The sequence below is a fragment of the Streptomyces sp. cg40 genome, assembly GCF_050320165.1.
GTDB lineage: Bacteria > Actinomycetota > Actinomycetes > Streptomycetales > Streptomycetaceae > Streptomyces > Streptomyces hokutonensis.
The window spans coordinates 7,495,095-7,609,990 of sequence record NZ_CP190128.1; the positions used below are offsets into that span (position 1 = coordinate 7,495,095).

The window sequence follows — 114,896 nt, forward strand, 5'->3', positions numbered from 1 at the left end:
TCAGGATTGGCTCTGTGGCCTGCGAGACATCACTGCCTCGACCAATGAAAGAACTGCGATCCCCGCGTTCATTCCTCGGGCGGCGGTTGTGGAAACATACCCGTTGATGCTGCCGAGAGTGTCGCCCTACTTGGTTGCAGCTCTCATCGCGACTCAGAGTTCTCTGGTCTTCGACTTCGTAAGTCGTCAGAAGATCAGCGACGCACACATGAAGCTTTTCATCTGGAAACAGCTCCCAGTCCCAACCCCTGACTCCCTGGCCCCCCACACCCCCTTCATCACTCCCCGAGTCCTAGAACTCGTGTACACCGCCCACGACATGACCCCCCTGGCCCGAGACTTGGACGACTCTGGCACGCCCTTCCAATGGGACGAGACCCGCCGTGTTCAGATCCGTGCTGAGCTGGACGCGTACTTCTTCCACCTCTATGGGATCAGCCGTGACGACGTCGAATACATTCTGGAGACCTTCCAGTCCGACACCGGCGGCCTGAAGAACAACGAGATCGCCAAGTACGGCACGTACCGCACCAAGGACCTGGTCCTCGCTGAGTACGACCGCATGGCCCCGGCCGGCGTCTCGCTCGACACTCCGCTGATCGACGGCGAGACCTACACGTCCCCCCTCACCCCACCACCCGGCCACGGCCCCCGGCACCCCGAGGCGACGAAGTGACCACTGCCCCGGCCCAACCCGTTCGTGTCCTGAGGGGACACCTCCCGGAATCTCCTAGGTTGTAGTCATGGCAGTAAACGTTCAGCGCATTGTGATTGAAGGCTATAAGTCGATCAAGCGGGTCGATCTCGGCCTGGGGGCACTCACCGTCCTGGTCGGAGCAAATGGGGCAGGGAAGAGCAATTTTGTCGATGCCTTCGAGTTGCTGGGACGCATCGTCAGCGGTGACCTGAGCCTGGAGGTCGGTCTCCAAGGCGGCGCTCAGGCCATGCTCCACGCTTCGGCCAAAACCGCACCGGACCTTCGGATCCGTATTGAACCGGTGGATGACGAGCTGATGGCCGCCTACGTAGTGGCGCTCAGGCCCTCTGCGAACGATGAGTTGATCTTCGCGCGTGAGGTTGTTGAATCCCCCCGGAAACCGCGGATCACGTTGGGCGAAGGGCATCGAGAATCGAAACTTGCCCGTGGGGAGGTGTACCGGGACGAAATTGTGCAAGGTTGGTCCCGGACCCTGGGGGTGCTTTTCTCCGGCTGCCGTGTCTACCACTTCCAGGACACCTCCCGTTTCGCCCCCGTAAAACAGGCCGGATACTCATCCGACTCCGAGACGCTGCACCCCGACGCCGGAAACCTCGCGGCCTTCCTCCACCGTATGAAGGAACAGCACCCGGTCGACTACCGGAAAGTCCTCCGCACGATCCAGGCCGTGGCCCCGTACTTCCGGGACTTCGTGCTGAACGAAGAGACCAGCGGACGAATTCGGCTGCGCTGGCAGCAGGCCGGAGCGGATGCCGTACTCCCCGCCGAAGCCCTGTCGGACGGCACTCTGCGGTTCATCTGCCTGACCACGCTTCTCCTTCAGCCGTATCCGCCGGAGCTGCTGGTCCTCGACGAGCCCGAGTTGGGGCTGCATCCCTTCGCCATCACGGTCCTGGCTGAGATGATCCGGACGGCAACGGCCCGCAGCCAGGTCATTGTCGCCACCCAGTCCGTGACGCTTCTCGACGAGTTCGAGCTGTCCGAACTCGTCATCGCCGAGCGCGTGGAGGGAGCGACCGAGCTTCGCCGCCCCGACCCGGAGGCGTTGGCTGCATGGCTCGACGACTACTCACTAGGTGATCTCTGGCTCAAGAACCTTCTGGGCGGCCGGCCCACCCGTGAGATGAAGCGGCAGGGCCGAGAGTGATGCGACAGGTTCACGTACTGGTGGAAGGCGCCACCGAGACGCAGGTGGTGCTGCGTACCCTTCAGCCGGAGCTGGCCCAGCGAGGCGTGTGGCTCACCCCTGTCTCGGTGAAGACACGGCGAGCCGTCGGGCAACCGCATGATCGCGGTGGGGTCAGCAAGTGGTCGCGGATCGAGCCGGAGATCCGGAGGCTGCTGCGCAACTCCGCGGTGGACCTGGTGACCACCATGCTGGACTTCTACGGCCTGCCCGCCGACACCCCAGGTTGGCGTGACATGCCCCCGAGCGATGCCTACGCGCGCGTACAGCACCTGGAATCGACGATCTCCAAGTCCATTGACGACCCCCGCTTCCTCCCCTTCATCGCCCTGCACGAGACGGAAGCATGGGTATTGGCCGCAGCCCGTGAACTCGCCTACATGGTGGAGTTGCCCAGGCTCGCCGACTCCCTGGAATCCCAGATCGCCGACGCCGGTGGCGCAGAGCTTGTGAACGAAGGCCCGGACACGGCCCCGTCCAAGCGCATCAAGCGGGCTTACCCCCGCTACCAGAAGGTCGTCGACGGACCGGACGCGATCGAACTCCTCGGCCTCCCCGCTCTTCGCGAAGCCTGTCCGCACCTGGACGGGTGGCTGCGGGTACTGGAGGGGGAGGCGGGCTGAGGCGATGTGGACGGGTCAGTTGTCGGCCGCATGTCGCACGAACTGCGTCCAGCTACCTCGCCCGATGGCGAACGCGGGGCGCGCGACGTCCTTGGAGTCCCGTACGTGGATGGTCTGTTCGGCGACGGCGACTTCCACGCAGTCGTCGCCCTGGGTGCCGCTGTAGCTGGACTTGAACCAGGCGAGTTCCGTCGTGCCACTCATAGCTCTCCTCGCAGTCTCTCCAACAGACCCCGCGAGTCTTTGGGGTTCAGGGCCTGCGAGCGCAGTGTGTCATAGCACTGGTAGAGGAGGCTCACCTCTTTAGCGTCGGCGATCAGGCGGCCGTTTTGCTGCCCCTCCGAGTACGCGAGCCGCCGACGTGCAGGGGTCTCCAGCAGGCGGACGGGGCCGTCAAGACACGCGTGGAACTCAGCGTCCAGCGGCATGACTTGAAGTGTCACGTTTCGCAGCGCCGCCAGTCCCAGAACGTGGTCGAGCAGCCCGCACGTGACCTCACGCCCTCCGAGCCGACGCCGGAACAGATGCTCCTCGACGATGAAGCTGAATGGAACGTTCGGCCGCTCGTACAGCATCTTCTGGCGGTCAAGGCGTGCCGCGACCTGAGCCTCCAGCTGCCTGTCCGACAGAGGCGGAATGCTGTTGTCGAACACCGCCCGTGCATAAGCCTCCGACTGCAACAGCCCCGGCACCAGCCTGCACTCATACGTACAAAGACTCACCGCCGTCTTCTCCAGCCGAGCCCACCGCCGAAACCAAACAGCAAGCCCCACCTCCCCCCGCGTCAGAAACCCTGACGACTTCCTCAGCGCCCCCGTGTTCCCCGTCGCCCCCTCAGCCCGCTCCACGAACGCCTCGTCCGGCATCCGTCGCCCCAACTCCACGGATTCCACGGTGTGTTTGGAGAAGCGGACCACGTCCGAGAACTCCGCCCGGCTGAACCCCGCGTGCTCGCGCAGGGCCTGGACGACGGCCCCGAAGGTCCGCAGACTGTCCGAAGGATCGGGTTCCCGCTCCGCGCCGCAGGCCTCTTCAGCGGGGTCGGTCATGTCGTCGTCGGTCATACGCGGCACCTCCAGGTGGGCAGTTCGATCTCCCCGCGCTCAACTCACCAAGAGTGACGGCAAGATCTCCGTACTGTCCACAATGCGTGCCCGTACGCTGACTCAGCGTACGGAGTTCGCCTCTGGTGTACGCCCTCGCGCGACCGCCACCGTGGCATCCATGAACTCAGCACCACCTCAACCCCAGGACACCGCACGCGACTTCACCCAGCTCCTGTCACCCACCCGGCGCGGTGCCCGCCTCGCCCGGCTTCTCACTGTCGAGCAGCTGCGCGCCTGGGAGCTGCCACCCGGAACGATCGAGCGCGCCGAGCAGATCGTGGCCGAGTTCGCCGCCAACGCAGTACTGCACGGCGTCGTAGGGGGACGAGGCTTCCGTATCGCGTTGGCGGTCGACGCCGAAACCGGCGCCCTGCGTGTGGAGGTGACGGACGCGCGAGGCGACCGGCTGCCCGACACGGCGGCCGTGCAAGCGGATGATCCCGCCCTGGACGGTGAGTCAGGCCGAGGCCTGTTCCTGGTCGCCGTGCTCGCCGACCGCTGGGGCGCGGAACCATACCCGCCGGGCGGCAAGACCCTCTGGGCCGAAGTGGACCAGTGACCGGTGTCAGCCCAGTGAGCGGCGGCGCTCCCGCAGACAGCGTTGCCACAACTCCAGCGCCCCACGGGCCTCTTCCATCGACTCGCGCGTGAACTCCGCGTCCGCGAAGCCGGTTCGGGCGGCCTGCCGGACAGCGTCCACCAAGTGGGTGCGCACACGCGTGATCCGCTCGGCGTGCGCCGCCGCGAGCCGTGGGGCGAGTTCCGCCGCTCGGTCGGCCATCGCCATGAGGTCGGTGTACTCGCCATCGACGTACGAGGGCGGGATCTCGGGCAGCTCGGCGGCGGTGAGTCGCGCGACGGGTACCCGCACCCGGATATCGCCCTCGTCGCGGCCGAGGAGGCGGTTCAGCAGTCGGCGAGGCTCGTCGCAGCGGCGTACCTTCTCGATCGTCGCGTCCAGCGAGGCCAGCTCCGCGACCGCCGACACCACGGACTCCGCGGCGAGTGCGGCCTGCAGCAGGTCCGCTGTGTCCGCGCCGCTCTCCGCCGCCCGGTCGATCACCGCGTCACACGCGTCGAGTTCGGCGAACACGCGGGCCGCGGTGTCGATGGCCGACTGCACCATGTTCACCGCGTCGCCCTCGAACCCGCCTACCGCCCGGGTCAGTTCGGAGACCGAGACAGATGCCGCCTCCAGCAGTTCCTCGACGTGCTGGCCTCCGACCGTCGTCGGTCTGCTCCCCATGTTTCCCATTTCCCCCTCGCTTGATGGCACACGCAGCCCCCTGCGACCATGTCGATCATCAGCCGCATTGGCGTTCATGGCAAACCTCGGAACTGACGGACGGCTGAGGACCTGCGGTCATGGGCGGAACGTGGCCGAAAAGGCCGCCGATCTCCGGGGTGACGGAACCGGGCGCGCACGTAATGTAACTCCAGCGTTCAGCCTCCGTTCCGAGCGAGGAGAGCAATGGCCGGCGAGTACCCCGGGTTCCGACTGCGGCTGCCCAACGACGGGCCCGTGGCCTCGGGGCGGCTGCTGACCGAGAAGGGGACCAACGGGAGCCAGAAGTTCGTGGTGTCGGCAGGGTCTCCGGTCCGGCCCGAGGTCGTGCCGTCGTTTCCCATCCGGATTCCGTCCTCGTACCGGTTGCGGGAGCAGAAGATCGCCGAAGGCGTGATACGGGAGTCCGAGACCTGGCCCGGCTGGCTGGAGACCGTCGAGGACATCGAGTGCAACTCGCCCTCCGCCGCCGCAGAGATCCTGGTCGGACGCAGTGCGAACGGCTGGCTGGAGTGGAAGACCGAGGACGGGCATCCGCTCTCCGACTACATCGAGCAGCTTTGGCCGGGGCCCAACCGGGCCTGGCTGGTCCGCGGTTCCAATGTCACCGGCCTTGATCTCGTGCAACGCCTCTGGCTGCCCGAGCAGCGCGTCACCCTCGCCGCCAAGCATCTACGGCAAGGCTTTGGGCAGGGGGCCAGCAAGGATCGGCTGCGCACCGCCGTCGAGGAGGACTACGAGTCCACGGCGACGTACAACCAGAAGATGCAGCTCGTCGAGGAGTTCCATGCCTTCGTCTCCCGGATGAAGCCGGGGGACGTGGTGTGCACGATCTCCGGCGGGCGGCTGTTCGTGGGCGAGATCACCGGGGCGGCCGAGCAGATCGAGACCGAGGACGGGCGGTCGAACCTCCGGCGTCCTGTCCAGTGGCACAGTGAGGGGTTCGCGTACGACGAGCTGCCGGAGGAGCTTCAGCAGAAGCTGTCCGCGCAGCACGACGTCGTCGATCTCACCGTCGTGAAGGATCTGATCGACGGGCTCGGCATAAGTGATGAGGAGCTTGTCGAGGAGGCCGAGGCCGCCGACCGCGACCCGAGTGCGGAGATCCCGGCGATCACCGCCCGGCGGGAAATCGAACTCCCCGTCCCTGACGAGGAGTTGGCGGGCGAGCTGCTCGTTCATGACGTGGACTGGTTGCGGGAGATCCGGGACCTGCTCTGGGACGACAAACAACTCGTGCTGTACGGGCCCCCGGGGACCGGGAAGACATATCTGGCGCTGAAGCTCGCCGAGTTCCTGGGCGGTGGGCGCGAGCAGGTGAAGCTCGTCCAGTTCCATCCCTCGTACGCCTATGAGGACTTCTTCGAGGGGTTCCGGCCTCAGGAGGATCCCGAGACCCGCGAGGTCGCCTTCCGGCTGACCGCCGGGCCGTTGCGGGAGCTGGCCGACCTGGCCGGACGTGAGGGCAACCGGCACATCCCGCACTTCCTCATCATCGACGAGATCAATCGAGCCAACCTCGCCAAGGTCTTCGGTGAGCTGTACTTCCTCCTTGAGTACCGCAAGAGAACTGTCCGGCTGACCTACTCGGGGGACGACTTCGGGCTGCCGCCCAACCTCTTCGTCATCGGCACCATGAACACCGCCGACCGGTCCATCGCCCTCGTCGACGCGGCCATGCGGCGCCGGTTCGCCTTCGTCGAGTTGTCACCGCGCACCGAACCGACCAGCGGGCTGCTGCGGCGGTGGCTGGCGGGGGAGGGAAAGAGCGCCGAGCCCGCCGCGCTGCTGGACGAGCTCAACTCCCGTATCGACGAAGCCGACTTCAGGATCGGGCCGTCGTATCTGATGAAGCCCGGTGTCTACCGGGACGGTGGGCTGGAGCGGACCTGGCGCACCAAGATCCTGCCGCTCCTCGAAGAGCATCACTACGGGGAGGGCGTGGACATCGAGAAGCGGTACGGGCTTGCCGCTCTGCGCGCCGCGCTGCCGGTGTCCGGTGGGGACGAGACGGACGCGTGAACAGCGGGGGCGCCGAGGGGGATATCGACGGGGACGCCGACTGGGGAGTCATCGAGCTGGTCGAACACGCGCGGCCGGTGAGCCGTCGGCTGCCGGACGCCGTCGGGCGTGAGCTGGCTGCCTCGCGGATCGTCGAGGCCGCTCCCGATCCGTATGCGGCGGGACTGTGGACGCTCAGGGCGGGCAGCAAGGTCGGGGCTGTGCGGGTGGAGGCGGCGGGCGAGGAGCCCGTCACGCTCCGGATCACGCCGAAGGTGGCCATCGGCCGGCTGTTCTTCCTGCTGGGCTACAGCCTCGATCCGCGCGGCTGGCGCGACGGTGATGTCGACGTTGCCCAACATCGGGAGCTGCTGCCCGCGTTGGCGCACGCGTTTGAGCGGCAGGTCGAGCGGGCTCTCGGACGCGGGCTGCTTCAGGGATATCAGGCCACCGAGGAGGCGTCCCTGGTCGTGCGCGGACGTATCCGCGAAGCCGAGCAGATCCGGCGGCGGTTCGGGGCGGCGCTGCCCGTGGAGATCGCCTACGACGAGTTCACCACGGACATCGCCGAGAACCGTCTGCTGCGCGCGGCCGTCGAGCGGCTGCTGCGGCTGCCGGGCGTGCCACGGGACGTACGGGCGCGGCTGCTGCACCAGCGGGCCCGGCTCGCGGACGTCACCCCGCTGGTGCGAGGACAGGAGCTGCCGCAGTGGCGGCCGACACGGCTCAACTCCCGTTACCGGCACGCCCTTCATCTCGCACGGGCCATCCTCGACGGGGCATCGGCCGAGCACCGCGCGGGCGCGCTGCGCGTCGACGGGTTCCTCTTCGATATGAACAAGCTCTTCGAGGACTTCGTGTGTGTCGCGCTGCGGGAGGCCTTGGCGCCGTACGGGGGACGGGGCAGTCTCCAGGCGCGGGGCGTCCACCTCGACGAGGACGACGCGATCCGGATACGGCCCGACTTCGTCTGGTACGGGGAGCGGGGGACGCCCCTCGCCGTCGCCGATGCCAAGTACAAGGCCGGTCGGCCGGAGGGCTATCCGGAAGCCGATCTGTACCAGATGCTCGCGTACTGCACCGCGCTGGGCCTCGGTGCTGGGCATCTCGTGTATGCGAAGGGGAACGCCCCGCACACCAGTCACCAGGTGCGGCGGGCCGGGACCGTGCTGCATCAGCACGCCCTCGACCTCGATCAGGAACCGGCCGGTCTGCTCTCGGACGTGGCCGAGCTTGTACGGGAGATGGCGCGCGGGGCGACCGTATGATCGTTTGACCGTGCCACCGTTTACGGGTTCATGAGTCGTGGGGAGGCCCTCGTGCCGCAGCTCGCTTTCGCGAACACCTTCTGGGAGAGCTACGACGCGCTGGAGAAACCCGTCAGGGCCGGGGTCCGCAAGGCCATGACGAAGTTCCAGAAGCTCACCGTGGCCCAGCTGCACGCGGACAAGGGGCTGCATCTGGAGTCCGTCGACAAGGCGCGCGATCCGCGGATGCGGACCATCCGTATCAACGACTTCTGGCGGGGCGTCGTCCTCGCCCCCGACGACGGCAGCGATGTCTTCCTGCTGTTGAACGTCGTTCCGCACGACGACGCGTACGGCTGGGCCGCCAAGCGTCTGTACACGGTGAACACGGCGACCCGCGGGCTCGAAGTGCGCAATGTTGCCGCCATCGAGCAGCTCACACCCGCCCTGGAGAAGGCGGCGGCGGTGGCTCCTTCGCTGCTGTTCGCGCAGTACTCCGACACCGTGCTGCGAGATCTCGGCATCGACGACCAGGTGCTCCGGGCGGTGCGCACCATCACCGACAAGACGCAGCTGGAGGCGTTCGGGACGCTGCTGCCCGAGGACCAGTTCGAGGTGCTGCAGTTCCTCGCCGAGGGGTTCGGGCCGGACGAGGTCTATCGGGATGTGGTCTGCGCGCGCAGGCCCGCCGAAGCTGCCACGGACGCCGACGACAGTCTGGCGAGGGCGATCGTCAACACCCGCAGCCGGATCACTCTCGTCTCCGGCCCCGAGGAACTCGCCGACATTCTGGAGAAGCCGTTCGCGGCGTGGCGGGTCTTTCTGCACCCCTCGCAGCGCAGGGTGGCCTACCGGGTCTCGTACAGCGGACCCGCGCAGGTCACCGGCGGGCCGGGTACCGGGAAGACGGTCGTCGCCCTGCACCGGGTCAAGCATCTGCTGTCCCGCTCGCCCGACAGCCGCGTCCTGCTGACGACGTACACCAACGCGCTGGCCGGGGCGCTGAGAGAGAACCTCTCCCTCCTCCTCGACGGGGACAGGGAACTGCTAGCCCGGGTCGAGGTCACCACCGTCGACGCCTACGCCCACCGCATCGTGACCCAGGTGGGCGGGAAGCCGCCGTCGCCCGTCCAGGACCGGGACGAGCGGCAGATCTGGCGTCGGGTGCGCGAGCGGCTGGCGCTGCCGTGGACCGAGCAGTTCCTTGCTCAGGAGTACCGTCATGTGGTCCTTGCCCAGGACCTGCGGACCGTCGAGGAGTATCTCCGGGCGACCCGGCGCGGGCGGGGCTCGGCGCTTCCGCCGGTGAAACGGTCCCAAGTGTGGCGTGCCATCGAGGAGTTCGGCGCGGAGCTCGCCCGGCATGGAGCCTGTACGCACCTTCAGGTCAGCGCGGACGCCGCCCGGCTGCTCGGCGGAGCCGACCTGGGAACGTACGGCTACGACCATGTGGTAGTGGACGAGGCGCAGGATCTGCACCCCGCCCAGTGGCGTGTGCTGCGGGCCGCCGTCGCGTCCGGGGCCGACGACCTGTTCATCACCGGTGACCCGCATCAGCGCATCTACGACTCGCGTGTCTCCCTCGGCTCGCTCGGCATCTCGGTGACGGGTCGCACGAGCCGGCTGCGGATCAACTACCGCAGCACGGAAGAGATCCTGCACTGGTCCACCGGCATTCTCGACTCGGCGGCCGTCGAGGATCTCGGTGGCGAAGGTAGTGACAGCCTGAGCGGATACCGCTCGCTCCTGCATGGCAGACGGCCGCAAGCAGCCGGGTACGGCGGGGAGCAGGCGGAGATCACCGAGTTGGTGGCGCGTATCGAGGAATGGCTCGCTCAGGGCGTCAACGCCGGTGAGATCGCGGTCTGCGCCCGCTTCCACGTGATCCTCGACAAGGTGAGCGACCGGCTGCGGGCCGCGGGCATCCCCGTCGTGCGGGTCAGGGAGAATCCGGCGCCCGGCGAGGACGGGGTGCGGCTCGCGACCATGCACGCCATGAAGGGGCTGGAGTTCCGATGCGTCGCGGTGGTGGGGGTGACGGCGACCGCTGTGCCGTTCGCGCGGGAGATCACTCCCGTCGAGGTGGACCGGTTGCAGCACGACGCGGACACGCTGCGGGAGCGCTGCCTGCTGTTCGTGGCGTGCACGCGGGCGCGGGAGGCGCTCAGGGTGTCGTGGAGTGGGGCCGTCAGTCCGTTCGTTCCCCTGCGGGGGTGAGCAGTTGAGGGTGATCGGTGGGGTGGAGTCCCGCTGCCAGGGCGTCGGTGGCGTCGCGGGCCAACTCCGAGCCGAGGTCGTGGACCGTGTGCAGGACACGGGTGAACTCCGAGATCGAGCGGAACACCTCGCCGTATGTACGCTGCTGCTCGATCGGCAGGAGCGGCAGGCGGACCCGGCGGGGGTCGATGCGCGCATGTACGCCGAGTGTGCTGGTTGCTGTGGAGGCCTGGCGGCTGCCCTCGGAACTCGACAGGTATCCGGCGAAGAACCAGGGGTCCAGGAGTTCGGGGTCGGTGATCCGGATGTGGTGGACAGAGGCGCTCGGATAGCTTCCCGCGTCCTCCTCGGTGGCCACTCGGGCAACGACGTTGCGCGTGATCGCCGGCATCAGGATGTCACCCACCCTGATCGGCGGGGAACGCAACGGGTCCTCGGGCGCGGGTCCGGAATTGGACGCCGTGCGTCCCGTGGCCAGGTCCGCCGCGGTGAGGAAGCGGGCTTCGCCCGGACCCGGGGACTCCTCGGCGAGCGGGACCTTGCGTGCCGGGGTGGGATGGTGAAGGACGACCGCGCCGCTCCTGATCAAGTCGTGGAGGAGGACGGAGCGGGTCTCGGCCCACTCGGCGGGGGGTGAGGGCGGGAGTGAGGGCAAGCGTGAGAGCAGTGCCTCGGCTGCTTCCTCGAATGCTGACCGGGTCGCGGTGAGCTCCTTCAACGAGGCGCCGGGTTGCGCCAGTTGGGGGAGGTGGCGGCGCGGGGTGACGTCGGCGTCGTCCAGGAGGTCGGCCAGGGGGACGGTGCGGGCCACTCCGGGACGGGTGGTGAAGGCTTCCGGTGCTGCGGAGTAGGTGTCCCAGATGTCGCGTACGAGGGCGGCCGGGTCCTGGCTGTCGCCCGCGTCCGCGACCAGGATGTGCGCGGGGCGCGGGGCGTCGGTGGGATCGGGGCGGTGAAGTACCCACAGTTGCAGGGGCAGCGCATAGTGCGCGGCATATCCGGGTGGCAGGGAGAAGACGGCGCGAAGCGCGCCACGGCGTAGCAGCTCGGCGCGGATACGGCGGCCGGAGGGACGAACCGCCGCCGCCGGTGGCATCAGCAGGACCACTGGCGCCCCGGGCACGACGTGCGCCAACGCCTGTTGGATCCAGGCCAGTTCGGACTCCGCGCGAGGAGGGACGCCGTACTCCCAGAGGACGGAGTCGGCGAGGTCCTCGTATCCCCATGTGCGGTCGGCGAAGGGTGGGTTGGTGACCACCGCTGATGCCTTGCGCGGGTAGACGGGGCTGCGCAGGAAATCGTCGGCGTGCACGTCGTAGACGACGGCGGCACGCACCTGCTCCGGGTCGGCCGTACTCGCGCGAAAGGCCAGGCGCACCGCGGTCACGCGGGCAAGGGACGGGTTCAGCTCCTGTCCCTGGACGCGCTGGTAGCCGTGTTCGGCAGCGGCCAGCAGAAGGGTTCCGCTGCCGCAGGCCGGGTCGAGGAGCGTGCCGTGTACCGGGCCCGCGAGGTGGACCATGAGGTCGGCCAGGGCGGGCGGGGTCGCGGAGAAGCCCGCTCGTGGGCCGCTGGAGAGATGGCGGGCACACAGCTCGTCGAAGGTCGCCGCCGCGCCGTTGGCAGCCGCCGCTTCGGCTGCCGCGCTCAGTAGCTGGAGCTGCCGTGGGCCGAATTCGTGGCGTGGGCAGTGCGCGAGCAGTGCGGTGACACCCGCGCGGGCACCCCGTGCCTGGGACAGGGTGCGTTCGGCTTCCCGCAACAGATGTTCACAGTCCGACACGCGGGTAGGTGCCGGAGTCGCCGGGTGCTCGTGCAGGTGGAGCAGCAGTGTTCCGGCCATGCCGAGTGCGTCGTCGGCTGGCATCACCGAGCGCACCGAGTCGAACGCCTGCCAGAGCCGCTGGCCCGGTGGGATCTGGGGGGCCTTGCGCTCACGCAGCAGCCACGCCTCGACCTCCGCCAGGTCGAAGCGCGGGCTTCGTTCCGTGCCGCCCACGGGCTGTGGAAAGTCCTCGTGGCGCCGCCGCCAGTTGCTGACGGCGGTGGGACGCACATCGGCGATGCGGGCGATGTCCGCCGAGGTGACCTCGACGCGATCCGTGGTCACGGCTGATTCCCCTCTTGTCGGCACCGTCAGGGACTGTACGCGGTCCGGCCTGCGTGAACTCGACTCTACGGGGTGGGTAAGGGGCGGCCAAGTCCACAGAGGGTGTGAGTGTGAACATCGAATCTGGTTGACTATATCCACACGAGCATGGTTCTCTTGTGGTGGTCGCTTCGATGGTGAGCTGCCGCTCCAAGGCCGTGCCCGCGCGGCCATGGATGGATACGGGGAGGACACATGGGCGGTCAGTGGCGCAGGCCCGCTTGGCTGATGGGAGACGAGGGACTGCTCCGCGTCGGACCGGGGACAGGTGGGGACGAGGAACACACCTGCCCCTCCCACGCGGCGGCCAAGGCGCGGCCCGCACTCTGGCCCGCTCAGCGTTCGCGGCTGCCCAAGCCTGAGCAGGAGACCTTCACCCTCGGCCCCGTCATGGACGCCATAGACCGCGTCGAGTTCGACGGGGAGAGCGTCGAGCGGGCGGTGGCCGAACTGGCCTCATACACCCCTGCCCTTCATCCCGGGCACCTCACCTACGCCGGGCATGCCGTGCGGACGTACCTCGATGCTCGGGCCGGCGGTGGGGAAGGCCCCGCGGCTCTGCGGCCGGTGCGGCCGTACTGGGTGGTGCAGAAGGAGAACGGCAGGTTCTGGGAGATGTACGCCTGGTGGCGGCGGTACGAGTCGCCGGACGGGCGGGTGCGTGAATACCGTCGGCTGCGTCATGGAGTGGCCAAAGGATCCCAGCCGGGCGAGATCGCCATCGCTGTGTACGTGGCCGTGCACGGCCGGCCCGCGCCCTGGCCGAGCAAGTGGGGCCGCAGGTTCCAGCCGTACGGCCCCGTCGCGCGGCCCGAGCGGGTGCGGGTCGTCGAGATCGGACTCGCCGACGGCAAGGACGCGGTGCAGTTCGACGGGACGGCCGAGGACGCGGAAGCGTACTTTGCCGAGCACGGCCGCCCCCATGTCACCCGGGTCGTGGCGGGCGGCGCCCCGGTGCCCGGATCGTCGTGCATCGACTGCAAGCAGTTCACGGGGTGCGATGCCGTGACGCGTACGCCTGGCGTACTCGGGCTCACCTCGGGTATCGCTCCGCTCCGCAAGGCGTCGGCCAGCGATCTGCGTTACCACCGCACCTGCCCGGCACAGGAATTCCTGCGCTCGCTGCATCTGCCCAAGTCCGACGAGTACGGCAGCTCGGCGAAGCTCGGACAGGCGGTGCACGGATGGATCGAGGCGCTGCACGGACGGGAGGGGCGGCCCGCCTGCACGGTCGCCGACATGCCGGGCGAGGGGAAGAACTGGACCGGCGGGCGCTGGCGCGTCGGCGACGACGATGCCGCGGTCGGACGGGAGATGCTGCTGCACCATGTGGACGCCTGTCCCTTCCAGGACTCGGCGCTCGTCGACCGCGTCGAGGCGGAGGCCCTGCGGGTCGTCCACGACACCGCCGCCCAGGTACTCGTCATCGCCAAGCCCGACCTGCTGTACCGCGAGGACGGCTCGTGGGTGTGGCGGGAACTCAAGACGACCCGCAAGCGCAGGTGGTACCACCGGGACCTGCTCGACGAGTTCCCTCAACTCGCTCTCGCCGTCGCCCTGCTGGCGCGGGGCGCACTGGGCGGTGACCCGTCCGGCTCCCGGATCGAGGTCGAGGTGCTCAGGCCCGACGGGTCCGACCTGAACATCATCGACCCGACCGACCCGGAGCGGCTGGAGAAGGCCCTCGGTGTGCTGCGGGCTCTTGCCGGGCCATGGCGTGCGGACGACGTCCACGAAGCCCGGCCGGGACCGCATTGTCAGTGGTGTCCGGTATCCCGGTGGTGTCCGAGTGCAGCGCCGGTTGAGCGCGTGACGGAGGGGGATGTGTGATGTCGGCGAAGCCCGAAGCGGACGTCAGCGACGAGAATCTGCTGCGTCTGGTCGCCAGCGCGCTGGCCTGTCTCTCCCGGCAGCGCACCGTGTCCAACCCCGTCTATCCGGCGAAGGTGCAGGACGCGTACAACCGGCTGGTCCTGCACTGTCTGCGGCGCGAGGTGGAGCCGCCAGGGAGCGTCGCGGAGATGTGCCGATGGGCGGCCGAAGTGCCGCTGGAGGCATGGCCGTTGACCTTTCCCTCGGACAGCCGGGTGGGGGAGTCGTTCCTGGTCGACAGGGAGACGCGGCTGCCGCACCAACTCTGCCTGGAGTGGGAGGTGTCCGCGGCCGATCCCGCCGCCGAGCTCTTCGAGAACGAGCGGATCCTGGAGGCGCTCGCGATCTGCCGCGCCGCGAAGGCCCCCGACGCGTACACCGCCTTTCGCGCGTTGCTCACCTCCAGGCCCGTGCTCACCGGCGCCGAACTGGCCCTGGTCGGCGGCGACCCCGACTGCGGAATGCTGCTGCACAGCGTCATCAAGCGCTGCTACGAGCCGGTCCCCGCCTCCTATCTGCGAGACGGCGCCTACCAGCGGTGCGTGCGTTGCCGGTGCCTGATGGTGCCGCTGCACCGAGGGGGCCATCGCTGCGAACTCGACCGCTGCCGTCGGGAGGGCACAGGTGGCGAAGGGGAGCGGCTCCGTCCCGACCGAGGCGGTGTCTTCCAACTCGGCCGCCCTCTGCGCATGTTCGTCACCAGCCCCGGTCTCGCCGAGATCGAGCTCGAAGCCGCTCTGAAGAGGAAGTTCGGCATCACGGCCCAGATGTGGCCCCACTACGACGCGTATGACCTCCGTGTGCCCCTGCCGGGTGGTCGTCACTGGGCTGTCGACGTCAAGGACCGGGTCAATCCGGTCCTGCTCGCGCGCACTCTGACCCCGTTCCGTACGCAACCGCCCTATGACCGGGCCTTCCTGGTCGTGCCGCGCTACCGCTTCCGCGACAACGAGGCGTACGGGCGGCAGTTCCGCCGCAACCTCACCGACGAGCTGGTGGACCGCGTCACTCTGCTCGACGACCGTGCCTTCTTGCGGCTGGTCGGCCAGGTTGTGGCGGACCAGCCCAGCACGCAGATCGATGCCCGTACCGAGAAAGGCGGCAGCCATGCGTGACCGCAGCGGCTGGCACCGGCGTTGCTCGCCGAAACAGCTCCTCGATGTGTGGCCGACGGATCTCGCGGCGTTTCGCCCCGGAGACCTCTTCGACGTCGAACTTGGCCTCTATCTCCTACAGAGTGTGACGCCGACCCGAACCGCCGTCGACGTGTGGCCGCTGCTGGGTGGCTATGCGTACAGCGAGGCGTTCGGTGATGTCCGCACGGACGAGCAGCGGTTGCGTATTCTGCGAGCCCGCCACTACCTGTGGGACCTCAGGCGCCGCAGCGCCTGGACCGAGGCCCTGACCGACTACCTGTCTGTGCCGCAGCAGTTGCGCGGCTACGACCTCGACGATCCTCACGACGTACCCCGTCGGCGGGAACCGTCCCGGGGAGCCAAACGCTTCAAGGTCTTTGAGCAACTCCTCACCAGTGCACCTGAGTTCTCCACCCGATCCATCGCACTGGCCGATGCGGGTGAGCACACCTTCCGGGTCCAGGACCGAACGCACTCTGTGGAGTTCACCGAGGACCTGCTGACGGACACCACGCCGCGCGGGCACGCGCTCGACGCTCCCGTGGCCGGACTCGGTGAACCGGTCGAAGTCACCTGGGCCGAACTGGAGAAGGCCGCGGAGGCCATGGACGCCAGGGAGGCCGCCGAGTCCGGACGGCCCCGCAACGAGTGGGTGAGGCGTCTCGGACGTGTCAAGCTGCTCGTGCGGGACGAGGAGTTGGGGCGTTTCACCGAACAGGGCGTGCTCAAGGTCGAGCGACTCCTCCACCTGGTGGGCATGGTCGGCGCGGGCAAGTCCACGATCCGCGACATCCTCACCTTCCATGTGGTGACCCAGACCCCGCGCCGCGTCACCATCGTGGTGGGTGACGTCGCGGAGACCCTCGCCGTCGTCGAGCAGTTCGCCCGGCTCGGCGTGCGGGCCGCGCCCGTCCTCGGCCACTCCACGCGTGAACGCAACATCAGCCGTCTGCACCGGCGGACGGCGACAGCCGGCGCCGCGACCATGCTTGGGCACGACCACGCCGGCTTCGCCTACCTCAGCAGCGCCTGTCCCGTCGACGTACTGAGGGGCGTGGAGTCCAAACGGCCCCTGGGAATCAGGGAGGCGCCCTGTCTCGGGCTCTACACCGTCCCGGAAGGCGACGACAGCGCCGATGCTGACCCGCTGCTCGCCGAGGAGACGCCGGCCACTGCAGGCGGGGGGCGCCCCGCGCCGCAGCGGCGCCTGTGCCCGCTGTGGAATCGCTGCCCCCGCCACCGAGGTGCCCGCGACCTGGTCGACGCCCAGGTCTGGGTCGCCACTCCGGCCGGTCTCGTCCACAGCGCCGTACCCCAGCACCAGCACGAGGAGCAGCTGCGCTATCTGGAACTGGCCTGCCGGGTCAGCGACTTGGTCATCGTGGACGAGGCCGACCGGGTGCAGATGCAGCTCGACTCAGCCTTCGCGCCGGCCAGTACCCTGGTCGGCCGCGCCCCGAACTCCTGGTTCGACGAGGTCGCCGTACACAAGTTCCAGCAGATGGCCCGCGACGGACGGCTCCAGCTGACTGCCCGTGACGTCGACGACTGGACGAACGCCGTCAACACCGTCAGCGCCGCCACCGACCGCCTCTACGCGCTCCTCGTGCAGAACGGCGAGCTGAGGAACTGGATCCGATCCGACTACTTCAGCGCGTTCACTCTGCACACGCTGCTGCTCGACGAGCTGTTCCCGGGGCGGAAACAGGGCGAAGAGCCTCCCGAAGCCGCCCGCGCGCTGGACGCGGCACTGCTCCGATTCCGCGACGAACCACTCCACGAGCATCAACCCACCGGGAGCGAGGACCAAGTCACTCCGCTGGTCAATTCCCTTGTCCACCTCACCCTGGAACTCCTGCACGCACCCCAGGGGGCCCGCACCCGCGAGCGGCTGCGCGACACCCTGACCGACATCCTCGGCAAGGACTCAGGTGCCCTGAACCGAATCGACCTACAGGCCAGGCGGTTCGAGTTCACGCTGATCCTCGCCGCCCTGCACAGCCGCCTGGACTTCATGACCACGCTGTGGCCCCGTGTCGAGGCAGCCCTCAACCTGGAGGTCGCCTCGAACGTCCTGTCCCGTCGGCCCCCCAAGGACTACGAGGCCGTCATCCCGGAATCACCCATGGGCAACGTCCTCGGCTTCCAGTTCCGGCACGACGACAAGGAACGGGACGGCGAGCGAAGCGGCGAACTCCGCTTCTTCCACTGCAACGGGGTAGGCCGTGAGCTGCTGATGCGGCTCGGTGACCTGTGCGCCGTGGACGGGCGTCCCGGTCCGAACGTCCTGCTGATGTCCGCGACCAGCTGGGCGGGCACGTCGAGCCGCTACCACGTGCACGCGGAGGTCGGGGCGGTACTGCGCCCGCTCGACGAGGAAGTGGAGGCCGTGCTCGGCACCGAGTTCCGGAAGGAGTTCCTGTACTGGCCCGACGGAGACACCCCGAGGCCCCTGCGGCTCTCCGGTTGCGACCCTGAGGAACGGCCGCAGGCCCTGCTCCAGATGCTGCACCAACTCGCCGTGCCCGACCGCAGTCTGCCCGACGCCGTCAGCATGCTGGACACCGAACTCGCCGAGATCGACGACCCGGATCGGCGCCGCATCCTGCTCCTCGTCGGCAGCTACGACGAGGCCCGTCGCGCCGCCGAGTACCTCAACCAGATCCCGGAGTGGAACGGGCGCGTCACCCAGCTGGTCTCGGACGACGCCGACGCCGACTCCGCGTGGACGCGGATGCCCGAGGACAGCGCCGTACGCACCCTGCCGCGCGGTGATGTCAAGGCATTCCCTTCGGTGGGCGGGGACATCCTGGTGGCCCCGCTGCTCGCCGTCGAACGCGGCCACAACATCGTTCTCAGCGGCGGCAAGGCCGCCATCGGCAGCGTCTACTTCCTGGCTCGCCCGCATCCCAGGCCCGACGACATCTCCCTGGCCATCCAGGCCATCAACGACTGGGCGGTCCGCCAGCTCAGGGACGAAGGCGGGGTGTTCAGGCAAGGAGCACTGGCGGCTGCGACGCCCGACCGGGCGGGCCGTGCCTTCCGTAACCGGGCTCGCCTCCAGTGGAACCGCTACCTCACCCGGCGGCTCGCCTGGTCCAGCCTTCGCGACGACGAGAAGACCGCGTTCACCTGGGATCAGCTCGTCGTCATGTGGCAGGTCATCGGTCGACTGGTGCGCGGTGGCGTGCCGGCCAGGGTCGTCTTCGTGGACGCCGCCTTCTCGCCCCGAGAAGCCGGGTTCCAGGCCGTCGACACCCCGGAGACCAGCCTGTTGGCCAGCATGCGCGAGGTGCTCGCCCCGTACTTCGACGACGACCCGGAATCGGAACTCCCGCCCATGGACCGTTCGCTCGTCCGTGAACTGTACGAACCGCTCCACCGCGCGCTCACAGACATGAGTTGAAGCCCGAACCACCCACCATCCGCCGACACTTGCGATCCCGAGGAGAAGTATCACCGTGGTATACCAGCGCATCAGGACAACGGCCTACGTGCCTGATCCGGAACAGGGCCCCTTCGCCGTCCCACTGCAGACCCTGGCCCTGCCCGCCGAGTGGGAGCAGCCACTGCTGGACCTCCACCGCTCGGGGCTCCCGGAACAGCAGGCGGCCTGGCGGCGGCGGGTCCCCACCCGGGAGGTGAACCAACTCATGCGTGCCACCGCCCCCGACCTCGTCACCGTCGACGCCACGGCCACGTTCGGCGCGGACCGTCCCTGGCTGTACAGCGAACACGAGTACCCGCTCTCGGTCATGAACGCCTTCATCGCCACATGGGTGCGCAGTCTCCAGCGCAACCCGCAGGACCCCGAGGCCGCGGCACTCCTGATGAACACGTTCCGGAGTCTCGACACGAAGGCCCTGGCCTGGCAGCTGGGCATGGTGGACCTCCTTGAACAGCAGCGGCCCTCACCAGGTGGGACCGCGCTTCCGGCCGACCACGTGTACCGGCTGCTGCCTGACGTCCTCGCCTCGCGCATCGCCCGGCAGGCTCCCTACGAGCACAACGGTGAACGGCTGGTCTTCCACCAGGTGGCAGGGCTCGGGGGCTCCCGGGGCGTCGGCAGCGGCGGCGCGGAACTCATGTCCTGGCCGCCCCGGCCATACGGACCGAAGGGCACGGGAGACGGCAGCGGCAGGCCCGTCTTCTACTCGGCGCTCCTCCGGATCACCGTGCGGACCGTGCCGTTCTCGGACGTTCCACGCGTTCATCTGGCCGCGGGAATCCGCCGGTTCGTCACGGGGAAGGTGTGGATGCCGTACCAGAGGGGAGCCTCCGTCTATCTGCTTCCTGACGCCTCCCTCGTTCCGGACGGCCCGACTCCGCAGCGTTTCTCCGTCGCCATGCTGGAGTGGAGGAACGGTACGACGGACTGGAGGCAGGGCGGCCCAGAGGGCATGCTCGCCGGCGTCACCGCCCTCGACGCGCTGCCCTCCGTGGACCGGCTTATCAAGGAAGCGGATCAGTGGATCGGCGGGCGGGACGGCATCGCCATGGCAGTCGGGCACCAGACGGCCATGGGAAGGCACCCGATCGGCACTGGCCTCATGCCCGGCGAACGGCGCAGACTGATCGAATGGGCCGAACAGGCCCTGGCCCCCGAACTGGTGCCAGTCCCACGGCCGGTGCGCAGCCGTTACTCCCGGCCCCCCAGGAAGCAGCTCAAGTCCATCCCGTCCATCCCGAAGAAGGAGCAGAGCCCGGAGGACCGCGCCGCCCTCCTCGCGAAGCGCGAACTGAGGGAAGCGGACAACGCTGATCTGCGGCGGGAGCGTCTGGCCGAGGCGCTCGACGGCGCGGACTTCGTCGGCCTGGTGATGTACCAGTCGGACGACCAGCGCGACCGGCTCGTCACCGCCGCGGAGACTGGTCTCGGCCTGGCCGCGCACCGCCGGGAGCAGGGCCCCAGCACATGGGTGTGGGAGTCGCCCGAGCTGACGGTCCGGATGCATGCGCGCCCGCTCGGTCGTCTCGGAGCACCTCTGGGCGGCGACAGCGTGCCACGCCGGGGCAAGGAGCACGACGCCGCCATTCGTGAACGGCGCCATGACGTGGCCGACGCGTTGCGAAAGCTGAGCTCCGATGTGCCCGGAGCGCAGATCGCCTTTGTGGAACTCGACGGTCAGGAGCACTTCCGCCAGGCCAAGCGGCGGGCCGACCCCAAGCACGCGATCCGCCTCGGCTGCGCGGACGCCGGACTGGTCTCGCAGTTCATCCGTCCCCCGGACCCGGAACTCGACCCTGAGGACGCGGAGAAGGACAGCACCATCCGGGCAGAGGCGGCGTGGTCGGACGGCGTACGGCAGACGGGCATGCGGCTCGTACCCAACCACAACCTGGGCAGCCTCATCCCGGACGGCCTGAACCAGCTCGCCTTCCACCTGGTGGAACGTCGGCACGACGGGCCCACGGGCAAGCCGCAGTTCACGCCGATCGCCGTCCTCGTGCGACCCGGCGCCAAGTGCGTGCTCGGCAGGACCGCGGACATGCACGCATGGGTTTCCTACCCGGAGTTGCTGAAGGCCTTGACCGGGCAGATCCGCGAGGACTCTCTCAGGACCTCGGCGCAGCAGTCCGCGCTCACGGCCGCCTTCATCAAGAAGACGCTGGCGGGTCTGCGATCCACGCCCACCCTGGTCCTCGTCCATGCCCAGGACATCCGCAAGCGCTGGCCGTGGCTCAAGAACGACGGGCTGAAACAGGATTGCCTCGGGTTCGGTGGCGAGCCGCTCCAGCGGATTGGCCTGCACGGCAAGCAGCTGCGGGTGGTCCGGATCGCCGACAACACCCGTGACGAGACCGCCCAGTGGTGGGCCGAGGCGGAGGAACTCGATCCCGAGCAAGAAGGGAAACAGCGAGCCGGTTTCTCCAGGGGGCTCTGGGTGCCGGAGTCAGGGAATGAGCAGGGCCGGGTGTTCTATAGCACGGCGGATAAGACGAGCACGCAGTCCAAACTCACCACTGAGGACGCCAAGCTCACGGCACACGTGAACACAAAGGGGAAGAACGCTTTCCGCCCGACGAAGAGCGCATGGAATCCCTCGCTCCTCGAAATCACCGTGGCCTGTCTCCAGCCGGGCGACGAACCCGAGGCCTGGGCTGCCTACGTGCATCACCAGCGCGATTGCGAGGACTATCGCGATGTGCTGGGGATGCCGCTCGTGATGCACCTTGCGAGGCTTGCGGACCAGTATGCGCTGCCGCATGAGGACGACGATGTGGTTGCTCCGGATGAGCCGACGGCAAAGGGCACGGTGGCGGATGGGCAGCTGACGTTTGATTTTGATGAAGAGTCAGGGGATACCGACTGAGATTTCCGAGGGCTTGATCGAGTGGCTGGCGGTTACGAGCGGCAGGAGAGCATCAGGAAAACCTGGCGTACGGCCAACTTGTCTGCCATCAAGCTTTGCCCTGGTCTTATGGGCCGACTGGGGCCCTTAGATGAGCTACCAGAAAGCGCTCGGGCGCCCATGTCCCGTTCCGTGTCGGCTCGTTGGGCAGGGCAAGGGCCCGCCGTGGCTGGTGGCGGACGACTTGTGGGTGCGGATCGAACCGTTGCTCCCGGTCAGGTCCCGGCGAGTGCGGAATCCGGGGCGGCTGCCGCTGGATGGCCGCAAGTGCCTGCATGGGATCTTGTTCGTGCTGTATACGGGCATCCGGTGGGAGTGGCTGCCGCAGGAGTTCGGGTTCGGCTCCGGGATGACGTGCTGGCGTCGGCTGCGGGACTGGAACGAGGCCGGTGTGTGGGACCGGCTGCACGAGGTGCTGCTGACCGAGCTGCACCAGGCCGGGAGGCTGGACTGGTCCCGGGCGGTGATCGACGGCTCCCACCACGAGGCTCGCCGGGGCGGCCCAAAACGGGGTCGAGCCCGGTCGACCGTGCCAGACCGGGATCGAAACACCACGTGATCACCGACGGACACGGTGGCAACCGGAACACGTCACCCAGCTGCCGCCCCTGCTCGACGCGATACCCCACATCAAGGGCCGCACCGGAAGGCCACGTCACCGGCCCCGGCAGCTGTTCGCCGACCGCGGCTACGACTACGACAAGTACCGCCGCCTGTTGTGGTAGCGCGGAATCAAGCCTGTGATCGCCCGCCGAGGCACCCCGCACGGCTCCGGACTCGGCACCGTCCGCTGGGTGGTAGAGCGCACGAACGCCTGGATCCACGGCTTCCACCGCCTACGGATCCGCTGGGAGATCCGCGACGACATCCACGAAGCCCTCCTCAAACTGGCCTGCTGCCTGATCACCTACCGCCGCGTCAAAGCTTTCTGTTAGCTCCTCTTAGCTGTGTCTGGGGGGTGCTCAACTACGTGATCGGCTGGGAGGGTTCGGACGTCCGGGGCATCACCTTACGGGGCCGCGGACACACGACCGAGGCCGTCGGCCTGCGGATAAGCGCCGTAGGGGAAGCCGACCCACCACTATCCCCGGCCCCCCCCCGAAACGCCCCCGCCACCACCGGCACCAACTGCCGCTCCAACCGCTCCGCAGGCAAGGCCGCCAACTCGGTCCCGATAGGCGCCAACGCGAGCCAGTTCAGCAGACCCGCCGCGCACCGCGTACGGAAGATCAGCTCTTACTCGTCGACCCCGGGGACATTCGGCCCCAGCACCCGCAGAACATCCCGGCGGCTCTTCTCGAACTTGCCGGTCAGGCGCTCCCAGCCCTGGGGCGGTTCGATGCCGATGCGTGCGACCGTGCGCATCATCGGCCCGGCGAACGCCGCGGCCACTTCGTCGAGGGTCGCGGCGGGGCCCAGGGAGTCGATCGCCGCCATCTGGGCGTCCAGATACTGTTCCAGCGCGTGCTCGATCGCCGCGTCGCACAGGGCCTTGAGCGAGCCGAAGTGGTAGCTCACCGCCGCGACGTTGGCCCCGGCGCGATCCGTGATCTCGCTGAGCGTCACGCCCTCCTGGCCCCGTTGCGCGAGCAACTCCAGGGCCGCCGATCTCAGGCCGTCCCGGGTGCGCTGACCGGCCTCCCGGCGCAAGTCCGTCTTGTTCTCCCTTGTCACGCCATGTGCTCAATCATTTGTTTGACTGCATCGTCAAGAGGTCGGGCCCTGGTCGGCCCCTGGTCGGCCACACAATTCAAACAGTGGCTCGACAGCTTGCTTTGGCTGCCGAACGTGAAGGAATGCGCCATGAAGCTGCTCAGCCGGGAGTCGATCACCGCTGCGACCGCGGTAGCTGTTCTGGGTGGTCTTTCCATCGCCGCCGTACCGTCACAGGCCGCGAGCCCCGCCCACCACAAGGGCACTTCCGCCCCGACCCTGACCGCGCGTCAGCTCGCGGCGTTGCCGCTCACCGACCGCCACCTGACCAAGCACGAGAAGACCAACCTCCCGATCGTCCTGCGCGACTACTACGTGGCCGAGGGCAGCCACATCGACGTCCCAACGTCCACCGTGACCTCAAGCGCATCACCGTGAACGGCGACACCATCAGCATCGAGCTGTCCATCCAGGGCACGTTCGACGGGCAGCTCCAGGAGCCGACCGGCGGCGTCGTCAAGGGCAAGGGCCAGAAGGTCGACGCCCCGACCGCCGACTTCTGGTACCTGAAGAACGGCAAGGTCGAGAAGTTCGACTGCTTCGTCGGCTACTCGAAGATGTACGCCGACATGGGCGTGGACTTCGACTGGGCCTCGGCCGTCAACAGCCACTGAGCCACTCGCCGACGAGTGATGCCCGGCCCCCGTGACCCCGCATCACCCGCCGTGGCCCGTCTCGTCCCATCCACCTCGGGGAACCCCCAACCGGGTGGTCGTCTCCGGGCGCCGCGAGGGCAGACTGGAGCAGATCGTCTCGGAGCACCCCGGCATCGAGTCCGTCGTGCTCGACGTCACCGACCCGGCCGCCGTCCAAGACGTCACCGCACAGCGCCTGCGACGCTTTCCCGACCTCGACGTCCTGGTGACGGTGGCCGGCGTCATGCTGCCGGAGGACCTCCATCACGCCGATTTCCTCGCCGTGGCGGAAGCGACGGTGGCGACCAACCTCCTCGGCGCCATCCGCACCGAACCCGCCCGCTGCGGACAGTCGTTCGCGTCAACCCGGACTACAGCGCGAAGCGGTACGAGGGGCTCGGACCGCCGCCCCTTCCAGGGCGACGTCGGGCAGATCGTCGGCGACCTGATGGCGTACGACGGGATCGGTCTCGACGAACTCCTGGTCGACCTCTCGTGGGCCGCGCGGGACGCGCAGGAACTGAAAGACGTGAACGACGAGGTGTACACGGCGGCACGCGCCGCCAGCTTCTGACCGGCCGGCTCAACTCCTGGGAAGGCCGCAGGATCCGGGGTCCGGAGCGCCCCCCGCGCGCCCCGGACCGTGGACCCCCCATCCCCCCGCCGTCATTCGGCTCTTGGGTGCCGGGCGGAGCACGTGGTGAGTGTGCTGCCGTCGAGTGCCTCCGGCATATCGACCCCCAGTCGATGCCACAGGTTCGCCCGAAGGCATGACCAGTGCTCCTGTTCCGCCAATGGGCACGCCCCTGTGCCCGGTAGGCTCCCGGCACAGACAGCTTCGTCGGTAATCGTGCCGGTCCGCAGGGGTCGGGTGTTGCCAGCGGGTATTTGGCAACACCGGTCGGCCGGCGTGTTGTTGGGGGGATGGCCATCGAGCACGACGGATTCGGCGCGGAGTTACGCCGGCGCCGCATTGCGGCCGGTATGTCGCTGAGTGAACTGGCCGGCAAGGTGTACTGCAGCCGCAGCTTCCTCAGCCGCGTCGAGAACGGACGCCGCAGGGCGTCCCTGGAGTTGGCCCAGCTGTGCGACGAAGTGCTGGGCGCCAAGGGGGCGTTGGCCGGCCTGGCACCACCGCCCGGCATCGACGCGCTGCCGAGGGCCGTCCGCGGGGAGGCCGTCCGACTGGTCAAGTCCCCCGGAAAGAGAGCCCGTTCGGCCCCCGCGCAGGAACGGGCCGAGTTCCTGCGGCTGCTGCGGCGCGGCGATCTGAGTCATGCGGCCGGCGAGATGCGCGAGGCGGAGCGGTACTACACGGCCGCCTATCGCGGCGCCGCCGGGGACCCGAGGGCGCAGGCCGAGGCCGTGATCAGGCTGGCGCGCCGGTGGTCCGACCCCGGGCAGGTCGACCGTGAACTGATCCAGTCGATCAAGGGGTGCCTGGCCGCGCTGGAGGGCGACGTCGGTCCTGAGGCCGCTGGGCTGAGGTTGCGGCTCGAAGCGCATCTGGCGAAGAAGATGGCCCTGGCGGTCAGTCAGGACACCGCGGCGGGGCTCGCCGGTCCCGCCGAGGGCGCCCGGCTCGCCGAGGACACACTGCGCCGATTACCCGAGGGCGGCGACGACGAGGTGCGCTGCGAGGTCCTCACCGAATGCCGGTGGGCGCGCTACGACTTCATGAGCGCTCCCGATTCACTGGACCTCTCCGAGCGGTTGCGCGAGGCTACCGCCCGGCACGACTCGCCGTACTTCCGCGGTGAGGCGCTCATGGCCGTCGCCATCGACCAGTTGCGCAACGGCCGGATCTTCAGCGCCCTGGCCACCGCCAACCAGTACCGCAAGCACGCGGCGGACACCCAGAGCGCCCTGGCCCTCTGGCAGCGGCACACCCTCGACGCCCTGCTCGACCTGTGGCACGGCCGGTTCGACGCCGCCGCCGAGTGGATCTTCGTGGAGTCGCTGAAGTTCATCGAACTCCTCCGCGCCGACTACGCCGTACCGGCCGACAACCTGACACAGACCCGGCTCGGCCAGGCCTACTGGCTGCTGCGCCAACAGGGCCGTCTGGCCGAGCTGTTCACCTCCGACCTGGCCGGCGACGTCGAGCGCCACGCCTACTTCCCCGTCTGGCGCGCCGGGCTGGCCCTCGCCCTGTGCGAGACCGGGCAGCATGCCGAGGGGGCCGACTTCTTCCTCGGCTGTGTCGCCGACGTCGACCGGTTCCCGCCGTCGGGCTGGGCGGTCCCCGCGCTCGTCCTGCTGGCGGAGGTCTGCGCGGCACTGGACCTGGAGGGCGGATTCGAGGCCGAGTTGGCGCAGGCGGTGCCGGGGCTCCGTGCTCGTCTCGCACCGCACGACGGTGAGCAGATCGCCCTGGGCGGCTGGCCCACCGTCCTCGTCGGCCCGACCGCCCGGGCCTGCGGGCTGCTGGCGCTGGCGGCGGGGGAGCCGGAGACCGCCCTCGACCACTTCCGTCAGGCGGCGGTCCCGGCCCGCTCCTCGCAGCCCGAACTCGCCCGCCTCCGCCTGGCCCAGGCCCGCGCGACGCGCCGGACGGGCGGTCCGGGCAGCGAGCCGCACGCGGTCCGGCTGCTGCGGGAGGCGGCGCGCGGGGCGGAGACGTACGGCATGACGTCGCTCGGGGCACAGACCCTGGCGCTGCTGGAGGAGCCGGGGCGGGGGTGAGTGGCCGGGGCTGTCCAGCGGCCCCGGAAGCCGGTGGAGTTGGTGTGTGCGACCGGTGTTTATGCTGTGAACTAGGTCACATCTGGCGTCGCCTCGGGCGCCCCGCCCCGCCGCTCCCGTCGCGTCCCGGCCGCCACCCGAGCTGCCCTCTGCCCCGCACTTCACCGTGGGTAGTCAGCCAAAACGTCTTCGTGGGCGGGGTGTTGGGCGCACGGGCCGCCGGATTGTCTACCCGCGTAGTGTACTGAACGCCCTAAACGGCTCTGCCTGACGTGTTTGTGGCGTCCCTTGACCCGGGTCGGATGGCTCGGTTTCATAACTCACCAACTGCGCGGGGGGCTCGGGCGCCCGTCGGAAAACCGCAGCCCGTCTTTGGCGTACGTGCCGTGCTACGCCGCCAACTCTCCAGCTCTGTGCAGGCGTGTTGACGTATGCCCGCGATTCGACGCGTCACGCGCCACCCCGGAAAGGAAACCACCGGTGTCGCAGTTCCTCACCGCAGCCCGCCTCCATCGTCGCGCCGTCGGACACCGGTGGGTGAAGTGAGCAGGCACCGCGGTAGGTCCGCGCCGACCGGACCCGGTACCGGACGTGGCCGCAGTATCCGCGCCTCGCTCATCACGCTCGCGGTGGTGCCGGGGACGGCGATGGTGCTGCTGTGGCTCAGTGGCTCGTTCGCGCTGTTCGACCAGTGGCACAGCGCCAACAACGAGGGCGAGACGGCGAAGACCACCTACGCCCTGGTGCCCGCGGTCGGCGAGTTCCAGAAGGAACGGCAGCTGACGGTCGGCCTGTTGGCCTCGCACGGCAGCCGCACCGCGCTGGAGGCGCAGCGGCGCAGGACCGATGCCGTACTGGCCGGATTCCGCAAGGCGGACGCCGCCTCCGGCAGTGTCGGATCAGCCCAGTACCGGGCCCAGTTGGGCACCGTACGCAAGCGGCTCACCGCGCTGACCGCCGAACGGACCGCGGTCGACGCCGGGAAGAGCACCCGGCAGCAGGCCTACACCGCCTACTCCGACGCCGTGTCCTCGGCGCTGAACCTCTTCGGGACGCTGAGCTCCGACAACGGCGACGCGGCCACCGCGGCCGACGCCGGGCACGCCCTGGCCTTCCTGCGCGGCACCGAGGCCCTCTCGCAGGAGCAGGCCATCCTCGGCGGGGTCGCCGCGTCCGGGAAACTGAGCGTCCAGGAACGGTCGTCGCTCGCGGCGGCCGAGGCCGTCCGGGTCTCGGTGCTGACCAACGAGGTCGAGCCCTACCTGCCCACGGAGATGGGCGCGGCGCTCCAGAAGGTCATGGGCGGCCGGGACTGGGAGGCCATGGCGGCCTTCGAGACCGCCGTCGCATCGGCGTCCGCCGGGAACGACGGCACGATCGCGGTGCCGCACACCACGGCCGCCCGGGCGGCGGCGCCGACGCGGGTGACCGGCGGGGTGCAGGCGGTCGAGGGCCAGTTCCTGAACAAGGTCACCAGTGACTCCCAGGACCGGACCCACCAGGTGCTCGTCAAGGCCATGCTCGGCAGTGCCCTCGCCCTGGTCGCCGTACTCGCCGTCGCCCTGTTGTCCTGGCGCATCACCCGCTCCCTCCTCGGCCGGATGTCCGGCCTGCGCGCCGAGACCCTCGAACTCGCCGAGGAACGGCTGCCCGAACTGATCACCCGGCTGCGCACCCAGGGCAAGCGCGCCGAACTCGAGGACCTGCCAGAACTCGACTACGGCACCGACGAGTTGGGCAAGGTCGCCGACGCCTTCAACAGCGCCCAGCGGACCGCGGTGAGTGTCGCCCTGGAACAGGCCTCACTGCGGGAAGGTGCGCGGCTGGTCTTCCACAACATGTCCCGCCGTATCCAGCTCCTGGTGCACCGTCAGCTCACGGTCATCGACTCCATGGAACGCAAGGAGCAGGATCCCCAACTCCTCGCCGACCTCTACCGCGTGGACCACCTCGCCACCCGGATGCGGCGCAACGCGGAGAGCCTCACCGTGCTGTCCGGCGCGGCCCCTCGTCGCCGCTGGAAGCACGCCGTGCCGCTCGCGGACCTGCTGCGCAGCGCGGTCTCCGAGATCGAGGGCTACACCCGGGTCGTGGTCGAACCCCTCCCATCCATAGCGGTGTTGGGCCCGGCGGTCGGCGACACGATCCACCTCATGGCCGAACTCATCGAGAACGGCGTCACGTTCTCCCCGCCGCACACCGAAGTACGCGTCCGCGCGCTGCCGGTGGCGCAGGGGTACGCCGTCGAGGTCGAGGACCGGGGGCTCGGCCTCGCCGTGGACGAGTACGCGGCGGCCAACGAACTCCTGCACCACCCCAAGGACTTCAGCTTCACCACCCTCGGCGAGGACCCGCGCCTCGGCCTCTTCACGGTCGGCCACCTCGCCCAGCGCCACGGCATCACCGCCAGCCTCCAGGCCTCGTCCTACGGCGGCTCGCTCGCCGTCGTCGTACTGCCGCAGGCCCTCACGGAGCCGGTCGCCGACGGCGTACCGTCCCCCCTGGACGCCCGCGCGGAACGCCACCTGGCGTCGGTGGCCGGTTCCCCCACCGACCCGTTCCCGGCCCCGGGCCAGCCCACCGGCCCGGTCGGCGGCCCGCCCCGCACGGCGACGACGTCCGGCGGCATGCCGATGCGCACCCGCCGCACCCGGAACGCCTCGGCGGTGGGCCCTGTCGTCACCGCCACGACACCGTCCCACGAGGACACGGCCTCGTACGAGACCGCGCCCTCCTACGAAGCGGCGCCTTCCAACGAGGCCGGGCCTTTCGCCGGTTCTCGCGCTGGAGACACGGCGTCCGAGGGCCCGCGCACGGGAGATGCGCCGACGCCGGGTGACGTGCCGGCCGCCGGTTCGCGCGCGGGAGACATGCCGTCCGGGGGCTCTCGTGCCGGAGACGTGTCGTCCGCAGGGTCCCGAGCAGGGGACCTGCCCTCGACCGGTTCCCGAACGAGGGACCTGCCGTCCACAAGTTCACGCATCGGCGAGATGCGGGCCCTGGGGTCCCGCAAGGGGGGCGCGTCGTCCGCGGGTTCCCGAGCGGGGGAGACGCCGTCCCCGGGCTTCCAGGCGGGGGACACGCCATACGCGGGTTCTCGTACCGGGGAGATGCGGTCTCCGGGTTCGCAGGCGGGGGATGCGCCGTACACGGGCTCCCACACCGGCGGGACGCCGTCCGAGGGTTCCCGTGCCGGGGAGATGCCGTTCCCGGGTTCGCAGGCGGGGGATGCGCCGTACACCGGCTCCCACGCCGGCGGGACGCCGTCCGTGGGGCATCGCACCGGAGAGATACGGCCCTTCAGCTCCCGGGCGGGTGACGCACCCTCCGCGGGCTCCCGTGCCGGCGAGTCGCCGTACGCGGGCTCTCGCACCGGCGAGACGCCTCCCGCCGGGATTGGCGCCGGAGACGCGACCTCCGGTGGGTTCCGTGCCGGTGGCGGTGTGGTGCCCGGTGGTTCCCGTCCCGGCGGTGGCTCGTCGTCGCTCGGGGTTCGGGCTGGAGGCGTGCCCGGTGCGGGTGCCCGGAGTGGTTCCGGGCGGTTGCCGCGGCGGGTGCGGCAGGCGAATCTGGCGCCGCAGTTGCGGGACCGGGTCGTGGAAGCCGACGGTGACTACGGGCCGGGGCGGGAGGCGGAGCGGCGGCCGGAGCAGGCGCGGTCGATGCTCGCCGCGCTCCGGGACGGTACCCGTCGGGCCCGTGCGCAGGAGGAAGTGCCCATGCCCGCCTGGCCGTCGGCGATGGGCAGGGAAGGCTCCGCGTCCGGCCGCCCCGCCGCCCCGCAAGACGAGTTCCCGCCGGCCACCTGGCCCACCAGCCCGCCCGAGCGGCATCAGCTGCCCACCCGTCCCCGTCCGACAAGGAACAACCCATGACTGCGCCCAACACCACGCACGGCGGACTGGCCTGGCTGCTGGACAACCTGATCGAGCGGATCCCCGAGACCCTGCACGCCATCGTCCTGTCGGAGGACGGACTCCTCGTCGGCTCCTCCGAGAAGCTCGCCCAGGAGGACGCCGAGCAACTCGCCGCCATTTCCTCGGGAGTTCACTCGCTCGCGCTCGGCACCAGCCGTCACTTCGGCGGCGGCCGGGTGCAGCAGACCGTCATCGAGATGGATGATCTGTTCCTCTTCGTGACCACCGCGGGTGGCGGCGCCCGGCTCGCCGTACTCGCCTCCTCCGAGGTCGACGTCGGCAACGTCGGTTATGAAATGACCATGGTCGTGCGGCAGGTGGGGCAGTTCCTCAGCGCGGCCCCCCGGTTCCCGGAGTACAGCGGTGTGCCCTTCGCGGGTGAGCATGAATGAGACATTGGTCGGAGGAAGATCCCTGGGAGGACGAAGACCCCGCGCTGCTCGTCCGCCCGTACACGGTGACCGGCGGCCGCACCCCGACCGCCCACTCCGGCATCGAGCTGATCACCCTGATCAGCACGGTCCGGCCACCCACCCGCGATCAGCGACTCCAGCCCGAACAGAACCGGCTGCTCGCGCTCTGCCGCACCCCTACGGCGCTCGTGGAGGTCGCCGCCCGGCTCGATCTGCCCGTCGCGGTGATCCGGGTCCTCCTCGATGACCTGCTGGACAACGAACTCGTCTCCGTCTCCCCGCCCACCGCGGCCGGTACCCCCGACGCCCGTTTCCTTCAGGCAGTGATCGATGGCATTCGCAGAATCTGACCGCCGCGCCACCACCGTCGCGCCCAACGCCGCCACGGCCAAGATCCTCGTCGCGGGCGGCTTCGGCGTCGGCAAGACCACGCTCGTCGGCGCGATCAGCGAGACGACGCCCTTGCGCACCGAAGAACTCATCACCGAGGCCAGCGTCGGCATCGACAACCTCGCCGGCGTCGAGCAGAAGACCACGACCACGGTCGCCATGGACTTCGGCCGGATCACGCTGAGTTCGGCCCTCGTGGTCTATCTCTTCGGCGCCCCGGGCCAGGACCGGTTCTGGTTCATGTGGGACGACCTGTCCCGCGGCGCGCTCGGCGCGGTCGTCCTCGCCGACACCCGGCGGCTGGAGAGCTGTTTCCCGTCCGTCGACTTCTTCGAGCACCGCGGCATCCCCTTCGCCGTGGGCGTCAACTGCTTCAACGGCGTCTGCGAGGAGGACCCCGAGGAGATCCGCACCGCCCTCGACCTCGCCCCCGACATCCCGCTCGTCCTGTGCGACGCCCGCGACCGCGAGTCGGTCAAGTCGGTCCTGCTCGCCCTCCTCGAACACGTCATGCGCGGCCTGGCGGTGGAGGCGTCGGGCGACCACCGCCAGTCGGTGTAGCCGCACGGCCGGGCCTCCGGTCGTACGGCCAACCCTGCGGTTCTACGGTCAGGAGGGCTTCGTCGCTGTCACAGCGGTCGCGGTCAGCGTGCCGTCGCACTCAGCGAACTGCCCGTCGTCGAGGGCGACTTGGTGTTTCCCGGCGCCGGGCAGTCCGATCACCATCGTCGGGTAGACCACCGGCGCCGAACCGGACTCGCAGTAGCCGTCCCCTTCACCCTGCACCTGTACGAAGGTCAGCTTCAGCCAGGCCTGGCCGCCGGGCGACAGCTTCACGGGGGAGGCGGAGCCGGTGGGGGTGACCTTCAGGGGGACGTTGAGCTCGGGAGAGCCGTTCGCGGCGCCGGCGACCGTGGGGTGACCCTGGAGGACGCACGACGTGGCGGTGGTGTTGGTGAACTGGACGATCGCCGCCCCGGTTCCGGTGCCCTGCGGCCGGTCGGCGGCCTGATAGGCGATCGCCTTGAGCGAGGCCGCCGCACACGTCTTCACCGCGGTGCCCGCGGTCCCGGACGACCCGGTGGAGCCGGAGGTCCCCGTGGATCCCGTGGATCCGGACGATCCCGTGGACCCGGAGGCCCCCGTGGAGCCGGAGGAGATGGGGGACGCGGTCGCGGTCGGCGTCTGTGACGACGACCCGTCGGACCCGGTGTCCGTGTCGCCCGGCTGGCATGCCGTCATCACCAATGCCGCCGACAGCGCGGCCGTCGCCAGCGCGGCCCTGCGGATGCTGCTCTTCTGCATGACGTCCCCCGAGTTCGGTTCGTGCGACCGGACGTGCCGGTATTTCGGCGGGGGAGACAGTTCAGGTCGTACGCCCGGTTTCCTCTGTGCGTTCGCTGTGTCCTTGCTGTGACGAGATCAAGGCTGGATCAGGACGACTCGGTCGGCTGCATGACCGCACGGGCCGCGTCGAGGAAGGCCAGCCGGTTGTCCTCCAGGTAGTCCCGCACGCTCTCACCGTCGGGCAGGCCCCACCACACGGTCTGGTTGAGGTCGAGGAAGTACCGGCGAGCCGCCTCGTGCACCGGGAGCGGGAACTGAATGCGGACCAGCCGTTCCACGACCCAGAGCCGGTTCATGACGTCCTGGGCCGTGAGCTTCCACGGGGTCGTGTCGTCCCACTCCGGCGGCCGGGCGAAGGCCACCCGCTCCGCCTCGGCCCCGACCTCGACGAACCGCTCCAGCAGCGCGAGCCGCTCCGCGCGCCGGGCTTCCGCCAACTCCGTTTGCCGGTGCCGCTGTTGAGCGCGCTCGGCGGACCGCTGAGTCGTGAACTGGACGAGGAAGGACAGCACGCCGCCGAGGGCCACGCCGCCGAACGACGTGAGGGACAACCAGACCTGACCGGACACGGCGGCCATCGTGCCATGTCCGGGGTCTCCAACGCCCGCCCCTCACCCACAAGTTGGCGCGTCAGTCGGTCGGCTTCTCCGTGTCGAAGCTCGCGAAGTACGCCGCCGCCATGTCCTCGTCGCCGTGCCCCTGTGCCGCCGCTCGCGCGAACCGTTCCGCGCCCGCCGCCGCCACATCCAGCCGTACGCCGTTGGCCGCGCCCGCCTGCACGATCAGGCGGGCGTCCTTCTCCGCCGTCGTGACCGCGAAACTCGCCGGTGTGAGCTGGTCGCCCAGGATCGCGGCGGACTTGGCGTGCAGGTAGCCCATGTCGAGGGGGCCGCCCGCGATGAGGTCGAGGAAGCTCTGCGGATTCACGTCCAGGCCCTTGGCGAGGGCCAGGGCCTCGCCGGCCGCGTTCGTCACGGCCAGCACCCAGCTGTTGGCCACCAGCTTCAGGCGGGTCGCGGTGGCCGCAGCACCGTCCTCGCCGATCCACATCGTGCGCGCGCCGACCGCGTCGAAGACCGGGGTGACGGTCTCGCGGCCGGACTCCGGGCCCGCCGCCAGGACCGTCAGCTGACCGGCCTCGGCGGGCTGGCGGGTGCCGAGCACGGGGGCGTCGTAGAAGACGAGTTCGTGGCGGCCGGCGAACGCGGCCAGTTCGGTCACCGATTCGAGACCCGAGGTCGTCGACTGGATCCACGCGGTGCCCGGGCGCAGGACGGGCGCGGCCTCGCGCATCACATCGAGGACGGTGTCGCCGTCGTAGAGCATGGTGAGGATCACGTCCGCGTCGCGCACGGCCTCCGCCACGGTGTCGGTGACGTGCGCGCCGTCGGCGGACAGCGGTTCGGCCTTGGCGCGGGTGCGGTTCCAGGCGCGGACGGTGTGTCCGGCGCGCGCGAGGTTGCGGGCCATCGCGGCGCCCATGATGCCGGTGCCCAGGACGCCTACGGTGAGCTTCTCGGTGGTCATGACTCGGCTTTCGTCCTCGACGGTGTTGTCGAGGACCAGGGTGCCAGGGTGACGCGCGCCCGGCCTCAGGCGGGGCGCACGGCACCCGCCGGCTTCGGGCCGGGCACCCGGCACCCGTCCTCGGCACCCGTCCCGGGCACGCGGCCTGCCGCCTTGGGCCGGGCGTGCGGTACCCGTCACTTCTGACCGTGCGCGTGTTCCCGCACCCGGCTTCGGGTCGGGCGCCCGGCACCGGCCGGTTCTGGGCGCCCGTAAGCCGCCGCGCGTCAGCTGGTGATCGTGAGTTGTCCTCCGTAAGCCGTCGCACGCCCGGCCTTCCGACCGGGCGCACGGCGTTCGAAGGCTTCGCCCGTCAGCCCGTGACCGTGAACCAGGTCGAGCGGGACTTCTGCCACTCCGGGTGGGTGAGGTCCTTCGCCTCGGTGCCGTCGGCGTAGAGGTCGGCCGAGCCGTCGTCGGTGATCAGTTGGGCGCGGGCGCCCGATGCCGAGAGGTCGGGGACGTCCACGACCGCCTCCCAGGCGCCCGGGTCCGTGGTCGGCAGGTCGCGCAGCTTGACCGGCTTGTCGGCCGCGTTGCCGGTCCAGGAGTAGAGGGCGTACGGGTCGGAGTTGTCGTCGGCGGCCCAGGAACCGGCGACGATCAGGTACTGGTTCGCCGCGTTCTTGCGGATGTCGCGCACGGAGAGACCACCGAGGTCCAGCTCGACCGGTGTGCCGAAGGTAGCCGCCGTGCCGTTCGCGACCACCTTGTCGATGTTGGTGACGGGGACCAGGAGCGCCTTGCCGCCCGCGACCGCAGGGGCCAGCGGCGCGCGGAAGCCGATGTACGCCGTGGTCGTCGAGCCGGGCGCGAACTCCAGGCCCTCCACATTGAATCCGTCGATCTCCTTGGGGATCTCGCCGTCCGCGGTGCCTGCGGCGAAGCCGTACCTGTTGCCGTTCGCCTTGTCCCAGGCCACCAGGTCGTCGCGCAGCTTGCCGTACGAACTGCCGTAGGAGAGCGCGGTGTTGGCGCCGGTGCCGGTCACCTTGGTGGTGAAGACCGTGTTGCGGGCCGCCTTGTACTCGCCGTCCTTGTTGTTGCCGAGCGAGCCCGTCCAGTAGATCGTGTCGCCGACGCGGGCCGCGCCCTCGATGTCGATCTCCTTGTCGACGCCGATGCCGTCGCTGAAGTCCCAGGTCTTCAGCGGAGCGCCGGACGCCGAACGGTCGTACAGGCGCAGGACGTTGGACTCGTCATCCGCTACGACGATGTAGCCGCCGCCCACGTCGACCGCGGCGGAGGCGTCGCTGGAGCCGGTCAAGTAGCGGCTGTCGGCGGGCTGTTGGACCGCAGCTGAGGCCGCGTAGTGCAAAGTCTTGGTGGCCGTCTTGCCGCCGAGGCCGGTGACCTTCACGGTCAGGTCGGTGTAGCCCTGCGCGGCCGCCGCGACGGCGAGTTGACGGGTGGCGCCGGTGCCGGTGACGGTCACCGCGCTCGTCGGCGCCACGGACGTCTTGCTGCTCTTGCTCGCCGCGACCGTCAACGCGCCGGCGTCCGCGCCGCTCTGGGCGACCGTCACCTGGACCGTCGGATCGCCGACCGCGCCGACCGCGCCCGACAGGTAGGTGGCCGAGAGGGAGATGGTCGGTGTGCCGTAACTCGCCGCGTGCGCCTGGCTGTTCGGGCCCAGGGTCAGGCTCAGGGCCGCGAGGGCGAGGCAGCTGCCCGCCACGGCGACCGTCCTGCGCCCGCTGGAGAAAACTCCGTTGGAAGATGCGTAGTCCTGCACTGGGACCCCTTCGTCGGCTCGGTGTCGACGAGAAGGCTCAGTGGATCTCACCAACTTGGCGCGGCGCGGGCCGGTCCTGAGGGTGAACAACGGCGGACGGGCCGAGGGAGCGTTCCACGACCCGGGCCAGGTGACGGGTGAAGACCTCCTGCGTGTCGGGGGTCAGGGTGCGCAGCGCGATCAGCGCGGTGATCACGACGTCGCACAGTTCGGCCTGGACGTCGTCCCAGGTGTGGGTGACGCCCTTGCGCGGGTTCTGGCCGGTCACCCCGATGACCGCCTCGGAGACCTCGCCCACCTCCTCGGACAGCTTCAGGATGCGCAGGAGGAGCCCCTCCCGGCCGTCGAGGGGACGGTTCGTGTCCACCCAGGTCCAGAGGTCCTCGATACCGGTCCAGAGCTCGGTGGGCTGGTCCTTCTGATCGCTCATGGACCCAGCCTGCCAGCACGGCCCGGCTCGTCGGACCGCGCCCTACCTGCCGAAGAGGGCCTCCGCCTCGTCGAACAGCGTCTTCTGCCCGAACTCCGCCGACGCCGACTCCCGCACGCGCCGGTTGCGCATACCGACCACCACGGCCGTCGCCGCCCCGGTCACCGCGAGCGCCACCGGGACCATCCAGTTCCGGTTCACCGCGTGGCCGAGCGCGTGGTCCAGGGAGATACGGCCCGGGCCCGTGACCGCGAGGCCGGCCGCGGTCAGGGCGAGGGAGGCCGCGTACTCGTAGCCGCCGGCCGCCGCGAAGAAGCCGTTGGGCGCGCTGACCGCGGCGGCGCCGGCCATCGCACCGGCCGCCGCCGCGCCCGCCGCCGGGGTCGCCAGCCCGAGCGCGAGCAGCGCGCCGCCGCCCGCCTCCGCGAGGCCCGCCATCGTGGCGCTCTGTCTGCCGGGGGAGTAGCCCATCGCCTCCATGGCCGCGCCGGTGCCCTCGATCCCGCCCCCGCCGAACCAGCCGAACAGCTTCTGCGAGCCGTGCGCGGCCAGCACCCCGCCGGTACCCAGCCGGAGCAGCAGCAGGCCCAGATCTTGTCGGTCGTAACAGGTCACGATGGCTCCCCGGGCGGACGGCGCGGACGGTCGCTCCACCGTCGCACCTGCGACCTGCGGCGGGCCTGCGGGGACCGCCGTTCGGGTGGCGGGCCCCGGGGAACGGTGTGAGTCTGGCCCGCATGACGATTCAGCCAGCCAAACTCAGCGATCCGGCCGTCCGGGCCTTCGTCAGCGCCGTCAACGCCCATGACCGCGACGCCTTCCTGGCGCTGCTCGCGCCCGGCGCGACGATGGCCGACGACGGCTCGGACCGCGACCTCGACGAGTGGATCGACCGGGAGATCTTCTCCTCCCACGGCCACATGGAGGTCGACCGCGAGTCGAACGGCGGCCGGGCCCTCGTCGCCCGCTACTCCAACGACGCGTGGGGCGAGATGCGCACCCGGTGGAGCTTCACGGTCGGCGAGGACGGCAGGATCGCCCGCTTCGAGACCGGGCAGGCCTGACCGACGTAGAAGGCGCCGCCCCGATGTAAAAACCCTTGCCTTGGTGTGCACTCCAACTCCTAGTGTCCGCAGGCATGGAGACGAACATCAGGACCCTGGGACGCACCGGTATCGACGTGAGCGCTCTCGGCTTCGGCTGCTGGGCCATCGGCGGCGAGTGGCAGGACACGAGCGGGCAGCCGCTGGGCTGGGGCAGGGTCGACGACGAGGAGTCCGTACGGGCGGTCCGGCGCGCCCTGGACCTGGGGGTCACCTTCTTCGACACAGCCGACACCTACGGCGCCGGGCACAGCGAACGCGTCCTCGGCCGGGCGCTCGGCAAGCGCCGGGACGACGTGGTCCTCGCCACCAAGTGGGGCAACGTCTTCGACGAGGACACCCGCACCCTCACCGGCTCCGACGACTCCCCGGAGTACGCCCGCCGCGCGCTCACAGCGTCGTTGGAGCGGCTGGGCACCGACCACGTCGACCTCTATCAACTCCACCTCTCCGACGCCGACTTGGGGCGCGCCGCCCAACTCCGCGACCAGTGTGAGGAGTTCGTGAGCGAGGGGCTGATCCGGGCCTACGCCTGGAGCACCGACGACCCCGCGCGCGCCGCCGTCTTCGCCGAGGGGGAGCACTGCGCGGCCGTGCAGCACGCGGCGAACGTGTTCCAGGACGCACCCGAAATGTTCGCGCTGTGCGAGGAGTTGGGGCTCGCGTCCATCAATCGCAGCCCGCTCGCCATGGGCCTGCTCACCGGCAAGCAGGCCGCCGGGCGGACCCTGGAGGCCGGCGACATCCGCAATACCCCGCCCGCCTGGATGCAGGGCTTCAGGCAGGGCGCCGGGGCGGACGAGGACTGGGTCGCCCGGGTCGACGCCCTGCGCGAGATCCTCACCTCCGAGGGCCGCACCTCCGCCCAGGGCGCCCTCGCCTGGCTGTGGGCCCGCAGCCCCCGCACCGTCCCGATCCCGGGCTTCCGCTCGGTGGCGCAGGCCGAGCAGAACGCGGGCGCGATCACGAAGGGGCCGCTCACCGCGGAGCAGTTGGCGGAGATCGACCGGGTGCTGGGGCGGTGAGCGGCTCACCGCCGGTCCGTCGGCCTCGGCCGTACGAGAACGCCGGGTGATCGCCGAAGGACCGCTCACCGCCGGGCAGTTGGTCGGGGTCGACCGGGTGCTGGGGCGGTAAGCGGCTCAACGGGATGGCGATCGTGGGCGGTCGGCTCTTGCCGTGGGGCACTGTGGGCGCGGCGGCGGAAGAACGGCTCGCCGCCAGGCGGCCGGCCTCGGCCGTACACGATCGCGAGGGTGATCGCCGAAGGACCGCTCACCGCCGGGCAGTTGGTCGAGGTCGACCGGGTGCTCGGGAGGTGAACGGCCCCTTGGGGACCGCGGGACCAGAGGTCCACGGGTGGGCTCAGTAGCCCTGGTTGCCGTACTGCGCGAACTGCTGGCCGGAGTCGCTCCGCTGGGGGGCGAACTGGCCGGTGCCGCGGCCCTGTTCGGTCAGCGTGATCTGGCCGGCCTTGATGGTGGCCAGGCGCGGCGCGCGGCGGGCGATCGACGAGTCGTGGGTGACCATGATGAAGGTCAGCCCGTACTCGTGCCAGAGGCCTTCGAGCAGGCCCATGATGTCGTCGCGGGTGCCCTCGTCGAGGTTGCCGGTGGGCTCGTCGGCGAGCAGCACCTTCGGCTTCTTGACCAGCGCGCGGGCGATCGCCACGCGCTGCTGCTGGCCGCCGGAGAGCTCGGACGGGGCGTGCTTGAGACGGTCGCCGAGGCCCACCGAGGTGAGGGCCTCCGCGGCCCGCTCGCGGCGTTCCGCCGGCTTGACGCCGAGCGGGACCAGGGCCGTCTCGACGTTCTCCTGCGCGGTGAGCGTCGGGATGAGGTTGAAGGACTGGAAGATGATGCCGATCTTCTCGGCCCGCAGCCGGGTCAGCTTGGCCTCGCTGATGGTGGCGAGGTTGACGTCGTCGAGTTCGACACTGCCCTCGGTGGGGCGGTCCAGGCCGCCGATCATCTGGAGCAGCGTCGACTTGCCGCCGCCGGTGGGGCCCTGGATGACGAGCTGGTCGCCGTCCTCGATCGTCAGGTCGACGCCGCGCAGCGCCTCGACCGTTTCCTTGCCCCGCGTGTAGCGCTTGGTGACGCCGGTGAGCTTGTACATGGGATCTCCGTCGATACGTCCGTGAAGAAGAAGGGAGTTGGGGCGCCGCCTCCCGGGGGGAGTGGAGGCGGCGCCCCGGATCAGGGGGCGGCAGCGGCTAGGAGACGCTGCGCAGGGCGTCCGCCGGGCGCATCCGGGAGGCGCGCCAGCCGCCCATCGCGCCGGCGATCAGACCGCCGGTGACGGCCAGGCCCACCGCGAGGGCGATGGTGGTCAGCGAGACCGGCGCGTTGAGGGCGATCTCCAGGGTGTTCTGGGTGGCCTGCTGGCCGGGGCCGCCGCCCTGACCGCCGCCGGGGCCGCCCTGGCCGCCACCGCCGCCGGTGCTGCCGAGCTGCGCCGTCAGCTTGGGGCTGATCGCGGTGACCGTGTAGGCCGCCGCGAGGCCCAGCGCGATACCGAGACCGCCGCCGATCAGGCCGTTGACCATGGACTCGCCGACGACCTGCCGGGTGACCTTGCGGCTCGGCCAGCCGAGCGCCTTCAGGGTGCCGAACTCACGCACCCGGCGGGACACGGCGGAGGAGGTGAGCAGCGCGGCCACCAGGAACGCGGCGATCAGGACCGCGATGGACAGCCACTTGCCGACGCTGGTCGCCAGGTTGGAGGCGGTGGACAGCGAGCCGGACACGGTGGAGGCGAGATCGGCGGAGGTGGTGACCGTCGTACCCGAGATGTTCTTCTGGATCGTCGACTTGACGGCCGAGATCTGCTTGGAGTCGGTCGCCTTGACGTAGATCGTGGTGACCTTGTTCTTCGAGTCGCCCAGCGTCTGCGCCTGCTTCAGCGGCAGGTACACGTCGATCGTGGACTCGCTGCTGTTGGGCGTCGCGATGCCGATGACCGTGAACTTGGTGCCGGAGATCTTGAAGGTCGAACCGACCTTGTACTTCTTCGACTTGGCGTACGACTTGCTGACGACGGCGACCTTCGCGTTGGTCTGCGCGGTCGTGAACGTCTTGCCGGTGGTGATCTTTGACGTGGACAGCGGGCCGAGCGTCTGGTTGGTGACGTCGATGCCGGCGACCGAGTACGAGTTCACGTTGAAGTTGGCGCCGCCGCCCTGCACTTGGGGCGCGCCGGTGCTGCTGGTTCCGCCACCGCCGCCGGGGCCGCCCTGCTGCGAACCGGAGGAGGAACCGGACGTGGTGGAGGACTTCGCCTTGCCCTGGGTGAAGGAGCCGTCGACCTTGGTGACGTTCAGCGTGAGCGCGCCGACCGCCGCGGACACGCCCTTCTGCGAGCCGACCTTGGTGACAAGGGAGGACGCGAGGGCCTGGCCGCCCTGCGTGTTCACCCGGTCCGAGCTCTGCGAGCTGCTGCTGGAGGAGGTGGCGCCGAACTTGAAGCTGGGACCCTGCGAGCTGCCGGCCTTGGGGGCCGACTGCGCCTTGGTCACGGTCATGTCAGTTCCGAGACCGTAAAGAGACTTGAGGACCTTGTCCTGAGCCTGATTCATGCCGGCCGACACCGAGTTGACGGTGATGACCAGCGCGATACCGAGCGCCAGACCCATGGCGATGACCAGGGCCGCCTTCTTGCGCCGGCTCAGCTCGCGCTTGAGATAGATGCCAAACATCCCATTCCCCAAAGGTTCTTGGCGCCCGCTGTGGGCGCGGCCACAAGCTATGGAGAAACCTTTGAGTCGACCTGAGTAAAGGATGTGTCTGGCCTGAGAAAAAGACGCCCGAAATCAGAATTGTGTCAGACAGCTCATTCCTAAGCTGCGGACGGCTTCCTGCCAGGAAACCGCAGTTCAATGGCGTGTTGGTGTGGGGTGCCGCGCGTTCGCGGCGGCTTCTTTTCGCCACCCCCGCCGTGCACCGCCCGCCTCCGATTTTGTACGGTCCCCGGATGCGCGATTCCTCTCGGCTCACCCGGCGTGCCGCCCTCGGTCTGACCGCCGCCGCCCTTCCCGTGGCGGCGGCCGCTCCCGCGTCCGCGGCGACAGCGATAGGCGGTGAGCGTCTGGCCCGCGACGGGATCCAGACGAGTGGTGCCACCGGTCTGCCCAAGAAGCTCACCGCCCGTTCCTGGCTCGTCGCCGACCACAAGACCGGCGAGGTGCTCGCCTCGTACCGCGCGCACCAGCGTCTCGCGCCCGCGTCCACGCTGAAGATGCTGTTCGCCGACACCGTGCTGGGGAAGTTCGAGCGGACCCGGACCTACCGGGTCACCGACGCCGACCTCGCCGACGTCCCCTCCGGCTCCAGCCTGGTCGGCGTCAAGCCCGGCATCACCTACACCGTCCACCAGTTGTGGCAGGGCGTGTTCCTTCGCTCCGGCAACGACGCCGTGCATGTGCTGTCCCACATGAACGGCGGGATCGCCAAGACCGTCGCCGAGATGCAGGCCAAGGCGAAGGACCTCCAGGCCCTGGACACCCATGTGGTGAGCCCGGACGGCTTCGACCACCCCGGGCAGGTCTCGTCGGCGTACGACCTCACGCTCTTCGCCCGGCACGGCCTGCACGACGACGACTTCGGCGCCTACTGCGCCACCAGGACCGCGAACTTCCCGGCCGGCGGCAAGAAGACCTTCCAGATCCAGAACACCGACCGCCTGCTCACCGGCGCCTACGGACTGCGCCCGTACACGGGCATGATCGGCGTCAAGAACGGTTACACCAGCCACGCCGGGAACACCTTCACGGGCGCCGCCACCCGCGACGGCCGCACCCTGCTGGTCACCGTGATGCACCCGGCCAACGGCGGCAACGAGGTCTACAAGGAGACCGAGGCGCTGCTCGACTGGGGCTTCGGCAAAGGGAGTTCGGCCAAGGCGGTGGGCACGCTGGTCGACCCGCTGAGCGAGGGCGGGGCGAGCGCGAGCCCGACGCCGTCGGGGGGCACCAAGGGTGCTCCGGGGGCCACGGGCGCTGCGGCCTCGGCGGAGGACGGCACGTCACCGTGGCGGCTGCTGGAGGGCGCGGCCGGGACGGTGGTCCTGCTCGCGGGCGGCGCGTTCGCGCTGCGCCGGCGGCGGGCGGCCGTAGCGGCGGCGAAGTCCCGGGAGGACGACGGGAGTTGAACTGTGCGACAGCCGTTCCACCGCCCGGTGCGAAACCCCGCGGTCCCACGCGAGGTCCACCCCCACCCGGGCAGTGGAACGGCTGCCGCCTCCCCCCTCGGGTTGGCCTGCGGAAGCTCCGTGCTCCAACTGTGAAGCTTTGGTGGAGAAGAGTTGAGCATAAGTCAGTAACCGGGCGCAATGGTGCGGACGGTCAAATTCCGTTTGTGCAACTTGCCTCAGCCGCGGCCCACATACGGCATCGCGGTCGCCAATACCGTCGCGAACTGCACATTCGCCGCCAGCGGCAGCTCCGCCATGTGCCGCACCGTGCGCGCCACATCCGCGACGTCCATCACCGGTTCCGGGGCTACCACCCCGTTGGCCTGCAACGCCCCGGTCTCCATCCGCCGCGTCATGTCCGTCGCCGCGTTCCCGATGTCGATCTGTCCGACCGCGATCGAGTACGGCCGCCCGTCCAGCGACAGCGATTTGGTGAGCCCCGTCAGCGCGTGCTTGGTCGCCGTGTAGGCCACCGAGTGCGGCCGGGGCGTGTGCGCGGAGATCGACCCGTTGTTGATGATCCGCCCGCCCTGCGGCGCCTGCTCCTTCATCTGCCGGAACGCGGCCTGCGCGCACAGGAACGCCCCGTTGAGGTTGGTGTCCACCACATGCCGCCACGCGTCGTACGGCAGCTCCTCCACCGGCACCCCGCCGGGCCCGAAGGTCCCCGCGTTGTTGAACAGCAGGTCCACCCGCCCGAACCGCTCCACGGTCGCCGCGAACAGCCCGGCCACGTCCTCCGGCCGCGCCACATCGGTCGCCACGGCGAGGGAGGCACCCTCGGGCACCAGCGCGGCAGTCTCCTCCAGCGTCCCGGTCCGGCGCCCGGCCAGCGCCACCGACCAGCCCGCGCCCAGCAGTTCCACGGCGACCGCGCGGCCGATCCCGGAGCCCGCGCCGGTCACCACGGCGATCCTCGATTGCTCAGCGTTCATGCACCGCAGCCTACGAGCCGGACTCAGCCCTCCTGCGGGTACCGCACCCCGATCCGCTCCCGCACCGCGTCCAGCGTGCGCATCACCGCGAGCGTGCCCTCCAGCGGCACCAGCGGCGACTCGGTCTCCCCGGCCCGCAGCGCCCGCATCACCTCGGCCGCCTCGTGCCGCAGCGTGTTGCGCGGCCCGTCCGCCGGGTCGAGGACGAACTCCTCGGGGTCACGGCCGTCCCGGTGCAGCACGAACCGCTCCGGGTGGAAGAAGCCGTCCGGGATGTCGATCCGGCCCAGCGAACCGGTCACCGACGCCGAGGTCCCCGTACCGCCGACGATGGAGCAGTGCAGCGCGGCCAGCGCGCCGCTGTCCCAGGAGAACAGGGCGGCGGTCTGGAGGTCGGCACCCTCGGGGGAGAGCACGGCCGAAGCCTTCACATCGGCGGGCTCACCGAGCAGCAGGTGCGCGAACGACACCGGGTACACCCCGAGGTCCAGCAGCGCGCCCCCGCCCTGCGCCGGGTCCCGCAGCCGGTGCGAGGGCGGAAACGGTCCCGCGAGCCCGAAGTCGGCCTGGACGGTGCGCACTTCACCGATCGCGCCGTCGTCGACGAGCGCCTTCAGCCGCCGTACCAGCGGATTGCAGTACATCCACATGGCCTCCATGAGGAAGCTGCCGCGGTCGGCCGCCAGGGCGACGAGTTCGTTCGCCTCACGGGAGTTGAGGGTGAAGGCCTTCTCGACGAGCACGTTCCGCCCGGCCTCCAGACAGAGACCGGCCGCCGCGCGGTGCGCCGAGTGCGGGGTGGCGACGTAGACGACATCGATGTCCCCGTCCTGCGCCAGCGCGGCCCAGTCGCCGTAGGCCCGCTCGATCCCGAACCGGTCCGCGAACGCCTTCGCCGACTCCTCCGTCCGCGAGGCCACCGCGACCACCTCGGCGTCCGGCAGATCCACCAGCGCCGCCGTGAACGCGGCGGCGATCCCGCCGGTCGCCAGGACTCCCCAGCGCACGTTCTCTTCCGTCATCGCGGCCCCACCCTCGCTCACCAGTACCTCGGCACCCTGTACGAGCTGAGAGCATAGGTGGCGGACCGGCCAGGGAGGGAGGGGCACATGCCCGAGCAGGAGGCGCAGGCACCGGCCGCGCAGCAGTCCGCCGTACCGCCGTCGTCGCTCAGGGCGACCCGCCGAGCGGGCCTCCTCGTGATCCTCGTCCTCGGCGGCCTCACCGCGACACCCCCGCTGTCGATGGACATGTACCTCCCCGCCCTCCCGGAGGTCACCCGCTCCCTGCACGCGCCCGCCGCGACCGTCCAGCTCACCCTCACCGCGTGCCTCGCCGGCATGGCGCTCGGGCAGCTGGTGGTCGGCCCGATGAGCGACCGCTGGGGCCGCAGACGCCCGCTGCTGACCGGCCTCGCCGTCTACGTCGTCGCGACCGCCCTGTGCGCGGTCGCGCCGAACGTCGAGTCCCTGGTCACCTTCCGCCTCCTCCAGGGCCTGGCGGGCGCGGCCGGAATAGTGATCGCGAGGGCCGTCGTCCGCGACCTCTACGACGGCGTCGCGATGGCCCGCTTCTTCTCCACCCTCATGCTGGTCTCCGGGGTCGCCCCCATCGTCGCGCCGCTCGTCGGCGGCCAGATCCTCCGGGTGACGGACTGGCGGGGCGTGTTCGTCATCCTGACCTTCGTCGGTGCGGCCCTCGCGGTCCTCGTCTGGACCCGCCTCCCCGAGACCCTCGCACCCGCCGACCGGCACGTCGGCGGCACCGGCGAGGCCCTGCGCTCCATGCGCCGCCTCCTCGCCGACCTCCCCTTCACCGGCTACATGCTCACCGGCGGCTTCGCCTTCGCCGCCCTGTTCGCCTACATCTCCGCGTCCCCCTTCGTCGTCCAGGAGATCTACGGCGCCTCCCCGCAGACCTTCAGCCTGCTGTTCGGCGTCAACTCGGTCGGGCTGGTCGCGGTCGGGCAGATCAACGGCAAGCTGCTGGTCGGCCGGGTCTCCATGGACAAGGTGCTGGGCGCGGGCCTGGCGGTGGTGGTAGCCGCGGCGACAGCCCTGCTCCTGATGGCGACGGGTGCGTTCGGCGAGGTGGGCCTGGCCCCGGTGGCCACGGCCCTCTTCGTCCTCATGTCCGCGATGGGCGTGACCCTCCCCAACGCCCAGACCCTCGCCCTCATGCGCACCAAGCACTCCGCGGGATCGGCCTCCGCCCTGCTGGGCACCTCGTCCTTCCTCATCGGCGCGGTCGCCTCCCCCCTCGTCGGCATAGCGGGCGAACACACCGCCGTCCCGATGGCCGTCGTCCAACTGGCGGCCGCACTGGTGGCGGTGGCCTGCTTCGTGGGAATGTGCCGTCCCTGGAACACCCGTACGACTCCGGAGGGAGTGGGCAGCTGAGCGCCCCGAGACTGCGCAGCGACACACCGGAACGAGCGGGCCTCGACCCCGGGGAACTCCGGCACCTCGTCCGGGAGGTCCACGACCTCACCACCGGCGACCGCCCCTGGGCGGCGGGCACCGTCGTGGTCGCCGGCCGCGGCCCGGTGATCGCCGTGGAGGAGGCGGCGGGCTGGGCCGTACGGTATGCGGCCTACGACCCCGAGACGGACCGGGGCGTCGAGCTTCCGCCGGCCTCCCGCGTCCCGGCAACGGTCGACACCCCCTTCGACCTCGCCTCTCTCACCAAGCTGTTCACATCGGTCGCCGCCATGCAGCAGATCGAGCGCGGCACCCTCGGCATCGACGCCCGCGTCGGCGCCTACCTCCCGGACTTCCGCGCCGCCGCCCGCCACGACATCACCGTCCGCCAGCTCCTCACCCACACGTCCGGCCTGCGCCCCGAACTCCCGCTGTACGACTGCGCGGACGACGCGGAACGGCTGGCGATGCTGCGGGCGGAGGCGCCGGTGCGGGAGCCCGGCGAGTATCTGTACTCGGACCTGAACCTCCTCCTGCTCCAGTTCGTCCTGGAACGCGTCAGCGGCCGCACCCTCGACGTCCTCGTCCACGACGGCATCACCCGCCCCCTCGGCATGACCGCCACCGACTTCGGCCCCTGCCCCGGCGCCGCGGCCACCGAGGACCAGCGCCGCCCCTGGGCCAAGGCGGACCGCGGAATGCTGCGGGGCGTGGTCCACGACGAGAACGCCTGGGCACTGGGGGGCGTGGCGGGCCACGCCGGCCTCTTCTCGACCGGCCGCGACCTGGCGGTCTTCTGCCGCACGCTCCTGGCCGGGGGCTCCTACGGCCCCGCCCGCATCCTGGGCGCGGACTTCGTGGAGCTGATGCTGACCCCGCCGGGGCTCGGCTTCGCCGTCGACCAGGCCTGGTTCATGGGGGAGTTGGCGGGGCGGGGAGCGGTGGGCCACACGGGCTTCACGGGGACGTCGCTGGTGCTGGATCCGGCGACGGACACGTTTCTGGTGCTGCTGGCGAATACGGTGCATCCACGGAGACGGGGGGCGGACAGCGGGCCGAGGGCGGCGGCGGGGACGAGGGTGGCGCGGGCGGTACGGGGTTTTTGAGCCGAACCTTTCAACATCCGAGTCGGGTGGTGGGTGGGCATAGGTGCCGGGGGTCTGGGGGCGGAGCCCCCAGGGGCGGCGGCACGGACCCGGGGCCACTTAGAATCGGCGGGTGAACGACCCCGTGGCCCCGGCCGAAACCCTCCGTACCGCTCTCGCCGCGCTGCTCGGTGGGCTTCCGCCCAGGCAGGCCGCCGGTGCCGTGGAGCGGCTCATCGGCAAGTACCGCGGGGCCACCCCGACCGACGCCCCGATTCTCCGGGACCGTGCGGATGTGGTCGCCTACGCCGCGTATCGGATGCCGGCGACTTTCGAGGCCGTACGCTCCGCGCTGGACGCGTTCGCCGACGCCGTGCCCGGCTGGGCTCCGCAGGGGCACGTGGATGTCGGCGGCGGTACCGGCGCCGCGACCTGGGCCGTCACCGCCACCTGGTCCGGCGACCGCCCGGTGACCGTACTCGACTGGGCCGAGCCCGCACTCGCCCTCGGGAGAGAGCTCGCCGCCGCCAACCCCGGCCTGCGCAACGCCAGTTGGCGGCGCGCTCGGATCGGCTCCGCGCTCACCCTCGACCCCACCGACCTCGTCACCGTCTCCTACGTCCTCAACGAACTCACCGTGCCCGACCGCGCCGCCCTCGTCGACGCCGCCGCGTCCGCCGCCCAGGCCGTCGTGATCGTCGAGGCCGGCACCCCGGACGGCTACGCCCGCGTCATCGAGGCCCGGGACCGGCTGATCGGCGCCGGGTTCCACATCGCCGCCCCCTGCCCGCACAGCGCCGCCTGCCCGATCGTCCCCGGCGAGGACTGGTGCCACTTCTCGACCAGGGTCAGCCGCTCCTCCCTGCACCGGCAGGTGAAGGGCGGCTCCCTGCCGTACGAGGACGAGAAGTTCAGCTACGTCGCCGCCACCCGCCTGCCCGTCGAACCCGCCCCCGCCCGGGTCGTACGGCGCCCGCAGATCCGCAAGGGGCAGGTACTCCTCGACCTCTGCGAGAGCGACGAGCAGCTGCGCCGCACGACGGTCACCAAGCGCCACGGCGACCTGTACAAGGTGGCCCGGGACGCGAGCTGGGGCGACCCCTGGCCGTCGTAGCGCCGTATCGCCGTATCGCCATGGCGTCGTAGGCCTGAAGGTCGTAAATCCCGGCAAATCGTGCGATAGGCGGTGATCCGGCTCTCGGTGTGTCTCGTCCCACCTACCCCGCATGTGGGGTACCGCCTCCCCGGGCGCAGGATGGTGCGACGATGGGGGAGGTTCTCCGTACAACAACAGGACAAGAACAGCAGGGCGACAACAGCGAGGCGAGGAGATAGATGAGCGCGACGTTCGGTGGCCGGACCGGTCGGCAGGGCAGACTCTCCTCGTGGCTGCGCGGACGCCGCCCGCAGGACGAGGCCGCCGACGGCAGTGAGCGCGAGGCGCTGCTGCTCGCCGCCGCCGGAGCGGGACTGCCGCTCGCGCCCGCCGCGCACCCCGCCCCGGGCTACCGGTGTTCGTGCGACCGTGTGGGCTGCCCCACACCGGCCCGGCACCCGGTGTCGTTCGCCTGGCAGACGCAGTCCACGACCGACCGCGCGCAGATCGAGCGCTGGGCCCGCCACCAGCCGCAGGCCAACTTCATCACCGCGACCGGCATGGTCAACGACGTCCTGGACGTCCCCCTGGAGGCCGGCCGCGAGGCACTGGAGCGGCTGCTCGCCGCCGGTGTCGAGGTCGGCCCGGTCGCCGCGAGCGACGACGGACGGCTGCTCTTCTTCACCCTCACCCGCGGCACCCCCGAGGACGAGGACGAGTGGTGGCCGTGCGAACTGGACTGCCACCCCGAGACGATGGACGAACACCCGGGACTGCGCTGGCACTGCCGCGGTTCCTACGTCCTGGTCCCCCCGGCCCAACTGCCCGGCGACAACCAGTCCGTGCACTGGGTACGCGGCCCCGAGCATCCGCTGCCCGACCCGCTGACCCTCCTGGAAACCCTCACGGACGCCTGCGCCCGCCACGCCGGTCACGAACCCGACCATCACGCCAACGCGGCCTGGCCGCTGGGCCGTTGACCGCCAAGAGTTCCTGACCGCCTGACCGCCTGACCGTCAGCCGCCCTGCGCGGAGGTCAGCCCCTCGATCCGGCCCAGCACCGACACCTTGCCGCCCCGCTTCGGGTCCAACGCCACCTGGTTGGACACGAGTTGGAGGGTGAGGGTCTGCTGCACGGAGCCCGTCGTCAGCGCCTGCACGTCCTTGTTCTGGGCCGGCACCGAGGTGCCCGCCGCCGCGGTCTCCTTCTGGAAGTAGCGGGTGGTGTAGAACACCAGCGCCCCGCCGTCCGCGGTGCGCAGTGCCAGCGGCGCGTAGTCGCCGTTCGTCACCGGTTCGTCGAGGAACTGGACGGCCAGACCGGGCTTGGTGGCCTTCTCGCGGTCCGCGCGCCACGCGCTGGTGTGCGTGCCGTCCGCGAAGTCCGTCCCGCCGCTCTTCAGATACGTCGCATAGCTCTTGCTCAAGTCACCGGGCGCGACGGCGAGTTCGGCCGCGTTCGTGGGCACGGCCTCGGCCCAGCCGTCCTTGTCCGTCCTGAACTTCGGTACGGCGGTCGGCGCGAGCAGCGTCAGATACGCCACCTGCCACGGTTCGGACAGGTCGTTGCGGGTGAACACCAGCAGCCAGCGGGCGCTGCCGCCCTTGTTCGCGGCGGCGTCGGCGAGGAACCAGCGCGGCCAGCCGGCCTTCTTCGGGATGGTGAACTTCGCGTCCGTCAGCTCCAGCGGGGAGTAACTCGGGTTACCCGACGGGTAGTTGGTGTGCCCCGCCTTCAGTCGCGCCGCGTCGATGTCACCGAGCGCGCCGGTGACATGGGCGGCGTCCAGGGCACTGTCGTAGGCCTTGTCCGCCGCGTTGTACGCGGTGGTGAACTGCTGGAGCGCCTTGGCGGCCTCGGCGCGCGTGGTGGCCGGGAGGACCTCGCGTTCCCCGTGGACCACCACGCAACCGCTCGCCGTCAAGGACAATGCGGTCAAGGAGGCCGCTATGAGGGCGCTCCGCTCAAGCCTTCGAGGCCTCCGAGGGCTTCGGTCCCTGCTCATCAGCTGCCTTCACCTTCCCCTTCCCGGAGGCGAACCCTACCGGGACGAAGAACAGCGTGAGCGTGGGGACCAGGTACAGCAGCCACACCGTGATCTGCAGCACAGTCGGGTCCGGCTGGAAGTTGAAGACGCCCTTCAGGAGGGTGCCGTACCAGCTGTCCGGCGGGATCGTGTCGCTGATGTCGAAGGCCACGTTCGTCAACCCCGGGATCCAGTCGGCCTCTTGGAGGTCGTGGAAGCCGTACGCCAGCACGCCCGCCGCGACCACGACCAGCATCGCGCCGGTCCAGGTGAAGAACTTGGCGAGGTTGATCTTCAGGGCGCCGCGGTAGAACAGCCAGCCCAGGAACACGGCGGTGGCGAGGCCCAGGCCCACGCCGACCAGCGGGCGCGGGGTGCCGTCGCTCGCCGCGTGCACAGACGCCCACACGAACAGCGCGGTCTCCAGACCCTCGCGGCCGACGGCGAGGAACGCGGTCGCGACCAGCGCGCCGGTACCCATCGCGAGGGCCGCGTCCAGCTTGCCGTGCAGTTCGGACTTGAGGTGCCGGGCGGTGCGCCGCATCCAGAACACCATCCACGTCACCAGACCGACCGCGAGGACCGACAGCGAGCCGCCGAGCGCCTCCTGCGCCTCGAACGTCATCTCCTGGGAGCCGAATTCGAGCGCGCAGCCGAAGCCCATCGCGATGAGCACCGCGGCGGCGATACCGATCCAGATCGGCCTCAGCGCGTCCCGCCGCTCCGTCTTGACCAGATAGGCGATCAGGATGCAGACGACGAGGCTGGCTTCCAGTCCCTCGCGCAGACCGATCAGATAGTTGGAGAACACGGTCTACGACTCCTTCGCGTTCTTGGCTTCCTTGGCGAACAGCGTGCTGCCCCACCAGTCGTCCTTGTCACGGACGCCCGGCGGGACGGCGAAGACCGCCGAACCCACGTGCTGGATGTACTCGTTGAGCGCGTCGGTCGCCGACAGCCTGCGCTGGAGCGGGATGAACCCCTTGCGGACGTCGCGCTGGTAGGCCAGGAAGAACAGGCCCGCGTCGAGCCGGCCGAGGCCGTCGGTGCCGTCGGTGAAGGAGTAGCCCCGGCGCAGGATGGTGACCCCGCCGTTGGAGTCGGGGTGCGCGAGCCGGACGTGCGCGTCGGGCTTCATCGCCTTCAGGAACGGCGCGTCGTGCTCCTTCGCCTTGCCGACCGGCGCGCCCTCGCCCTTGTCGCGGCCGAAGACGTCCTCCTGCTCCTGGAGAGAGGTCCGGTCCCAGGTCTCGATGTTCATCCGGATGCGCCGGGCGACGAGATACGAACCCCCGGTCATCCAGGCCGAGTTCTTGGCGACGTCCCCCTCGCCGACCCACACGAACTTCTTCAGCCGGTCCGTCTCGGTGCCCGCGATGTTGCGGGTGCCGTCCTTGAACCCCATGAGATTGCGCGGGGTCTGGGCACCCGGGGTGGTCGACGACGTTTTCCCGAAGCCGAGTTGGGACCAGCGGATGGCGACCTTGCCGAAGCCGATCCGGGCCAGGTTGCGGATCGCGTGCACGGCGACCTGCGGATCGTCCGCACACGCCTGCACACAAAGGTCGCCGCCGGTACGGGACTTGTCGAAGTTGTCGCCCGGGAACTGCGGCAGATCGACGAGAGCCTCGGGGCGGGCGTCCTTGAGTCCGAACTTCTCGAAGAACGACGGCCCGAAGCCGATGGTGAGGGTCAGCCGCGAGGGTTTCAGCCCCAGCGCCTCACCGGTGTCGTCCGGCGGCGCCTCGGCGAGCCCGCCGTAGGCCCCGTCGCCGACCGCGTGCCCGCCGGTCATCCGCCGGGCGGCGGCCGTCCAGTCCTTCAGCAGCTGCACGAACTCGGCGCGGTCGTCGGTCTTCACGTCGAACGCGGCGAAGTGCAGCCGGTCCTGCACGGGCGTGGCGATGCCCGCCTGGTTGGCGCCGTGGAAGGCGACCGCGGCACCGGTGTCGGCGCCCGCCGGATCGACGTCCTCGCCGACCCGGGTCATCGCCACCGCACCGCCGGCCGCGACGGCACCGAGCGCGAGCCCGGCACCGCCCCAGCCGATCAGCGAACGACGGGACGGAGCACCGTTTTCCTGAACTTCGCTCATTTCAGGCCTACTTCACGACGGCGGCGGCGAGCTTGGACAGCGGCTCCGCGAGAGCGTTGACCGCGTCCGACAGCTCCTTGCGCTGGTCCGAGGTGACCTTGTCGTACGACACGAAGCCGTCCGAGGTCGTGGTCGAGCGGTACTTGTCGAGCAGCGTGTCGATCGCGGCGAACTGCTTGTCCAGCTCGGTGGTCAGCGCCGCGTCGTTCTTCTGCGCGACCGGCTTCAGCAGCTCGTACGCCTTCTCCGCGCCGTCGACGTTGGCCTTGAAGTCGCTCAGGTCGGTGTGCGAGTAGCGGTCCTCCTCGCCGGTGACCTTGCCGGTGGCGACCTCGTCGAGGAGTTCCTTGGCGCCGTTGGCCATGGAGGTCGGGGTGATCTCCGCCTTGCCGACCCGCTTCTGCCAGTCCTTCAGATCGGTGAGCAGCTCGTCGGCGAGCGCCTTCTGCTCGGCGCCGATCTTCTTGTCCTGCCACAGCGCCTTCTCCAGCGCGTGCCAGCCGGTCCACTTCTGGCCCTTCTCCAGGCCGTCGGCGCGGGTGTCGGTCTTCGGATCGATGTCCCCGAACGACTCGGCGATCGGCTCGGTGCTCTCCCAGCCGACGCGGGAGGGGGCGTAGGCGTTCTTGGCGGCGGTGAGGTCGCCGGCCTTGATGGCGTTGACGAAGGTCTCGACCTTCGGGATCGTCGCGTCGGCCTCGTTCTGCGCGTACTCGCGGTAGGCGGCGACGGCGGCGTCCAGCTTCGGGTCGCGCTTGGCCGCGCTGCCCCCGGTGACGGTCAGCTTCTGCCGGACACCGTGCCCCTTCATCCCGGGCCGGCAGGCGATCTCGTACGACCCGGCCTTCACCTCGGCGGTGAGCGTGTACTTCGTCCCCGGCCCGATGTTCTCCTTCTCGGAGACGATCCGGTCGTCCGGGAAGAGGATCTCGACCTCGGTCGCCTTCGAGCCGGTGTTCTCGATCTTCAGCGTGACGTGGCCGGCCGGTATCGACTTGGTCGAGGTCGTGCACTTGGAGTCGGCCGCGGTGACCTGGATCGCGTCACCGTCCTTGGCGTCGCTCTTCGCGGTGCACGCCGTGACGGCGGTCAGTGCGGCCGCGGCGGCGACAGCGGTGACGACGGGAAGTCGGACGGCACGCATGCAGGCTCCAAGCGGGAGTGTCTGGTGAGGCAGTGTGGTGAGGCTGCCCTAACTTACCTGAGGCTTACCTCACTCATACCCACCCGGTCCGGTATTCACTGCCCACAGAAAAATCACAGACACGGCTTGATCTCGATGGCGAAAAATGAATGCCAAGGAAAAGTCAATGGAAGGTCAAGAAGGCCGTCGCGGAGCCACGACGGCCGCCCCCGTGCGCGGATGCGGAAACACCTCAACCGGCTGGTCGTAGACGTCCGAGAGCAACGCCTCGGTGAAAACCTCCCCGGGCGGACCGTCGGCGACGACACGACCGGCGCGCAGGATCGCGACCCGGTGCGCGTAGGCGGCGGCCAGCGCGAGATCGTGCAGCACCACGACCACCGCGTCCCCCGCGTGCGCCCTTTCGCGGCACAGCCGCAGCACCAGTTCCTGGTGCCGGAGGTCGAGCGCGGCCGTCGGTTCGTCCAGCAGCACGAGTGGCGCCCGCTGGGCGAGCACCCGGGCGAGCGCGACCCGGGCCCGCTCGCCACCGCTGAGCGCCGAGAACGGCCGCAGCGCGAAGTCCGTGACCTCCGCCCGCGCCATCGCCTCCGCCACGGCGAGATCGTCCTCGGCGGGGTCGGCCGCGTGCGGCGCCCGCCCCATCCGTACGACGTCCTCGACGCCGAACGGAAAGGACATCGTGGCCGCCTGAGGCAACACGGCCCGCCGCAGGGCGAGTTCGGCCGCGGACCACTCCGCCGCCGGGCGCCCGTGAACCCGTACGACCCCTGCGGCGGCCGGAAGATCCGCGGCGAGCGCGCCCAACAGGGTCGACTTGCCGGCCCCGTTGGGCCCGACGAGTGCCAGCACCTCACCGGCCCGGACGACCACGGAGACGCCGTGCAGGACGGTGCGTCGGCCGAGGTCGACATGAAGATCCTCGGCCTCGGCGAGAACGGCACCCGGCTCTGCGGGGGCGGGGGGTTCGGGGCGGCGACGGAGGAGTCTCATGCGCGGGCTCCTTGCGGGTGGGGGATGGGGGCTGTTCGGCACCGCCGGGATGGTCCGCGGGGGCTGGGCGCCGTTGCGGCGGAGAAGAGTCGGTGAGAGGAGGGGAGTTGGCGGGAGGAGAAGAGGTCGTGGGCGGGGGAGAGGCGGTGGCTGGAAGGGAGTTGGCGCGCGGAGATGAACTGGCTGGCGGTCGAGAGCTGACGGCCGGAGCAGAAGGGGCGCGGGGCTGTATCCGATGTGCGGCTACCGCCGCGTGGGCGCGACCGGCCCCCACCCGCCCGCACTCCCCAACGCGCCTCCCGACGCACATCCAGTGGCAGTCTCGGTAGGACCTGGTTCACGCCCAACCCCCCTGCCTGCGTCGCGTCCTCCGCAGCAGCCAGAAGAAGAACGGGCTCCCGAGCAGTGCCGTCAGGACGCCCAGCGGGAGTTCCGCCGGAGCCGCGACCGTGCGGGCGGTCAGGTCGGCGCCCAGGAGCACCAACGCACCCAGCAACGCACTCGCCGGGATCAGGAACCGATGCCCCGGCCCCGCCGCCATCCGCAGCAGATGCGGTACGACCAGACCCACGAAACTGATGATCCCGGACACACTGACCGCCGCCGCCGTGAGCAGCGCGATGACCAGGACCAGGACGACACGGAGTCGTTCCACGTCAACTCCCAAGTGACGCGCGGGGCGTTCACCGAGGGCCAGTAGATCCAGGCGGCCGGCGTACAGCGGCGCCAGGGTCAGTCCGACCGCCGCGCACGGCAGGACCGCGAGCACCTTGGGCCAGGTCGCCTGGGAGAGCGACCCGAGCTGCCAGAAGGTGATCTGATTCACGGCCGCCGTGTCCGCGAAGAACAGGAACAGCCCGATCAGCGCCCCCGCGAACGCGTTCAGCGCGATCCCGGTCAGGATCAGCGTCACGACCTCCGTACGGCCGCCCGAGCGCGACATCGCGTAGACGAGCAGGACCGTCGCGAGCCCCGTCACGAACGCCACCACCGACACGGTCCAGTTGCCGAGGAAGTCCAGCCCGAGCGCGATCACCGCGACCGCGCCCACCGCCGCCCCCGAGGACACCCCGATGACCCCCGGCTCGGCGAGCGGATTCCCGAACACGCCCTGCATCAACGCCCCCGCGCAGCCCAGTGAGGCCCCGACGAGCAGCGCGAGCACGATCCGGGGAAAGCGGACGTTCCACAACACCGACTCCGGTACCCGCCCCAACGCGCCCCCGCCGAGCCCCAGTCGGTGCTGCACGGAGGAGAGGACGTCACCGACCGGGATGGGGTACGCCCCCAGTCCCGCAGCCACCGGTACGAGGACGAGAAGGGCGAGGACCAGCCCGGCGGTGAGCAGCCACGCGGTGCCGTACTTGCGTCTCACTTGGTGCCGTCCCCGTACAACTGCGCCACGATCGACCTGAGTACCTGGTCCGTGCGCGGCCCGTAGTTGAGCAGCACCCCGTCCTCGACCGACACGACCCGCCGGTCCATCCCGGCCGGGGTCTGCGCGACCCCGGGGATCTTCACCAGCCCGTCGATCCCGCCGACCGACTCAAGTCCCTTGGTCATGACGAGAATCGCGTCCGGCGCGGCCTTCGCCAGCGCCTCCGTGGTGATCGCGGTGAAGTCCTGCTCCAGCCCCGACTCCGCGCCCGCGTCGACCGCCCCGGCCGCCTCCAGGAGCGAGGTCGCGCCCGAGCCCTTGCCACCGATCAGATACACGGAGGCCGACCCGCGCAGATAGAGGAACGCGACCCGCGGCTTCTCCTTGTGCGCCGGAATCGCCTTGCGCACGGCGGCGATCCGGTCCTCCGAACGCTTGGTCAGCTCCTTGCCCGCGGCCGGAACACCGAGCGCGTCGGCCACCGCCTGGATGCGCGGGCCGACATCTGTCAGCCCCTGCGCCGGATCGACGACCAGGACCGGGACACCGGCCGCGCGGATCTGGCCCATCGCCTCGGACGGCCCGGTGGTCTTCTCGGCGAGCACGAGATCGGGCTTGAGGGAGAGCACGCTCTCGGCGGAGACATCGTGGTTACGGGTCACCAGCGGGAGTTTCGCGGCCTGTTGGAAGGTGGCGGTGATGTCACGGGCCACGACCCGGTCGCCGAGCCCGAGCGTGAACACGATCTCGCTGAGGCTGCCGGAGAGCGGCACGATCCGCCGCGCCTGGCTCACGGTGACCTTCTTGCCGTCGGCGGAGCTTACGGTGACCGGGAGTCGGGGCTCCGGGGTGTCGGTCAGCGGCTCCACCCGGTTGGCCGCGGCGGAGGCCGTAGCCGATGCCGTGGTCGCGGAACTGCCGCCGCCCCCGCATCCGGTGAGCGTGAGCGCGAGCACGGTCAACAGTGCTCCCGCCAGTCGTGTGCGCAAGCGTGGCACGGTCCCGCCCGTCTCTCTCGGCCCTTCGGACACTGTCGGTTCTCTCGGCCTCTGTCGTTTCTGGTGAAGAAAGCTTAGGTTAGCCTTACCTTTGTTCGCTACCGGCAGTCGTCACCGGAGGACCCACTCATGCCCGCGCGCCTGAAAGCCCTGGTCGCCGTGTTGCTCACGGCCGTCCTCGGCGCCCTCCTCCCGGCGGCCCTCGCCCACGCGGAGAGCCGTACCGTGCAGGGCGGCAGGCTCGACTGGGGCATCAAGTCCTCGTTCCAGAGTTACGTCACCGGCCCCATAGCGAACGGCAGTTACTCGCTGACGGGCGGCGCGGCGACCGTGGGCAGCAGCCAGTTCCGCTTCCCCTCGGCGACGGGTTCGTACGACGGCTCGACGGGCGCGTTCCGCTCGTCCTTCGCGGGCGGAGTGCACTTCGTCGGCCACCGGAAGACCGACGGCAGTTACGAGCTCGACCTCACCCTGAGCCGCCCCACGGTCCGTATCTCGGGCTCGACGGGCACCCTCTACCTGGACGTCACCAGCAAGGCGAAGGGCACAGGGACGGTCACCACGTCCTCCCAGGTGCCGTTCGCCAACCTCTCCCTGGGCGGCATCGACATGAAGGGCGGCGGCACCGCGGTCGTCCTCAACAACCTTCCCGCGACGCTCACTTCACAGGGCGCCAAGTCCTTCGCCGGCTACTACACGGCCGGCACGGTCCTGGACCCGGTGAGCCTCTCGGCGGACGTGAAGGCCGCGGCCACGAAAAAGGCCACGGCCACTCCCTCCAAGTCCGCCGCGAAGAAGGAGAGTTCGAGCGGCGCGATCACGGACGGCGCCGTCGACTGGGGTGTGCGCCGTACCTTCCGGGAGTACGTCACCGGTGACATCGCCAAGGGCAGGTGGACGCTGTCGGCGGGCGCTGAGGACGGCGGTGCGCTCTTCCGCTTCCCGGACGGCGAAGGGACCTACAGGAGCGGGGAGTTGACCGCCTCGTTCAAGGGCGCGGTCCGCTTCACCGGCGCGCAGGGCCTCGATCTGAAGCTCGGCGGGGTCCGGGCGACCGTCGCGGACGGCAAGGGCACCCTCTACGCCGACGTCACCGGCGCCGACTTCACCGGGAAGAAGGTCCCGCTGGTCACCTTCACCGCCAAGAACCTCAAGGCGGTCAAGGGCCTGGCCAAACTTACCGAGGCGCCCGTGAAGCTCACCGCGCAGGGCGCGAAGGCCTTCGGTGGGATGTACCAGACGGGCACCGCCATGGACCCCGTGTCCCTGGCCGTCGCCCTCACCGACGACGCGAAGTTGCCCGCGCTGCCCGACCTCGGCACCGCGCCCACGGCGAGCGACACCCCCGAGGAACAGTCGGCCAAGCCCTCGGTGTCCGCCGAGCCGGTGGCCGACAACTCCACCGACGGCGGCGGCAGTTCGGCCGCCCTGCCGATCACCCTCGGAGCCGGCGCCCTGCTTCTGGTGGCCGCGCTGGTCGTCGTCCGCAGGCGCCGCACCCGCCCGGCGACCGACAGCGCGTCACCGGAAGCGGAGTAACCCCCTTACCCGGTCCGCGTGTCGGCGGACCATCCCCTCATCCCTCAAGGAGAACCAAGGCCATGCCCGTCAGACGACCTCGCCCGTCCTTCGCCCTCGCCGCGGCCGTCGCGACCGCCGCCGCGCTCGGCGCCACCGCGCTCGCCACGACCACCGCGTCGGCGGCCGAAGTCCCGCTCAGCGGCTACGAGTTGACCTGGGGCATCAAGCAGTCGTACCGCACCTACGTGAGCACCTACGCGCAGGGCTCCTTCACCGCCACCGACGGCGCCTCGCAGGCCGCGAACAACGGCGTCTTCACTTTCACGGCGGGCGCGGGCACCTACGACACCACCAGCCACGCCGTGCACCTCACCTTCAAGGGCACGATCACCGCCAGGTCGACGCTGCACGGCTTCGTGCGGGAGATGTCCGACTTCCAGTACGACAGCGCCGCGGGCACCCTCACCGCCGACCTCGTCGCGGACGGCGGCGCCAAGCAGCAGGACGTGACGCTCGCCACGGTCGCCGCGCCCACCAGCCAGGACCTGTCGAACCTGGCCACCACGCTCACCGCCGCCGCGGGCACGTTCCTCGGCAGCGACACGTACGCGAACGCGGCCGGCGACCCGCTGTCGGCGGTCAAGCCGGCGTCGACGACGTCCCCGGCCCCGTCCGACTCGTCGACGGAGTCGGCGTCCCCGTCCCCCAGCCCCACCCCCACCACGACGGCCACCCCGAGCACGACCCCGAGCGCCACACCCTCCGACACCGCGAGCCCCTCGGACACCGCCTCCGAACCGGCCGCCACCGAGGGCGAGATCGCGGACGGCACCCTCACCTGGGGCGTCAAGGAGTCCTTCCGCTCCTACGTCGTCGGCAGCGTGGCCAAGGGCAGCATCACGACCTCGGACGGCGCGGCCCAGTCCGCCGGCAACGGCGTCTTCACCTTCACCGGCGCGACCGGCGGCTACGACACCGACGCCGACACCCTCTCCGCCGCCTTCGAGGGCGCGGTGAACTTCAAGGGCCATGAGGACAACGGCACTTACGGCCTCGACCTCACCTTCACCGACCTCAGGGCGACCCTCGACGGCGGCACCGGCAAACTGACGGCGGACGTGACGAGCCTGGGCGAGAAGTCCGAGGACGTGGTCCTGGCCGACCTCAAGGCGGGCTCGGCCGACCTCACCGCGAAGGACGACGTCATCACCCTCGACGACGTCACCACGACCCTGACCGCGGCCGGCGCGAAGGCCTTCGGCGGCTTCTACGAGACCGGCGCGACCCTCGACCCGCTCGACCTGTCGGTCGCCCTCACCGACGACGCCACCCTCCCCTCGGACGACCCCTCGTCGACGACCGGCACGGGCGGCTCCGCCGGCAACTCCGCTACGACGGGCTCGACTTCGGGCGGCGTCACCGGCTCGACGACGGGCGGCGACGTGACCGGCTCCCTCGCCTCGACGGGCTCCGAGGTACCGGCAACGGCACTGGGCGCGGCAGCCGCGGTCACCGTCGCGGCGGGCGCGGGCGTCGTGTTCGCGATGCGCAGGCGGCGCACGGAGGCCACCGAGGCGTAAGACTGTGCCCCATGGACACCAGGGGGCACAGGGAGACGCTGTCGGAGGACGGACTGGTGCTGACCGTGACCGGTCGGCCCGGTCCGTCCCCGCTGCGTTTCGAGACGGCGGACGGCGGACGCGGACTGCTCCGCCAGGGCGAACGGCTGCTGTACCTCGGCCGGTTGGACGGCGACGGCTGCTGCCACGACCTCGTCCTGCACCGTTTCGACGGCTACCGCCCACCCCTCCCGCCGCCGAGCGCCGCGCAACAGCGCTCGGACGTCAACTGGGTCCACCAGTACGCCCGTTGGCTGGAGGAGTCACCGGAAAGCCCGCTGCACGACGGCCGTTGGGCCCTGTCCCGACGCGACCGCTTCGGCCCCGGCATCTGGACGGCGGACTTCGTCCAGGAGTGGCCGAACGGCACCCTGGAGCTGTACTGCGGCGGCGGCTGGCACGGTGTCCTGCCCCTGCGCCGGCTCTCCCCACCCGACGCCCCGCGCGTGAAGGCGTACCGCAAGCACGCCCGCGAGGGCACGCTCGCGCCCGTCCTCCTGTGGTGGGTGACCTTCCTCGACGGCTGGCTGATCCTCGACGGCCACGACCGGGCGGTGGCCGCGCTCGCGGAGGGCGCGCAACCGGCCTGTGTGGAGCTGCGCCGCGTACCGGACGAGCCGGACTGGCGCCGCACCGCCGACGAACTGACCGAGGAGCACACGCACCGCATGCGCCGTCCCACGGAGTACCCCGCACGCCAACGGGCCGCCCTGGAACGGGGTTTCGGCGACGTCCTGGCAGGGTTGCCCTACGAGGACGCGCGCACCGTGACCTGGCCCGTTCCCGGCGGTCCGGCCGCCTGGGACGACCTGGCCGCCCAGGTGATGCTTCAATTCCCCCGTGACTGACTACGACGTACTGCGTGTCTTCTGCGGCCCCAGCGGCGGATACGGCAACGAACTCGGCGTCGTCCGCGAGGGTTCCGTCATGCCGGACCCGGACGAGCGACAGCTGTTCGCCGGGAAACTCGGCTTCAGCGAGACGGTGTTCGTCGACGACCCCGAGCGCGGAGTCATCGACATCTACACCCCGACCACCCGCCTGCCCTTCGCCGGCCACCCCTGCGTCGGCTCGGCCTGGCTCCTCGACATACCCGAACTGGTCACCCCCGCAGGGGTGGTCGGCGCCCGCCTCGACGGCGAGTTCAGCTGGATCGAGGCCCTCCCGGAGTGGGCCCCGCCGCGCACCCTGCGCCAGTACGCCACCGCCGCCGAGGTCGACGCCCTGCCCGTGCCCCCGTCCGGCGAGTGGATCTACGCCTGGGCCTGGGAGGACGAGGCGGCGGGCCGCGTCCGCGCCCGCGGCTTCCCGGGCCGCGACGACGGCATCCACGAGGACGAGGCGACAGGCGCGGCGGCACTGCTCCTGACCGACCGGCTGGGCCGCGCCCTCAACATCACGCAGGGCGCGGGTTCCCAGATACTCACGGCTCCGCAGCCGGGGGGTTGGGTCGAGGTCGGCGGGCGCGTGTTCCTGGAGCGATAGTCGGCCTCAGGCGCTCAGGGGGAATTCTTCCCCCAACGCCCGGAACACCCCGGTGTTGAGAGCGAACGCCCGCTTGCACTCCGCCACCACCCGCTGCTTCTCCAGCTCGTCGGCCCGGATGCCGTCCAGGAGTTCGCGGTACCCCCGCTTGAACGCCGCCGGGCTGCCGATCTCCTCGAAGACGTAGAACCGCACGCCGTCGCCCTTGCGGGAGAAGCCCCACGCCCGCTCCGCCTTGTCGCGGATGATCTGGCCGCCGGAGAGGTCGCCGAGGTAGCGGGTGTAGTGGTGGGCGATGTAGCCGGCCGGCCATGACTCCGCGCACTCCCGTACCCGGTCCGCGTAGGCCCGGGTGGCGGGCAGGGCGGTCAGGCCCGTGCGCCAGTCCGAACCGCGCAGATGCTCCAGGTCCCGCTCCAGCGCGGGCAGCCGGAACAGCTCGGCCCGGACGAACGGGCCGGTCACCGGATCCGCCGCCAGTCGCTCCGCGCCGGTCTCCAACGCCTCGTACACGAACCACAGTTGCTCGGTGTAGCGGGCGTACGCGTCCACGCCCAGCCGGCCGCCCAGCAGGTCGCTCATGAAGGTGGAGGTCTCGGCCTCCACGTGCTGTTCGTGGGACGCGGTGCGGATGACTGTCGAGAAGGAGTCCATGAGCTCTATCATCTAAGGTAAGCCTTACCTAAGTCAATGAGTTGCCGACAGTCTGTCGGTAAAAGCGTACAAGAAAGGACCCGCCCTCAGCAGAGGACGGGTCCTGACCTGCTACGGGAGGGTGAGAACCTCCGCGCCCGTCTCCGTCACCACCAGCGTGTGCTCGAACTGCGCCGTCCGCTTCCGGTCCTTCGTGACGACCGTCCACCCGTCGTCCCACATGTCGTACTCGTGCGTCCCCAGCGTCAGCATCGGCTCGATGGTGAACGTCATCCCGGGCTGGATGACCGTCGTCGCGTGCGGGCTGTCGTAGTGCGGGACGATCAGGCCGGAGTGGAAGGACGAGTTGATGCCGTGGCCCGTGAAGTCCCGGACCACGCCGTACCCGAAGCGCTTGGCGTACGACTCGATGACCCGGCCGATGATGTTGATCTGGCGGCCGGGCTTGACCGCCTTGATCGCCCGGTCCAGGGACTCGCGGGTGCGCTCGACCAGCAGCCGGCTCTCCTCGTCGACGTCTCCGACCAGGTACGTCGCGTTGTTGTCGCCGTGCACCCCGCCGATGTACGCCGTCACGTCGAGGTTGACGATGTCGCCGTCGCGCAGCACCGTGGAGTCCGGAATGCCGTGGCAGATCACCTCGTTGAGTGAGGTGCACAGGGACTTGGGGAAACCGCGGTAGCCGAGCGTGGACGGATAGGCGCCGTGGTCGCACATGTACTCGTGCGCCACCCGGTCGAGTTCGTCCGTGGTCACCCCCGGCGAGATGACCTTCGCGGCCTCCGCCATCGCCCGCGCGGCGATCCGCCCGGCGATCCGCATCGCCTCGATCGTCTCGGGCGTCTGCACCTCCGGCCCGGTGTACGGGGTCGGCGCGGGCTTGCCGACGTACTCGGGGCGACGGATGTTTCCGGGCACGGAACGGGTGGGAGAGAGCTCCCCTGGTACGAGCAGCGACTGGCCAGACATGCCAGCGAGTCTAACCAGCGGACATGGGGGAACATGGCCGTAGGGAAAGGAGCCGTTGATGGCCCTGTTCAAGAAGCGCACGGTCGGGAAGCCCGGCGAGTGGTACTACTGCCTCGAACACAAGAAGGTCGAGGAGGGGCCGGAGTGCCCCGCCAAGGACCGCTTCGGGCCGTACGCCACCCGCGCGGAGGCCGAGCACGCGATGGAGACGGCCCGCGAGCGCAACCTGGAGTGGGAGAACGACCCGAAGTGGCACGACGCCACCAAGGGGAGCGCGGAGGACGACTGATCAGACCTCGGCCGTGGCGGCCGTGGCCGCGCGCCGCGCCTTCAGCCGCAGCGCGTGCTCGTCCGTCCTCGCGTCGTACGACATCAGCTTCGGCAGTCCCGCGGCCAGCAGCCCCACCGCGCCCAGGCACATCAGCCCGCCCGCCCACACCGAGGTCCGCACCCCGGCCAGCGCGGCCATGCCACCGGACCTGACCTGGCCCAGCTGCGGGCCCACCGAGTAGGACAGCAGCTCGATCCCGGCGAGCCGGCCGCGCAGCTCGTCCGGGATCGTCTGGTTCCACATCACCCCGCGGAAGATGCCGCTGACCATGTCGCAGCAGCCCGCGGCGGTGAGGAACAGCAGCACCAGCCATACGTTGCCCACCGCGCCCGCGCAGGCGATCGCCACGCCCCACAGCGCGGCGGCCAGCACCACCATCCGCCCGTGCCGGTGGATCCGCGAGGTCCAGCCACTGGTCACGCTCACCAGCAGGGCGCCCGCCGGGACCGCCGAGTACATCAGCCCGAGCGACCACTGCGCGTGCAGGTCGTCCGCGAGGAACGGCAGCACCGCCAGCGGCATCGCGAAGAACATCGCCGCGAGGTCGATCGCGTACGTACCGAGGAGTTCCTTGCGGCTCCACGCGTACCGGGCGCCCTCCGCGATCGACCGCAGCGAGGGCTTCTGCGCCTCGTGCGCCCCGGGGGAGGCGGCGATCCGGACGATCAGCACCACGGACACGACGAACGTCAGCGTGTCCGCCGCGTACGCGTAGGGCAGCCCCGCGAACGCCACCACCACACCCGCCAGCGCCGGTCCCACGACCCCGCCGGCCGTCCAGCGCAGGGAGTTGAGCCCGGACGCGGCCGTCATGTGCTCGTGGGCCACGATCCGCGGCCACAGTGAGTCCAGCGCCGGCCGCTGGACCGAACCGAGGACGGAAGTCAGCGCCGCGATCACGTACAGCGGCCATACGGCGGGCTCCGGCAGCAGTGAGTTGAGCAGCAGCGCCCCGCACAGCACGCCCAGTCCGACCTCGGTCCACACGATCAGCTTCCGCTTGTCCCACGCGTCGGCGAGCGCACCGCCGTAGAGCCCGAACACGATCAACGGCACGAGTTCCACGGCCCCGATCGCGCCCACCGCCGCGGCGGAGCCGGTGAGTTCCTTGAGCTGCACCGGGAGCGCGACGAAGGAGAGGAAGTTCCCGAAGTTCGAGATCAGGCCCGCGACCCAGAGCCTGCGGAAGTCGGCGGAGGCGTGCCAGGGGGCGAGGTCGGGGAGGAGGGCGCGGAGGCGGGAGGTGGTCACAACAGAGCATCGTTGGACGGGGAGTCGCCCCGGGCAACTGCTTTTGCGCCCTACCAGCGGGCAGGCGGCGGGGCCGTCAACTGGTCGGTGAGACGGGAGAGCCGGTCGCGGAACCGCCTCCGCCCCCGCGCCGCCGGCAACACGTTCTCCCCGGCCGCAGCGCTCACCAGATGCTGCACGGTGTCGAGATCCAGGTCCGTGGCGTCCGGTACGGCGAGCGACTCGTGGGCCAGGGAGGCCAGTTCGCGGTCCGCGGAGCCGAGGGAGAGGACGGTCGCCCCGGCCCGGCGGGCGTCGTGCACCCGTTCCAGGAGCGGGTCGCCCGGTCCCTCCGGCGACACGACGAGCAGTGTCTCGCCGCGCCGGGCCGCCTCGATCCGGCCGAGTCCGACGGCCAGCTGGGCCGGGTCGGAGGGGCGCGCGTCGTGCCGTACGAGAGTCGGGGCCAGTTCGGGTGTGCCCGACCACGCGGCCTCGTCGACCAGGTGCGCCGCGAGATGCCACGGCTCGTACGCGGGCGTGCCCACCAGCAGCAGCCCGCCCCCGTGCGCCACCACGGACCCGCGCAGCACCCCCGCGAACCGTCGCGTGGCCCCCAACCACTCGGTCCCGGCGAGCACTTCACGCAGCAGCGCGACCCGTACGGCGTCCATGTCCGCGCATCCTGCCGCAACCGGCCACTCGTGACGTGGAGTTCACCACGAATTCGCCCAACTTGGGGAAGGTGCGGGCTCATCGGCCGCACGTCACGTCACGTCGTACAGGAGCCACCCATGACAGACCCCGCAGACGTCACCGTCCCCTTCCGCGCCGGCCAAGGGGGCTACGCGAGTTACCGGATCCCGGCGGTCGTGGTCTCCCGCGCCGGTACCCTCCTCGCGTTCTGCGAGGGCCGGGTCGCCTCCGCGAGCGACTACGGTCACATCGACATCGTCCTGCGCCGCTCCACGGACGGCGGCCGCACCTGGGGCCCACAGACCGTCGCCGCCGACAACGGCACCGACCTCGCGGGCAACCCCGCCCCCGTCGTCCTGGACACCGGCCGCATCCTGCTCGTCCACGTCCGCTCGGCCGCCTCCGCGAGCGAGGACGCCATCCTGCGCGGCAAGGTGAAGGCGGCCGACGGGCGGCGGGCGTGGGTGAGCCACAGCGACGACGACGGGGTCACCTGGTCCAGCCCGAAGGAGATCACCGAGCAGGTGAAGAAGCCCGAGTGGCGCTGGTACGCCACCACCCCCGGGCACGCGATCCAGCTGAGCACCGGCCGCGTGGTCGTCCCCGGCAACCACACGATCCCGCCCACCGGCACCGACGTCGGCAACGAGGCCAAGTACAACAGCGGCCACTGCCTGCTCAGCGACGACGGCGGCGAGACCTGGACCCTCGGCTACGTCGACGAGAACACCGACGGCTACATCAACTGCAACGAGACCACCGCCGCCGAACTCCCGGACGGGCGCGTCTACTTCAACACCCGCAACGACTCCCCGTCCCCCGGCAACCGCGCCGACGCGTACTCCGAGGACGGCGGGAAGACCCTGGTGAAGCCGTTCCGCCCGCAGGCCGGTCTCGCCGCCCCCGTCTGCGAGGGCAGCGTCCTCCAACTCCGCGACCCCGACGTGCTGTTGTACTCCGGCCCCGGCGACCCGGCCGCCCGCGCCCTGATGACCCTGCGCGCCTCGGCCGACGGCGGCACCACCTGGCGCCCGGCGTTCACGATCGACGGCCTGCCCGCCGCCTACTCCGACCTCGTCCGCGTCGACGACGACACGGTCGGACTGCTCTACGAGACCGGGGACTTCGGGGCGTACGAGACGATCACGTTCCGGCGCGTGGCGGTGAGCGACCTCGGCTGAGCCTGCGGGTGCCCGTGACGGACCTCACCTGAGCCGATACGCAGGGGAAGGCGGACGTAAAGTCGGCCCATGACCTCTACCGACAGTGCTGCACAGACGCCCGCGACGCCCCCGGCGAAGGCCCCCGCCAAGGACCCGTGGGACCTTCCCGACGTCTCCGGGCTGGTCGTCGGCGTGCTCGGCGGGACCGGGCCGCAGGGCAAGGGCCTCGCCTACCGGCTCGCCAAGGCCGGCCAGAAGGTGATCATCGGCTCCCGCGCCGCCGAGCGCGCGCAGGCCGCCGCCGACGAACTCGGCCACGGAGTCGAGGGCGCCGACAACGCGGAGACCGCGCGCCGCAGCGACGTCGTGATCGTCGCCGTGCCCTGGGACGGCCACGGCAAGACGCTGGAGTCGCTGCGCGAGGAGCTGGCCGGGAAGCTCGTCGTCGACTGCGTCAACCCGCTCGGCTTCGACAAGAAGGGCGCCTACGCGCTGAAGCCGGAGGAGGGCAGCGCCGCCGAACAGGCCGCCGCCCTGCTGCCGGACTCCCGGGTCGCCGCCGCCTTCCACCACCTGTCGGCCGTCCTGCTCATGGACACCGAGATCGACGAGATCGACACGGACGTCATGGTGCTGGGCGAGGAGCGCGCCGCCGTCGAGATCGTGCAGGCGCTGGCCGGCCGGATCCCCGGCATGCGCGGCGTCTTCGCGGGCCGGCTGCGCAACGCCCACCAGGTGGAGTCCCTGGTCGCGAACCTGATCTCGGTCAACCGCCGCTACAAGGCACACGCGGGGCTGCGCGTCACGGACGTCTGAGCGGGTGGGGGACACTGGTGGCGACCGACCAGCAGTGTCCCCCTTCGTTGTGCCTTCGTTCTGCCGACAGGAGCCGATCCCATGCCCCGCCTCGCCGTCTACGCCCTCGTCGTCTGCCTGCTCGCCGTGGCCGCGGCGGTCGTCTCCTTCGTGGAGGGCAGCTGGATCGGCATCGTGTGGGTCCTGCTGGCGGGGCTGTCGTCCAACATGTGCTGGTACTACCTGAAGCGCGGCCGGGCCGCCTGAGACCTTTCCTAGCGCCAGAACTGGTAGAGGCTGTAGCCGTACGACGTCGCCCAGTCGCTGACGCCCAGCCCGCGCAGGATCGCGTCGATCATGTCGAAGAACTCCCGGTTGACCGACGGCACCCACAGCAGCGCGAACACGAACAGCAGGCCGAACGGCGCGAACGGCTCGACCTGCCGCTTGATGTCGTTCGACAGCCAGGGCTCGATCACGCCGTAGCCGTCCAGACCCGGCACCGGCAGGAAGTTCAGGATCGCCGCGGTCACCTGGAGCAGGGCCAGGAAGGCCAGCGCGTACTGGAAGTCGGCCGGCACCCCGTCGAGGGCGTGCAGCCAGAACGGGGCCGTGCAGACCGCCGCGAACAGTACGTTCGTCAGCGGGCCCGCCGCCGAGATCAGACTGTGCTTCCAGCGGCCGTGAATGCGGCCCCGTTCGATGAAGACCGCGCCGCCCGGCAGTCCGATGCCGCCCATGATGACGAAGATCACCGGGAGCACGATGCTGAGCAGCGCGTGCGTGTACTTCAGCGGGTTGAGGGTCAGATAGCCCTTCCCGCCGATCGAGATGTCACCGCTGTGCAGCGCGGTGCGCGCGTGCGCGTACTCGTGCAGACACAGGGAGACGATCCAGGCGGCCGTCACGAACAGGAACACGGCGATGCCCGGCTTCTCGGCGAACCCGGTCCAGGTGGCCCAGCCGGTCACCGCCGTCACGGCCAGGATCCCGAGGAAGACGGGACTGATCCGCCGGTCGCTCGGGCGGGTGGTGGTGGCGGTCATGGGGGCGGGCTCCCTGCTGAAGGTCGGTGGATCGCGCGAAGCCCGACGGTACCGGGCAGAGGGGAAAACGTCTCGCGGGTGGCCACCGGTTCCGGGGAAGGTGGGCGCATGGGACTCTGGCACGCGATCCGCGACCCCGTCACCCCCTGTTCCAGGGCGGCGGCTCCCGTACGGCGTGCCCGGCGCCGCGCCGCCCCAACCCCGTGACCGCTTCCGTCGCCACCAGAGACAATGGACCCCGTGCGCTATCGCATCCTCGGCACCACCCAGGCACTCCGCCCCGACGGCACCCCCGTCCCGGTCGGCGGGGCGCGGCTGCGCGCCCTGCTCACCGTGCTCGCCCTGCGGCCCGACCGGGCCGTGCCCGCGAGCTTCCTGGTGGACGAGGTGTGGGGCGCCGACCCGCCCGCCGACGCGACGGGCGCGCTCCAGGCCCTGGTGGGCAGGTTGCGCCGGGCGCTCGGCGCGGACGCGATCGGCTCCACGGAGAGCGGCTACCGGCTCGCCGTCGTCGCCGACGACATCGACCTGCACCGTTTCGAGCGGCTGACCGGCGAGGGCCTGCGGGCGCTGGCCGACGGCAACCCCGCGAAGGCGGCCGAGGCCCTGGACGACGCGCTGGCCCTGTGGACCGGCCCGCCCCTCGCCGACCTCCCCGACCGCACGGCGGAGGCGGCCCGCTGGGAGACCCGCCACCTCGACGCCCGCCGCGCCCGCCTGACGGCGGCCCTGGCCCTGGGCGAAGCGGACACCGCCCTCCCCGAACTGACCGCCCTGTGCGACACCCACCCCCTGGACGAACCCCTCCAGTCCCTCCGCCTCCAGGCCCTCCGAGCCACCGGCCGCACGGCGGAGGCCCTGGCCGCCTACGAGGAGGTACGCCAACTCCTGGCGGACCGCCTGGGCTCCGACCCGGGGCCCGAACTGTGGGCACTGCACGGGGAGTTGCTCAGTCCGAGTGACGGCGGGTCCGGTGGCGGCGGCACGGGGCCCGGCGGACTCGGCGGCCGTACCGGGGGCGACGGGCCGGGCGCGCGCTTCGGTCCCGGCGGACCTGGCACGTACTCCGGTCCCGGTGGGTCCGGCGCGCGTTCCGGTCCCGGCGGACCAGGCGCCCACGACCGCCCCGGCGACGGCAACGCACCCGCTGGGCAAGGCGAGTTCGCCGGTGGCGCCGATTCCGATCGGTCCGCTTCCGCCGCCGTCTACGACCACATCGCCCCGCCCCCGGGCAACCTCCGCGCCCGTCTCACCTCCTTCGTCGGTCGGGAGGCCGACATCGAGGCCATCCGCGGGGACATCGCGGCGACCCGGCTGGTGACGCTGCTCGGGCCCGGTGGGGCCGGGAAGACGCGGCTGTCGCAGGAGGCCGCCGAAGGGGTGCGGGACGCGGCGCGGGACGGGGTGTGGCTGGCCGAACTCGCCCCCGTCGACGACCCCGAGGCCGTACCGGAGGCCGTGCTCACCGCTCTGGGGGCGCGCGAGACCGTGATGTACGGCGCCGGTGCCGAGGCGATCCGGGCGGCCGGGGGAGACCGGCACGACGACCCCGTGGAGCGGCTCGCCGAGCACTGCGGGCGGCGCCGGATGCTGATCGTCCTCGACAACTGCGAGCACGTCGTGGACGCCGCCGCCCGCCTCGTGGAAGCCCTGCTGGAGCGCTGCCCCGAACTCACCGTGCTCGCCACCAGCCGCGAACCCCTGGGCGTACCGGGGGAGTTGCTGCGCCCGGTGGAGCCCCTGCCCGACCCCGTCGCGCTACGGCTGCTCGCCGAGCGGGGCGCGGCGGCCCGGCCGGGATTCGCGGTCGAGGACGACATCGAGGCCTGCGCCGAGATCTGCCGGCGGCTCGACGGAATGCCCCTCGCGATCGAGCTGGCGGCGGCCCGGCTACGGATGTTGACGCCGCGTCAGATCGCGGACCGGCTCGACGACCGCTTCCGGCTGCTCACTTCGGGCAGTCGTACGCTCCTGCCCCGCCAGCAGACCCTGCGGGCCGTCGTCGACTGGTCCTGGGACCTCCTCGACGCGGACGAACGGGACGTGCTGAGCACCCTGTCCGTCTTCGCCGGCGGCTGCGACCTCGCCGCCGCCGAGGCCGTCTGCGGACCCGTCGCGTTCGAGACGCTCGGCTCCCTCGTCGACAAGTCCCTTGTCGTGGCGGCCCCTTCGGGCGAGGGCGAGATGCGCTACCGCCTCCTGGAGACCGTCGCCGAGTACGCGGGCGAACGGCTCGCCGAGTCCGGCCGCCGCCCCGCCGCCGAGCGCGCCCATCTGACGTACTACCGCGAACTCGCCCGCACCACCGACCCGTTGCTGCGCGGCCCCGGCCAACTCGCCGCCGTGGAGCGGCTGGAGCGCGAGTACGAGAACCTCCGCACCGCCCTGCGGCACGCCGTCGCCGAGCGCGACGAACAGGAGGCCATCTGCCTGGTCCTGTCGCTGATCTGGTACTGGCAGATGCGCGACGTCCGCATCGAGGCCCGCAACTGGTGCGTCGAGGTCATGGCCCTGGGCCCCGACCCCTTCGCCGCCCCCGTCCAGCGCGCCGCCCCGGTCTGGCAGCGCTGCACCGACGTCCCGCCCCCGCTCACCGGAGAACTCCTCGCCGAGGCCCGACGCGGCCTCCACCTCGCCCATCTCGCCTGCATGGACACGGAGTTGGACGCCTGGGAGGCACCGGCCGCGAAGGAGAAACTGCGCCTCATCGCCCAGGTCTACGAACCGGGCCTGCCGCAGACCTGCCGTACGCCCGGCATGTTCTGGTTCTTCGCCGTGATGCTCAGCGGCAGCGTGCAGCGGCTGCCCGAGATCCTCGACGCCGACGTCCACACCTGCCGCTCCAACCCCGGCATGGAGTGGGAGCTCGCGACCGTCCTCCAGATGCGCGCCAACATGCTCGCCAACCGCACCGACTGGGCGGGCGACGCGGCCCGGGACGCCGACGAGTCGCTGGAGATCTTCCTACGCCTCGGCGACATCTGGGGCGTCGCCGAGGCGCTCTCCGCCCGCGCCGAGGCCCGGGAACGCGTCGGCCAGTACCGGCTCGCCGCCGCCGACTACGAGGCGGCGATCGAGCACGCCGAACGGCTCGGCGCCCACGGCCAGACGGCCGTGCTCGGCGCCCGGCTCGGCAGCGTGCTCATCGAGGAGGGCGAGTTCGAACGCGGCGAGCGCATCCTGCGCGAGGTCATCGACCGGCCGCACGGCGTGGCCACCGAGGCGATGCCCGCCGCCCGGATGTTCCTCGCGAGCCGTCTCGCCACGTCCGGCCGGATCGCGGAGGCACGCGAGGAACTGCGCCTGCTGCGCGAGGAGTTCCACATCGCGCACTTCATCGTCTTCGACGCGTTCATCCTCGGCTCCGAGGCCTGGGTCGCGGCGCTCGACAGCGAGTACGACGAGTCCGTGGACAAGATCCGCAAGGCGCTGAAGCGGGCCGGTGACCCGCTGTCCGAGGCCATCGCCCCGCACATGACCTCGCTGTACCTGGGGATCGCCGCGGTCGCCCTCACCGAGATCGACGGCGGCGGCCGGGCCCGGGACGGCGTCCGCTGCCTGGTCTCCGCGAAGGCGCTGCTGCCGCCCGGGCACGTCCCGACGTTCATGGAACGCGAGGTCTACCGCCAGGCCGAACTGCACGCGCGCGCCGCGCTCGGCGACGCGGCCTACGAGGAGTGCGCGGCCGGATACGCCGAGGGCGGCGGCCTCTCCGCGAAGGAGGCCGCCGCCCTGGTGTGAGGCTCGCCGTACCGATGGCGTTCAGGTCTTGGTGCGGAACTTGTAGATCGCGATCGGGGCCGTCACCGCGGTGAGCCCCACCGACCAGGCCAGCGTCAGCAGCACACCGTGGGCGACCGGGCCGCCCACCATCAGCCCGCGGGCCGCGTCCGCCAGGGAGGACAGCGGGTTGTAGTCGGTGAAGTTCTGCAGCCAGCCCGGCATCGACCCGGTCGGTGCGAAGATCGACGAGCCGAACTGGAGCGGCATCAGCACCAGGAAGCCCATGGCCTGCACGGACTGCGCGCTCTTCATGGTCACGCCGAGGGTGATGAACATCCACATCAGGGCGGAGCCGAACACCGCGGACAGTCCGATCGCGGCGAGCATGCCGCCCCAGCGGTGGATGTCGAAGCCGACGAGGACACCGACGACCATCAGCACGGCGCACGCGACCAGCATGCGCATCAGCTCGACCACGATCTTGGCGATCAGCACCGAGCCGCGCCCGATGGGCAGCGACCGGAACCGGTCCATGACCCCGGTGTGGAAGTCGGTGTTGAAGCCGGTGCCCACCCCCTGGGCCATGTTCATGCCCATCATGGCGAGCAGACCGGGCACGACGTACTGCACGTACGCGTGCTGCCCGCCGCCCAGCGACTGCCCGATCGAGCCGCCGAAGACGTACACGAACAGCAGCGTGAAGATGACCGGGAACAGGATGGCGTCGAACATCGACTCCGGGTCCTGCCGGATCCACAGCAGGTTGCGCCGGATCAGGGCGCCGGTGTGGCGCAGATGGTTGCGCAGCGGGATACGGGGGTCCGACGCGAGCGCGCCGGGCTTCACGGCGACGGCGCTCATACGGCGACCTCCTCGCGGTCGGGGGTGGGCACGGAGTCCTGCGGGGCACTGGCGCGGTGGCCGGTGAGGGAGAGGAACACCTCGTCCAGGCTGGGCAGTTCGGTGGTGATGGAGGCGATGGTGAGGCCGCGGGCGCTCACCGCGCCGACCACGGCGGTCAGTTGCTCGTCGCTGAGGATCGGCACCAGGACCGTGCCGCTCTCCACGTCGACGGTGACGGTGGCCAGGCCGGTGATCCCCAGCTCGTCCAACGCGTGGGCCAGCGGCCGCAGTTGCAGTGGATCGGTCGGCCGGACGCGCAGCGCCCGTCCGCCGACCTTCGCCTTCAGCTCGTCGATCCCGCCGTTCGCGATGACCTTGCCGTGGTCCACCACGGTCAGCTCGGAGGCGAGCGCCTCGGCCTCCTCCATGTACTGCGTGGTGAGCAGCACGGTCACGCCGTCGCCGACCATGGACCGCACCTCGTCCCACACCTCCATGCGGGTGCGCGGGTCCAGACCGGTGGTCGGCTCGTCGAGGAACAGCACCTGCGGGTGCCCGATCATCGAGGCGGCCAGGTCGAGCCGTCGCCGCATACCGCCGGAGTAGGTGCTCGCGGGCCGCTTGGCGGCGTCTGTGAGGGAGAACCGCTCCAACAACTCGTCGGCGCGGGCGCGGGCGTCCTTGCGGGACAGGTCCAGCAGCCGCCCGATCATGTAGAGGTTCTCCCACCCGGGGAGCTTCTCGTCCACGGAGGCGTACTGGCCGGTGAGGCCTATCACCCGGCGCAGCTGGCGGGGCTGGCGCAGTACGTCGTAGCCGGCGACGGATGCCTCGCCGGCGGTCGGGGCAAGCAGCGTGGACAGGATGCGTACGAGGGTGGTCTTGCCGGCACCGTTCGGCCCGAGCACACCCATCACGGTGCCCTCCCGGACGTCCAGGTCGACGCCGTCCAGCGCCTTGGTCTCGCCGTAGTGCTTGACCAGCCCCCGCACGGTCACCGCCGTGCCGCTGGGTGTGTTGTCGATTCGCGTCATGCCGATGACAGTGCCAGGGGCCGCCGACAGACCGCCTACATCCCACCGACAGCGACCTACAGGTGACCGACAAGGACCTTTGCCCGCCCACCGCCCGTTTACTGTCGCTTAAACGGTGACCGTCAAAAGCATCCGAGTCGGGTGGGTGGGCGGGCAAGGGGGGTCTGGGGGCGGAGCCTCCAGGAACGGGGCAGCCCCGCCGACGGGGGAAGATCGGCGGGGCTGCGTAGTACCGCAGTGGCTCTGACTGCTCAGTGGACCGAGTGCTCCTCCAGCGGGAACGTCCCGCCCACCACATCCTCCGCGAACGCCTTCGCCGCGTTGCCCATGACCTCGCGCAGATTGGCGTACTGCTTCACGAACTTGGGCATCCGCCCGCCCGTGAGCCCCAACATGTCGGTCCACACCAGGACTTGGGCATCGGTCTCGGCCCCGGCCCCGATCCCCACGGTGGGAATGTGCAGCACCCGGGTAACCTCGGCCGCCAGCTCCGCCGGCACCAGCTCGAGTACGACCGCGAACGCCCCCGCGTCCTGCACGGACTTCGCGTCCCGCAGCAGCTGCTGCGCGGCCTCCTCGCCCCGCCCCTGCACGCGGTACCCCATCGCGTTCACGGACTGCGGGGTGAGCCCGATGTGCGCCATGACCGGGATGCCGGACTCGACGAGGAGCCGGATCTGTTCGTGCGACCGCTCGCCGCCCTCCAGCTTCACGGCGCCGACCCCGGCCTCCTTCACCAGCCGGGTCGCCGAGCGCAGCGCCTGCACCGGCCCCTCCTGGTAGGACCCGAAGGGCAGGTCGCCGACGATGAGCGCGCGCTGCGTGCCGCGCACGACCGCGGCGGACAGCATGGTCATCTCGTCCAGCGTGACGGGCACGGTCGACTCGTACCCGAGGTGGCAGTTGCCCGCCGAGTCGCCGACGAGCATGACCGGGATCCCGGCCTCGTCGAAGACGGACGCGGTCATCGCGTCGTAGGCGGTGAGCATGGGCCACTTCTCGCCGCGTTCCTTGGCGAGGGCTATGTCGCGAACGGTGATACGGCGTGTGCCCTTGCCTCCGTACAGCGCCTTGCTGCCGTCGGAGGAGCTGGTCTTCCCAGTCTGGGCAGCCGAAAGCTGCGTCATTGCAACGGCTCCTTCAGTCATCTCGAGGCACCCTCACGGCGTCCCCGGATCCCCTCCATGGTGGCACCTCGTGCCACGGAGAGCCAGAGGGACCCCCGTCACCCGCGTCACGTCAGGCGACATACGTAAGGTCTGAGTAAAAGATTTACGATACGGCACGGTCTCGTATCGGAATTCGCCCGGAGCTCCCTAGGCTGGACCGCATGACCACTCCACCCGTCCCGGGCACCCGGATACCCGAAGCGGTGCACCGTCGCCGTTGGGCCATCCTCGGCGTGCTGATGCTGAGCCTGCTGATCGTGGTGCTCGACAACTCGATCCTCAACGTCGCCATCAAGACCATCTCCACCCCGGCCCCGACCGGCCTGGGCGCGACACAGAGCGAGCTGGAGTGGGCGATCAACGCCTACACCCTCGTCTTCGCCGGCCTGCTGTTCACCGCGGGCCTCCTCGGCGACCGGCTGGGCCGCAAGAAGACCCTGCTCGGCGGCCTCCTCGTGTTCGGCATCGGCTCCGCGCTGGCCGCCGAGTCCGGCTCGCCCGACCAGCTCATCGCCTTCCGCGCCCTGATGGCCCTCGGCGCCGCGTTCGTGATGCCCGCCACCCTCGCCGTGCTCATGAACGTCTTCGAGCGCGAGGAGCAGCCCAAGGCCATCGGCATCTGGGCCGGCGGCGTCGGCCTCGCCATCGCGATCGGCCCGATCACCGGCGGTGTGCTCCTCGACCACTTCTGGTGGGGCTCGGTCTTCCTGATCAACGTGCCCATCGTGATCGTCGCGCTCGCCCTGATGATCTGGCTGGTCCCCGACTCCCGCGACCCGAGGCCCGGCCGCCTCGACCCGGTCGGCGTGATCCTGTCCGTCGTAGGCCTCGTCCTGCTGGTCTACGGCATCATCGAGGGCGGCGAACTGGCCGACTTCACGGCGCCCAAGGTGCTGTCGACGATCATCGCCGGTGTCGTGGTCCTCGCCGGGTTCGTCTGGTTCGAGAAGCGCAGCGACCACCCCTCCATCGACGTCACGTACTTCAAGAACAAGGTGTTCTCGGCCGCGATCGCCGCCATCGCGCTGGTCTTCTTCGCGCTGATGGGCGTGACCTTCTTCTCGGTCTTCTACACCCAGAGCGTGCGCGGCTACTCGCCGCTCCAGACCGGTCTGCTGATGCTGCCGCTGGCCGCCGCGCAGATGATCTTCGCGCCGCGCGCCCGGCTGGTCGTCGACCGCTTCGGCAACCGGATCACCACCGGCGTCGGCCTGCTGCTGCTCGCCGGGATGCTCGCCGCCTTCGCGGCCCTCAAGGCGGACACGCCGATCTGGATCCTGGAGGTCGTCTTCTTCCTCATGGGCACCGGCATGGCCCACGTCATGACTCCGACCAGCGTGGTCATCATGCAGGCACTGCCGCGCGAGAAGGCGGGCTCCGCGTCCGCGCTGAGCAACACCTTCCGCCAGGTCGGCGGCGCCCTCGGCATCGCCGTACTCGGCTCGGTGCTCTCCACCGCCTACCGCAACGGCATCGAGGGCAAGCTCGGCTCGGTGCCGGCCGCCCTGCGTGACACGGCCGGCGAGTCCATCGAGGCCACCCTCGGCGTCGCCGCGAAGCTCGGCCCGCAGGGCAAAGCCCTGGTCGCCCCCGCCAACGACGCCTTCCTGCACGCCATGCACGTCACCGCACTGTGCGGCGCGGGCGTCGCGGTCGTCGGCGCGGTGGTCGCGTTCCTCTTCCTGCCCGGGAAGCCGACGGCCCGTCAGGAGGGCAAGGAGGAGCAGGAGTTGGTCGTCGTAGGCGAATAGCGACGACAATCACCACGGACGCGGACGGGGAGACAGCGAAGGGACGGAGTGAAGTGAGCCTTGCCGGCAACGGGACTCGGCAGGGTGCCCCCACCAGGGGGCGCCCGCGCAGCGAGGCCGTCGAACGCGCCATCACGGAGGGTGTGATGAAGCTCCTGGAGGACGGCGTGCCACTGGCCGAACTCTCCATCGAGCGCATCGCCCGCACCGCCGGTGTCGGCAAGGCCACCATCTACCGCCGCTGGCCGGGCAAGGAGGAACTCTTCGTCGACGTCGTCCGCGAGGCCGAGCCGCAGGACCCGGAACTGCCCGGCACCTCCCTGCGCGACGACCTCGTCGCCATGATGGAACAGCTGCGCCAGCGCGGCCTGATGACCCGTTCCTCGGCCCTCCTGCACAACGTGTACGCGCAGATGAAGAGCGCCCCGAAGGTGTGGGCCGCCTACCACACGACCGTCGTGGAACCCCGCCGCCGCAAGCAGGTCGAGCTGCTGCGCCGGGGCCAGGAGAACGGCGAACTCCGTACCGACCTCGACGCCGAGCTGATGAACGACATGCTGGTCGGCCCGATGCTCCTGCGCACCGTCATGCGCGCCGACGCCGACCTCCCCGAGGGCCTGTCCGAACTCCTCGTGGACACCGTGCTGGTGGCCCTGCGCCCCGTCGGCCCATAGGCCCCCCGGTATGTGCGCGTCTCGTCACAAGCACGCCCTACGGGCCGGTATCCGGAACTCACGGCGGCGACTTGTTCGTCCTCGTCCCCGTACGGCCGTCATGGGACGGCGGATCGGAACCGATCATCCCCTAGGGTCGTAGGCGCGGGGACGATGGTGTGCACGGCAGGTAGTGAGGCGACGGTATGGCACAGCAGGCGTATGTGGCGGAGACGGACGGCGGCGGCTCGGGGGACGAGCCGCGCGGAAACCGACTTCGGCGCCTGCGGAACAGACTGTTCGACGGCTGGCGGGGCGACCGGAGGATCTGGCGCCGGGGTCTGATCCTCGCCGCGCTGGCGATCGTCCTCGCCCTCGTCATGCTGCTGCACTCGCGCATCCCGAACCGGATCGGCAACCTCGGCAGCCTCACGGAGACCTTCCTGCCCTGGTTCGGGATCGCGATCCCGCTGCTGCTGGTCCTCGGCCTGGTCCGCAAGTCGGCGACGGCACTGATCGCCGTCGTCCTCCCGGCGGTCGTCTGGCTGAACCTCTTCGGCGGGCTGCTGCTCAGCGACAAGACCGGCACCGGCGGCGACCTGACCGTGGCCACGCACAACGTCAACGCCGACAACCCCGACCCGGCCGGCACGGCCCGTGACGTGGCCGCGTCCGGCGCCGACATCGTCGCCCTGGAGGAACTGACGGCCTCGGCGGTGCCGACGTACGAGAAGGCCCTCTCCTCGACGTACAAGTACCACGCGGTCGAGGGCACGGTCGGTCTGTGGAGCAAGGACCCGATGACCGACGTCCGGGCCGTGGACATAAAGCTGGGCTGGACCCGCGCGATGCGCGCCACCGTCACCACCCCCGAGGGGCGGATCGCGGTCTACGTCGCCCATCTCCCGTCGGTGCGGGTGAAGTTGAAGGCCGGGTTCACGGCCCGGCAGCGCGACACGAGCGCCGACGCGCTCGGTGAGGCCATCGCCGCCGAGCCGCTGAAGCGGAAGATCCTGCTCGGCGACCTCAACGGCACGATGAACGACCGTTCGCTGAACGCGGTCACCGCCCAGATGCGCTCCACGCAGGGAGCGGCGGGCAGCGGCTTCGGGTTCAGCTGGCCGGCCTCGTTCCCGATGGCGCGGATCGACCAGATCATGGTCCAGGGCGTGGAGCCGGTCAGCTCGTGGACGCTGCCCAGGACCGGCAGCGACCACCTCCCGATCGCGGCCCGTGTGAACCTGGACACGAGCTCTTAACCTCGTGGAATAGAGCGCCTGGGAGTCTTTGTTCCGTAACTGAACTTAAGCTGTTCGGTACGGAACTCCGCTCTCCCCTGAAAGGCACATGCACCTCCATGCCCCTGGCCCTGCTCGCCCTGGCCGTCGGCGCTTTTGGTATCGGCACCACCGAATTCGTGATCATGGGCCTGCTGCCCGAGGTCGCGGACGACCTCCACGTCTCGATCCCCACGGCGGGACACCTGGTCTCGGCGTACGCGCTGGGCGTCGTCATCGGCGCCCCGCTCCTCGCGGCGGTCACCGCCCGCATGTCCCGCCGCACGGTCCTGATCGCCCTGATGGTCCTGTTCGTGGCGGGCAATGCCCTGTCGGCCTTCGCGGCGAACTACGACTACCTCCTCGCCGCCCGCTTCCTGAGCGGCCTGCCGCACGGTGCCTTCTTCGGCGTAGGAGCGGTGGTCGCGACGACGATGGTCGCGCCCGAACGCAAGGCGCGCTCCGTCTCGCTGATGTTCCTGGGCCTCACGGTCGCCAACATCGTGGGCGTCCCCGCGGCCACGCTCATGGGCCAACACCTGGGCTGGCGGGCCACGTTCCTCGCGGTGAGCGCGATCGGCCTGGCGGCGATAGCGTCGCTGGCCCTGCTGATCCCGCACGACCACGCACACGCGCCGGCGGTGGGCCTGCGCCGCGAGATGGCGGCCCTGAAGTCCCTCCCGGTCTGGCTGGCCCTCGGCACCACGGTGGCGGGCTTCGGAGCCCTGTTCTCCGCCTACAGCTACATCACGCCGATGCTGACGGACGCGGCGGGCTTCGCCGACGGCAGCGTGACGCTGCTGCTGGCGTTGTTCGGCGTGGGCGCGACGGCGGGCAACCTGCTGGGCGGCCGTCTTGCGGACCACTCCCTGCGGGGCACGCTGTTCGGGGGACTGGTGTCCCTGGGCGCGGTCCTGGCCCTGTTCCCGCTCCTGATGACCACGGAGTGGAGCGCGGCACTCGCGGTCGTCCTGCTGGGCGTAGCGGCGTTCGTGACGGGCTCCCCGCTCCAGCTGATGGTGATGGAAAAGGCCGCGGCGGGCCCGTCGTTGGCCTCCTCGGCCAACCAGGCTGCCTTCAACCTGGCCAACGCGGGCGGCGCCTGGATCGGCGGCCTGGCGCTGGCGGCGGGCTTCGGCGCTACGTCGCCTGCCGTGGCCGGCGCGCTGTTGGCCGTACTGGGGTTGGGAGTCGCGGCCACGGCGTGGAGCGTGGACCGGCGTCGAGCGGTACCGGTACCGGTACCGGGCCGCGAACGCGTGGTCGCGACCCACGTCCCGGACCAGGCGGGCGTGCTGCAGCCGTGAGCGCCTGACGAACCCCCTTGCGTACGGCGTCAGTTGAGGATGACGCCGTACGAAGGCACCTTGTGGCCGCACTGGCTGGCCTTGCGGAAGTCGATCGACGACGGGTACCGCTTGATGTGCTTGAGCACGACCTCGCCCGTGTGCTTGCCGAAGACCCCGTCGACCGCCAACTGGGTAGTGGCCCAGTGGTAGTTGGAGTACTTCTGGAGCTTCTCGACCCCCAACTCGGTCTGGCGGCCGAACTTGCCGTCCACCAAGAGGTGCAGGTTGAGGTAGTTGTTCACGAAGAACTGCACACAGCGGACCGACGCGGGGTTGTTGGCGTGGCCGTAGCCGATGTCCGGGATTCCGGGGTCCGCGTGGGCCGTTGTCGTGCCGAGCCCCACGGTGACGGCTGCGGTCAGGGTCACCGTGGCACGGCGGAACAGGCGGGTGTGTCTCATCGGGCCTCGTTACGAGTGGGAGTGGACATCGCGGAACACCCTCACCCAGCTCGCCACCATGAACCAACCCCACATCGGTAAGCCGAGGACAAAACCTGCCGACCGCGCCCGGAACAGGCTTCAGTCGAACCGCTCCAGATCCCGCAGCCAAGCCGCGGCCGACCCGTCAGAAGGCGCCCGCCAGTCCCCCCGGGGCGACAGCGAACCCCCCGCCGACACCTTCGGGCCGTTCGGCATCGCCGAGCGCTTGAACTGGGCGAACCCGAAGAAGCGCCGGCAGAACACCTCCAACCACCGCCGGATCTCCGGCAGTTCGTACGCCACCCGCTTCTCCTCCGGGAAGCCGGGCGGCCACGCCCCCGCCTCCGCGTCGTGCCACGCGTGCCACGCCAGGAAGGCGATCTTCGACGGGCGGAAGCCGTAGCGCAGGACGTGGAAGAGCGTGAAGTCGTGCAGGGCGTACGGGCCGATCTTCGACTCCGTCGACTGCATCTCCTCGCCGGGCACCAGCTCGGGGCTGATCTCCGTGTCGAGGATCGCGGTGAGGATCTTGCCGGTCTCCTCGTCGAACTGGCCGCTGCTCACCACCCAGCGGATCAGGTGCTGGATGAGGGTCTTCGGGACACCGGAGTTGACGTTGTAGTGGCTCATCTGGTCGCCGACGCCGTACGTCGACCAGCCCAGCGCCAGCTCGGAGAGGTCGCCCGTGCCCAGCACGATGCCGTTGCGCTGGTTGGCGAGCCGGAACAGGTAGTCCGTGCGCAGGCCCGCCTGGACGTTCTCGAAGGTGATGTCGTACACCGGCTCGCCGGCGGCGAAGGGGTGGCCCATCTCCTTCAGCATCAGGCGCGCGGTCGGGGTGATGTCCAGCTCGGCGGCCGTGACGCCGATCGCCCGCATCAGCGCGTGCGCGTTGTCCTTCGTGTGGTCGCTCGTCGCGAAACCGGGCAGCGTCCAGGCCAGGATGTCGCTGCGCGGACGGCCCGCGCGGTCCATCGCGCGGGCGGCGACGATCAGCGCGTGCGTGGAGTCGAGGCCCCCGGAGACCCCGATGACCACCTTCGGGCCGCCGATCGCCGCGAGCCGCTGCTGAAGGCCCTCGACCTGGATGTTGTACGCCTCGTAGCAGTCCTGCGCGAGCCGGTCCGCGTCGGCCGGCACGAACGGGAAGCGTTCGAGGCGGCGGCGCAGGCCCAAGTCCGTGAGCGGCGGGGCGAGTTCGAAGCCCACGGTGCGGAAGTCCGACGTCCGCGCCCGGTGCGTGCGGCGGTTGTCGTCGAACGTCCCCATCCGCTGCCGCTCCTGCCGCAGCAGGTCGAGGTCGATGTCGGCCACCGCGTACTCGTCGCCGAGCGGGAAGCGGTCGGTCTCGGCCAGCAGTGCGCCGTTCTCGTAGATCATGGCCTGGCCGTCCCACGACAGGTCCGTCGTCGACTCGCCGAGGCCGGCCGCGGCGTAGACGTACGCGGCGAGGCAGCGCGCGGACGCCGAGCGGCACAGGAGTTTGCGGTCCTCGGCGCGGCCGACGGTGATCGGGCTGCCGGAGAGGTTGACGAGGACCGTGGCGCCCGCCAGGGCGGCCTCGGCGCTCGGCGGCACCGGCACCCACATGTCCTCGCAGATCTCCGCGTGGAGCACGAGCGACGGGACGTCCTGGGCCGCGAACAACAGGTCCACGCCGAACGGGACTTCCGCGCCGCCGACCCGGATCGACCCGCCGCGCTCGTCGGCGCCGTCGGCGATCTGCCGGCGTTCGTAGAACTCGCGGTAGTTCGGCGGGTACGACTTCGGTACGACGCCCAGGATCCGGCCGCGGTGCACGAGCACCGCGCAGTTGTAGATCCGGTTGCGGTGCCGCAGCGGGGCGCCGACTACCAGCACCGGGAGCAGGTCCGCGGACCCCGTCACCACGTCCCGCAGCGCCTCCTCGACCTGGTCGAGCAGCACGTCCTGGAGCAGCAGGTCCTCGATGGAGTAGCCGCACAGGCCCAGCTCCGCGAAGACGGCGACGGCCACGCCCTCCTCGTCGCACCGGCGGGCATGGCGCAGGACCGCCTCGGCGTTGGCGTGCGGGTCCGCGATCACGGTGTGGCCCGTGCAGGCGGCGACGCGGGCGAAGCCGTGCTGATAGATCGACCAGAAGTTCAGTGGAGGCACGGGTCCACTGTAATCGTCAGTGAGACGCGATGGGGTGGCGCAGGGTGTCGAATACCCCACGCCACCCCATCAACAGGTGACTCGCCTACCGCCTACCGGGTCAGTGGTGACCCTTGGGGGAGGCGAACGACTCGACATAGCCGTTCGCGGGCGTGCCCACGCCGGTCACGTCGTCGTAGCCCTTGACCGCGGACAGCGAGCTGTCCTTGCCGAGGCTGCGGACCGAGGTCAGCAGGCCGTTGGTGGCGTCGTAGCCGTTGGCGAAGTCCACGCGCGCCACCGCCAGGCCGGAGCCCGTCGGGTTGTCGGTCACGTCGTGGAAGACCTTCGAGCCGTACTTGGCGTAGATCGACGGGTTGGCGAAACCGATCGCCTTGCCGCCGCGCGCCTCCTGGGCCAGGGCCTGGACCGCCGCGATCACCGGGGAGGCGAGCGAGGTGCCGCCGATCCGGTACTCGCTGTACGACTCCGAACCGTCCGACTGGGTCTGCGTCTGGCCGACCTTGAAGCCGGTGTTCGGGTCGGCGATCGCCGAGATGTCCGGGACGACGCGGTTGCCGGTGGCGCTGTTGGCCTTGGCGAGCGCGTCCGGGACGACACCCTTCTGGTAGAAGGGCTCGTTCACGGTCTTGCTGGTGCCGCCGCCCGCGCCCGAGGTGAAGGCGCCGGGGAAGCTGGTCCAGCTCTTGCCGTCGGCCGACAGCGCGGCCTTCTCGGTGCCCCAGCCGGTCTCCCACAGGTACTTGTCGCCCTTGCCCACGGCGAGGGAAGTACCGCCGACCGCCGTCACCCACGCCGAGTTGGCCGGGGTGTCGACCTGCTTCGTACCGGTGTTGGCGACCTCGTCGCCGTTGTCACCGGAGGAGAAGTAGAAGCCGATGCCCTCGACCGCGCCCAGCTGGAACACCTGGTCGTAGGCGGCCGCGAGGTCCGGGGTCTGGTTGGCCTCGATGTCGCCCCACGAGTTGGAGACGATGTCGGCCAGGTGGTTGTCGACGATCTTGCTCAGCGAGTCGAGCAGATCGTTGTCCATGCAGGAGGCGGCGCCCACGTACGTGACGTTCGCGTCCGGAGCCACCGCGTGCACGGCCTCGACGTCGAGGGTCTCCTCGCCGTACCAGCCCGAGGCGTCGCACTCGTCGGCGCCGGTGTTGGTGTAGTCGCTGGGCAGAACCTGCTTCAGCTGACTGGTCTTCCACTTGGCGTCGCCGTGGTTCTTCGCGTAGGTGGCCGCGTCGAACGCGATGGTCGGCGAGGCGTAGGCGTCGGTGATGGCGACGCGCACGCCCTTGCCCGTGTACTTGCCGGCGCCGTAGGCGGCCCGCAGCTGCTTGCCCGTGTAGCCCTCGATCGCGTACGGGATCTTCTGTCCGTACGCCGAGGGCAGGGTGCTCGCGATGTTGGAGCCGTAGTACGAGGAGAACGGCCCCGAGTTCTTGAACACCGCGGCCGGACCCGGCAGCGTGTCGTCGTGGTTCGCCTTGTGCGGGGCGTTGTCGAGACCGGTGACGGTCAGGACGGCACCGTTCAGGCTGTCCGGCGCGGAGGCCGTCTTCGACGGGGCGCGGTAGGTCTTCGAGCCCTTCGCGTAGTTGTGCAGCGAGGTGCTGAACGCCTTCTCGACCGCCGCCACGTCACCGGAGACGGTGACGTAGTGCTGCGTCGTACCGGTGATCTTCAGCCCGGCGGACTTCAGCCAGGACTTGACGGCGCTCACCTGGGCCGTCGTGGCGCCGAAGCGCTGCTGCACCTGAGCGGCGCTCAGGTACTTGCCGTACAGGGCCGAGCTCGGGTCCGACACGGCCTTGGCGTACGCCGCGAGACCGGAGGCGTTCCGGCCGGCGAGGTAGACCCGGGCGGAGACCTTGGAGCTGTCCGGAGTGGCTCCCTTGTCCGCCTTGGCCGTCGCCCACGCGGGCTTGGTGCCCGCGAGGGCGTCCCGGCCCGGGGTGTCCGCGGCGTGCGCCGCGGGTATACCGAGCGCCAGAGCGCCGGCGATCATGGGCAGTGTCGCTGCCATGCTCACGCCGGCGCGCATGGTGGCGCGATTGGATCTCATAAAACCCCCTGCTATGCGGTTCGACGCATGGAGTGGTCGGTCATGCGGGATCCGCACGGAACCTGCGGCGGGAGGGTCCGTGGATGGATCACACGTGGGGGCCACTCTTTCGATGAACCGTTCATGCCAGGGGAACGCGAAAGTCAAGAGAAACCCAAGGAACCGTCACCCAGGGTGAATTGGGTGCTTTTTTCCTTACGGGCGTGTAACGAACGACCGGGGACGCTTTACGAACGCGCTTTTGCGCCACGCTCCTTGAGCATGTCGGCCATCAGCTGGATCTCCGACTGCTGCGCGTCGACCATCCCCTGCGCCAGCCGTTTCTCCACCCCCACCGTGCACTTCTCCACACACCCCTCGGCCATGTGGATCCCGCCCTTGTGATGGTCCGTCATGAGCTGGAGGAAGAACACCTCGGCGGGCTTGCCGCTCAGTGAATTCAACTTCTTCAGCTCGGTGTTGGTCGCCATGCCCGGCATCAGCGCGCCGTCCTTCCCGGACGCCATGTCACCCATGCCCATCCAGGTCATCGGCGGATCGGCGGACACCTTCGGCAGGTTCCACAGGTCCAACCAGCCCAGCAGCATGCCCCGTTGGTTGGCCTGTGTCTGCGCGATGTCGTATGCAAGACGCCGTACTTCCACATTCTTCGTGCGATCCCGCACGATGTAAGACATCTCGACGGCCTGCTGGTGGTGCACCGCCATGTCCCGCGCGAACCCGGCGTCCGCCGAACCGGCCGTAGGAGTAGAGGAGTTGGCGGATCCGCCGCCGTCCTCGGCGACCGCGTACGTGATCGCGCCGGCCGCGACCAGCGCCACCGCCGCGGCCCCCGCGATCAGTCCCACCTGCCTCACTGCGACAGCCCGCCCGTGCAGGCCGCACCCGGCTCCGGCGTCTGGCTGCCCTGCACGAACTTCTCGAAGAACGTGTTCACCGCCGGGTCGCTCGCGCTCTTCACGGTCCGCTGGTGCCCCCACGCCGACAGCATGATCGGGTCCTTCTGGCTGTCGTACGGGCTCATCAGCGAGTACGGCGTCGACTTCACCTTCGTCGCGAGCGCCTTGACGTCGGCCGCCGAGGCCTTCTTGTTGTACGTCACCCAGACCGCGCCGTGCTCCAGCGCGTGCACCGCGTTCTCGTCCTTGACGGCCTTGGTGTAGACGTCGCCGTTGCAGTTCAGCCAGACCGGGTTGTGGTTGCCGCCGACCGGCGGGTGCATCGGGTAGTTCACCGTGCCGGTGACGTGGGTGCGGCCCAGCGTGCCCTTCCACGTGTTGACGCCGTCCGAGCCGGCGACGAAGTGCCCCGAACCGTCGCCGCTCTTCGAGTCGCTCGCGGAACTGTCCTTCTTGCCGGACTGCGCGTGCACGACGGCGACCCCGCCGATGACGAGTCCGGCGGCGACCACCGTGCTCGCCGCGATCTTCACGATCCGGCTGCGCCGCTCGCGGGCCTGCTCGACGCGCCGCATCTCCTCGATGCGGGCCTTGCGCGCCGCGTTGCCGGTGTTCTTCGCGGAACCCATGAGATGTGTGTCCTTTTGGGGGAAGGGACGGGAAGGTCGGGACCCACCGATCGTAGTGGGGGAGTAAAGGGTTCTCGTAGGGCGCCCACAGCAAAGACGGCGGAAGAGTGCGATCCCCCCATGCCAGGCATTACGAATGTCAGTCCGAGCAGGCAAGATGGTCAGCAGATGGGCATCACGCGGGCACCGGCGCGGGACACCTGCCGTTCGCGAGCCGTTCAGCCCGAGGACGGCCGGTCGATCAAGGTCGGCAACGCGCACGAAATGGTGTTGTGGTGGGATGCTCAGGTGCCCGACCGCCTCCTGCGGTACGAGGACAGGCGGCCTGACCAGCAAGGATGGGGAAGCGGAAGATGGACAAGCAGCAGGAGTTCGTGCTCCGGACGTTGGAGGAGCGCGACATCCGGTTCGTACGGCTGTGGTTCACGGACGTGCTGGGCTTCCTCAAGTCCGTCGCCGTGGCCCCCGCCGAGCTGGAACAGGCCTTCGACGAAGGCATCGGCTTCGACGGCTCCGCGATCGAGGGCTTCGCCCGCGTGTACGAGTCCGACATGATCGCCAAGCCGGACCCCGCCACCTTCCAGGTCCTGCCGTGGCGGGCCGAGGCCCCCGGCACGGCCCGCATGTTCTGCGACATCCTCATGCCGGACGGCTCCCCGTCCTTCGCGGACCCGCGCTACGTGCTGAAGCGAGCCCTCGCCAAGACCTCCGACCTGGGCTTCACCTTCTACACCCACCCCGAGATCGAGTTCTTCCTCCTGAAGGACCGCCCCCTCGACGGCTCCCGCCCCACCCCCGCCGACAACTCCGGCTACTTCGACCACACCCCGCAGAACGTGGGCATGGACTTCCGCCGCCAGGCGATCACCATGCTGGAGTCGATGGGCATCTCGGTCGAGTTCTCCCACCACGAGGGCGCACCGGGCCAGCAGGAGATCGATCTCCGCTACGCGGACGCCCTGTCCACGGCGGACAACATCATGACCTTCCGCCTGGTCATGAAGCAGGTGGCGCTGGAGCAGGGCGTGCAGGCGACGTTCATGCCGAAGCCGTTCTCGGAACACCCGGGAAGCGGAATGCACACGCACCTCTCCCTCTTCGAGGGCGACCGCAACGCGTTCTACGAGTCGGGCTCGGAGTACCAGCTCTCGAAGGTCGGCCGCTCCTTCATCGCGGGCCTGCTGAAGCACGCGGCGGAGATCTCCGCGGTCACCAACCAGTGGGTCAACTCCTACAAGCGCATCTGGGGCGGCTCCGAGCGCACCGCCGGCGCCGGCGGCGAGGCCCCGTCCTACATCTGCTGGGGCCACAACAACCGATCGGCCCTGGTCCGGGTCCCCATGTACAAGCCCGGCAAGACGGGTTCGGCACGGGTCGAGGTCCGCTCCCTGGACTCCGGCGCGAACCCGTACCTGGCCTACGCCCTCCTCCTCGCCGCCGGCCTCAAGGGCATCGAAGAGGGCTACGAACTCCCCCCGGGCGCCGAGGACGACGTCTGGGCCCTCTCCGACGCGGAACGCCGCGCGATGGGCATCGAGCCCCTGCCCCAGAACCTCGGCGAGGCGCTCACTCTCATGGAGCGAAGCGACCTGGTCGCCGAGGCCCTCGGCGAGCACGTCTTCGACTTCTTCCTGCGCAACAAGCGGCAGGAGTGGGAGGAGTACCGCAGCGAGGTCACGGCGTTCGAGCTGCGGAAGAACTTGCCGGTGCTGTAGAGGCAGGGCGGGTTTCCGCCGATTCACTGGATGGGGCCGACGGGCATGTACCGTCGGCCCTGTCACGTCTCGCGGGTTCTGGGCCGTCCATGGAGGAGCAACGTGACCTTGGCCGTAGGCGTCTTCGACCTGTTCACCTACGGGATACCGGGCGCACTGCACCTGTCGTTGATCATCTACGTACTGGCCCACTGGGACATGGTCGATCTCGAAGAGCTGACCACGGCACCGTCAGCGCTACAGGTGATCGCGGGCGTTGTCGCCAGTTACCTGCTGGGGCATCTCGCCCACCCTCTGAGCGCTCTCCTGGACAAGGTGGCCCCGCGGTGGACTCGCACCGTCGAGAGTGCCCGGCTTGAGTTCATGGCGAGGGTGCCCGAGGCCCGAGACAGAGCTTTCGTGCACGCGGACATATCGCTGCTGCTGGCCGCGGTGGAGCTCCACAACAGGGAAGCGGCGAGCGAGATCACTCGGCTCAGAGGCCTCGCGCTGATGCTGCGGAACTCAGCCCTTGCGCTGGCGTTCGCACTGCTCGTGGCCGGGATCGAACTCGTCGTGGGCACTCATCATGCGCTGGCGGGAGGGTCGGCAGTCGTGCTGCTCGCCAGTTGCGTCGCCGCGGTCCGAGAGGGGCGCCTTGTGCAGCACTTGGACCGCCTGAAGACTCTGGAGATCTGCTTCTGGATCCCGGACATCGACAGCAGACTTGGCTCCGGCCACCGCTGATCATGCAGCCGGTTGTCCGGCAGGTGTTGCAGCTGGGCCCGTCCTGCTTCCGTCCTACTTCACGAACGCCGGCGACACCGCCGCCGTACTGATCCGCCGAGCCCTTCCCGTGCCGTCCGCCGGTACCGAGTACAGGTCCGCTCCGTAGTCGCCGGGCAGGGCGTAGACGATCGTTCCGTCGTCCCGCCACACCGTCTGGTCGTCCACGCTCCGCGGCTCGGCGAGCGGGGTTTCGCGCATCGTGCGGAGGTTGAGGACGTACAGGTGCCACGGCGCGTCCTTCGGGAGGCCCTTCACGCGTTTCTTGTAGGCGATGCGGGTGCCGTCGGGGGAGAGGGACGGGCACTCGACGTTCGTGTGGATCGTGGTGACCGTGTGGGTTCTCAGGTCGCCTTTGACCAGGTACGTCATCCCCTTTGTCGCCAGCGTTGCATAGAACGTGCGGTCGTCCGCCGCGAACGTCACGCCCCAGAAGTTGACGTCGGCCGCGTGGTAGGTGTGGCCGTTCTTGAGGATGCGGAACGACTCCAGGGACGGGGTCAGCCGGCCCGTCCTCGTGTCTACGATCGCCGCTCGGGTGGAGAAGTTCGTGCCCGCGTACGAGTCGCCGCCGACGAATGCCGTCCAGGCCGCGTAGTGGCCCGTGGGGGAGACGCGGGCCCGGGAGGGGATGCCGGGGACGTCGTAGTGGGCCTTCTCCTTGAGGTGGGCGTCGAGGATCAGGGCGCGGTAGGTGTCCGTGACCGTGCCGTGGACCGCCTGGAGGCAGACTCCCGTGCCTGAACTGGCGTAGAAGCGGAGGCACTTGAGGCCGGAGGCGGTGCGTGGGGCGGAGGGGGTGGCGGCCGGGACCGTGGTGAGTTCGTCTCGGTGGGGGCCCCAGGCCATGTTGCGGAACACCATGGTGCCGGGGGACGTGAGCGTGACTCGGCCCGCCGTGACCTGGGGTCCGCCGGGCTGGGCCTGGTCCCGCCGGCCGGCGCGCGCCGACGCGTGGAGTACCGAGGCGACTGCGATCCCGGCCAGCAGGACGATCGCCGTGGTGAGCACGAGGATGCGATTGCGCAGGGTCATCGGGCAGGCTCCAGAACTGATGATCGGCCGGGGCGGAGTGTCAGCGCGAACACCGCGCACACCGCCAGTGCCGCCGCCGACGCCATGAGCGCCGTACGGTCGCCCCACAGCGTCCACGCCGCGCCGAAGCCCAGCGAGCACACGAACCGTGCCGCCGCCTGGCCCGTCTGCACCAGGGCCAGGCCCGACGAGCGCAGTTCCTCCGGCACGCTGTCCGAGGCCGCCGCCATCAGGACGCCGTCGGTCGCCGCGTAGAAACCGCCGTGCAGGAGGAGGACGGCGTAGGGGAGGGCCGTGCCGTGCCAGGAGGTCAGCAGCAGGGCGTACGCCGTGAGGAGGGCCCCGTGGCCGGCCAGGAACACCCGCCAGCGGCCGACGCGGTCCGCGAGGCGGCCCAGTGGGACGGCGAGGAGCAGGAACGCCGCCGCCGTGCCCAGCGGGAGCAGCGCGAACCAGCGGTCGGGGACGCCGAGTCGGCGTTGCAGGAGCAGGTACACGAAGGAGTCGCTGACCGTCGCCAGGCCCAGGAGCAGTGCGCAGACGGTGATGCGGCGCAGGTCGCGGTGGGCGAGGAGGGCGAAGGCGGCGCGGAGGGTGGGGCGCGGGGGCCGGTCTACGGCGGTCCGCTCCCGGGGGCCGGTACCCGAGCTCGTTCCGCCTGCCCCGGTTCCGCCCGACTCCCTTCCGCCCGACCCCTTCCCGCCCGGCACGAACAGCACCAGCACCAGGACTCCGACGACCGCCACGCAGAAACTCACCGTGAACACCGCGTCGTACCCGTCGACCGTCGCCCGCAGGATCAGGAACGCCGCCAGCGGGCCGAGCAGCGCGCCCGCCGTGTCCATCGCGCGGTGTACGCCGAAGGCACGACCGCGGTTCTCCGGGGTGGAGGAGAGGGAGATCAGCGCGTCGCGCGGTGCCGTGCGCAGGCCCTTGCCCGTGCGGTCGGCGGCCAGGATCAGGCCGATGGGGGTGAGGGTGTGGGCCAGGAGGAGGAGCGGCTTGCAGGCCGCGGAGACGGCGTAGCCGATGCCCGCGACCCACTTGTGCCGGCCGCCGCCCCGGTCGGCGAGGTGGCCGCCGGCCAGCCGGCCGAGTGCCGAGAAGCCGTTGTAGATGCCGTCCAGGAGACCGAAGCCCAGCGGGGAGAGGCCGAGGCCCGTCACCAGGTACAGCGGCAGCACCGCAGTCACCATCTCGGACGACACGTCGGTGATCAGGCTGACCGCGCCGAGGGCCAGGACGGTGGGGGCGACGCCGGCGGACACCCGCGCCGCAGTACCCGTAGTACCCGCACCCCTGCTGCTCGGGGCGGCAGTAGTACCCGTAGTACCCCCGGCGCTCGGGTCGGCGTTGGCGCGGCTGTCCGCCACGTACATCTCAGGACGCCCAGATGCCGGTGATGTCCCCGGCCGAGGCCGCGTTGCCCGCGTGGGTGCTCAGGCCCTGGGAGTCCTCCAGGGTCCGCAGCAGGTTGTAGTGGTTGTACGTGGTCGAGGACGTGGCGCCCGCGGTCACCGGCTGACCGTAGAACACCGTCGGGATGCGGTTGCCGCTGAGCAGGTTGTCCTCGTCGAAGGTGACGACGAGCAGGCTGTTGTGGGTCTTGGCCCAAGTGGCGTATGCGCCGAGGTTGTTCTTCAGCCAGGTGTCGCCCGTTGCCACCGAGCAGTCGTGCATGTCGCTGCACAGGTTGGGCGTCACGAAGGAGATGTCGGGGAGCGTCGTGTAGTCCGTGGGGAACTGCGCGAAGGTCTTCGCCGTCGACGTCGCGACGTTGGAGAAACCGAACCACGGGTTGTGCTTACGCGCGTAGTTGCCGCTGCTGCACGTCGTCGAACCCTGGCTGGGCAGCGTCTCGTTGTAGCTGGCCCAGGTGCCGCCCGCCGCCGTCACCTCGGAGGCGAGGTTCGCGGCCGAGGAGAAGCCCGCGGTGTAGCAGCTGTCGCTGGTGATGCCCTGGGTGGAGCCGGAGAACAGGGCGAAGTAGTTCGGCTGGCTCGGGTGGGTGATCCCGTACGACTGGGTGAGGGCGGCGCCGCCGGACGCGAGCGAGTTGATGTAGGGGGCACTGGAGGAGCCGATGACCTGGCTGTACGCGTGGTTCTCCATCACTACGACGACGACGTGGTCCGGGGTCGGCACCGCGGTCGCGGCGTGTGCGGTGGAGGCGGTGCCGAAGCCGGTCCAGACCCCGACGGCGGCTGCCGAGAAGGCGAGAGCGGACGCCACGACGGCGCGGCTGCGGCGGTACACGGAACCGACGGAACCGCTCGAACTACCGGAATTGCCTGAACTGCCGGACACTTCTACCTCCGGGTGGGGGGAGGACGGGGGTGACGGTGCGGTCAGAGCATGCACACGCCAAAATGCCCGCATCCCACCGCTCCCAACCCGGTGGATGAAGAAGTGGTGAACTACTGCTGTGGCCCGGCCAGTTGAGCCAGCACCTGATGCAACGGCTCAGTCGCCCGCTTCCGGTACTCCTGGATCGCCCAGCCGTTGCCGTCGGGATCCTTGAAGTACATGAAGGTGGCCCCGTCCTGCGGCGCGAACTGCACCGGCTCGCTGACCTCGAGACCGCGCGCGGTCAGCTCGTCGTAGGCCGCCTTCGCGTCCTGCACGCACAGCTGCATGCCGTGGTACGTCCCCGGCTGCGGCGTCCCGGTGGGTACCTGGAGGCCGTCGACCAGCGCGATGGAACACCCGGACCCCGGCGGCGTGAGCTGCACGATCCGTACGCCCTCCATCACCTCGCCGTCGAGATCCACGTGGAAGCCGACCTTGTCCTGGTAGAAGGCCTTGGCCCGGTCCACGTCCGAGACCGGCAGCAGGATCACTTCGAGGGTCATGTCCATGGCTTGACTCCTTTGTCAGGCACGTCTTCAGGCCCCTTTGTCGGGCGCGTCACTCGAACCGCCACCGCGTCTGGCTGAACGGCTCCCCCTTACCGAAGCCGAAAACCGTGCGCGGCGCCACAGCGAAGACGAAGGCGTGTCCGCCGCCGTGCCGGAAGGCCCCGTCCCGCACCTCGAAGTGCCAGAAACTGCCGTACTTCGCCTCCCACGCGGCGGCCAGCTCCCGCAGCCGGTCCTCGTCCTCGACCCGCACTGCCGCGCCCTCGACGACCAGGTCGTACCCCTTGTCCCAGGTGCTCGTGCCGGTCGTCAGCACGACGTGCGGGTTGTCGGCGAGGTTGCGCGCCTTGCGTTCCTCGGGCCCGGTGCAGAAGTGCAGCGCCCCGTCCGCCCACACCGCCGGCAACGGCGTCACATGCGGCCGCCCGTCCGGCCGCACCGTCGAGATCCAGAACTGCCCGGCCTGCGCGAGCCGCGCCTCGGCCGTGGCCCAGTCGGTCGCGGTGGCCGCCGGGTCGCTGTAGCGGGGGTCGAGACGGGTACGTGGTTGGTTGTCGGTCATCGGCTTCTCCCTGAGTCGTCGGTCGTCCCCTACTGGAGACCCCGTACCCCGCCGGAACTCATCGCCGCACGCCCCGGCGCCCCCGCCCGCACCTGCGGTTAGGCTCGGGAGGTCACGACCTTGATCCGAGCTGAGGGAGGCCGAGGATGACGGCGCCGGGACGCAGAAGCAGTACCTTCACGCGACTGCTGCGGCACGGCTTCACCGATCCCTCGGCCGCCGAGCGGCTCCTGGAGAGCACGGAGCTGGCGCCGATAAGGAACGACCCGGTCCTGCTGGAGGCCCTCGGCGCCACCGCCGACCCCGACCTCGCCCTTCAGGGTCTCGTACGGCTCCTGGAGGCGCAGCCCGAACCCACCGACCGGCGCGAGCTGACGGACACGCTGATCGCGGCGAAACCCCTACGGGACCGGCTGCTCGGTGTGCTCGGCGCCTCCGCCGCGCTCGGCGACCATCTCGCCCGGCACCCGCGCGACTGGCACGCCCTCGTCATGTACGAGCCCCGCGACCTCCACCCCGGGGTGGAGGAGTTCGAACGCGGGCTGGCAGAAGCCACCGACCCGGTCGCCCTCCGCGTCGCCTACCGCCGCTGCCTGCTGTCCATCGCCGCCCGCGACGTGTGCGGCACCACCGACCTCGCGCAGACCGCCGCCGAACTCGCCGACCTGGCCACCGCCACCCTGCGTGCCGCCCTCGCCATCGCGCGCGCCGCCGCGCCCGACGAGGCCGCGCTGTGCCGGCTCGCGGTGATCGCGATGGGCAAGTGTGGCGGCCACGAGCTGAACTACGTCTCCGATGTCGACGTCATCTTCGTCGGCGAGGCGGTCGACGGAGCCGACGAGGGCAAGGCGCTGCGCGCCGCCACCAAGCTCGCCGCGCACATGATGCGCGTCTGCTCCGAGACCACCGTCGAGGGCTCCATCTGGCCCGTCGACGCCAATCTCCGCCCCGAGGGCCGCAACGGCCCCCTGGTCCGCACCCTCGCCAGCCACCTCGCCTACTACCAGCGCTGGGCCAAGACCTGGGAGTTCCAGGCCCTGTTGAAGGCCCGCCCGGTGGCCGGCGACCTCGCGCTCGGCGCGGAGTACGTCACCGCCCTCGAACCCCTCGTGTGGAAGGCCGCCGAGCGCGAGAACTTCGTCACCGACGTGCAGAAGATGCGCCGCCGGGTCGTCGAGAACATCCCCGCCGCCGAGATCGACCGCGAACTCAAGCTCGCCCCCGGCGGCCTCCGTGACGTCGAATTCGCCGTTCAGCTCCTCCAGTTGGTGCACGGCCGCGCCGACCTCTCGCTGCGCAGCGGCACCACGCTCGTCGCGCTCCAGGCCCTCGCCGCAGGCGGCTACGTCGGCCGCGAGGACGCCGCCCGCCTCGACGACGCCTACCGCTTCCTGCGCACCATGGAACACCGCATCCAGCTCTACCGGTTGCGCCGCACCCACCTGGTCCCCGTAGAGGAGGCCGACCAGCGCCGCCTCGGCCGCTCGATGGGCCTGCGCACCGACCCGGTCGCCGAGCTGAACCGCGAGTGGAAGCGGCACGCGACGGTCGTACGGCGCCTGCACGAGAAGCTCTTCTACCGTCCGCTGCTCGATGCGGTCGCCCAACTCGCCCCCGGCGAGACCAGGTTGAGCGCCCAGGCGGCCCGCGAACGGCTGGTGGCCCTCGGTTACGTCGACCCGGCGGCGGCCCTGCGCCACATCGAGGCCCTCGCCTCCGGTGTCACCCGCAAGGCCGCCATCCAACGCACCCTGCTGCCCGTCCTGTTGGGCTGGTTCGCGGACTCCGCCGACCCGGACGCGGGCCTCCTCAACTTCCGCAAGGTGTCCGACGCGCTTGGCAAGACCCCTTGGTATCTACGCCTGTTGAGGGACGAGGGCGCCGCCGCCGAGAACCTGGCCCGCGTCCTGTCGGCCGGCCGCCTCGCCCCCGACCTCCTCATGCGCGCCCCCGAAGCGGTCGCCCTCCTCGGCGACGGCGACGGCGGCAGCGGCCTCGAACCCCGCGAACGCGCCCACCTGGACCAGGAGATACTGGCCGCGGTCGGCCGCGCCGACGACGCCGTCCAGGCCGTCACCTTCGCCCGCGGAGTCCGCCGCCGCGAACTCTTCCGTACGGCCGCCTTCGACATCGTCGGCTCCTACGGCACCGAGACGCAGCCCGTCGAGGCCGACCAGGGCGCGCTCGTCGACCGGGTCGGCGGCGCCGTCTCCGACCTCACCGCGGCGACCCTCGCCGGCACGCTGCGCGCGGTCGTCCGCGAGGGCTGGGGCGACACCCTCCCCACCCGCTTCGCCGTCATCGGCATGGGCCGCTTCGGCGGCCACGAACTGGGCTACGGCTCCGACGCGGACGTCCTGTTCGTGCACGAACCCCGCGAGGGAGTGCCCGAGCGTGAGGCCTCCGACGCCGCCAACAAGGTCGTCTCCGAGATGCGCCGGCTGCTCCAGGTCGCCAGCTCGGACCCGCCCCTGCTGATCGACGCGGACCTGCGTCCCGAGGGCAAGTCGGGGCCGCTCGTACGGTCGTTGAACTCCTACGAGGCGTACTACCGCCGGTGGTCCCTGGTTTGGGAGTCGCAGGCGCTGCTGCGGGCCGAACCCGTTGCCGGGGACGAGGAGTTGGGGCGTCGGTTCATCGAGCTGATCGATCCGCTGCGGTATCCGGCCGAGGGGCTCGGCGACGATGCCGTGCGGGAGATCCGGCGGTTGAAGGCGCGGATGGAGTCCGAGCGGTTGCCTCGTGGTGCGGATCCCACGCTGCACACCAAGCTCGGGCGTGGGGGGCTCTCCGACGTCGAATGGACCGTGCAGCTGATGCAGTTGCGGCACGGGTGGGTCGAGCCGGGGCTGCGGACCACGCGGACGCGCGGTGCCCTTGCCGCCGCGTGCGCCGCCGAGCTGATCTCTGCCGAGGACGCGGAGACCCTGGACGAGGCGTGGGTGTTGGCCACGCGTGTTCGTAACGCGGTGATGCTGGTGAGGGGGCGGGCGGGGGACACGTTTCCTTCTGATCCGCGTGAACTGGCCGCTGTGGGGCGGTACTTGGGGTATGGGCCGGGGCATGTGGGGGACATGCTGGATGACTATCGGCGGACTACGCGCAGGGCTCGGGGTGTGGTGGACTTGTTGTTCTACGGGGCTTGAGCGGGTTGTTTTTCGGCTCACCGCCGGTGGGGGCTGGTCGCGCAGTTCCCCGCGCCCCTGAGGGGCGCCTCCACTGGGGGCGTGATTATTTGTTGCCGTCTTGAGAGGGCGACGCCCACCAGTACCACCGCCATCCCCGCCACCACCCGCAACCCCACCCTCTCGTCCAGCAGCACCGCACCCAACGACACCGACACAACCGGCAGCAGATTTCCCACCGTTGCCGCGCTCGTCGCGCCCTCGTCGGCGATCAGGCGGTAGTTGAGGTAGAAGGTCGCGCCGGTGGCCAGGACGCCGAGGGCGGTTACCGCCAGCAGGGCCGTGAGGTCGGCGTGCACGGGGCCGGCGGCGGGCAGGCTGAGCGTGGTCCAAGCGGTCGCCGCCATCAACTGGGCGGCCGAGACCGCCAACGGGGCCTGGCCGGTGGTGAGTTTGCGGGCCATGTAGGCGAAGGCCACGGCGTAGCTCGCGGCGGCGGCCAGCAGGGCGAGCGCGCCCCAACTGGCCAGGCCCGAGCGCTGCCACGGGGCGAAGATCAGGACCGTACCCGCGAAGCCGAGCAGAAGGCCGGTGAGGCAGGCCCGGCCGAGGCCGCGGTCGGTGCCCAGCGCGATGCCGATCAGCAGGGACCACAAGGGAGTTGTGGCGTTCAGGACACCCGCGATCCCGGAGTCGACGGTCTGCTCGCCCACGCTGAACAGGGCGAACGGAATGGCGTTGCAGAAGAGGGCGGCCACCGCGAGCCGGCCCCACGTCCTGCGGTCACGGGGGAGGCGCTGGCCTTTGGAACGGGCCAGGGCCAGCAGGACCAGTGTGCCCAGGGCGCAGCGGGTGATGGTGATCTGGGCGGGGGAGAGGCCGTGGTCCAGGGCGAGTTTGATCCACAGGAAGCCCGAACCCCACAGGAGGGCGAGCGCGGCCATGCGGAGTGTCGAGGCGGGCTGCATGGCTCCACGGTCGGACAGCCCGACCTTTCAGCACAAGCGAAGGATTCTATAGTCACTGTTAACCTTTCCTACATGCTTGATGTGCGACGCATGCAGGTGCTGCGGGCCGTGGTGGACAGCGGGTCGGTGACCGCGGCGGCGGCCCGGCTCGGCTACACGCCGTCCGCCGTCAGCCAGCAGGTCGGGGCGCTGGAGAAGGAGGCCGGGACCGCGCTGCTCGAGCGGGTGGGGCGCGGGGTGCGGCCCACGGCGGCCGGGCTGCTGCTCACCGGGTACGCGGACGCGATCGGGCGGCAGGTCGCCGAGGCGGAGACGGCGTTGGCGGACCTGGTGGCCGGGCGCACCGGACAGCTCACGGTCCGCTACTTCGCCACCGCCGGTGCCGCTCTGGTCGCCCCCGCCGTGGCCCGGCTCCGCGCCGAACACCCGGGAGTGCGGCTGGAGTTGAAGCTGACAGACCCCGAGGATCCGCTGCCGGAGGTGAAGGAGGGGCGGGCGGATGTCGCGCTGGTCGTGGGGGAGTCCCGCGCTCCCGACGGCGTACGGCTGGTGAAGCTGCTCGACGATCCGTATCTCGCCGTGCTGCCCAAGGGGCACCGGCTGGCCGCGCGGCGGAGTGTGGAGCTGCGGGAGCTGGCCGAGGAGGCGTGGGTCGGGAGCGAGTGGCCGGGGCCGTGCCTCGACGCCCAGCTCGGAGCGTGCGCGGCGGCGGGATTCCGACCCGGGTTCGCGGTCCAGAGCGAGGACTACGCGACGGCTCAGGGCTTCGTCGCGGCGGGCCTCGGGGTGACCCTGATTCCCCGGCTGGGGCTGGGCAGCCGCCATCCGGACGTGGTCGTACGGGTCGTACGGGATCCGGAGCCGGTGCGGACCATCCACGCGGCCGTCCGCGAGACGGCACCGCCACAGCCGGCCCTGCGGGCGTTTCTGCGGGCGCTGCGGGACGCGGCGACTGCAACGACTGCAACTGCCGACTAGGCCTTCGTCGGCAGCAGGAGCCCGTCCGCTCCCCGTACCGCCACCGTACGAGGCAAGGCGTACGGGAACGCGCCGTACCAGACGCGGGAGACGGCGAAGCCGAAGGCCAGGCAGAGCATGCCGCCGACCGCGTCGAGCCAGAAGTGGTTGGCGGTGGAGACGATGACCATGAGGGTGGCCGCCGGGTAGAGCAGGCCGAGGATGCGGACCCAGGGGAGTTTCGCCAGGGTGAAGATCGTCAGGCCGCACCACAGGGACCAGCCGATGTGCATGGACGGCATCGCGGCGTACTGGTTCGACATGTGCTTCAGGTCGCCGGAGGCCATCGACCCCCAGGTCTGGTGGACCATGACGGTGTCGACGAAGTGGCCGCCGTTCATCAGGCGGGGCGGGGCCAGCGGGAAGAAGTAGTAGCCGACGAGGGCCACGGCGGTGGTCGCGAAGAGGACCAGGCGGGTTGCCGCGTACCGGCCCGGATGACTCCGGTACAGCCACACCAGGACACCCAGCGTCACCACGAAGTGCAGTGTCGCGTAGTAGTAGTTCATGCCGACGATCAGCCAAGTCACCGAGTTCACCGCGTGGTTGACCGACTGCTCGACGGCGATGCCGAGGTCGTTCTCCACCCGCCAGATCCAGTCGGCGTTGCGCAGTGCCTGGCCCCGCTGCTCCGGAACCGCGTTGCGGATCTGTGAGTACGTCCAGTAACTCACCGCGATCAGCAGGATCTCGAACCACAGCCGGGGCCGGCGCGGAGTCCGCAACCGGCGCAGGAAACCCTGCCCCGCGGCGTCCGCGACGGGGCTCGGAACGGCTTCTTCACGGCCTTCCAATGTCGTCACGGTGGTCTCACCCATAGACACAAAGTCTGCCAGAAAAGGCTTCCGCGACCGATCATCCCTTGGTCGGGTCCGGCTCGCATGTTCTACGACGAGAAGAGTCCCCGTACTACTACCAGCGCACTGGAAACGGCCGCGGTTCCTCCCCCTTAGGGACGATTCCGTTCCCCGGGCGCCGAAGCCGTGGAACCGCGCACCACCAGCTCCGGCATGAACACGAACTCACTGTGCGGCGCGGGCGTCCCGCCGATCTCCTCCAGCAACGTCCGCACCGCGGCCTGTCCCATCGCGGGCACCGGCTTGCGGATCGTGGTCAGCGGCGGGTCGGTGAACGCGATCAGCGGGGAGTCGTCGAAGCCGACCACCGACACGTCCGTGGGCACCTGAAGACCCCGCTGCCGGGCCGCCCGTATCGCGCCGAGCGCCATCATGTCGCTCGCGCACACGATCGCCGTGCAGTCGCGCTCGATCAGCGCGGCGGCGGCGGCCTGGCCGCCCTCCAGCGTGTACAGCGAGTGCTGGACCAGCCGGGTCTCCACGTCCTCGGCGGTCAGGGCCAGTTGGTCCTGCATCGCGCGGACGAAGCCCTCGATCTTGCGTTGTACGGGTACGAAGCGCTTGGGGCCGAGCGCGAGGCCGATGCGGGTGTGGCCGAGGGAGACGAGGTGGGTGACGGCGAGGGTCATCGCCGCGCGGTCGTCCGGCGAGATGAACGGCGCCTGCACCTTGGGCGAGAAGCCGTCCACGAGGACGAACGGCACGCCCTGCGCCCGGAGTTGCTCGTAGCGCTGCATGTCCGCGGAGGTGTCCGCGTGCAGTCCGGAGACGAAGATGATGCCGGCCACCCCGCGGTCGACGAGCATCTCGGTCAGCTCGTCCTCCGTGGACCCGCCCGGGGTCTGGGTGGCGAGGACGGGGGTGTAGCCCTGCCGGGTCAGCGCCTGCCCTATGACCTGCGCCAGAGCGGGGAATATCGGGTTCTCCAGCTCCGGCGTTATGAGACCGACCAGGCCCTCGCTGCGCTGTCGCAGCCGTACCGGACGTTCGTAGCCGAGGACGTCGAGGGCGGCGAGGACGGACTGGCGGGTGGTGGCGGCGACGCCCGGCTTGCCGTTGAGGACACGGCTTACGGTCGCCTCGCTCACCCCCGCCTGGGCGGCGATGTCGGCAAGCCGTGTGGTCACGGGTGTGGACTGTACCGGCCGTCGGCGCGCTGCGGGTTGCTGCGTCATCGCGATCCCTCGTGTTCTGGTGGGCTTCAGGTCGGTATACGACGTGCGGCAAGAGCTTGCAGAGTCTTGCACAAGTGTCGCATCGCCCGCTGAGCCGCATCAATACTCGGTTTCACCCGGATCGAGGAGAGGTCACGGGCGGGTAACTCTCAAGCCGTCTTGCAGTTTTTTGCAGCAAGGACTTTCGCAACGCTTGCATCGCTGTTACGTTCGGCGACGCCCGGCGGCGGCGAAGGAGCGGTCGGCGAGTCACAGGGGCGGCGGACGGGCCCGCGCCCTGCGGCACACGGGCTTTCACCCTCAAGGAGAACTCATGCGGCGTGGCATAGCGGCCACCGCGCTGGTGGCGTCCCTCGCCCTCGCGGCGACGGCCTGCGGCGGCAGTGACAGTGACAGCGGCAAGTCGGACGGGCCGGTCACCATCACCTGGTGGGACACCTCCAACGCCACCAATGAGGCACCCACGTACAAGGCCCTGGTCGCCAAGTTCGAGGCCGCCAACAAGAACATCAAGGTCAAGTACGTCAACGTGCCCTTCGACCAGGCGCAGAACAAGTTCGACACCGCCGCCGGCTCCAAGGGCGCCCCGGACGTGCTGCGTTCGGAGGTCGGCTGGACCCCCGCCTTCGCGAAGAAGGGCTACTTCCTGCCGCTCGACGGCACCGAAGCCCTCGCCGACCAGGCCAAGTTCAAGCCGAACCTGATCACGCAGGCCCAGTACGACGGCAAGACGTACGGCGTGCCGCTGGTCACCGACACCCTCGCCCTCGTCTACAACAAGGCGATCTTCGCGAAGGCCGGCATCACCCAACCGCCCACCACCTGGGACGAGTTGAAGGCCGACGCCTCCAAGATCGACGCCAAGGAGAAGGTGTACGGCTACTGGGGCTCCACCCAGGCCTACTACGCGCAGACCTTCCTCTACGGCGAGGGCACCGACACCGTCGACGCCGCCGCCAAGAAGATCACCGTGGACTCCGCCGCCGCGCAGAAGGCCTACGGCACCTGGCTCAGCCTCTTCACCGGCCAGGGCCTGCACGACGCCGACACCACCGCCGACGCCTACGCCCACATCCAGGACGCGTTCGTCAACGGCCAGGTCGCCTCGATCATCCAGGGCCCCTGGGAGATCACGAACTTCTACAAGGGCTCGGCCTTCAAGGACAAGTCCAACCTCGGCATCGCCCAGATCCCGGCCGGCTCCACCGGCAAGTCCGGCGCCCCGACCGGCGGTCACAACCTCTCGGTCTACGCCGGCTCGGACTCCGCGCACCAGAAGGCGTCCCTGAAGTTCGTCAACTTCATGACCTCGGCCGCCTCACAGACGCAGATCGCGCTGAAGAACTCGACGCTGCCGACCCGCGACGACGCCTACACCGCCGCCGTCAAGGCCGACCCGGGCATCGCCGGCTTCCAGGGCGTCCTGGGCGCCGCCCAGCCGCGCCCGGCGCTCGCCGAGTACAGCTCGCTGTGGGGTCCGCTGGACACCGAGCTGCCCAAGATCGCCGGCGGCAAGGAGTCCCTCACCAAGGGCCTGAGCAACGCCGAACTCGCGATCCAGAAGCTGGTCCCGGACTTCAGCAAGTAGCCCGCGCGGCCGCCGGATCCCCAAGCAGCAGCCCGGGGGAGGGATCCGGCGGTCCTCGGCCTGCGCACCGGCCCAACTCCTGACCTTCCAGAAGGTGTCGAACGAACCATGACAGTCGCCATCGACCGCGCGACCGGCAAGCGCCACGGTGACCGCGCGCCCCGACCCGGACCCCGCGGGCGTCTCAAGTCCGCCTACCAGAAGCACTGGTACGCGTACGCGATGATCATCCCCGTGGTCGTCGTGCTCGGCGTCCTCGTGCTCTACCCCCTGGTGTACGGCCTCTACCTGACGCTCACCGACGCCAACAGCCTCAACACCGCGCGCACGATCGGCGTCAACCACATCGACGCCACCTACAAGTTCATCGGGCTCGACAACTACAAGGACATCCTGTTCGGCCCGACCTCCTACGACCGCTTCTGGTCGCACTTCATCTGGACGATCGTCTGGACCGCGGTCTGCGTCACCCTGCACTACACGATCGGCCTCGCGCTCGCCCTGCTGCTCAACCAGAAGCTGCGTGGACGCACGATGTACCGGCTGATCCTGATCCTGCCGTGGGCCGTCCCCACCTTCGTCACCGTGTTCGGCTGGCGCTTCATGCTCGCCGACGGCGGCATCATCAACACCGCGCTGCACACCCTGCACCTGCCCCAACCCGACTGGCTGGAAAGCACGTTCTGGCAGCGGACCGCCGCGATCATGGTCAACACCTGGTGCGGTGTGCCGTTCATGATGGTCTCGATGCTCGGCGGCCTCCAGTCCATCGACGCCTCGCTCTACGAGGCCGCCGAGATGGACGGCGCCGGCCCCTGGCAGCGTTTCCGCTACGTCACCCTCCCGGGCCTGAGGTCGGTCAGCTCCACCGTCGTACTCCTCGGCGTCATCTGGACGTTCAACCAGTTCGCCGTCATCTTCCTGCTGTTCGGCAACACGGCCCCCGACGCCTCGATCCTCGTCACCTGGTCGTACTACCTCGGCTTCGGCCAACAGCCGCGTGACTTCGCCCAGTCGGCCGCCTACGGCATCCTGCTGCTGGCCATCCTGATCGTCTTCACCTCCTTCTACCGCCGCTGGCTGAACCGCAACGACCAGCAGCTCGCGATCTGAGGCAGGAGTCCCCATGAGCACCACGACCGACACCTCGTCCCAACGGACGCGCCGCAGGGGCGAGTTGGGCCGCGCCGGCTCGCTCACCTCGCACGGCATCCTGATCGTCGCGAGCCTGATCGCCCTCTTCCCGATCGCCTGGCTGGTCTTCCTCTCGCTGGGCCCGGACTCGGACGACTACCTCCACCCGGCCGGCATCTGGAAGAAGATGACGCTCGGCAACTACTCGTTCGTGCTCCAGCACACCGAGTTCTTCGACTGGTTGAAGAGTTCGCTGATCGTCTCGCTCGGCACCACGGTCATCGGTGTGACCATCGCGGCCAGCACCGGCTACGCCGTCTCGCGCATGCGCTTCCCGGGCTACCGGAAGTTCATGTGGGTGCTGCTGGTCACCCAGATGTTCCCGATAGCGGTACTTATTGTGCCGATGTACCAGATTCTGGCGGATCTCCAGCTCATCGACAGCTACCTTGGTCTCATCCTCGTCTACTGCTCGACGGCGGTGCCGTATTGCGCCTGGCTGCTCAAGGGTTACTTCGACACGATCCCGTTCGAGATCGACGAGGCCGGACGCGTCGACGGGCTGAACCCCTTCGGCACGTTCGCGCGACTGATCCTGCCGCTCGCCAAGCCGGGTCTGGCGGTCGCCGCGTTCTACAGCTTCCTGACGGCTTTCGGCGAGGTCGCCTTCGCCTCGACGTTCATGCTGTCCGACACGAAGTACACGTTCGCGGTGGGGTTGCAGACGTTCGTGAGCGAGCACGACGCGCAACGCAACCTGATGGCTGCGACGGCTGTGCTGATCGCGATACCGGTGGCCGCGTTCTTCTATCTCGTGCAGAAGAACTTGGTCACAGGCCTGACGGCAGGCGGCACCAAGGGGTAGCGAAGCGCCCCGTCAGGGGCGCGGGGAACTGCGCGCCCAGCCCCCACTCAGCCGCACCCAAAACTCGAGGCGGCCGTAACGTCCATCCGACCCCGCTGACATTACGGCCGCCTCGTCATCAACTCCCCACGACCAAAACCCCGTTACGTACCAAGGACGCCATGACCCAGCAGCACTCGGCCATCGCCCCGGCACCGAAGAACCCCGCCAAAGCCAAGCGAGGCGACTGGTGGAGAGACGCGGTGATCTACCAGGTCTATCCGCGCAGCTTCGCCGACAGCAACGGTGACGGCATGGGCGACCTGGAGGGCGTACGCTCCCGACTCCCGTATCTGCGTGACCTCGGTGTCGACGCCGTCTGGCTCAGCCCGTTCTACGCCTCCCCGCAGGCGGACGCGGGCTACGACGTCGCCGACTACCGGGCCGTGGACCCGATGTTCGGCAGTCTGCTCGACGCCGACGCGCTGATCCGGGACGCCCATGGTCTCGGTCTGCGTGTCATCGTCGACCTCGTTCCCAACCACTCCTCGGACCAGCACGATTGGTTCAAGCGGGCGTTGCGGGAGGGGCCCGGCTCGCCGCTGCGGGAGCGCTATCACTTCCGCCCGGGCAAGGGCGAGCACGGCGAACTCCCGCCCAACGACTGGGAGTCCGTCTTCGGCGGGCCGGCCTGGACCCGAGTCCCGGACGGGGAGTGGTACTTGCACCTCTTCGCGCCCGAGCAGCCCGACTTCAACTGGGAACACCCGGCGGTGGGCGACGAGTTCAGGTCCGTGCTCCGGTTCTGGTTCGACATCGGCATCGACGGCTTCCGTATCGACGTCGCCCATGGGCTGGTGAAGGCGGAGGGGCTGCCCGACCTCGGCTCGCACGACCAGGCCAAGCTGCTGGGCAACGATGTCATGCCGTTCTTCGACCAGGACGGCGTGCACGACATCTACCGCCAGTGGCGCCTGGTCCTCGACGAATACGCGGGCGAGCGGATCTTCGTCGCCGAGGCGTGGACCCCGACCGTCGAGCGCACGGCCAACTACGTCCGCCCGGACGAACTCCACCAGGCCTTCAACTTCCAGTACCTGACAACGTATTGGGACGCGAAGGAACTCCGCACGGTCGTCGACCGGACGCTGGAGGCCATGCGCCCGGTCGGCGCCCCCGCCACCTGGGTCCTCTCCAACCACGATGTCACCCGGCACACCACCCGCTTCGCCAACCCGCCCGGCCTCGGCACCCAGATCCGCCTCGCGGGCGACCGTGAGCTGGGCCTGCGCCGGGCCCGCGCGGCGACGCTGCTGATGCTGGCGCTGCCCGGCTCGGCGTACATCTACCAGGGCGAGGAACTCGGCCTGCCGGACGTCGTCGACCTGTCGGACGAAGTGCGCCAGGATCCCGCCTACTTCAGGGGCGCGGGCCAGGACGGCTTCCGCGACGGATGCCGGGTGCCGATCCCGTGGACGCGCGCCGGATCGTCGTACGGCTTCGGGGACGGCGGGAGTTGGCTGCCGCAGCCGGAGGGCTGGGGCGAGTTGAGCATCGAGGCGCAGACGGGGACGGCCGGCTCCACGCTGGAGCTGTACCGGGCCGCGCTCGCCGCCCGCCGCGCTCAGCCCGATCTGGGCGCGGGCGACTCGGTGGAGTGGCTGCGGGCGCCCGAGGGCGTACTCGCCTTCCGGCGGGGGGAGTTCGTGTGTGTCGCGAACACGAGCGGGGAGTCGGTGACGACGTCGGCGTACGGCCGTCTCCTGCTCGCCAGCGGTGAGGTGACCGAGGCGGACGGTGAGGCGAAGCTGCCCGCCGACACGACGGTCTGGTGGACCACCACCCCGTAACCACCGCTCCGCCGCAGGAAGTTCTTGCAGCAACTTCACACGGCCCGCTGCCCTTTTGGGTGGCGGGCCTTTAACATCTGGCCACCGCAAGGTTTCCACGGGATTTCAGCAAGAACATTCAAGAGCCTTCAACGGAGAAGGAACCCCCACATGGCCAGCAGCAGATCACTTTCAGGCGCCCTCACCGTCGCCCTCGCCGCCGCCACGGCGGTCCTGGTGCCCGGCACCGCACACGCCTCCCCGCCCGGCACCAAGGACGTCACCGCCGTCCTCTTCGAGTGGAACTTCGCCTCGGTCGCCAAGGAGTGCACCAACACCCTCGGCCCGGCCGGCTACGGCTATGTGCAGGTCTCCCCGCCCGCCGAGCACATACAGGGCTCGCAGTGGTGGACGTCGTACCAGCCGGTGAGCTACCGGATCGCCGGGCGGCTCGGCGACGCGACCGCCTTCCAGAACATGATCAACACCTGCCACGCGGCGGGCGTTAAGGTCGTCGTCGACACCGTCGTCAACCACATGTCGGCGGGCAGCGGCACCGGCACCGGCGGCTCGTCGTACACGAAGTACAACTACCCGGGCCTGTACTCCTCGTACGACATGGACGACTGCACCTCGCTGGTCAGCGACTACACCAACCGTGCCAACGTGCAGAACTGCGAACTGGTCGGCCTCGCCGACCTGGACACCGGCGAGGAGTACGTCCGCGCCACCATCGCCGGCTACATGAACAGCCTCCTCGGCTACGGCGCCGACGGCTTCCGCATCGACGCGGCCAAGCACATCCCGGCGACCGACCTCGCGAACATCAAGTCGCGCCTGACGAACCCCTCCGTGTACTGGAAACAGGAGGTCATCTACGGCGCCGGCGAGGCCGTCCAGCCCACCGAGTACACCGGCAACGGGGACGTCCAGGAGTTCCGCTACGCCTACGACCTCAAGCGCGTCTTCAACAACGAGAACCTCGCCTACCTGAAGAACTACGGCGAGGGCTGGGGCTACCTGAGCAGCTCGGTCGCGGGAGTCTTCGTGGACAACCACGACACGGAACGCAACGGCTCCACCCTCAACTACAAGGACGGCGCCAACTACACGCTGGCCAACGTCTTCATGCTCGCCTACCCCTACGGCGCCCCGGACATCAACTCCGGCTACGAGTGGTCGGACGCGGACGCCGGACCGCCCAACAACGGTGCGGTGACGGCCTGTTGGCAGGACGGCTGGAAGTGCCAGCACGCCTGGCCCGAGATCAAGTCCATGGTCGCCTTCCGCAACGCCACCAGCGGCCAGTCCCTCACCAACTGGTGGGACGACGGCAACGACGCGATCGGCTTCGGCCGCGGCAGCAAGGGCTACGTGGCCATCAACCACGAGTCGTACTCCCTGACCCAGACGTACCAGACGTCACTGGCCGCGGGCACGTACTGCAACGTCCAGAACAGCACGACGGTGACCGTCAACTCCAGCGGGCAGTTCACCGCCACCCTGGGCTCCAACACGGCGCTGGCGATCTACGCGGGCAAGACGTCCTGCTGATCCATCCGCTGTGTGCCGATGACGGCGAGCAGGCGCAACGCCTCCTCCGAGGGTGAGCCGGGGGTGGCGGTGTAGATCACGACCTGCTGGTCGCGGTCGGTGATGTCGAGGGCGTCGCAGTTGACGGTGACCGGGCCCACCACCGGGTGCTGGAACGTCTTGGTCAGGGTGGGCTCGGCGGACACGTCGTGCGACTCCCACAGGCGACGGAACTCCTCGCTTCCGGCGAGGAGTTCGGCCACCAGACCGGTCACCGCCGGCGAGTCGGGGTAGCGGGCGGCGACGGCACGCAGCCGCTGCGCCGAGAGCCGGGCGAAGGCGTCGACGTCCGACACCCCGTACAGCCTGCTGCGGTCCGGGCGCGGGGTGAGGAAGGCGCGGCGCACCAGATTGCGGTCGCGCGGGGGCAGCGCGGAGAAGTCCTCCATGAGGGCGGCGGCGAGATCGTTCCAGGCCAGTACCTCGAAGGTCGCGGACGTCACGAAGGCCGCGGCCTGCGGCAGCCGGCGCAGCAGGTCGAGGAGGCTCTGCCGCACCTCGCGCGAGGGCCCGGGCGGCGGTCCGGGCGGAGCCCCGGCGAGGTGATGGAGATGCCCGCGCTCGGCGTCCGAGAGCCGCAGCGCCCGCGCGAGACCGCCCAGCACCTCCCGCGACGGACGCGGCCCGCGGGCCTGTTCGAGCCGTGTGTAGTACTCGGTCGAGATGAACGCCAGCTGCGCCACCTCCTCGCGCCGCAGCCCGGGTGTACGGCGACGCGGGCCGCGCGGCAGCCCCACTTCGGCGGGGGAGATCCGCTCGCGCCTGCTGCGCAGGAACGCTGCGAGTTCTTGCTTGTCCACGCCACCAGTGTGCGCCGGGCGCCGGACCTCATCCAGGTACCGCCGGTGCCTGGATGAGTTGCGACCCCGGGGCCAGGCTCGAAGCCATGGAAAACACCGCGATCACCCACCAGGGCCTGCTGACCGACAAGGTCGCCTTCATCACCGGCGCCGGCCGCGGTATCGGTGCCGCCGCCGCCCGGCTCTTCGCCCGCGAGGGCGCCCGGGTCCTGCTGGCGGCCCGCACCGAGGACCAGCTCAAGGCGGTCACCGAGGAGATCCGCGCGGCGGGCGGCACCGCGGACCACGTGGTCTGCGACCTGGCCGACGCGGCGAGCGTCCGCGCCGCCGTCGACCGCACGGTGCAGGTCTACGGCCGCCTCGACATCGCCTTCAACAACGGCGCGATCGGCCAGCACCCCGGCCCCCTGGACGAACTCCCCGAGCCGGACTTCGACCACCTCACCGGCGTGAACCTCAAGGGCGTATGGCTGGCCATGGCCGCGGAGGTCAAGGCCATCCGCGCCACCGCCTCCGGCGGCGCCATCGTCAACAACTCCTCCATCGGCAGCCTCCGGGCCAACCCCGTCCTGCCCGTCTACGGCGCCCTGAAGCGGGCCGTCAACAGCCTCACCCAGTCCGCCGCCGTCACCTACGGCCCCGAGGGCATCCGCGTCAACGCCGTCGCCCCCGGCGGCACGCTCACCGAGATGATCCGCGACTGGGACGCGGCCACCCCCGGCGTCATCGACCGTGTGAAGTCCATGACCCCGCTCGGCCGCATGGCCGCCCCCGAGGAGATCGCCGAAGCCGCGGCCTGGCTCCTCAGCGACCGGGCGTCCTTCGTGTCGGGCGCGATCCTCCAGGTGGACGGGGGAGCGGGCGCGTGAGAAAGGCCGCCACCGGAGGCGAAGCTCCCGGTGGCGGCCCGGCCTGCCGTGAGGTCACGGCGTGACGTTGATGTGCCTGGCCAGCGCGGTGACCGACAGGTCGCCGTGGTCGACCCACTGCGGGAACGCCAGTGTCTTGTGCTGGGTGGCACCGGGCGGGGTGATCTCCAGGAAGGAGGCGCGCACCGCGCCCGAGGTGCCGGTGTCGGCGTGCGTCCAGGCGACGACGGCCTCGGCGCTCTGAGCCTCCTTGAGGGTGAGGGTCTTCTTCCCGGGGTTGTGCGCGTACCAGGTGTTGCCCCAGTGGGTGTGGGTCGTGAGCTTCTTGTGCGCGGAGTTCTCCAGGCCGAGGCCCGGGTAGCCGCGCAGCGCGCAGGTCCTGCCGCTGAGGTTGCGCAGGCTGATGACGACACCCTGGTGGTTCATGCCGCCCGCGAGTCCGCGGCCGAACGTGGCCTTGAGCGCCCCGGCGGAGCAGGTGGGCGTCGTCTTCGCGGAGCTCGTGGTGGTCGCGGCGTTGGCGGTGGTCGCCCAGGCCGCGAGCCCCAGCCCGGCGACGGCGGCCAGACCCGTCACCGTACGCCCGAACCGGCGCTCGGCACGGTGCCGGGGCTTGGTGGGACCGGCCTGGTCGGTGGTGTTCTGCTGCTCGTTCACGATGATCGTGCTCCCACTCCTGCTCCGCGGCGCGGGCCGCCGTGTGCGCCCCGCGCCCTCCTTCGGTGTCGTGCACTGAGTCCGATGCGCGGTACCGCGGATTTGTTCGGAGAAATGAGCGGGAGTTCGAGAACGGGCTACTTCCAGGTGTCGCTCGCCGTGTAGCCGGACGAGGTGCCCGTCGTGTACGAACGGTTCGTCCCGGACTCCCAGGTCACGGTCCCGGAGCTGTCCTTCTTGATGTACTTGTACGCGAAGGTCGTGCTCTTGGGGACGATGACGAGCTTGCTCCAGGTCGGGTACGACGCCGAGGACAGCGGGATCGCGTCGCTCGTGTTCGAGGAGCCGAGCGAGGCGATCGAGCCGACGACGTAGACGTTGGTGCCGTAGGAGGTGGTCGCGTACTCGTTGAAGGTGACGTCGGTGGCGTCGGCGTCGGCCACGTTCCAGGAGTTGTTGAGCGAGACCGCCGAAGTGGCCGTCGTGGCGGCCCTGTTGGCGTTCGACTCCCAGGTGACGTTTCCGGACGAGTCCTTCTTGATGTACTTGTACGCGAAGGACGTGTTGGTCGGCACGCTCACCGCCCCGGACCAGACCGGGTAGCCGGACGAGGACAGCGCGACCGCCTTCGACGTGTCCCAGCCGCCCAGCGCGTCGATGGAGCCGACGACGTAGACGTTCGTACCGGACGTGGTGGACGCGTACTCGTTGAAGGTGGCGGTCACCGTGGAGCCGGAGGAACCTCCGCCGCCGGTGTCGTCGCAGCCGACCGTGCAGGTGTAGGAGGAGTTGTAGAAGGCGATCGCGCTCTTCGCCGGGATGGTGAGGGACGCGCTGCCGCCGGAGACGGTGACGGTGGACGTGCCGCCGTCGATCACGTTCGAGTACGTGCCGTCGGCCATGCCCGTCGTGAAGGAGTAGGTCGCCGCCGAGGAACCGTTGTTGAGCGCGAAGAAGCCCGCGCCGCTACGGCCGAAGCCGATCACGCTCGACGACTTGGTCTGCCAGTTGGAGACGGCCGCCGTGTCCACCGCGTTGTGCCAGGCGACCATGCCGACGACGCCGGTGTCCCGGTCGAGGCAGTACCAACTGCCGCTGGAGCAGTCGGTGTTCGTCACGAAGCCCGACGAGTTCGGCGGTGCCTGGTCGCTCTGCGTCCACTCCCAACTGGCGTACACCGTCGGGGTGGACCACTTGTAGGCGAGCTCGAAGAGGTTGGCGAGCTTGTAGGTGTCGCCGTCCTTGTAGCTCATGTGCAGGCCGTTGCGCTCGGTGTCGTGATTGGTCACGAAGGACACCGAGTTGGCGGCCGGGAGGATGCCGCTGCTCTCCAGGGAGGACAGATCGCTCACGTTGCCCTGGAACGCCGACTTCATCCTGCTCGCGTACGTGAAGTCGAGGACGTCACCGGAGGCGTAGTAGTCGCTGGGCTGCGGGGTCGAGCCCGGATAGATCTCCTGGAAGACGTACGGCGCCGCACCCGCCGTCGTGTTCGTCAGCTTGCCCTCGATCGCCGCCAGGTCGGTCTCGGGGATGTGCTTGGCCGCGTCGACCCTGAACCCGTCGACACCGAGGGCGAGTTGCTTGTTGAGGAAGTTCGCGATGCCCGCCCGGACCGAGTCCGAGCCGGTCTTCAGGTCGGGCAGGCCCAGGAGTTCGCAGTTCTGCACCTGGGTGAGGTTCGAGTAGTCCTGGATGGTCAGGTCGGAGGTGGGGCAGTCCGCGGAGGTGTGGTAGTCGCCCGGGTCCCAGTCCGGGGTGTCGTACTTGCTGGTGAGCGTGGTGCCGTTGTAGCCGGTGCCGGTCTGCGCGGCGGTGTGGTTGATCACCGCGTCCGTGTAGACCTTGACGCCCGCGGTGTGGCAGGCGCTCACCATGCTCGCGAACTGGGCCGCCGTACCGAAACGGCTGTTCAGGTTGTACGAGTACGGCTGGTAGACGTCCCACCAGTAGTAGTTCGTCTGCTTCAACGACTCGGCGGGCGGCGCCACTTGGACCGCGCCGTAGCCGGCCGGGCCCAGTACGTTCGTGCACTCCGAGGCGATGGAGTCCCAGTTCCATTCCCAGAGGTTGGCGATGACGTCGCCCTTGGCGGAGGTGTCCGCGTGGGCGGTGGCGGCGGGGAGGGCGACCACGCCCGCCAGGGCGAGGGCCCCGGCGGCCACGGCACCCATCGCGCGCCTGATGGTTCCCGGTGTTCGGTATCTGCTCATGAGCGGCTCCGAAAGGGGGGATCGGGGTTCAACAACTGGTGAGCGTGGGCCAGTTGAGAAGGGCACGTCAAGGTTGCGGATGAAAGTTCTTTCTGTGACTTTCACATGTCTTGCTGCAACCCTTGCGTCAGCGATACCGTCTCGCCGGGGTCGGACCCGAACTGAGCCTTAGGACCTGTCCGACGGATCACGCCGCAGACGCGGGGTCTGGCACGCACACCTGCGGCGTTGTCGTCACTCGCCGACGCTCCGCGTCGACTCCCTCCTCCGCCTTGCAGCTGCACGCACCAGACCCCGCTCACCGGCGCTGATCAGGCGCCGATGCTTTCCTGCGACCTGATCCGCCGGACAGGCCCTAATCGCAAGGAGTTCACGCCTGTGATACCGAGATGGCCGGTGGCCCGCACGCGCCGTACCGAGCGACGGAGAAGGGCTGCGGGCATCGTCGTCGCCGCGCTCCTCGCCGCGTTCGTCCAACCCCTCGCCGCCCACGCCGCGACCCCGCCCGCACCCCCGTCCGACGCGAAGCTGGCGGCCACGCCCGCCCGGCACGACGACACCCGCGAGCAGTTCTACTTCGTGATGCCGGACCGCTTCGCCAACGGCGACACCTCCAACGACCGGGGCGGGCTGACCGGTTCACGCCTCAGCACCGGCTACGACCCCACCGACAAGGGCTTCTACCAGGGCGGCGACCTCAAGGGCCTGACGAAGAAGCTCGACTACATCAAGGGCCTCGGCACCACCGCCATCTGGATGGCCCCGATCTTCAAGAACCAGCCCGTGCAGGGGACGGGTGCCGACGCCTCCGCCGGCTACCACGGTTACTGGATAACGGACTTCACCAAGGTCGACCCGCACTTCGGCACCAACAAGGACCTCGCGACCCTCATCTCCAAGGCGCACGCCAAGGGCATGAAGGTCTTCTTCGACGTCATCACCAACCACACCGCCGACGTCGTCGACTACGAGGGCAAGTCCTACGACTACCTCTCCAAGGGCGCCTTCCCCTACCTCACCAAGGACGGGCAGCCCTTCGACGACGCCGACTACGCGGACGGCACCAAGACCTTCCCCGCCGTCTCCACCTCCTCCTTCCCCAAGACCCCGACCGTCCCCGCCGGCAAGGCGGACGTGAAGGTCCCGTCCTGGCTCAACGACCCGACGATGTACCACAATCGCGGCGACTCGACCTACGTCGGCGAGAACGCCACCTACGGCGACTTCTCCGGCCTGGACGACCTGTGGACCGAACGGCCCGAGGTCGTCAGCGGCATGGAGAAGATCTACGAGAAGTGGGTCCGCGACTTCGACGTGGACGGCTTCCGCATCGACACCGTCAAGCACGTCGACATGGACTTCTGGACCCAGTGGGCGACGGCCCTCGACCGGTACGCCGCCGCGCACGGCCGGAAGAACTTCTTCATGTTCGGCGAGGTCTACTCCGCCGACACGTCCGTCACCTCGCCCTACGTCACCCAGGGCCGCCTCGACGCCACGCTCGACTTCCCCTTCCAGGACGCGGCCCGCACCTACGCCTCCCAGGGCGGCAGCGCGCAGAAGCTCGCGAGTGTCTTCGGCGACGACTACAAGTACACGACCGACAAGGCGAACGCCTACGAGCAGGTCACCTTCCTCGGCAACCACGACATGGGCCGCATCGGCTACTTCCTCGACCAGGACAACCCGAAGGCCACCGACGCGGAGTTGCTCGCCAAGGACAAGCTGGCCAACGAGCTGATGTTCCTCAGCCGCGGCAACCCCGTCGTCTACTACGGCGACGAACAGGGCTTCACCGGCTCCGGCGGCGACAAGGACGCCCGCCAGACGATGTTCGCCTCGAAGGTCGCCGACTATCTCGACGACGACGAGATCGGCACCGATCGCACGGCCGCCAGCGACGCCTACGACCCGACTGCCCCGCTCTACAAGGACATCGCCGCTCTCTCCAAGCTCCGCAAGGACAACCCGGCGCTGACCGACGGTGTGCAGACCGAGCGTTACGCGGCCGACGGCGCCGGGGTCTACGCCTTCACGCGGACCAGCGGCAGCGCCGAGTACGTCGTCGCCCTCAACAACGCCGACACCGCGAGGACGGTGACCTTTGCGACCGGTTCGCCGGACATGAACTACCGCGGGATCTACGGGAGTTCGGCTACCGCGACGAGCGGCGCCGACAACAAGGTGACGGTCACCGTCCCGGCCGGTTCCGCGATCGTGCTCAAGGCGGCCGGCTCCCTCGCCCCGCCGGTGAGCAAGCCCACGATCACCCTCAAGGCGCCGGACGCCGGAGCCACCGGCACCGTCGAGCTGAGCGCGGACGTCACCGGCGGCCAGCTCGACCGGGTCGTCTTCGCCGCCCAGACCGGCAACGGCGAGTGGCGGACGCTCGGCTCCGCCGACCACGCCCCGTACAAGGTCACCCAGACCATCGGCAAGGACGTGGCGCCCGGAACGAGCCTGCGGTACAAGGCAGTTGTGGTCGACTCCACCGGACGCACGGCGAGCGCGACAGCCGCCTCCACCTCCGGCACCCCGCCCGCCGCCGAGGTCCCCACCGCCTCCTCCCGCGACTACGCGGTCGTCCACTACAAGCGCACCGACGGCGACTACGACAACTGGGGCCTGTACGCCTGGGGCGACCTGGCCGA

96 protein-coding genes and 2 pseudogenes (2 of these 98 cut by a window edge) are annotated in these 114,896 nt (G+C 70.1%); 52 read left to right on the forward strand and 46 right to left on the reverse strand.

Annotated features, from left to right (window positions below):
• The 3 genes from ACQHII_RS33750 to ACQHII_RS33760 all read left to right on the forward strand — a co-directional run.
• On the forward strand, positions 1-676 hold the end of the coding sequence (locus tag ACQHII_RS33750) for an Eco57I restriction-modification methylase domain-containing protein (RefSeq protein WP_427922819.1). It extends 3,464 nt beyond the left edge of the window; 676 of the gene's 4,140 nt are visible here — the last part of the coding sequence; its start codon lies off the left edge, out of view; the stop codon is at positions 674-676.
• A 67-nt stretch (positions 677-743) separates the two neighbouring features.
• The gene (locus ACQHII_RS33755; protein WP_427922820.1) at positions 744-1,865 is read left to right on the forward strand and encodes an AAA family ATPase; all 1,122 of its coding nucleotides are present in this window, start codon (positions 744-746) and stop codon (positions 1,863-1,865) included.
• A complete protein-coding gene (locus ACQHII_RS33760; RefSeq protein WP_427922821.1) occupies positions 1,865-2,527 on the forward strand; it encodes a DUF4276 family protein in 663 nt (220 codons plus the stop codon). Before ACQHII_RS33755 ends, ACQHII_RS33760 begins: the two co-directional genes overlap by 1 nt.
• Positions 2,528-2,542: 15 nt before the next feature.
• On the opposite strand, the gene ACQHII_RS33765 is transcribed toward ACQHII_RS33760, so the two are convergent.
• Positions 2,543-2,731, reverse strand: coding sequence for a DUF397 domain-containing protein (locus tag ACQHII_RS33765; RefSeq protein WP_427922822.1), 189 nt, complete (start codon positions 2,729-2,731; stop codon positions 2,543-2,545).
• Positions 2,728-3,591, reverse strand: coding sequence for a helix-turn-helix domain-containing protein (locus tag ACQHII_RS33770; RefSeq protein ID WP_427922823.1), 864 nt, complete (start codon positions 3,589-3,591; stop codon positions 2,728-2,730). The genes ACQHII_RS33765 and ACQHII_RS33770 overlap by 4 nt, the downstream gene beginning before the upstream one ends.
• A 160-nt stretch (positions 3,592-3,751) precedes the next feature.
• On the opposite strand from ACQHII_RS33770, the gene ACQHII_RS33775 reads away from it, so the two are divergent.
• A complete protein-coding gene (locus tag ACQHII_RS33775) occupies positions 3,752-4,192 on the forward strand; it encodes an ATP-binding protein (protein ID WP_427922824.1) in 441 nt (146 codons plus the stop codon).
• A gap of 6 nt (positions 4,193-4,198) precedes the next feature.
• Here the strand turns inward: ACQHII_RS33775 and ACQHII_RS33780 are convergent, their stop codons facing one another.
• Complete coding sequence (locus tag ACQHII_RS33780) at positions 4,199-4,879, reverse strand: hypothetical protein (RefSeq protein ID WP_427922825.1); 681 nt, start codon at positions 4,877-4,879, stop codon at positions 4,199-4,201.
• 225 nt (positions 4,880-5,104) lie between these two features.
• On the opposite strand from ACQHII_RS33780, the gene ACQHII_RS33785 reads away from it, so the two are divergent.
• The 3 genes from ACQHII_RS33785 to ACQHII_RS33795 are packed head-to-tail and all read left to right on the forward strand — an operon-like array spanning position 5,105 to position 10,383.
• Positions 5,105-6,940, forward strand: coding sequence for a DUF4357 domain-containing protein (locus ACQHII_RS33785; protein ID WP_427922826.1), 1,836 nt, complete (start codon positions 5,105-5,107; stop codon positions 6,938-6,940).
• Complete coding sequence (locus ACQHII_RS33790; RefSeq protein ID WP_427922827.1) at positions 6,937-8,187, forward strand: McrC family protein; 1,251 nt, start codon at positions 6,937-6,939, stop codon at positions 8,185-8,187. The genes ACQHII_RS33785 and ACQHII_RS33790 overlap by 4 nt, the downstream gene beginning before the upstream one ends.
• A gap of 51 nt (positions 8,188-8,238) precedes the next feature.
• On the forward strand, positions 8,239-10,383 hold the full coding sequence (locus ACQHII_RS33795) for a UvrD-helicase domain-containing protein (RefSeq protein WP_427922828.1): 2,145 nt from the start codon (positions 8,239-8,241) through the stop codon (positions 10,381-10,383).
• Here ACQHII_RS33795 and ACQHII_RS33800 read toward each other — a convergent pair.
• Positions 10,355-12,493, reverse strand: coding sequence for an N-6 DNA methylase (locus tag ACQHII_RS33800; RefSeq protein ID WP_427922829.1), 2,139 nt, complete (start codon positions 12,491-12,493; stop codon positions 10,355-10,357). The two genes, ACQHII_RS33795 and ACQHII_RS33800, sit on opposite strands and share 29 nt — an antisense overlap.
• A gap of 234 nt (positions 12,494-12,727) precedes the next feature.
• Here ACQHII_RS33800 and ACQHII_RS33805 point away from each other — a divergent pair, with 234 nt between their 5' ends.
• The 5 genes and pseudogenes from ACQHII_RS33805 (at position 12,728) to ACQHII_RS33825 (ending at position 22,828) form a co-directional block, all read left to right on the forward strand.
• Positions 12,728-14,362 (forward strand): PD-(D/E)XK nuclease family protein, encoded by a 1,635-nt coding sequence (locus ACQHII_RS33805; RefSeq protein ID WP_427922830.1) that lies wholly within the window; start codon positions 12,728-12,730, stop codon positions 14,360-14,362.
• Positions 14,362-15,519 carry a hypothetical protein gene (locus ACQHII_RS33810; protein ID WP_427922831.1) on the forward strand — a complete coding sequence of 386 codons (1,158 nt, stop codon included), beginning with the start codon at positions 14,362-14,364 and terminating at the stop codon, positions 15,517-15,519. Before ACQHII_RS33805 ends, ACQHII_RS33810 begins: the two co-directional genes overlap by 1 nt.
• Positions 15,512-18,946, forward strand: a complete 3,435-nt coding sequence (locus ACQHII_RS33815; RefSeq protein WP_427922832.1) for a signal recognition particle — start codon at positions 15,512-15,514, stop codon at positions 18,944-18,946. Before ACQHII_RS33810 ends, ACQHII_RS33815 begins: the two co-directional genes overlap by 8 nt.
• A gap of 88 nt (positions 18,947-19,034) precedes the next feature.
• Positions 19,035-21,854 carry a pPIWI_RE module domain-containing protein gene (locus ACQHII_RS33820; protein WP_427922833.1) on the forward strand — a complete coding sequence of 940 codons (2,820 nt, stop codon included), beginning with the start codon at positions 19,035-19,037 and terminating at the stop codon, positions 21,852-21,854.
• Positions 21,855-21,984: 130 nt separating this feature from the next.
• Positions 21,985-22,828 (forward strand): annotated as a pseudogene (locus tag ACQHII_RS33825) (IS5 family transposase).
• A 301-nt stretch (positions 22,829-23,129) separates the two neighbouring features.
• On the opposite strand, the gene ACQHII_RS33830 reads toward ACQHII_RS33825, so the two are convergent.
• Positions 23,130-23,567 carry a TetR/AcrR family transcriptional regulator gene (locus ACQHII_RS33830; RefSeq protein ID WP_427922834.1) on the reverse strand — a complete coding sequence of 146 codons (438 nt, stop codon included), beginning with the start codon at positions 23,565-23,567 and terminating at the stop codon, positions 23,130-23,132.
• A gap of 129 nt (positions 23,568-23,696) precedes the next feature.
• Here ACQHII_RS33830 and ACQHII_RS33835 point away from each other — a divergent pair, with 129 nt between their 5' ends.
• The 8 genes from ACQHII_RS33835 to ACQHII_RS33870 all read left to right on the forward strand — a co-directional run bounded on the left by ACQHII_RS33835 (position 23,697) and on the right by ACQHII_RS33870 (position 32,207).
• Positions 23,697-23,984, forward strand: a complete 288-nt coding sequence (locus ACQHII_RS33835) for a hypothetical protein (protein ID WP_427922835.1) — start codon at positions 23,697-23,699, stop codon at positions 23,982-23,984.
• Positions 23,981-24,220 (forward strand): hypothetical protein, encoded by a 240-nt coding sequence (locus ACQHII_RS33840; protein WP_427922836.1) that lies wholly within the window; start codon positions 23,981-23,983, stop codon positions 24,218-24,220. Before ACQHII_RS33835 ends, ACQHII_RS33840 begins: the two co-directional genes overlap by 4 nt.
• 94 nt (positions 24,221-24,314) lie before the next feature.
• On the forward strand, positions 24,315-24,815 hold the full coding sequence (locus tag ACQHII_RS33845) for an SDR family NAD(P)-dependent oxidoreductase (RefSeq protein WP_427922837.1): 501 nt from the start codon (positions 24,315-24,317) through the stop codon (positions 24,813-24,815).
• Positions 24,816-25,165: 350 nt separating this feature from the next.
• On the forward strand, positions 25,166-26,926 hold the full coding sequence (locus tag ACQHII_RS33850; RefSeq protein WP_427922838.1) for a helix-turn-helix domain-containing protein: 1,761 nt from the start codon (positions 25,166-25,168) through the stop codon (positions 26,924-26,926).
• A 632-nt stretch (positions 26,927-27,558) separates the two neighbouring features.
• Positions 27,559-30,801, forward strand: a complete 3,243-nt coding sequence (locus ACQHII_RS33855; protein ID WP_427922839.1) for a nitrate- and nitrite sensing domain-containing protein — start codon at positions 27,559-27,561, stop codon at positions 30,799-30,801.
• Complete coding sequence (locus ACQHII_RS33860; protein ID WP_427922840.1) at positions 30,798-31,235, forward strand: roadblock/LC7 domain-containing protein; 438 nt, start codon at positions 30,798-30,800, stop codon at positions 31,233-31,235. Before ACQHII_RS33855 ends, ACQHII_RS33860 begins: the two co-directional genes overlap by 4 nt.
• Positions 31,232-31,606 carry a DUF742 domain-containing protein gene (locus ACQHII_RS33865; RefSeq protein ID WP_200714322.1) on the forward strand — a complete coding sequence of 125 codons (375 nt, stop codon included), beginning with the start codon at positions 31,232-31,234 and terminating at the stop codon, positions 31,604-31,606. Before ACQHII_RS33860 ends, ACQHII_RS33865 begins: the two co-directional genes overlap by 4 nt.
• Complete coding sequence (locus ACQHII_RS33870; protein ID WP_427922841.1) at positions 31,587-32,207, forward strand: GTP-binding protein; 621 nt, start codon at positions 31,587-31,589, stop codon at positions 32,205-32,207. The genes ACQHII_RS33865 and ACQHII_RS33870 overlap by 20 nt, the downstream gene beginning before the upstream one ends.
• Positions 32,208-32,255: 48 nt before the next feature.
• Here the strand turns inward: ACQHII_RS33870 and ACQHII_RS33875 are convergent, their stop codons facing one another.
• Positions 32,256-32,699 carry a DUF4232 domain-containing protein gene (locus ACQHII_RS33875; protein WP_427922842.1) on the reverse strand — a complete coding sequence of 148 codons (444 nt, stop codon included), beginning with the start codon at positions 32,697-32,699 and terminating at the stop codon, positions 32,256-32,258.
• Here ACQHII_RS33875 and ACQHII_RS33880 point away from each other — a divergent pair.
• Entirely contained in the window at positions 32,671-33,063 is a 393-nt protein-coding gene (locus ACQHII_RS33880) for a hypothetical protein (RefSeq protein WP_427922843.1), read from the forward strand. The two genes, ACQHII_RS33875 and ACQHII_RS33880, sit on opposite strands and share 29 nt — an antisense overlap.
• Before the next feature lie 16 nt (positions 33,064-33,079).
• Here the strand turns inward: ACQHII_RS33880 and ACQHII_RS33885 are convergent, their stop codons facing one another.
• The 5 genes from ACQHII_RS33885 to ACQHII_RS33905 form a co-directional block, all read right to left on the reverse strand.
• On the reverse strand, positions 33,080-33,571 hold the full coding sequence (locus ACQHII_RS33885; RefSeq protein WP_427922844.1) for a hypothetical protein: 492 nt from the start codon (positions 33,569-33,571) through the stop codon (positions 33,080-33,082).
• A gap of 52 nt (positions 33,572-33,623) precedes the next feature.
• Positions 33,624-34,520, reverse strand: a complete 897-nt coding sequence (locus ACQHII_RS33890) for an NAD(P)-dependent oxidoreductase (RefSeq protein WP_427922845.1) — start codon at positions 34,518-34,520, stop codon at positions 33,624-33,626.
• A 352-nt stretch (positions 34,521-34,872) separates the two neighbouring features.
• Positions 34,873-36,237 carry a hypothetical protein gene (locus tag ACQHII_RS33895; protein WP_427922846.1) on the reverse strand — a complete coding sequence of 455 codons (1,365 nt, stop codon included), beginning with the start codon at positions 36,235-36,237 and terminating at the stop codon, positions 34,873-34,875.
• A 94-nt stretch (positions 36,238-36,331) separates the two neighbouring features.
• Entirely contained in the window at positions 36,332-36,724 is a 393-nt protein-coding gene (locus ACQHII_RS33900; RefSeq protein WP_427922847.1) for a MazG-like family protein, read from the reverse strand.
• Between the two features lie 42 nt (positions 36,725-36,766).
• Positions 36,767-37,339 carry a DoxX family membrane protein gene (locus ACQHII_RS33905; RefSeq protein ID WP_427922848.1) on the reverse strand — a complete coding sequence of 191 codons (573 nt, stop codon included), beginning with the start codon at positions 37,337-37,339 and terminating at the stop codon, positions 36,767-36,769.
• Between the two features lie 122 nt (positions 37,340-37,461).
• On the opposite strand from ACQHII_RS33905, the gene ACQHII_RS33910 reads away from it, so the two are divergent.
• Together ACQHII_RS33910 and ACQHII_RS33915 are read left to right on the forward strand one after the other, a co-directional pair.
• The gene (locus ACQHII_RS33910) at positions 37,462-37,788 is read left to right on the forward strand and encodes a hypothetical protein (RefSeq protein ID WP_019067261.1); all 327 of its coding nucleotides are present in this window, start codon (positions 37,462-37,464) and stop codon (positions 37,786-37,788) included.
• Positions 37,789-37,862: 74 nt separating this feature from the next.
• Entirely contained in the window at positions 37,863-38,852 is a 990-nt protein-coding gene (locus ACQHII_RS33915; RefSeq protein WP_427922849.1) for an aldo/keto reductase, read from the forward strand.
• A 340-nt stretch (positions 38,853-39,192) separates the two neighbouring features.
• On the opposite strand, the gene ACQHII_RS33920 is transcribed toward ACQHII_RS33915, so the two are convergent.
• On the reverse strand, positions 39,193-39,945 hold the full coding sequence (locus tag ACQHII_RS33920) for an ABC transporter ATP-binding protein (RefSeq protein ID WP_427922850.1): 753 nt from the start codon (positions 39,943-39,945) through the stop codon (positions 39,193-39,195).
• A gap of 97 nt (positions 39,946-40,042) precedes the next feature.
• A complete protein-coding gene (locus ACQHII_RS33925) occupies positions 40,043-41,524 on the reverse strand; it encodes an ABC transporter permease (protein ID WP_427922851.1) in 1,482 nt (493 codons plus the stop codon).
• Between the two features lie 275 nt (positions 41,525-41,799).
• Between ACQHII_RS33925 and ACQHII_RS33930 the strand changes: the two genes are divergently transcribed.
• Entirely contained in the window at positions 41,800-42,975 is a 1,176-nt protein-coding gene (locus tag ACQHII_RS33930) for a D-alanyl-D-alanine carboxypeptidase family protein (protein WP_427922852.1), read from the forward strand.
• A gap of 218 nt (positions 42,976-43,193) precedes the next feature.
• Here the strand turns inward: ACQHII_RS33930 and ACQHII_RS33935 are convergent, their stop codons facing one another.
• Both ACQHII_RS33935 and ACQHII_RS33940 read right to left on the reverse strand, forming a co-directional pair.
• Positions 43,194-43,952 carry an SDR family oxidoreductase gene (locus tag ACQHII_RS33935; RefSeq protein ID WP_427922853.1) on the reverse strand — a complete coding sequence of 253 codons (759 nt, stop codon included), beginning with the start codon at positions 43,950-43,952 and terminating at the stop codon, positions 43,194-43,196.
• Between the two features lie 23 nt (positions 43,953-43,975).
• Positions 43,976-44,974 carry a Gfo/Idh/MocA family protein gene (locus ACQHII_RS33940; protein WP_427922854.1) on the reverse strand — a complete coding sequence of 333 codons (999 nt, stop codon included), beginning with the start codon at positions 44,972-44,974 and terminating at the stop codon, positions 43,976-43,978.
• 87 nt (positions 44,975-45,061) lie between these two features.
• Between ACQHII_RS33940 and ACQHII_RS33945 the strand changes: the two genes are divergently transcribed.
• The 4 genes from ACQHII_RS33945 (at position 45,062) to ACQHII_RS33960 (ending at position 49,533) form a co-directional block, all read left to right on the forward strand.
• Entirely contained in the window at positions 45,062-46,351 is a 1,290-nt protein-coding gene (locus tag ACQHII_RS33945) for a multidrug effflux MFS transporter (RefSeq protein WP_427922855.1), read from the forward strand.
• Entirely contained in the window at positions 46,303-47,478 is a 1,176-nt protein-coding gene (locus ACQHII_RS33950) for a serine hydrolase domain-containing protein (protein WP_427922856.1), read from the forward strand. The genes ACQHII_RS33945 and ACQHII_RS33950 overlap by 49 nt, the downstream gene beginning before the upstream one ends.
• Before the next feature lie 112 nt (positions 47,479-47,590).
• Positions 47,591-48,571 carry a small ribosomal subunit Rsm22 family protein gene (locus tag ACQHII_RS33955; RefSeq protein ID WP_427922857.1) on the forward strand — a complete coding sequence of 327 codons (981 nt, stop codon included), beginning with the start codon at positions 47,591-47,593 and terminating at the stop codon, positions 48,569-48,571.
• A gap of 221 nt (positions 48,572-48,792) precedes the next feature.
• Positions 48,793-49,533 (forward strand): bifunctional DNA primase/polymerase, encoded by a 741-nt coding sequence (locus ACQHII_RS33960; protein WP_427922858.1) that lies wholly within the window; start codon positions 48,793-48,795, stop codon positions 49,531-49,533.
• A 36-nt stretch (positions 49,534-49,569) separates the two neighbouring features.
• On the opposite strand, the gene ACQHII_RS33965 is transcribed toward ACQHII_RS33960, so the two are convergent.
• The 7 genes from ACQHII_RS33965 to ACQHII_RS33995 form a co-directional block, all read right to left on the reverse strand.
• Entirely contained in the window at positions 49,570-50,559 is a 990-nt protein-coding gene (locus ACQHII_RS33965) for a hypothetical protein (RefSeq protein ID WP_427922859.1), read from the reverse strand.
• A complete protein-coding gene (gene efeU, locus ACQHII_RS33970; RefSeq protein ID WP_427922860.1) occupies positions 50,519-51,391 on the reverse strand; it encodes an iron uptake transporter permease EfeU in 873 nt (290 codons plus the stop codon). The genes ACQHII_RS33965 and efeU overlap by 41 nt, the downstream gene beginning before the upstream one ends.
• Before the next feature lie 3 nt (positions 51,392-51,394).
• Positions 51,395-52,675, reverse strand: a complete 1,281-nt coding sequence (gene efeB, locus ACQHII_RS33975; RefSeq protein ID WP_427922861.1) for an iron uptake transporter deferrochelatase/peroxidase subunit — start codon at positions 52,673-52,675, stop codon at positions 51,395-51,397.
• A gap of 7 nt (positions 52,676-52,682) precedes the next feature.
• Positions 52,683-53,819 carry an iron uptake system protein EfeO gene (efeO, locus tag ACQHII_RS33980; RefSeq protein ID WP_427922862.1) on the reverse strand — a complete coding sequence of 379 codons (1,137 nt, stop codon included), beginning with the start codon at positions 53,817-53,819 and terminating at the stop codon, positions 52,683-52,685.
• Positions 53,820-53,993: 174 nt separating this feature from the next.
• Positions 53,994-54,812, reverse strand: a complete 819-nt coding sequence (locus ACQHII_RS33985; RefSeq protein ID WP_427922863.1) for a heme ABC transporter ATP-binding protein — start codon at positions 54,810-54,812, stop codon at positions 53,994-53,996.
• Between the two features lie 337 nt (positions 54,813-55,149).
• Entirely contained in the window at positions 55,150-56,187 is a 1,038-nt protein-coding gene (locus tag ACQHII_RS33990; RefSeq protein WP_427922864.1) for a FecCD family ABC transporter permease, read from the reverse strand.
• Entirely contained in the window at positions 56,184-57,179 is a 996-nt protein-coding gene (locus ACQHII_RS33995) for a heme/hemin ABC transporter substrate-binding protein (protein WP_427922865.1), read from the reverse strand. Before ACQHII_RS33995 ends, ACQHII_RS33990 begins: the two co-directional genes overlap by 4 nt.
• A 138-nt stretch (positions 57,180-57,317) precedes the next feature.
• On the opposite strand from ACQHII_RS33995, the gene ACQHII_RS34000 reads away from it, so the two are divergent.
• The 4 genes from ACQHII_RS34000 to ACQHII_RS34015 all read left to right on the forward strand — a co-directional run bounded on the left by ACQHII_RS34000 (position 57,318) and on the right by ACQHII_RS34015 (position 61,813).
• Positions 57,318-58,727 (forward strand): HtaA domain-containing protein, encoded by a 1,410-nt coding sequence (locus tag ACQHII_RS34000; RefSeq protein ID WP_427922866.1) that lies wholly within the window; start codon positions 57,318-57,320, stop codon positions 58,725-58,727.
• A 62-nt stretch (positions 58,728-58,789) separates the two neighbouring features.
• Complete coding sequence (locus ACQHII_RS34005) at positions 58,790-60,289, forward strand: HtaA domain-containing protein (protein WP_427922867.1); 1,500 nt, start codon at positions 58,790-58,792, stop codon at positions 60,287-60,289.
• Between the two features lie 11 nt (positions 60,290-60,300).
• Positions 60,301-61,176 carry a hypothetical protein gene (locus ACQHII_RS34010; protein WP_427922868.1) on the forward strand — a complete coding sequence of 292 codons (876 nt, stop codon included), beginning with the start codon at positions 60,301-60,303 and terminating at the stop codon, positions 61,174-61,176.
• On the forward strand, positions 61,169-61,813 hold the full coding sequence (locus ACQHII_RS34015) for a PhzF family phenazine biosynthesis protein (RefSeq protein ID WP_427922869.1): 645 nt from the start codon (positions 61,169-61,171) through the stop codon (positions 61,811-61,813). The genes ACQHII_RS34010 and ACQHII_RS34015 overlap by 8 nt, the downstream gene beginning before the upstream one ends.
• A 6-nt stretch (positions 61,814-61,819) precedes the next feature.
• On the opposite strand, the gene ACQHII_RS34020 is transcribed toward ACQHII_RS34015, so the two are convergent.
• Both ACQHII_RS34020 and map read right to left on the reverse strand, forming a co-directional pair.
• Entirely contained in the window at positions 61,820-62,467 is a 648-nt protein-coding gene (locus ACQHII_RS34020; RefSeq protein WP_427922870.1) for a heme oxygenase (biliverdin-producing), read from the reverse strand.
• 111 nt (positions 62,468-62,578) lie between these two features.
• Entirely contained in the window at positions 62,579-63,436 is an 858-nt protein-coding gene (gene map, locus ACQHII_RS34025) for a type I methionyl aminopeptidase (protein ID WP_427922871.1), read from the reverse strand.
• Between the two features lie 58 nt (positions 63,437-63,494).
• On the opposite strand from map, the gene ACQHII_RS34030 reads away from it, so the two are divergent.
• Positions 63,495-63,725: a hypothetical protein gene (locus ACQHII_RS34030; RefSeq protein WP_043686978.1), complete on the forward strand. Its 231-nt coding sequence runs from the start codon at positions 63,495-63,497 to the stop codon at positions 63,723-63,725.
• On the opposite strand, the gene ACQHII_RS34035 is transcribed toward ACQHII_RS34030, so the two are convergent.
• Complete coding sequence (locus ACQHII_RS34035; RefSeq protein ID WP_427922872.1) at positions 63,726-65,018, reverse strand: MFS transporter; 1,293 nt, start codon at positions 65,016-65,018, stop codon at positions 63,726-63,728.
• Positions 65,019-65,068: 50 nt separating this feature from the next.
• Positions 65,069-65,671 (reverse strand): hypothetical protein, encoded by a 603-nt coding sequence (locus ACQHII_RS34040; protein ID WP_427922873.1) that lies wholly within the window; start codon positions 65,669-65,671, stop codon positions 65,069-65,071.
• A 120-nt stretch (positions 65,672-65,791) separates the two neighbouring features.
• Here ACQHII_RS34040 and ACQHII_RS34045 point away from each other — a divergent pair, with 120 nt between their 5' ends.
• The 3 genes from ACQHII_RS34045 to ACQHII_RS34055 all read left to right on the forward strand — a co-directional run bounded on the left by ACQHII_RS34045 (position 65,792) and on the right by ACQHII_RS34055 (position 67,918).
• The gene (locus ACQHII_RS34045; protein WP_427922874.1) at positions 65,792-66,874 is read left to right on the forward strand and encodes a sialidase family protein; all 1,083 of its coding nucleotides are present in this window, start codon (positions 65,792-65,794) and stop codon (positions 66,872-66,874) included.
• 69 nt (positions 66,875-66,943) lie between these two features.
• Positions 66,944-67,672 carry an NADPH-dependent F420 reductase gene (npdG, locus tag ACQHII_RS34050; RefSeq protein ID WP_427922875.1) on the forward strand — a complete coding sequence of 243 codons (729 nt, stop codon included), beginning with the start codon at positions 66,944-66,946 and terminating at the stop codon, positions 67,670-67,672.
• Between the two features lie 81 nt (positions 67,673-67,753).
• Positions 67,754-67,918 carry a hypothetical protein gene (locus tag ACQHII_RS34055; RefSeq protein WP_362981423.1) on the forward strand — a complete coding sequence of 55 codons (165 nt, stop codon included), beginning with the start codon at positions 67,754-67,756 and terminating at the stop codon, positions 67,916-67,918.
• Between the two features lie 8 nt (positions 67,919-67,926).
• Here the strand turns inward: ACQHII_RS34055 and ACQHII_RS34060 are convergent, their stop codons facing one another.
• The gene (locus ACQHII_RS34060; RefSeq protein WP_427922876.1) at positions 67,927-68,697 is read right to left on the reverse strand and encodes a site-2 protease family protein; all 771 of its coding nucleotides are present in this window, start codon (positions 68,695-68,697) and stop codon (positions 67,927-67,929) included.
• Positions 68,698-68,928: 231 nt separating this feature from the next.
• Here ACQHII_RS34060 and ACQHII_RS34065 point away from each other — a divergent pair, with 231 nt between their 5' ends.
• On the forward strand, positions 68,929-72,438 hold the full coding sequence (locus tag ACQHII_RS34065) for an AfsR/SARP family transcriptional regulator (protein WP_427922877.1): 3,510 nt from the start codon (positions 68,929-68,931) through the stop codon (positions 72,436-72,438).
• Between the two features lie 21 nt (positions 72,439-72,459).
• Here the strand turns inward: ACQHII_RS34065 and ACQHII_RS34070 are convergent, their stop codons facing one another.
• The 3 genes from ACQHII_RS34070 to panB form a co-directional block, all read right to left on the reverse strand.
• The gene (locus ACQHII_RS34070; RefSeq protein WP_427922878.1) at positions 72,460-73,281 is read right to left on the reverse strand and encodes an ABC transporter permease; all 822 of its coding nucleotides are present in this window, start codon (positions 73,279-73,281) and stop codon (positions 72,460-72,462) included.
• Positions 73,278-74,297 carry an ATP-binding cassette domain-containing protein gene (locus ACQHII_RS34075; protein WP_427922879.1) on the reverse strand — a complete coding sequence of 340 codons (1,020 nt, stop codon included), beginning with the start codon at positions 74,295-74,297 and terminating at the stop codon, positions 73,278-73,280. The genes ACQHII_RS34070 and ACQHII_RS34075 overlap by 4 nt, the downstream gene beginning before the upstream one ends.
• Positions 74,298-74,548: 251 nt before the next feature.
• A complete protein-coding gene (gene panB, locus ACQHII_RS34080; RefSeq protein WP_019067293.1) occupies positions 74,549-75,424 on the reverse strand; it encodes a 3-methyl-2-oxobutanoate hydroxymethyltransferase in 876 nt (291 codons plus the stop codon).
• 203 nt (positions 75,425-75,627) lie between these two features.
• Between panB and ACQHII_RS34085 the strand changes: the two genes are divergently transcribed.
• From ACQHII_RS34085 to ACQHII_RS34100, 4 genes and pseudogenes are all read left to right on the forward strand, one after another.
• Positions 75,628-77,217, forward strand: coding sequence for an MFS transporter (locus tag ACQHII_RS34085; protein ID WP_427922880.1), 1,590 nt, complete (start codon positions 75,628-75,630; stop codon positions 77,215-77,217).
• A 53-nt stretch (positions 77,218-77,270) separates the two neighbouring features.
• Positions 77,271-77,891 carry a TetR/AcrR family transcriptional regulator gene (locus ACQHII_RS34090; RefSeq protein WP_427922881.1) on the forward strand — a complete coding sequence of 207 codons (621 nt, stop codon included), beginning with the start codon at positions 77,271-77,273 and terminating at the stop codon, positions 77,889-77,891.
• Between the two features lie 286 nt (positions 77,892-78,177).
• Positions 78,178-79,129 (forward strand): annotated as a pseudogene (locus ACQHII_RS34095) (endonuclease/exonuclease/phosphatase family protein).
• Between the two features lie 98 nt (positions 79,130-79,227).
• Entirely contained in the window at positions 79,228-80,454 is a 1,227-nt protein-coding gene (locus ACQHII_RS34100; protein WP_427922882.1) for an MFS transporter, read from the forward strand.
• 29 nt (positions 80,455-80,483) lie between these two features.
• On the opposite strand, the gene ACQHII_RS34105 is transcribed toward ACQHII_RS34100, so the two are convergent.
• The 5 genes from ACQHII_RS34105 to ACQHII_RS34125 all read right to left on the reverse strand — a co-directional run bounded on the left by ACQHII_RS34105 (position 80,484) and on the right by ACQHII_RS34125 (position 86,641).
• Entirely contained in the window at positions 80,484-80,897 is a 414-nt protein-coding gene (locus tag ACQHII_RS34105; protein ID WP_427922883.1) for a peptidoglycan-binding domain-containing protein, read from the reverse strand.
• A gap of 120 nt (positions 80,898-81,017) precedes the next feature.
• A complete protein-coding gene (locus ACQHII_RS34110; RefSeq protein WP_427922884.1) occupies positions 81,018-83,054 on the reverse strand; it encodes an NAD(+) synthase in 2,037 nt (678 codons plus the stop codon).
• 100 nt (positions 83,055-83,154) lie between these two features.
• Positions 83,155-85,074: a S53 family peptidase gene (locus ACQHII_RS34115; RefSeq protein WP_427925472.1), complete on the reverse strand. Its 1,920-nt coding sequence runs from the start codon at positions 85,072-85,074 to the stop codon at positions 83,155-83,157.
• Positions 85,075-85,340: 266 nt separating this feature from the next.
• On the reverse strand, positions 85,341-85,970 hold the full coding sequence (locus ACQHII_RS34120) for a DUF305 domain-containing protein (RefSeq protein WP_427922885.1): 630 nt from the start codon (positions 85,968-85,970) through the stop codon (positions 85,341-85,343).
• On the reverse strand, positions 85,967-86,641 hold the full coding sequence (locus tag ACQHII_RS34125; protein WP_427922886.1) for a DUF3105 domain-containing protein: 675 nt from the start codon (positions 86,639-86,641) through the stop codon (positions 85,967-85,969). Before ACQHII_RS34125 ends, ACQHII_RS34120 begins: the two co-directional genes overlap by 4 nt.
• Before the next feature lie 353 nt (positions 86,642-86,994).
• Here ACQHII_RS34125 and glnA point away from each other — a divergent pair, with 353 nt between their 5' ends.
• Both glnA and ACQHII_RS34135 read left to right on the forward strand, forming a co-directional pair.
• Positions 86,995-88,356 carry a type I glutamate--ammonia ligase gene (gene glnA, locus ACQHII_RS34130; RefSeq protein ID WP_427922887.1) on the forward strand — a complete coding sequence of 454 codons (1,362 nt, stop codon included), beginning with the start codon at positions 86,995-86,997 and terminating at the stop codon, positions 88,354-88,356.
• 102 nt (positions 88,357-88,458) lie between these two features.
• Positions 88,459-89,082 (forward strand): hypothetical protein, encoded by a 624-nt coding sequence (locus ACQHII_RS34135; RefSeq protein ID WP_427922888.1) that lies wholly within the window; start codon positions 88,459-88,461, stop codon positions 89,080-89,082.
• A gap of 54 nt (positions 89,083-89,136) precedes the next feature.
• On the opposite strand, the gene ACQHII_RS34140 is transcribed toward ACQHII_RS34135, so the two are convergent.
• The 5 genes from ACQHII_RS34140 to ACQHII_RS34160 all read right to left on the reverse strand — a co-directional run bounded on the left by ACQHII_RS34140 (position 89,137) and on the right by ACQHII_RS34160 (position 93,576).
• Positions 89,137-90,156: a TolB family protein gene (locus ACQHII_RS34140; protein ID WP_427922889.1), complete on the reverse strand. Its 1,020-nt coding sequence runs from the start codon at positions 90,154-90,156 to the stop codon at positions 89,137-89,139.
• Complete coding sequence (locus ACQHII_RS34145; RefSeq protein WP_427922890.1) at positions 90,153-91,535, reverse strand: MFS transporter; 1,383 nt, start codon at positions 91,533-91,535, stop codon at positions 90,153-90,155. Before ACQHII_RS34145 ends, ACQHII_RS34140 begins: the two co-directional genes overlap by 4 nt.
• Before the next feature lies 1 nt (position 91,536).
• Positions 91,537-92,412 carry an alkaline phosphatase family protein gene (locus tag ACQHII_RS34150; RefSeq protein ID WP_427922891.1) on the reverse strand — a complete coding sequence of 292 codons (876 nt, stop codon included), beginning with the start codon at positions 92,410-92,412 and terminating at the stop codon, positions 91,537-91,539.
• Positions 92,413-92,573: 161 nt separating this feature from the next.
• Complete coding sequence (locus tag ACQHII_RS34155; RefSeq protein WP_262063037.1) at positions 92,574-93,014, reverse strand: VOC family protein; 441 nt, start codon at positions 93,012-93,014, stop codon at positions 92,574-92,576.
• Positions 93,015-93,063: 49 nt separating this feature from the next.
• Entirely contained in the window at positions 93,064-93,576 is a 513-nt protein-coding gene (locus ACQHII_RS34160; RefSeq protein WP_427922892.1) for a pyridoxamine 5'-phosphate oxidase family protein, read from the reverse strand.
• A gap of 146 nt (positions 93,577-93,722) precedes the next feature.
• On the opposite strand from ACQHII_RS34160, the gene ACQHII_RS34165 reads away from it, so the two are divergent.
• Positions 93,723-96,722 (forward strand): bifunctional [glutamine synthetase] adenylyltransferase/[glutamine synthetase]-adenylyl-L-tyrosine phosphorylase, encoded by a 3,000-nt coding sequence (locus tag ACQHII_RS34165; protein WP_427922893.1) that lies wholly within the window; start codon positions 93,723-93,725, stop codon positions 96,720-96,722.
• Between the two features lie 17 nt (positions 96,723-96,739).
• On the opposite strand, the gene ACQHII_RS34170 is transcribed toward ACQHII_RS34165, so the two are convergent.
• Complete coding sequence (locus ACQHII_RS34170) at positions 96,740-97,669, reverse strand: DMT family transporter (RefSeq protein ID WP_427922894.1); 930 nt, start codon at positions 97,667-97,669, stop codon at positions 96,740-96,742.
• A 72-nt stretch (positions 97,670-97,741) separates the two neighbouring features.
• Here ACQHII_RS34170 and ACQHII_RS34175 point away from each other — a divergent pair, with 72 nt between their 5' ends.
• Positions 97,742-98,647, forward strand: coding sequence for a LysR family transcriptional regulator (locus ACQHII_RS34175; RefSeq protein WP_427922895.1), 906 nt, complete (start codon positions 97,742-97,744; stop codon positions 98,645-98,647).
• Here ACQHII_RS34175 and ACQHII_RS34180 read toward each other — a convergent pair.
• A complete protein-coding gene (locus ACQHII_RS34180; protein WP_427922896.1) occupies positions 98,644-99,504 on the reverse strand; it encodes a phosphatase PAP2 family protein in 861 nt (286 codons plus the stop codon). The two genes, ACQHII_RS34175 and ACQHII_RS34180, sit on opposite strands and share 4 nt — an antisense overlap.
• Before the next feature lie 131 nt (positions 99,505-99,635).
• On the reverse strand, positions 99,636-100,670 hold the full coding sequence (locus tag ACQHII_RS34185; RefSeq protein ID WP_427922897.1) for a LacI family DNA-binding transcriptional regulator: 1,035 nt from the start codon (positions 100,668-100,670) through the stop codon (positions 99,636-99,638).
• 361 nt (positions 100,671-101,031) lie between these two features.
• Between ACQHII_RS34185 and ACQHII_RS34190 the strand changes: the two genes are divergently transcribed.
• The 5 genes from ACQHII_RS34190 to ACQHII_RS34210 all read left to right on the forward strand — a co-directional run bounded on the left by ACQHII_RS34190 (position 101,032) and on the right by ACQHII_RS34210 (position 107,667).
• A complete protein-coding gene (locus tag ACQHII_RS34190; protein ID WP_427922898.1) occupies positions 101,032-102,306 on the forward strand; it encodes an extracellular solute-binding protein in 1,275 nt (424 codons plus the stop codon).
• Between the two features lie 108 nt (positions 102,307-102,414).
• Positions 102,415-103,419: a carbohydrate ABC transporter permease gene (locus ACQHII_RS34195; protein ID WP_427922899.1), complete on the forward strand. Its 1,005-nt coding sequence runs from the start codon at positions 102,415-102,417 to the stop codon at positions 103,417-103,419.
• 13 nt (positions 103,420-103,432) lie between these two features.
• Positions 103,433-104,305, forward strand: a complete 873-nt coding sequence (locus ACQHII_RS34200; RefSeq protein WP_427922900.1) for a sugar ABC transporter permease — start codon at positions 103,433-103,435, stop codon at positions 104,303-104,305.
• Between the two features lie 161 nt (positions 104,306-104,466).
• Positions 104,467-106,134, forward strand: coding sequence for a glycoside hydrolase family 13 protein (locus tag ACQHII_RS34205; RefSeq protein ID WP_427922901.1), 1,668 nt, complete (start codon positions 104,467-104,469; stop codon positions 106,132-106,134).
• 150 nt (positions 106,135-106,284) lie between these two features.
• Positions 106,285-107,667, forward strand: coding sequence for an alpha-amylase (locus ACQHII_RS34210; RefSeq protein ID WP_427922902.1), 1,383 nt, complete (start codon positions 106,285-106,287; stop codon positions 107,665-107,667).
• Here ACQHII_RS34210 and ACQHII_RS34215 read toward each other — a convergent pair.
• Positions 107,643-108,506: a helix-turn-helix transcriptional regulator gene (locus ACQHII_RS34215; protein ID WP_427922903.1), complete on the reverse strand. Its 864-nt coding sequence runs from the start codon at positions 108,504-108,506 to the stop codon at positions 107,643-107,645. The two genes, ACQHII_RS34210 and ACQHII_RS34215, sit on opposite strands and share 25 nt — an antisense overlap.
• Before the next feature lie 86 nt (positions 108,507-108,592).
• Between ACQHII_RS34215 and ACQHII_RS34220 the strand changes: the two genes are divergently transcribed.
• Positions 108,593-109,375 carry an SDR family NAD(P)-dependent oxidoreductase gene (locus ACQHII_RS34220; protein WP_427922904.1) on the forward strand — a complete coding sequence of 261 codons (783 nt, stop codon included), beginning with the start codon at positions 108,593-108,595 and terminating at the stop codon, positions 109,373-109,375.
• Between the two features lie 54 nt (positions 109,376-109,429).
• On the opposite strand, the gene ACQHII_RS34225 is transcribed toward ACQHII_RS34220, so the two are convergent.
• Together ACQHII_RS34225 and ACQHII_RS34230 are read right to left on the reverse strand one after the other, a co-directional pair.
• Positions 109,430-110,032, reverse strand: a complete 603-nt coding sequence (locus ACQHII_RS34225) for a DUF4232 domain-containing protein (protein ID WP_427922905.1) — start codon at positions 110,030-110,032, stop codon at positions 109,430-109,432.
• A 137-nt stretch (positions 110,033-110,169) separates the two neighbouring features.
• Positions 110,170-112,245 (reverse strand): carbohydrate-binding module family 20 domain-containing protein, encoded by a 2,076-nt coding sequence (locus ACQHII_RS34230; protein WP_427922906.1) that lies wholly within the window; start codon positions 112,243-112,245, stop codon positions 110,170-110,172.
• Positions 112,246-112,623: 378 nt separating this feature from the next.
• Between ACQHII_RS34230 and pulA the strand changes: the two genes are divergently transcribed.
• A protein-coding gene (gene pulA, locus ACQHII_RS34235) for a pullulanase-type alpha-1,6-glucosidase (protein WP_427922907.1) crosses the window boundary here: on the forward strand, positions 112,624-114,896 show its beginning. The gene runs 3,133 nt beyond the window's last position; the window shows 2,273 of its 5,406 coding nt (coding positions 1-2,273); its start codon is at positions 112,624-112,626; its stop codon lies off the right edge, out of view.

What these genes read in the sequence shown, in the direction of transcription:
- ACQHII_RS33915 (WP_427922849.1), top strand. Translation starts at nt 37,863, where the DNA reads ATGGAGACGAACATCAGGACCCTGGGACGCACCGGTATCGACGTGAGC.
- ACQHII_RS33785 (WP_427922826.1), top strand. Translation starts at nt 5,105, where the DNA reads ATGGCCGGCGAGTACCCCGGGTTCCGACTGCGGCTGCCCAACGACGGG.
- ACQHII_RS34055 (WP_362981423.1), top strand. Translation starts at nt 67,754, where the DNA reads ATGCCCCGCCTCGCCGTCTACGCCCTCGTCGTCTGCCTGCTCGCCGTG.
- ACQHII_RS34005 (WP_427922867.1), top strand. Translation starts at nt 58,790, where the DNA reads ATGCCCGTCAGACGACCTCGCCCGTCCTTCGCCCTCGCCGCGGCCGTC.
- ACQHII_RS33900 (WP_427922847.1), bottom strand. Translation starts at nt 36,724, where the DNA reads ATGAGCGATCAGAAGGACCAGCCCACCGAGCTCTGGACCGGTATCGAG.
- ACQHII_RS33810 (WP_427922831.1), top strand. Translation starts at nt 14,362, where the DNA reads ATGTCGGCGAAGCCCGAAGCGGACGTCAGCGACGAGAATCTGCTGCGT.
- ACQHII_RS34100 (WP_427922882.1), top strand. Translation starts at nt 79,228, where the DNA reads ATGCCCCTGGCCCTGCTCGCCCTGGCCGTCGGCGCTTTTGGTATCGGC.
- ACQHII_RS33910 (WP_019067261.1), top strand. Translation starts at nt 37,462, where the DNA reads ATGACGATTCAGCCAGCCAAACTCAGCGATCCGGCCGTCCGGGCCTTC.
- ACQHII_RS33965 (WP_427922859.1), bottom strand. Translation starts at nt 50,559, where the DNA reads ATGAGCAGGGACCGAAGCCCTCGGAGGCCTCGAAGGCTTGAGCGGAGC.
- ACQHII_RS33935 (WP_427922853.1), bottom strand. Translation starts at nt 43,952, where the DNA reads ATGAACGCTGAGCAATCGAGGATCGCCGTGGTGACCGGCGCGGGCTCC.
- panB (WP_019067293.1), bottom strand. Translation starts at nt 75,424, where the DNA reads ATGACGCAGCTTTCGGCTGCCCAGACTGGGAAGACCAGCTCCTCCGAC.
- ACQHII_RS34220 (WP_427922904.1), top strand. Translation starts at nt 108,593, where the DNA reads ATGGAAAACACCGCGATCACCCACCAGGGCCTGCTGACCGACAAGGTC.
- efeB (WP_427922861.1), bottom strand. Translation starts at nt 52,675, where the DNA reads ATGAGCGAAGTTCAGGAAAACGGTGCTCCGTCCCGTCGTTCGCTGATC.
- ACQHII_RS33890 (WP_427922845.1), bottom strand. Translation starts at nt 34,520, where the DNA reads ATGACCACCGAGAAGCTCACCGTAGGCGTCCTGGGCACCGGCATCATG.
- ACQHII_RS34020 (WP_427922870.1), bottom strand. Translation starts at nt 62,467, where the DNA reads ATGGACTCCTTCTCGACAGTCATCCGCACCGCGTCCCACGAACAGCAC.
- ACQHII_RS33885 (WP_427922844.1), bottom strand. Translation starts at nt 33,571, where the DNA reads ATGGCCGCCGTGTCCGGTCAGGTCTGGTTGTCCCTCACGTCGTTCGGC.
- ACQHII_RS34000 (WP_427922866.1), top strand. Translation starts at nt 57,318, where the DNA reads ATGCCCGCGCGCCTGAAAGCCCTGGTCGCCGTGTTGCTCACGGCCGTC.
- ACQHII_RS33865 (WP_200714322.1), top strand. Translation starts at nt 31,232, where the DNA reads ATGAGACATTGGTCGGAGGAAGATCCCTGGGAGGACGAAGACCCCGCG.
- ACQHII_RS34065 (WP_427922877.1), top strand. Translation starts at nt 68,929, where the DNA reads ATGGACCCCGTGCGCTATCGCATCCTCGGCACCACCCAGGCACTCCGC.
- efeO (WP_427922862.1), bottom strand. Translation starts at nt 53,819, where the DNA reads ATGCGTGCCGTCCGACTTCCCGTCGTCACCGCTGTCGCCGCCGCGGCC.
- ACQHII_RS33760 (WP_427922821.1), top strand. Translation starts at nt 1,865, where the DNA reads ATGCGACAGGTTCACGTACTGGTGGAAGGCGCCACCGAGACGCAGGTG.
- ACQHII_RS34200 (WP_427922900.1), top strand. Translation starts at nt 103,433, where the DNA reads ATGAGCACCACGACCGACACCTCGTCCCAACGGACGCGCCGCAGGGGC.
- ACQHII_RS34210 (WP_427922902.1), top strand. Translation starts at nt 106,285, where the DNA reads ATGGCCAGCAGCAGATCACTTTCAGGCGCCCTCACCGTCGCCCTCGCC.
- ACQHII_RS33940 (WP_427922854.1), bottom strand. Translation starts at nt 44,974, where the DNA reads ATGACGGAAGAGAACGTGCGCTGGGGAGTCCTGGCGACCGGCGGGATC.
- ACQHII_RS33765 (WP_427922822.1), bottom strand. Translation starts at nt 2,731, where the DNA reads ATGAGTGGCACGACGGAACTCGCCTGGTTCAAGTCCAGCTACAGCGGC.
- ACQHII_RS33815 (WP_427922832.1), top strand. Translation starts at nt 15,512, where the DNA reads ATGCGTGACCGCAGCGGCTGGCACCGGCGTTGCTCGCCGAAACAGCTC.
- ACQHII_RS34030 (WP_043686978.1), top strand. Translation starts at nt 63,495, where the DNA reads ATGGCCCTGTTCAAGAAGCGCACGGTCGGGAAGCCCGGCGAGTGGTAC.
- ACQHII_RS34125 (WP_427922886.1), bottom strand. Translation starts at nt 86,641, where the DNA reads ATGGGTTCCGCGAAGAACACCGGCAACGCGGCGCGCAAGGCCCGCATC.
- ACQHII_RS34190 (WP_427922898.1), top strand. Translation starts at nt 101,032, where the DNA reads ATGCGGCGTGGCATAGCGGCCACCGCGCTGGTGGCGTCCCTCGCCCTC.
- ACQHII_RS33850 (WP_427922838.1), top strand. Translation starts at nt 25,166, where the DNA reads ATGGCCATCGAGCACGACGGATTCGGCGCGGAGTTACGCCGGCGCCGC.
- ACQHII_RS34165 (WP_427922893.1), top strand. Translation starts at nt 93,723, where the DNA reads ATGACGGCGCCGGGACGCAGAAGCAGTACCTTCACGCGACTGCTGCGG.
- ACQHII_RS34195 (WP_427922899.1), top strand. Translation starts at nt 102,415, where the DNA reads ATGACAGTCGCCATCGACCGCGCGACCGGCAAGCGCCACGGTGACCGC.
- ACQHII_RS33835 (WP_427922835.1), top strand. Translation starts at nt 23,697, where the DNA reads ATGAAGCTGCTCAGCCGGGAGTCGATCACCGCTGCGACCGCGGTAGCT.
- ACQHII_RS33770 (WP_427922823.1), bottom strand. Translation starts at nt 3,591, where the DNA reads ATGACCGACGACGACATGACCGACCCCGCTGAAGAGGCCTGCGGCGCG.
- ACQHII_RS34010 (WP_427922868.1), top strand. Translation starts at nt 60,301, where the DNA reads ATGGACACCAGGGGGCACAGGGAGACGCTGTCGGAGGACGGACTGGTG.
- ACQHII_RS33945 (WP_427922855.1), top strand. Translation starts at nt 45,062, where the DNA reads ATGCCCGAGCAGGAGGCGCAGGCACCGGCCGCGCAGCAGTCCGCCGTA.
- ACQHII_RS33755 (WP_427922820.1), top strand. Translation starts at nt 744, where the DNA reads ATGGCAGTAAACGTTCAGCGCATTGTGATTGAAGGCTATAAGTCGATC.
- ACQHII_RS34180 (WP_427922896.1), bottom strand. Translation starts at nt 99,504, where the DNA reads ATGGGTGAGACCACCGTGACGACATTGGAAGGCCGTGAAGAAGCCGTT.
- ACQHII_RS33805 (WP_427922830.1), top strand. Translation starts at nt 12,728, where the DNA reads ATGGGCGGTCAGTGGCGCAGGCCCGCTTGGCTGATGGGAGACGAGGGA.
- ACQHII_RS33930 (WP_427922852.1), top strand. Translation starts at nt 41,800, where the DNA reads ATGCGCGATTCCTCTCGGCTCACCCGGCGTGCCGCCCTCGGTCTGACC.
- ACQHII_RS33870 (WP_427922841.1), top strand. Translation starts at nt 31,587, where the DNA reads ATGGCATTCGCAGAATCTGACCGCCGCGCCACCACCGTCGCGCCCAAC.
- npdG (WP_427922875.1), top strand. Translation starts at nt 66,944, where the DNA reads ATGACCTCTACCGACAGTGCTGCACAGACGCCCGCGACGCCCCCGGCG.
- ACQHII_RS33925 (WP_427922851.1), bottom strand. Translation starts at nt 41,524, where the DNA reads ATGTTTGGCATCTATCTCAAGCGCGAGCTGAGCCGGCGCAAGAAGGCG.
- glnA (WP_427922887.1), top strand. Translation starts at nt 86,995, where the DNA reads ATGGACAAGCAGCAGGAGTTCGTGCTCCGGACGTTGGAGGAGCGCGAC.
- ACQHII_RS34155 (WP_262063037.1), bottom strand. Translation starts at nt 93,014, where the DNA reads ATGGACATGACCCTCGAAGTGATCCTGCTGCCGGTCTCGGACGTGGAC.
- map (WP_427922871.1), bottom strand. Translation starts at nt 63,436, where the DNA reads ATGTCTGGCCAGTCGCTGCTCGTACCAGGGGAGCTCTCTCCCACCCGT.
- ACQHII_RS33775 (WP_427922824.1), top strand. Translation starts at nt 3,752, where the DNA reads ATGAACTCAGCACCACCTCAACCCCAGGACACCGCACGCGACTTCACC.
- ACQHII_RS34230 (WP_427922906.1), bottom strand. Translation starts at nt 112,245, where the DNA reads ATGAGCAGATACCGAACACCGGGAACCATCAGGCGCGCGATGGGTGCC.
- ACQHII_RS33780 (WP_427922825.1), bottom strand. Translation starts at nt 4,879, where the DNA reads ATGGGGAGCAGACCGACGACGGTCGGAGGCCAGCACGTCGAGGAACTG.
- ACQHII_RS34070 (WP_427922878.1), bottom strand. Translation starts at nt 73,281, where the DNA reads ATGAGCGCCGTCGCCGTGAAGCCCGGCGCGCTCGCGTCGGACCCCCGT.
- ACQHII_RS34175 (WP_427922895.1), top strand. Translation starts at nt 97,742, where the DNA reads ATGCTTGATGTGCGACGCATGCAGGTGCTGCGGGCCGTGGTGGACAGC.
- ACQHII_RS33985 (WP_427922863.1), bottom strand. Translation starts at nt 54,812, where the DNA reads ATGAGACTCCTCCGTCGCCGCCCCGAACCCCCCGCCCCCGCAGAGCCG.
- ACQHII_RS34140 (WP_427922889.1), bottom strand. Translation starts at nt 90,156, where the DNA reads ATGACCCTGCGCAATCGCATCCTCGTGCTCACCACGGCGATCGTCCTG.
- ACQHII_RS34105 (WP_427922883.1), bottom strand. Translation starts at nt 80,897, where the DNA reads ATGAGACACACCCGCCTGTTCCGCCGTGCCACGGTGACCCTGACCGCA.
- ACQHII_RS34145 (WP_427922890.1), bottom strand. Translation starts at nt 91,535, where the DNA reads ATGTACGTGGCGGACAGCCGCGCCAACGCCGACCCGAGCGCCGGGGGT.
- ACQHII_RS34160 (WP_427922892.1), bottom strand. Translation starts at nt 93,576, where the DNA reads ATGACCGACAACCAACCACGTACCCGTCTCGACCCCCGCTACAGCGAC.
- ACQHII_RS34170 (WP_427922894.1), bottom strand. Translation starts at nt 97,669, where the DNA reads ATGCAGCCCGCCTCGACACTCCGCATGGCCGCGCTCGCCCTCCTGTGG.
- ACQHII_RS34040 (WP_427922873.1), bottom strand. Translation starts at nt 65,671, where the DNA reads ATGGACGCCGTACGGGTCGCGCTGCTGCGTGAAGTGCTCGCCGGGACC.
- ACQHII_RS34085 (WP_427922880.1), top strand. Translation starts at nt 75,628, where the DNA reads ATGACCACTCCACCCGTCCCGGGCACCCGGATACCCGAAGCGGTGCAC.
- ACQHII_RS34075 (WP_427922879.1), bottom strand. Translation starts at nt 74,297, where the DNA reads ATGACGCGAATCGACAACACACCCAGCGGCACGGCGGTGACCGTGCGG.
- ACQHII_RS33960 (WP_427922858.1), top strand. Translation starts at nt 48,793, where the DNA reads ATGAGCGCGACGTTCGGTGGCCGGACCGGTCGGCAGGGCAGACTCTCC.
- ACQHII_RS34205 (WP_427922901.1), top strand. Translation starts at nt 104,467, where the DNA reads ATGACCCAGCAGCACTCGGCCATCGCCCCGGCACCGAAGAACCCCGCC.
- ACQHII_RS33860 (WP_427922840.1), top strand. Translation starts at nt 30,798, where the DNA reads ATGACTGCGCCCAACACCACGCACGGCGGACTGGCCTGGCTGCTGGAC.
- ACQHII_RS33920 (WP_427922850.1), bottom strand. Translation starts at nt 39,945, where the DNA reads ATGTACAAGCTCACCGGCGTCACCAAGCGCTACACGCGGGGCAAGGAA.
- ACQHII_RS34060 (WP_427922876.1), bottom strand. Translation starts at nt 68,697, where the DNA reads ATGACCGCCACCACCACCCGCCCGAGCGACCGGCGGATCAGTCCCGTC.
- ACQHII_RS34045 (WP_427922874.1), top strand. Translation starts at nt 65,792, where the DNA reads ATGACAGACCCCGCAGACGTCACCGTCCCCTTCCGCGCCGGCCAAGGG.
- ACQHII_RS34115 (WP_427925472.1), bottom strand. Translation starts at nt 85,074, where the DNA reads ATGGCAGCGACACTGCCCATGATCGCCGGCGCTCTGGCGCTCGGTATA.